Below are 115,343 nucleotides of genomic sequence, written 5' to 3' on the forward strand. Positions count from 1 at the left end.
CATCGACCGGCATGGTCGCCTCCAGCCTGGCCTCTTCCAGCAGCGTAAAGGTCATGCCCAGATGGGCGACCATCGATCCGTCGCCCATGCGGTTAAGCTCATCCAGACTCAGCTGGCGCTTCCAGATAGATTTTGTCATTACGCCCCCAGCGTGCTGCCACCGTCGATCACAATATCCTGCATCGTGATATGGCTGGCTTGATCGGACGCAAGGAACAGGATGGTGCTGGCGACCTCCTCTGGCCGGGCGATTTTGCCCAGCGGAATACCGACTTTAAACTGCTCCGCGAAGCCGCGAATGCGCTGCTGTTCGGCATCCGGGCTTTTCCACAGCGTGCGCTGCATATCGGTATCGGTCGAGCCTGGCGACACCAGGTTGCAGCGCACGCCGAAAGAGGCCAGCTCCAGGCCAACCGTCAGGCTGAGGCTGCGCAGCGCCGCTTTCGACGCGCCGTAGGCCGACATGCCGATGCGCGGACAGTGCGCAGCGTCCGACGCCACGGTGACGATAGCGCCGCCGCGCTGCTCGCGGAACCACGGCATGGTCTGCTGGAATAGGTTAAACGCGCCGCCAACGTTGACGGCCATCACCGCTTCCCAGTCCGCCACGTCCAGCTCATCCGTCGCGCCCATCCGCAGAATGCCTGCGCCGTTGACCAGCACGTCCAGTCGCGGCGTTTCCGGCCGCAGCCGCTGGCATACCGCTTTCACCTGCTGCGCGTCGGCTACGTTCAGCTCCACGGTCTGAAACGGGTAATCGGCCTGAGGGAAAGCGAGATCCAGCCCGACTACCGTCGCGCCCGCCTCGTGAAAGGCCAGCGCGGTGGCATAGCCAATGCCTTTACCGGCACCGGTTACCCAGATATGTTTATTGGTAAAATCGAGGCTCATGCGCGCTCCCGCGACAGCAGACGCCACCAGGCCGCCAGCGTCGGCTCTTTCGCCAGCATCACAAAATCGATATCGCCGTAAACTTTACGCCAGCGCGCCGCCAGCGCCATCATGCGCACCGAATCCAGGCCGTAATCGATCAGGTTCTCATCCTCTTCCGGCGTTTCGTCCTCATCCAGCATCGGCTGCACCAGCGCGCGCAGCTGCGCCATGCTCAGCGGCACCGGCAGCAGATCTTCCGTCAGCACCACTTTCCCGGCGCGACCGGCGGTGTATTTCAGCGCCATCAGGTGCTCGTCGCGGCTGAAGTCAGCCAGCGCATCCGCCACCATAAAGGGCTGGATATCCCGCATAAAGGCGTCGATAGCGGTGGTCAGGCAGCCGATATGCGCGTACACGCCGCAGATAATCAGCTGGTCGCGGCCGGTCTCTTTCAGGTGCTGCTCCAGCGGCGAGCGATGGAAGGCGCTGTAGCGCCATTTCACCAGCACTTCGTCACCCTCTTCCGGCGCCAGTTCGGCTACGACTTTCTGCTGCTCCGGATGTTTATTCAGCCCCGGCCCCCACATATCGTTCAGCAGCGCGCGGTCTTTATCGCTTTGATGATTAGGCTGCGCCGTGTAGTAAACCGGAATGCCGTTCTGGCGGCAGTATTCACGCAGCGCGGCGATATTGCTGATGACCTGTTTGATCATCGGGCAGTCTTCGCCCCAGAAATTAATAAAATAGTTCTGCATATCGTGGATCAGCAGCGCGCCCCTGGCGGGTTCAAACGTCCATTTGACCTTGTTTTCTGGCAGGTCGGCGGCGGCAGGCAGCGCATAGGCTTTTAGTGCAGGGATAGTCATTTTTTCTCCGGAATTCAGTTGGTCTGGCTGGCGGCCAGCTGTTGACGCAGGCGTTTTTTATCCACTTTACCGACGGGCGTCAGCGGCAGTTCGTCAACGGTTTCAATACGATCGGGCAGCTTGTAGTCCGCCACGCCAAGCTCGCGCAGATAGCGGCGGATCTCCACGGCGCGCACGGGACGTTTGCCCACGATAAAGGCGCAGCTTTTTTCGCCCAGCAGGCTGTCCTCCATCGAGACCAGCGCAACGTGCAGAATGGCCTCGTGGCGTAACAGCAGGTTTTCGATCTCTTCAGCGGCAATTTTCTCGCCGCCGCGATTGATCTGATCTTTTTCGCGGCCCTGCACGCAGATATAGCCGTCCGGCGTAATGGAGACCAGGTCGCCGGAACAATAGAAGCCGTTGGCGTCAAAGGCCTGCGCGTTGTGCTCCGGGCTGCGGTAATAGCCGCGGAAGGTGTACGGGCCGCGCGTCATCAGCCGTCCGGTTTCGCCCTGCGGCAGCGGATTGCCCTGCTCGTCCGCGACCCAGACCTCATCGTCCGGGCTCATCGGCGTGCCCTGCGTCGAGAAGATGTGCCACTCGTCGTCGGTCAGCTGCGTATAGTTGACCAGCCCTTCCGCCATGCCGAAGACCTGTTGCAGCCGGCAGCCAATTTCTGCCGGAATGCGTGCCGCCAGCGCTTCGCTTAAGCGCGCGCCGCCCACCTGCAACAGCTGGAGCGAGCCAAGCGCCCGATTGCTGCCCCACTCCTGAATCGCCTGTAGCCAGAGGCTGACCGCTGGCGGCACCAGCGCCGTCGCCGTAATCTGGTGTTTTTCAATCAGCGGGAAACAAAGGTTGGCGCTCGGATCGCCTGCCAGCACCACCAGGCCGCCGCCATAAAACACGCCGAAGGCGCCCGGCGAACTGAGCGGATAGTTGTGCGCGGCGGGCAAAGCGCAGAGATAGCGGGTTTTTTCGTTAAAGCAACAGACTTCCACGCTGCGGCGGATGCTGTAGTAGTAGTCGTTATGGGTACGCGGGATCAGCTTGGGCGTGCCGGTACTGCCGCCGGAAAGCTGGAAAAACGCGACTTCGTCAGCGGCGGAAGGCGCAGCGACAAACTCGCCTTGCGCCTCGTCAATTAAGGCCGCAAGCGAGGTATCGTCCTCACGAGCGTTGCGCAGCACCACCTCACGCAGCGACGGATAGCGCTGGCGCAGCGGTTGCAGATAGTCGTCGGTGGCGAACAGCGCGTGCTGACGATCGGCGATCAGCAAAGCAGGCTCAATCTGGCTGGCGTAGGCGTCCAGCTCCTGGCGCTGATGGCTGAACAGCGCGTTGACCGGCGCCACGCCGAGCTTCAGCAGTGCAAACAGCACGATATAGAATTCAGCCACGTTGCCCAGCTGCACCAGCGCGGTATCGCCGCACTTCAGGCCGCGACGCTGTAAGGCCGCCGCCAGACGGGTGCTGGCGCGCTCAAGTTGCTGATAGCTGTATTTACGGTCGCCTTCGATCAGCGCCGTTGCCGCGCTGTTGGCGTGGCGAGTCAAAATATCCGTTAGCGGCAGATCCAGCCAGTAGCCTTTTTCACGGTAGCGAGCCGCAAAATCGTCGGGCCAGCGGGAATAGGAAATCGTCATAAAATAGCCTTATTGCAGTCCAAATACGTGCAGCATGGTGCTGAGCTTGACGCCGGTTTCGCGCCATTCCGATTCCGGCGAAGAGGCCGGAACGATGCCCGCGCCGGCGAACAGGCGAATGTTTTTTCCGGCCAGCGTGCCGCAGCGAATGGTCACCACCCATTCGCCGTTGCCTTCGTCGTCGCACCAGCCGACGATGCCGCCGAACAGCTCGCGGTTAAACGGCTCCAGCTTTTCAATCCACTCGCAAGCGGCAACGTGCGGATAACCGCTCAGCGCGGGCGTAGGATGCAGCAGGCAGGCGAGCGACAGCGCCGTTTCCTCAGCCGCTGCGGCTTTGCCTTCAATCGCGGTAGCAAGGTGCCACAGCGTCGAAGTAGTGATCAGCTCCGGCTTGTCCGGCACCGCCAGAGAGCGGCTGCGCGGTTTCAGCACGTCGTACATGGCGTTGGTCACCAGGCGGTGCTCGTAGCGATCTTTTTGCGAGTACATCAGCTTTTCGCCTACCGCAAGATCGCGCGCTTTGTCGCTGCGATCGCGTCTGGCCGAGCCCGCCAGCGGCAGCGAAGTGTAGGTTTCGCCCGACTTACGCAGCAGCAGCTCCGGGCTGGCGCCCAGCAGCGTGCTGCCGTCGGCCAGCGGAACATGGAAGTGATAGCTGCCAGGGTTGAGCGCAATCAGGCGATCCATTAACGCCGTAGCCTGCACCGGCTCGGCGGTAGTGATATCGATCAGACGCGAGAGCACCACTTTATCCAGGCCAGGCTGGGCGGTCGCTTCCGCTGCTTTCGCCACCATCTCCATAAATTCAGCCTGTTCAGGAATGTTCTGGCGCGCGGTAATTACTGGCTCTACGGCAGATCTCGCCTGCTGCGCCGACTCTGGCTGCTGCTGGCGGGAGAATGCCTCATGACGCTCAGGAATAAATAGCGCGGAAGGCTGGCGCGTATCAAAGGGGATGGCGCCAACCATCACCGGGCGCATAATCCCTTTGGCCCTGGCTGCGGCAAAGGCGCTGCGTACCTGCTGCTGGAAAGCGCCCTGCAGGTTGTCGCCGTCGGCGGCGGGACAGGTAATTTCGGCAAAGCGACCAGTGGTGATAAAGCTTTTCCACGGCGATGCGAAGAAAAAGCTCTCAGATGAGAGAGAAACTGATGGTTTAACTGCATCAGCGCAAAGCGTCTCCATAACGGCCTCCAGCCACAACGATAAAAAGTATAATAATGATTATCATTTGCATTATTACCGCGTAACTTTAAGTAAATTCTTTGTGATGTCAAGCAACGTTTCGCAGTTTAAAACAGTGCAAAACACCACGCCGCGACCGGGCGCAACGTTTGCGCCGTTATTAGCATCATTTGGCAGCATTACCTGCCGCCAGGGCAGGTAAGGAAGGACTAAAACCCGATGTTATTCAGTTACGCTTTCTCCCGGCGAAGCGGGCGCGGGCTGGCGATAGCGTCGGAGCGAACCGAAGGCGGCGGCCAGCACCAGGCTGACGATGGCCAGCCCCAGGCCGCTGCTGCTGGCGGCGGTGGCGGGCAGCATCACCGTGGTCATCGCGCCCAGCAGCAGCGCGCCCAGCGAGTCACCCATCACGTTTTGCGCCGTCCACAGGCCGTTGATACGGCCCAGCATCGCGTCCGGCGTCAGCGTCTGGATCAGCGTGTATTGCAGCAGCGCGCTCAGGGCGCTCAGGTAGCCGAACAGCATCAGACAGAGCGCGCCCGCCTCCCAGTAAGGCATCAGGCCGCACAGCCCTACCGCGACGAAAGCGGCGACGGCGGTGAAAAGCATCACCTTGCCCGGACGCGGATGCTGTGCCAGATTGCCGCTGGTCAGCGCGCCTGCGGCCGCGCCGAGCGGTACGGCAGCATAGAGAAAGCCGATCTGCTGCGCGCTCAGCTCCCAGCGAATGGCCAGCGCCGGATAAAGCACGCGTACCGCCGTCGCCATGGTCAGCAGCGCGCCCACCAGCGCCACGCCGCCGATCAGACGATGGCCGAGCAGAAAGGTAAAGCCTTCCGCCAGCGACCGTAGCGGCCTGGCGTGCGACTGCGGCGGCGGCGGCAACGACGGCAGACGCAGCAGCGGGATCAGCGTAATAAAGGTGCCCGCCGCCGCCAGCGCGAAGTTCCAGAATACGCCGCCCGCCGCGAGCAGCACGCCGCCCACCATCGGCGAGATCACCGCGCCCAGCCTGACCGTGAGCATGGTGATCGCCCCGGCCTGCATCAGGTTTTCACGGCCCACCAGCGCGGGCGTGGCGGCAAGCAGCGCCGTCACGCCGATGGCGCCGAAAAAGCCGTCCCAGATGCCCAGCAGGTAGATGGCGGTCAGCGACGGGGACGGCATGGCGGCATTGACGCACAGGCCGATAAAGCCCAGCCCGCAGGTCGATCGCGCGAACAGGATCAGCCGCCGACGCTCGTGGCGATCCGCCAGCACGCCGCCCAGCATCAAACCGGTAAACAGGGCCGCGCCGGTCAGCGTGACCGCCAGGCTTACCTGCCAGGCAGAACCGGTCAGCTGCTGGATCTGCACCGGCACGCCGACGCCAAGCAGGCCCAGCGCCAGGATAGAGATAAAGCGGGCGATAAACACCGCCCGAAAATCAGGGTGCGTCTTCAGCAGGCTGAGGCTGAGCATAAAGGTCTGTTTTTTCATTGTGTTGCCCGATCCAGCAGTTGGTTAAGGCGTGGGCCGATATGGGTAAACGCCTCTGCCGAAATAATATCCACATGCGCGCATTCCACCGGGAAGGTTTGCAGCGCGTCGAGCCATGGCGCCCACGCGGTGTGCGCATCCTGCCCCGGCTTCAGCGTTTTCTGCGCGACGAACAGCGTGGCTTCCCCGACGAAGCGGCGGCTTTTCGCGGTCGCCAGCAGCCTGACCGCATCGCCGTAGTTGTCTTCGATAGCGCCAAACAGCGCCTGGCTGGCCGAGGCCGCCAGCGACTCGCGCAGCGACGCCTGGGCGGCCATAAAGGCTTCACGCTCGCGGTCGATTTCCGCCAGCACTTCGGCATCCAGCTGGTTATTCCGTGACCAGCTTTGCGTTTCCGGCGGCCAGGTATCCAGCAGCCCCAGGAAGGCGACTTTTTCGCCCTGCGCCTGCAGGCGCGCCGCGATAGCGTGCGCCAGCGTGCCGCCCAGCGAATAGCCCAGCAGATAGTAAGGGCCGTGCGGCTGCTGCTCGCGCAGCGTGGCCAGATGCCGCTCGCAAAGCTCATCAAGATTTTCCGCCTGCTGCATTGGCCCGTGCGGGCGCGGCGACTGAATGCCGATCAGCGACCAGCGCGCGTCCAGATAGCGTTGCAGAATGCTGAACTGCCAGGCGAAGCCGGAGGCCGGATGGAAGCAAAACAGCGTGGGGCCGTGCGAACGCCGCAGCGGCAGGATGGTTTCCATGCCCGCGCGGCTCGCCTCTTCTTCGCTCTGCCGCGTCAGCTTTTCCGCCAGCGCGCCGACGGTGGACGCCACCATAATCAGCCCCGGCGTCACCGGTCTGTCGAGACGGCGACGCAGATCGACCGCCAGCCGCATCGCCAGCAGCGAATGGCCGCCGAGGGCAAAGAAGTCATCATTAACCGAGCGGATCTCGCAGTCCAGCAGGCGGGCAAAGGCTTCGGCCACCACGGTTTCCACACCCTCTGCCGGCGCGCGACCTGCGGCGTGGGCCAGCTGTGGCAGCGGCAGCGCCTTGCGATCCAGCTTGCCGTTAGCGCTTAGCGGGAAAGCCGCCAGCTGCACCAGCACCACCGGCACCATGTGCGCGGGCAGGCGATCGCTAAGCTGCTCGCGTAGCGCGGCCGTATCCAGTTCGCCGGACGCGGCTACCACGTAGCCCACCAGCTGCCGTTGATCGCCGCCGCCCGCGCTGGCGTTGCCGAGCACGCAGGCATGGGTAACCGCCTGCGCCACATTATCCAGCGACAGCAGCGCCTGATCGATCTCGCCCAGCTCGATCCTCTGTCCACGGATCTTAAGCTGATCGTCGCTGCGGCCCAGATATTCCACCGCGCCGTTCTCCAGCCAGCGCGCCACGTCGCCGGTGCGGTACATTCTTGCGCCCTCGCCTTCCGGATCGGCAATAAAACGGCTGGCGGTCAAATCGGCTCGCGCCAGATAGCCCTGCGCCAGCTGCACGCCGGTCAGATAGAGATCGCCCGCAATGCCCGGCGGCACCGGCTGCATATTGCCATCCAGGATGCGCAGCCCGGTGTTCCAGACCGGATAGCCAATCGGCACGCTTGCGCCCGTTACGTTGGCCAACGCTTCGCCGTAGGCCGGATACCAGCTCACATCCACCGCCGCTTCGGTCGGGCCATAAAGATTGTGCAGCGGCACGGCCGTTTTGTCCTGCCACTGGCGACAGAGATCGGTCGGCAGCGCCTCGCCGCTACAGAATACCCGCCGTAAAGAAGCACAGTGGGCCACGGCCTCGTCATCGGTTAACGCGGTGACAAACGCCGCCAGCATGGAAGGAACGAAGTGCGTAGTTGTGACACCGTAACGGCTGAACAGCGCCTGGAGCGCCTGCGGATCGCGATGCGCTTCCGGCGGCGCCATCACCAGCTGCGCGCCGGTCAGAAACGGCCAGAAAAATTCCCAGACCGAGACGTCAAAACTGCACGGCGTCTTTTGCAGCACTACATCGTCGGTAGTCAATCGATAGTGGTCCTGCATCCACAGCAGGCGGTTTACGATCGCCTGCTGGCCGACCATGACGCCTTTTGGCCGTCCGGTTGAGCCGGAGGTATAAATCACATAGGCGGTATGGTGCGGGAGTGACAGATCCTGAGCAGGCGCAAGATCCACTGTCGGCAACGGCTGGTGGTAGCAGAAGCTTTGCAGATTTTCGAGCTGCGCAAAGCGGCCCAGCTGTTCTTCGGTGGTGATTAACAGACGCGGGTTAGCGTCTTCCAGCATCATGCTCAGCCGATCGGTCGGATAGCCGGTATCCAGCGGCAGCCAGGCGGCGCCCAGCTCCACAATGGCCTGTAGGGCAAGCGACAAAAATACCGAACGCGGCAGCGCCACGGCCACGATGTCGCCCGCCTGCACGCCTCGCTTTTGCAGCGCCTGAGCCAGCGCCGTTACCTGCTGACGCATCTCGCGGTAGGTAAAACTATGCTGGTCATCCGCCAGCGCGTCTGCGTCCGGGGTGCGCCGCGCCTGCGCCATAATCAGGCTGCTCAGCGTGGTTTGCGGTACCTCGATCGCCGTATCGTTAATCTGCCGCAGCCGCTTTTCCTCATGCGGGTGCAGCAGCGTCGCCTGCGCGTAGGTCAACGTCGGATGGCCCGCGAACTGGCTAAGCAGCAGCGGCAGGCGGGCAAGATGCTCACGCAGCGTTTCCGCCTGATAGCGCTCCGCGTTCGCCAGGATTTCCAGCGAGACGTTGCCCTCTTCGTCCGGGTAGAGCGCGATTTCCAGATCGCGTACCGGGCCGGAAGCCAGCTGGTGGGTCACGCCTTCGATACCGGCAAAATCCAGCCGGTAGTCAAACATTTTCAGGTTAATGACCGGGCCGAACAGCGGCTCGCTCAGCTGGCCGATATCCCTTTGGATTTGCTCCGCGTCGTAGCGCTGATGGCGGCGCGCTTTTTTCAACTGCTGCTGCAGCGCCTCCGCCAGCTGTGGCAACGTGGCCTGAGGATCGAGCCGTATCGCCATTGGCAGCACGTTGAGCACCGGCCCGGTGGCGCTCAGCGCGGCCGATCCCAGGCGGCGCATAAAGATAAAGCCCGCGCTGTATTCCGCCCGCGCGCTGAGGCGGCCCAGCCACACCGCAACCAGCGCCAGCGCCAGTTCCGACGCGCTGAGCTGGCTTTGCGCACGCAGCTCGCGGAAATCTTCGCGGCTCAGCTGCAAATGCTGACGAATAAGATGCGTGGTGGCGCTTTGTCCGTTCAGCGGCAGCGGCGACAGGCTGGCGGGCATCGGCAGCTGGCTCGCCTGCTCTTTCCAGAAGGCGGCATCGCGCTGGCGGGTCGCGGAGGCGCTATAGCGATCGTACTCCTCCACCACGTCGCTGAAAGGGACGAAAGGCGAAGGCTTCGGCTCGCTGCCGGTGCAAAGCGCAGTATAAATCTCCGCAATGCGACGAGTGATGGCGGTAAAGCTGAAGCCGTCCACCACCAGATGATGAAAACGCTGATACCAGTACCAGCGGCTTTCGCTCAGGCGAAAAAGAATATGACGGTAGATCGGACTGCCGCTGCTGATGCGCAAATCCTGATCCAGATCCTGCTGCATACGCGCCAGCGCCGCCGCTGCGGGATCGGCCTCGTGGCGCAGATCGACGCACTCCGGCAGGGTAAAGTCAGCGTCGGCATCGACCCACTGCATCGGCACGCCGTCCCTTTCGGTAAAGCGCATCCGCAGCGTGTCCGCCTCCTGCATCCCGCACACCACGGCCTTGCGCAGCAGCGGCTCATTCAACGCGCCGTTCAGCTCCACATAGTGCGCCACGCTCCAGGCGTTTACCTGTGACGAAAGCTGTTCCGCCATCCAGATACCGGACTGCGCCGCTACCAGCGGCATCATTTGCTGCTGCACTTTATGCATCAGCGCCTCGCTCATTTCACTTTTCACGCTGTGACTCCCGCCGCAAAATGGGCCGGGGTCAGCGTTTGCCAGCGCGCCAGCCAGTCGTTGCATTCGTGCTGCGTCGCCGGGCCATACGCCGGCTGCCAGCCAGCGGGCCGGGCGCAGTGGGCTGGCCACAGACTGTAGCCCAGATGATTTTGCAGCACGAAAAACGGCCCCTCAGGGCGATCGAAAGGATTACTCTGTTCCATCGGAAACTCCGGATTTAGCAGGGACAGACTGCCACAGCGTGGTCAGCCCGTTAATCAGGCCGCCTCGCCAGCACAGCGCGTCGTGGCCGCCGTCAACAAGGCGATAGTGCAGCGTCGGGCAGGCCCGTTGCAGCAGCGGATAAATGCGCTGGTTAGCCTGCAAAACGACAGGTTCGCGCAGGCCCGCTTCCAGATAAATGCGCAGCGGCGCAACGCTGAGCCGGCCCTGCATCAGCTGCTCTGTCAGCCAGCCGTCCTCGCCGGTGCGCTGGCGATGCGGCCACCAGAAAGAGCCGGACTGGCTGAGCGCGCAGCCGAAACGCTGCGGCCAGTGCAGCGCGGCATAGAGGGCGGAAAGACCGCCGAAGCTCTGTCCGGCCACCACGGTGGTCGCCGGATCGTCGCGCCAGCGCGCGTGCTGCGCAAGCAGCGGCAGCAGCTCTTCCTGGACCGCCAGCCAGAAGTCGGGATTGCAGGTCAGCTCCTCGCCGCGATGCTGCGTGTCGATGGCATCAATCAGCAGATAAACCGCCTGTGGCAGCTGACCGCGATCGGTTTGCGCCTGCAGTGCAGACCAGACCGGCATCTGCTCCGCCCAGAACTGGCCATCCAGCAGCACGGCCAGCGGGCGCTGTTCCGGCTGGCTTTCGCCAGTGGTGAAAAGCCATACCCGCCGCTGATTGCCCAGCCTTTTGCTTTCCCACGTCAGGCAGCACGGCGCAGCGAACTCAACGCGCTCTGTCCAACCCGGCTGCACAGGCGCCTGCGGCAGATGCAGCGCGGAGACGGGATGGCCGCGTCCGCCTCGCCAGCTGGTATGGGGATTAAGCGGATCGGCTATCGCCTGCGGCAGCAGCCTGCGCCAGCCTTCGCGCAGCGCCGCGCGGTCCGGCGGACTTTGCAGCGCCTCGGGGGGAAAATCATTTTCGTTTACGGAAGGGATAAAGCAGTAGCTGCCTCGCCAGCCCGCATTTAGCCGAACCTGCCACTGCCAGATAGCCGTGCCGCTGATGCGTTGCAGGCTTTGCGGCGCGCGCTGCTGGTGATGATCGGTGACGCCGGTGATATAAATCCATACCCGGCGCACCGGCGAAGTCTGTTCCGTTCCGGCGGGATCCCGCCAGTAAAAGGTGACGGTGCAGATGTCACCTTCCGTCACGACCGCTGGCGACCCCAGGCTCAGCTTGTGCTGCCAGCTCGCCTGCGCGTCGCTATCCCAACCGCCTGTCATATCATCATCTTCCATCATTAGTGCCATGAAAACAGGAACTGCAAGGCGTCGATTTTATTGATAATGGTTTTCATTTGCAATAAGAAATCATCACGTTTTTCAGACCGTCGAGACGTACCGCTTGGTCTTAACCCGCAGAAAAGATAAGGAAAAAAGGAAGCGACCACGGAAAAAACAGGCTGTCGATAACCTATCGGCGCGGCCAGCCTGGCGAAAAAAACGAGGGGGAGAAAAGCGGTAACGGCGCCGTTAATCATTAACGGCGCTTATTAAGGGTGGGATCAGGAAGAAGAAACGGGATCGTGCAGCCGCTGGCGCTTGCGAAGGCTCGGGAACCAGGCCATCCACAGGCCGACCACGATCAGCGTGCCAATACCGCCGACTGCCGCCGCCGGCGCCGCGCCCAGCCAGGCTGCCAGCATCCCCGACTCAAATTCACCAAGCTGATTAGAGGTATTAATAAAAATAGAGTTAACCGCGCTGACGCGTCCGCGCATCTCATCCGGCGTATCCAGCTGCACCAGCGAGCCGCGGATCACCATACTGACCATATCGAACCCGCCCAGCGCAAACAGCGCCAGCAGCGACAGCCACAGCTCTTCAGAGAGCGCAAACACCAGCGTCGCCACGCCGAAACCGGCTACGGAGGCAAACATGATTTTACCGACGTTGCGCTCCAGCGAACGACGGCTGAGCCAGAAGCCGACCAGCAGGCCGCCAACCGCTGGCGCGCCGCGCAGCAGGCCCAGCCCCCACGGCCCGGTATGCAGAATATCTTTGGCGAAAATGGGCAGCAGCGCCGTCGCCCCGCCCAGCAGTACCGCAAACAGATCCAGCGAAATGACGCCCAGCACGTCCGGCCGGTTACGGATAAATTTCACCCCGGCAAAGACGCTGGCGAAGGTGGCGGGCGTGCGCGGCGGCGGCGCATGGTCGTAGCGCAGGCGGCTGACCATCACGACGGAGATAAGATAGAGTACGCCAGTGGTGATATAGACCGCCTGCGGCCCGGCAACGTATAAAAAGCCGCCGAGCGCCGGGCCAAGCATGGAAGCCGTTTGCATCGATGCGGCGTTGGCGGCCGTCGCCCGCGCCAGTATTGAGGGCGGCACCAGCGCGGGCAGCATGGACTGCAGCGACGGCGCCTCTAACGTTTTGGCGATGGAAAGCACGAAAATCAGCGCCAGGATCACCAGCTCGTTGGTCAGGTGCATCAGCGTCAGCACCGCCAGCGCGGCAATCGCCAGCAGTTCGGTAAACTGCCCCAGTAATACGACGCGACGACGGTCAAACTGATCGGCAACGTGCCCTGCCGGCAAGGCCAGCACCACCGCCGGCAGAAACTGCGCCAGCCCGATTAAGCCTAAATCGAAGGCGCGGCCGGTAAGCGCATAAATCTGCCAGCCGACCGCGATAGAGAGCATCTGAAAACCGAAACTGGAGCTGGTGCGGGCCAGCCAGAAAGCGACAAAAGAGCGATGGTGAAACAGCGATTCCGACCCGGCGGAAGTAGGCGATTGCATGGTGATTTCCGGTTATTTTTTTGACAGCGCCAAATCCTGAGCGGCCGGCTCCTGCCGGGGCGCATATTTCCACAGCCAGCGTCCGCTGGTCATGCGGCGGTAGAAGAAGATACCACGGACAATCCAGTCCAGAAACATGCCCAGCCAGATCCCCACCACGCCAAAGCCGAGTACCACGCCCAGTCCGTAGCCCGCCACAATGCGGCATCCCCACATGCCCAACAGCGAAACCCACATGGTAAACCTGGCGTCGCGCGCGCCCTTCAGCCCCGCCGGTAAAACCCAGGATGCGGCCCAGAACGGCATAAACAGCGCGTTCAGCCAGATCAGGATTTTGACCACGTGGATAACCTCCTCGTCGCGGGTATAAAACGAAGCCAGAATGCCCGCAAAAGGCACCGTCAACGCCGCCAGCGCGCACAGCCCGATGGTTGAAAGCCAAAAAATATGCCGCAGCTGCCTTTCCGGCTGCTTCAGCTGTCCTTTGCCCAGGCGGGTGCCGACAATAATGGTTGAGGCGGAGCCAAGGGAGTTGCCCGGCAGGTTGATCATCGAGGCAATGGAAAAGGCGATAAAGTTACCGGCGATCACGTCGGTGCCCATTCCCGCGACAAAAACCTGCGTCAGCAGCTTGCCGCCGTTGAACAGCACCGATTCAATACTGGCGGGCACGCCGATGCTCAGCACCTCCATCAGGATATTGGTGTTGAGCCGGGTGAAATAGCTTTTCAGCGTGATTTTCAGGCGCGGATTGAAGCCGATAGCCAGCACATAAATTACCGCCGCCGCGCCGATATAGCGGGCGATGGTCAGCCCCAGTCCGGCACCAACAAAGCCCATCCCTTTCCAGGAGAAACAGCCGTAGATCAGCACCGTACTGAAAATAATATTCAGGATATTCATGCCGCCGTTAATCAGCATGGGGATCTTGGTATTGCCCGCGCCACGCAGCGCGCCGCAGCCAATCAGCGCAATCGCGGCGGCCGGATAGCTCCATGCGGTGATATTGAGATAGATCAGCGCCATCTCTTTTACCCGCGGTTCTGCGTTACCGGCAATAAGATTGATGATCCACTCGCCGTAAAACTCAATGCCTATTGCCAGCAGCACGGCGAAAATAGTCATCAGCACCAGCGACTGCCGGGCGGCCGCCTGGGCCCGTTCGCGGTTAAGCTTACCCAGGCTGAAGGCGACCACCACCGTGGTACCCAGATCGATAGCGGCGAAAAAAGCGATGATGACCATATTAAAACTGTCGGCCAGCCCGACGCCCGCCATCGCCTCCTTGCCCAGCCAGCTCACCAGGAAAGTGCTCAGCACGCCCATCAACAGCACGCAAAGGTTCTCAAAAAAGATCGGTACCGCCAGCGGCGTGATTTCTCGCCAGAACAGAACCCGATAAGAACGTCTTTTAGGATACCAGGGCGTACGCCTGATGGCCTCTAACGGAGAAATACGGAATATTTGCAAAGTGCTGCCTGCCAGAAATGGAGAAGACTCTACTGATGATGGTAAAAGGCGCTCTGATATGCAAAGTCTTTTCCGGAGAAAAGTGATTTTCCCCTGCGGATAGCGCCGTGCCCTGTACGATCGAAAAAGGCGATCGTCGATCGCCTTTTTTGGTTCTCCAGCCCTGGCTACTGCGCTTTAGGCTCGCCCAGCGCCTTGAGCCTTTTGGAAAGCTCACGACGCTCTTTGGAAAGATCGGCGTTTTTGATGATGTAATCGTCAACGCGATCTTCGTAATCGCTGCGCATGCTGCTGATAATTTCCTGAATGGCTTCGACGCTCATGCCGGGCTTGATATATTCACTCAGGTTATCCAGCAGCAGCACGCGTTTCTGGTTGTCGCGGATTTTCTTTTCAATATCGTGGATTTCACGCTGCAGCTTGTTCTTACGACGGAACATCCGCACAAACTCCAGTACGTCCTGAAAGGATTGCTTTGCATTTTCCATGGAAACACCTTCTGTTCAGGCCTGCAAGGCAGGCATTATTATCATTGCGCTCAGCGTAGCGGCGAACCGCTGTCGAGGCGATTAGTTGTAGAGTCGGACTGGCGTTATCTTAGCGCGAACCGGCGCTTTTCGCAGTAAGTTGTTATTAATCGTTTATTTACGCAGCACCAGACGCATCAGATCCGACAGCCTTTCCAGCTGCGCGGCCATCTCCAGACTCAGCCAGACGTAGCCGTGGATCGGCGTTTCCACCAGCTCGTCGCTGTTGGAGGCTTTGATCAGCTGCCGCAGCTCGCGGGTGATTTCCGCCAGCTCCGCGCTGTTGGCGGAGATTTGGTCCGTGCTGCCCGCCACTATTGCCTTTGACAGCGCGCGCAGCGTATTTTCCGTCATCTGCTGGGTGCGCCTCAGCGTAGGCGCGTTCAGCATTATCAGGTGGCTTTCGCGAGAGGACCACCAGGCGTTCAGCTGCAGCTCCAGCGTGCAGACCATATTGCGGTTCAGCGTCTGAATACCTTCAAAAACCGAACGCGGAATACGCGTTTCCTTGCTGGCGGGATCGATCAGCGACCGCATTTTCACCACGCCGGTCAGCAGCCGCTGCAGGGGGCGCGTCAGCCGGGGCTTGTCCACCAGGTTAGGTGAACAGCCGGCATGGTAAATTTTAGCGGTTTCCAGCAGGGAATCGGAAAGCTTGATGCGCCAGTGGGTATAGGCCTTTTGCGGATAAATGCTGGTAAAAAACAGCGCCAGCACCGAACCCAGGATCACGTCGCCGCCTCGCCACAGCGCCATGGTCATATCGCCCGGCGCGCCGCCGCAGATCACCGCCAGCGTAATGCCGATCAGCAGCGCCATATAAGGGTGCTTGCCCAGCGTCAGAAAACCGCATAAAAACATCACCAGCGTGCACCAGGCCAGCATTACCGGCAGCGACCACAGCTCCAGCCAGAGCGCAATCAGCCCCGAAACCGAGCCGAATATCGTACCGCCGATGCGCTGGATCGCACGCGGAAAGACGTTACCCCAGGAGGAAATCGGCCCCATCACCACCACCAGCGTAATCAGCGGCCAGCTGCCTTCCGGGATAGAGAACAGGCGGATCAGCAGAAACGTCAGCACGAACGCCAGCGCGATGCGAATGCCGTGCACCGTGCGATAGTTACGATAGAGGGTGAATTCAAAGGCCGATAGCGGCTTGTCGGGACGCAAAACTTTCTCCAGGGGCGGGCTATTTTCCGGCATCATACCCTGCCCTGCGGGGCTTCGCCCGCTTTTTTGCGTATTGCCGTCTCACGATAACAGTGGTGCAACAGCAGCTCAACAAACAGGCAAAATGGCGACCCGTTGCGGATCGCCATCAGGGGTTACAGCTTGCGTTTGATGTAGTCAGTAATGCGAGTGATCACGCCCGCTTTTTCCACCGGTTTCAGCGTCACCAACGGGTAAGAGGCCAGCTCTTTGTCGCCATCCACCAGCTGGATAGTCCCGACCTGCTCATGCAGCTTCAGCGGCGCCTCAAGATCCTTGCGGTCAATGACGTACCTGGCCTTGATTTTTTTGACGTCTTCACGAGGCAAGGAGAGATAAACATCCTTATCGCTGCCTACGGCTACCTGATGCGGATTGCCGTACCAGACATTCTCATGGCCGATCTCTTTACCAGCATGGAACAGCTGCACGGTATCAAAATTGTTCTGTCCCCAGATCAGCAGCTTGCGCGCCTGCTCTTCGCGCCCTTTAGGGCTTTTGCCGCCCATGATCACGGCGATCAGTCGGCGCTGGCCGTCCACGCTGGAAGCAATGATATTGAAACCCGCGCTTTCGGTGTGGCCGGTCTTCAGGCCGTCGACGTGCAGCGTTTTATCCCATAACAAACCGTTACGATTCTGCTGGGTAATGCCGTTCCACGTCAGCGATTTCTCGCTGTACATCTGATAAAAATCCGGCTCGCCGGAGATAATGGCGCGCGACAGCTTAGCCAGATCGCCAGCCGTGGTGTACTGTCCCGGCGCATCCAGGCCGTGAACCGTTTCAAAATGGGTGTTTTTAAGGCCAAGCTTAACCACATACTGATTCATCTGCTCGACAAAAGCGGCCTGGCTGCCCGCCACATAATCCGCCAGCGCCACGCAGGCGTCGTTGCCGGAATCGATAATGACGCCGCGGCTCAGATCGCGTACCGAGACTTTCTCGCCGGGCTTAAGAAACATCAGCGAAGACCCTTTAAACACGGGATTACCGGCGGCCCAGGCATCTTTACCCACGGTGACCATGTCGTCGCGGCTGATGTGCTTGCTGTCGATAGCACGATCCACCACGTAGCCCGTCATCAGCTTGGTCAGGCTGGCCGGGTTGCGGCGTTCGTCGGCATTGCCCTGCGTCAGCACCTGACCGGTCGTGGCGTCCATCAGCACCCAGGAAGCGGCGTCGATAGCGGGCGCGGTCAGGGGAAAAGCTAAGGGGTTATCTTCAGCATGGGCTACGGCGACCACGGCCAGAACCAGGCTGATACTTGCAAGCTGACGCTTCTTCAACGGTAAATCCTCAATAGACTGGAAAAAAACAGCCTGTTGTACGGGATCCGCCGTCGTAACGTGTTAAAAAATTGCAAGAAAATATTAAGATTTAAGATTAAGGAGTTTTTTTAATCTGACCTCCAGCCTGAGGGGGTTAAGCCAAAGATAAGGATGTTTTAACGTTGGCGTGCAGGCGCGCTTATTAAGACCCCAGCTGTGCTAAAAGGTCGGCCAAGGCAAAATTACCCCTTTTTAAATTGCAAAACAAACCCATCTGACATTGAAATTTTGTCGGTAAAATTTTATAGTATTATAATAAATATATACTGGATGACATCTCAATGCCGTTGAAAACTGTGGCCAACCTGTTGCAGCGTGGTAATAATAATCTCGACTTAATACGTATTGGTGCAGCATTAATGGTTATATGGAGCCATGCTTATGCTATCAATAATATTGCAAAGTTAACAGAACCTGTCTCCTCGTTTACCGGCAAGGAGACAGGTGGCAGCATAGCTGTTTATATTTTTTTCTTTATCAGTGGAATGCTAGTCACTAACAGCTTGTTAACTAAAAAAAACATTGTCGACTTTATACTTGCCCGAATATTTAGAGTTATTCCTGCCCTCGCTTTTTTATTGATTATAACCGCATTAATTATTGGCCCTTTTGTAACATCTTTAACAATCAGTGAGTATTTCTCTTCACCTCAATGGCATCGATATATTACAAAAAATCTATTAATGGATACGCAATTTTCCCTACCTGGGGTATTTGAGCATAATTCTTACCCTGGTAGCGTCAATGGTTCTTTATGGACGATTCGTTATGAAGTAATATGTTATCTTATTCTACCATTATTACTTCTCATGCGAGTAACTAACAATAAAATCATTAGCACCTCCTTATGTTTATTTGTTATCTTTGCTCCCACAATAGAAATTATTAAAAACCACATCCCACTATATAATTTTTTTTATATTGTGGTAGTTTTTTCCTGCTTTGCTTTGGGCGGAATTTACGCTATACATAAACATTTAATTCGCGTATCCCTCCTGATTCCGATGTTTTTTTTATTACTTCATTTGATTACAGAAAGACATTACCCTTCTATATCAAAACTTTTCCTTCCCTTTTTCTTTTGTACTATAGCATTGTGGTTCTCATCATTAAACCTCGTTAAAAATCTACATATTAAATACGATATTTCCTACGGTGTATATTTATGGGGATTCCTTATTCAACAACTTATTTCTAAATTCCTGAATATGAATATTTATTTATCGCAAATACTCGCTATTTTGTTAGCTATAGTGGCAGGTTACTTATCTTCAAAATTCCTCGAAATTCCGGCATTGAAATTATATAAAAAAATCATGAAGCATAGCTGGATTATGCGACTAACCCCTCAAAAATAAAAAATTATTTACTGACCGCTTGCTGGAAGCTAAAATTTGTCTTTTTTTGTTCAGAAAAATTTCGATGCTGCCTGTAATATTTCCCCTCTCGTTTTTTGCATCGTTTTATTATAAAATTAACATTCAGCTGTCGTCAACGCGCATAAGCCACTGTAAAATAAGGATTTATAATGTTAGCCCTCCTTACAAGGTATGTTTCAATTGGGGTTATAAATACGTTGATACACTGGATCACTTTTGCTACAGGCCATTATTTACTCAATCTTGACCAAATGTTGTCCAACCTGATTGCCTTTATTGTAGCAGTTAGCTTCAGCTTTTTTGCTAATGCAAAATGGACCTTCAAAGCCTCAGCAGGCCTGGCTCAATATATATTATTTACCATGTTTATGGGGTTTATGGCATTAACGGTTGGTTATACCGCTGACAAGATTCACTTAGCGCCTCTGTTAACGCTGATTTTTTTCTCAGCCCTGAGCATGGTATTTGGCTTTCTTTTTAGCAATTTCGTAATATTCAGGAGAAAAATATGAAGATCTCACTTGTTATACCCGTTTATAATGAGGAGGCTACCATACCAATTTTTTATAAAACGGTAAGAGAGCATAAAATCTTAAAAAATTACGATTTAGAGATAATCTTCGTCAATGATGGGAGTGAAGATAATACTGACGATATTATACAAGCATTAGCAATAGCCGACCTCAATGTCAAATTGATAAGCTTTACCCGGAATTTTGGTAAAGAAGCAGCTCTTTTTGCCGGACTCGAATTTTCGAGCGGCGATGCGATAATCCCTATGGATGTGGATCTACAGGATCCTATTGAAGTTATCCCACTAATGGTGGAAAAGTGGCGGGCCGGAGCCGACGTAGTGTTGGCAAAGCGTATTGACAGAAGCAGTGACACTGCTTTCAAGAAAAAAACCGCAGGCTGGTTTTATAAATTACATAACGCTATTAGCCACTCAAAAATTGTTGAAAATGTTGGCGACTTCAGATTGATGAATCGAACTACTGTCGACAACATTATCAAGCTTCCCGAGAGGAATCTTTTTATGAAAGGGATCCTTAGCTGGGTTGGAGGAGAGGTAGAGATAGTTGAATACAATAGAGCGGAACGCAGTGCTGGCGAAACCAAGTTTAATGGATGGAAGCTGTGGAACCTGGCACTTGAGGGGATAACCTCATTCTCAACATTACCACTAAGAGTTTGGACATATATTGGTCTGATTGTGGCTGGAATCTCCTTTTTTTATGGCAGCTGGATGATCTTTAATAAAATGATATGGGGGAATAATGTGCCTGGTTATCCTTCTATCATCGTTTCAATACTCTTTTTAGGTGGGATACAGCTTATCGGTATTGGTGTGCTTGGCGAATATATAGGAAGAATATACCTGGAAGTAAAACGACGCCCAAGATACCTTATAAAAAAAGCGAAATTGAGTTTAAAAGAAAATGACGAAGACTAAATTATCAGAGTGGGTATTTTTTAGCGCCATAATTTTGAGCATATTATTTCTTTATATGGCTCGTTATTCTATTAATGATTATAAAAAAGTAACCCCAGGCATAACAGAGGCGCTACCTGGCGATATTTCATACCATATCGACTATTGTACTGTTCAGTCCCGCTTTATTTTAATACAAGGATGGGCCGGATTACCTAATGGCGGCATTAATGTTGTAAAAAATATTTATATCCTCGATCAGAAAGGTCAAGCTCATAAATTACATAGTACGACTGTAAAGACACCCCAAATTGTCGAGAAAAAGAGAAACCCAGCTTTCAGCCATGCCGGTTTTATCGCCTCTGCAAAAAACGATTCTGGTATTAACGCAACGAAAAAATTTGTTATTGAACTAGCCCTTAATGGGAAAAAGAACGTGGTGACTTATGAATGCAAGTAGAAAAACAGCCTTGCCAATTTTATTTTACTTATTGACCATGATTTTTTTATACGCTCTTTCACGGACATTACATCCGGTGCCGGGAGGGGATGATGAAATGTTTTCTAATATCCTAAAAAATAAAAACCTGTTCACGCTTATATATGAGCGGTATCTCGGTTGGAGTGGAAGAATTACCATTGAAATGCTGTTGATAAAGACGATCAATATAAAAATTTTCTGGAAAGCAGCTATTCCTCTTTCAATTTTACTATTAGCTTATTCTGCCTGGAAGTTATTCTTTTTTGATATTGTTCGCCCATATATTGCAATTCCTACAGGCATAATGTTTTTTATGCTGATTACTCCAAGTGTTAATGCTGATGCAGCATGGTGGATTACGGGTTTTTATAATTACCTGTTACCTGTTTCATGCGGTGCCTGGTCATTGGTGGTGTTAAAAAATTCAGCTACTTCTCATCTTTCAAGCAAAATCATTGCATTAATGCTTTTAAGCATAAGTTGTTTTAGTGAGCAAGTTGCTATTCTAATGATAACTGCAGCAATATGCATTTATTTTACCAAGCAAAACAGAAAAAAATATGATATTGTTTTTATATCATTATGCTTAATTCTTACTGGTATATTGTTAACAGCACCAGGCAACGCACAACGATATGCTTTTGAAATAAAAAACTCTCTCCCCGAATTTTCGAGTTTCAATATTATTGATAAATTAATGCTTGGTTTAGACCGTTTAAACCACCATTTAAACGATCCTGAAAATATCATTGTAAATATACTACTCTTAATGACAATAGCGATTGCTATACGTCAAAAGAACTTATCATCAACAGATCTTGTAGGAATCGCATTTTTAATAATTAAGTTATGTGGTTTTTTGTTGTGTCATGCTAATTTAACCATGTCAGAGTTTATTTATAACCAACACTTTTTTAATGCCGCCTCATGGTTCGGTTATAAAATATACACTTCATTTTTCTTTACTTTAGCTTCAGTGTTTTCATTAATATTGCTTTCTTATAAATTTATTGATGACAATAAGACAGCTATAGTTTCAGTGGTAAGTTTACTGACAGGCTGTGCTACAGTGATGATGATGAGCTTTTCCCCAACGGTTTATGCGTCAGCGCAACGCATTTTATTCGCTTATGAAATCTGTTCGCTGGTAGCACTTTGTGCTTATGTGAGACACTTTCTTTTATCAAAAAGCAGAAAATAAATAAGGCACGCCGCACGAGATGACGTCGAGCGGCTCATTTTCATCCTGACCAGAATGGAGTATATATATATTAATTAAAAAAGAGTAACACTCACTTCATCTTGGCTTTGTACATTCAAATCCAAATGAATTCACGTTTCAAAATATGTATGCTTAAATAGTTTATTTATTTGATTACTATTTAACTCTCCTCAGCATGTCACTGTTACTCTTGGTATCTTATTCAGTGAAACTCAGATTTATACTTTTAAATTTAGCTCATTCAGTAGCAATTTTATTTGATGCGGAATTATGACTCACTCTATTCCACTAATATGTGATATACCAAAAAATCAGCGTGAACTTATGCAAATGTCTTATGTCTTATATCTTATGTTCTGACATTTACATAACTGCATTTTGTAGCAGATATAGTATTCATTCCCTACTCAATCTTCGTATCGCTGCTACCAAGGATGCCTGGGCAAGATCCCCATGTTATATGTCTTTTTACCTGCCGCTTCAGACATGGTGAAAGATAGGTTACCCTATGCGAACAAGGTTCAGCAGCGTCAAAAACATAGCACCTTTGGTCTGCGTAATCATTAAGCATGGATAAACTTCCTTACGGAATTAAGTGGTTACGCTACGGTCAATGCTGGCATTTTAACGTCGAATCTTATATTTATATAATTAAATTACCTCAATAAAGGGGACAAAACGTAAAAGTGAAAAACGAAAGCAATCAACCTACGTTCCTTTTCCACGACTACGAAACTTTCGGGAAAAGCCCATCGCTGGACCGCCCTGCGCAGTTTGCCGGCATCCGCACCGATATGGATTTTAACATTATTGGCGAACCGGAAGTGTTCTACTGCCAGCCTGCGGACGACTATCTGCCGCAGCCGGAAGCCGTGATGATCACCGGCATTACGCCGCAGCTGGCGAAAGCCAAAGGCATGAACGAGGCCGCTTTCACCCAGCGTATTCACCAGCTGTTTAGCGAGCCCAATACCTGCATCGTCGGCTATAACAATATCCGTTTCGACGACGAGGTCACGCGCAATCTGCTCTACCGCAACTTTTACGATCCTTACGGCTGGAGCTGGCAGAACGGCAACAGCCGCTGGGATTTGCTGGACGTGATGCGCGCCTGCTACGCGCTGAGGCCGGAAGGTATCGAGTGGCCGGAAAATGACGACGGCTTTCCCAGCTTTCGCCTGGAACATCTGACCAAAGCCAACGGTGTGGCGCACGAAAACGCGCACGATGCGATGTCCGATGTTTACGCGACCATCGCTATGGCAAAGCTGGTAAAAGAGAAGCAGCCGCGCCTGTATGATTTTCTGTTCAGCCATCGCAACAAGCAGAAAATTATGACGCTTATCGATATTCCGCAGATGAAGCCGCTGATGCACATCTCCGGCATGTTTGGCGCCCAGCGCGGCAATACCAGCTGGATCGCCCCGCTCGCCTGGCATCCCACCAATAAAAACGCGCTGATTACCTGCGATCTGGCCCAGGATATTTCTCCGCTCCTGGCGCTGGATGCCGATGCGCTGCGTGAGAGACTCTACACGCGCCGGGAAGATTTGGGCGATGCCGCACCCGTACCGATCAAGCTGGTGCATATCAATAAATGTCCGGTCGTCGCACCGGCCAATACGTTACGCCCGGAAGATGCGGAGCGTCTGGGGATCGATCGTCAGCGCTGCCTGGATAATCTGGCGCTGCTGCGTCAGCACCCGGAGGCGCGTGAAAAAGTGGTGGCGCTCTATGCGGAAGCGGAGCCGTTTGTGGCTTCTGACGATGTGGACGCCCAGCTCTACGACGGCTTTTTCAGCGACGCCGATCGCAGCGCCATGAATATCATCCGGCAAACGACGCCGGAAAACCTGCCCGCGCTGGATCTGACCTTTAACGATAAGCGTATTGAGAAGCTGCTGTTCCGCTTTCGGGCGCGCAACTTCCCCGGCACGCTGGATGAGGCCGAGCAAAAGCGCTGGTTGCAGCATCGCCGTGAAGCGCTCAGCCCGGAACGCGTGCAGAACTATGTGCAGGAGCTGGAGATGCTGTTTAATCAGTACGACGGCGATAAGGCGAAGATGACGCAGCTGAAAGCGCTGTTTGATTACGCTCGCGAACTGGTTTCCTGATTTTTCGGCTACGCGCAGCGGCAATTAAAAAGGGCGCGGTTCACAGAACCGCGCCCTTCTTTTTAGCCCATCGCCACGCTAAATGCTGGCTGGGTTACATCGGCTCTTCGGTGTACTGCGGCACTGGTTTGCGGAAGCGCTGCGTCACCACGGCCAGATAGACCAGGCCAATTGCGCCCCAGACCAGGCCGAGGATCATCGAGCTTTCTTCCAGATTGATCCACAGCGCCCCCACCGTCAGCGCGCCGCACAGCGGCAGCAGCAGGAAGTTAATGTTGTCCATCAGCGTCTTGTTGCGCCCTTCACGGATCCAGAACTGCGAGATCACCGAAAGGTTAACAAAGGTGAAGGCCACCAGCGCACCGAAGTTGATCAGCGCCGTCGCCGTCACCAGGTCGAAGGTAATGGCGGAAAGCGCGATAGCGCCTACCAACAATACGTTCAGCGCTGGCGTATGCAGCTTCGGATGAATATAGCCGAAGAAGCGCTCCGGGAACACGCCGTCACGCCCCATCACATACATCAGGCGGGAAACGCCCGCGTGCGCCGCCATGCCGGAAGCCAGCACGGTGATGCAGGAGAAAATCAGAATGCCGAACTGGAAGGTTTTACCCGCCACGTAGAGCATGATTTCCGGCTGCGACGCGTCCGGATCTTTAAAGCGCGAGATATCCGGGAAATAAAGCTGCAGGAAGTAAGAAACCACGATAAAGATCACGCCGCCAATAAGGGCGGTCAAAAAGATCGCTTTCGGGATCACTCGACCTGCATCCTTGGTTTCTTCCGACAGCGAACTGATGCCGTCAAAGCCCAGGAACGAGAAGCACAGAATGGTCGCGCCGGTGATCATAGGCACCACGTGCGCCTGCTCAGACCAGAACGGCTTGCTGCTGGTCAGGGTGCCGGCCCCTTCGCCATGGGACACGCCGTAAATTACCATACCGGTAATCGCCACCATGACCGCCATTTGCAGCACCACGATAATGCTGTTGAAATTGGCGACGGTTTTAATGCCCTTGAGGTTAGAAAGGGTCATAAAACCAACCAGCAGCACCACGAATATCCATGACGGGACACCCGGCACCAGCGCTTCAAAATAGATTTTCGCCAGCAGGATATTGATCATCGGCATGATCAGGTAATCCAGCAGCGAGGACCAGCCCACCATAAAGCCGACGTGCGGGCTGATGGCTTTTTGGGCATAGGTATAGGCCGAGCCGGCAGACGGGAAGCGGCGAACCAGCTTGCCGTAGCTCAGCGCAGTAAACAGGATCGCGATTAACGCGAAGGCGTAGGCGGTTGCTACGTGACCGTCTGTGAGGCCGGAAACGATGCCGAACGTATCGAACAGGGTCATTGGCTGCATATAAGCCAGGCCCATCATCACTACAGGCATCAGAGTCAGCGTTTTTTTCAGGTGCGCGCGCGGCGCAGCGGTCTGGGAATTATGCGACATGATTCAGCCTCCCCATAGCATCAACCTTTCTGGGTTGAACCACAGGGAAACTTCGCTTTATGCGAGCGTTGTTCTGATTTGGGAAGGTAAAGCAGGCAGGCGTGAAGGTGACGGCTGCCGCTGCGCCGTAGTCGTCGCGCAGATGTTTACCGGCTGCGGCCGGCGTAATGAAGTGTTGCCCCATCTTTATTTCCTCAAAAACACTGTCAGTGTGTATCAGTCCGGCTGAGCCGGCCTCTTTGGCTTCGTTTTTTTGTGCAAAAAAAATAACCGGCGCGTTAAGCGTCGGTTATTCATTTACAGTCCGTATATTTTGCCAGGCTGTAAGACAGAATACAAGTTTTTAAAGCCTTTCTGCGCCATTTCTTTACAGGAAACGTCAGGCATTTTTCAACATCCAGTCAATTTCTGTGGCGGTGATCAGCCGTTCAAAATGCATCAGTTCATGATGTTTGCAGCTGTGCCAGACAAACCCAAAGCGCTCACCCAGCAGCTTTTGCAGCGGAGAGCTTTGGGCAAATTCGTCCAGCGCATCGCTTTGCCTGATCGGCAACGGTCTGCCGTCGGCTTCATGGCCGTTGCCGGTAATGGCCGACGGCAGCGGCAGTTGATTATCGATGCCGTGCAGAATGCCCGCCAGCACCGCGGCGACCACCAGATAAGGATTAGCATCCGCACCTGCCACGCGGTACTCCACGCGATGGTTTTCCGCTTCGCCACAGGGAATACGCAACGCTACCGTACGGTTGTTGTGCCCCCAGGATGCCTGTAGAGGCACAAAGGCTTCCGGTAAAAAGCGACGATAGGCATTAACGTTAGGCGCCAGCAGCGCCATGGAGGCGGGCATCAGATCGATCATCCCGGCCAGCGCTCGCTTCAGCAGGGGCGAATCGCTGCCGTCATCGGTGATAAAGGCGTTATGATCGGCGGCGTCCAGCAGGCTGATATGAACGTGCATTCCGCTACCGGCCCAGGCCTCGTAGGGTTTTGCCATAAAGGTAGCGTTCATCCCGTGATTTTCTGCCACCTGACGGATTAGCCGCTTCAGCTGCACGGCATGATCGCAGGCGCTGAGCACGTTGCGGGTATGGCGCAGATTGATTTCAAACTGGCCTGGCGAGGCTTCCGCCAGCGCGCCGTCGGCCGGAATACCCTGCAGTCTGGCCAGCCTGTCGATATCATTGAGCACGGCGGCAAAACAGTCGAGATTATCAACCGAATAAACCTGGCTTTGCCGGTTACGATCGTCGCTGCCCGGCGAGCACGGCGGCTGAATGGCACCTTCCGCATCGCGTTTTTTATCGACGAGATAGAACTCCAGCTCTACCGCTACCACCGGAAATAATCCCCGATTGCGCAACTGCTGCCAAAGGTGATTCAGGACATTCCGGGGTTCAACGTCAAAGGGAGTACCATCTTGATTACGCATGGTCAGCAAAAGCTGCGCCAGGCGCTGCGGATCGGTTGCGGAGGGAGTCAGCGTGCCTTCGACGGGAAAGCAGATATTATCCGGTTCACCCAGCGCCTGGCCAAGTCCGGCCTCTTCCACCGTGTTGCCGAGAATATCCATGGCATAGACGGAAGCGGGAAAATAACAGCCTTTTTCCAGCCTGAGCAAACTGCCGATCGGGAGGCGTTTGCCGCGAAAAACACCGTTTAAATCATTAAGCAGAACATCAACATGCTGTGTTTCAGGATAGCGTTCCAGATAAGTTTCTACTTCAAGCTGGAACGCGCTGGTTCGCTCGCCATGCCGCGTAAAATCTTCCACTTCGACGATATTGGTCATGATGCCACCCGCCTTCGCTCAGTCTGATGTTTGCGCGCCGCTCAAAATAAGCGCCGCCTTCTTAACATAGCGTCAACTATTCAGCGCGGCAAATGTTATGACAGAGTTTATTTTCCAGGCAAAATCTTTTGCATATTGCCTTGCAGAGTGCCAGATTGGCTGGATAAGGCACGGATCCGTCCTGCCTTTCCGCGCTCACTAAAACCGGACGGAGAGTTGGGATGGGCATTATTTCGAACAACCCCTTGATTGACGTAATAATGTATCAGGCAAGCCTTAGCAAACAGGCCCTGACGACGGCGCTTCCCGATGCCTGCCCGGCATGGCAAAACCCAACCGGGTATGCTGGCTTTGACCTTAAGAAAGACTATTTATTAACGCCTTTACGTGCGTTTTTTCGGCAGCAAAAGGAAACCCGTCGATGAGCGATATTTCTCTGGCCCCCGGCCGCCGCCTGGCTGAAATCCGCCAGCAGCAGGGCCTGTCGCAGCGGCGCGTGGCCGAGCTTTCCGGCCTGACGCACAGCGCCATCAGCACTATCGAGCAGGACAAGGTCAGTCCCGCCGTCGGTACATTACAGAAGCTGTTAAAAGTTTATGGCCTCTCCCTTTCCGAATTCTTTTCCGAGCCGGTCCAGCCTGCCAGGCCGAAGGTGGTAATAGAGGCAAATGAGCTGATTGATATTGGCAGCCAGGGGGTCTCGCTGCGGTTGATCCATAACGGCAGCCCCGAGCGGACGCTGGCTATGATGTTAGAAACTTATGAACCCGGCGCGACAACCGAAAAAATTCGTCATCAGGGCGAAGAGATCGGTACGCTGCTGGAAGGCGAAATCACCTTAACCGTCGACGGCCAGCGCTATCAGCTTCGGGCTGGCCAAAGCTACGTTATCGATACCGGCCATCCCCACAGCTTTAATAACACCTCTGCGCAGCCCTGCCGGATCGTCAGCGCGCATACCCCAACCACCTTTTGATCGCCAGTTGACGCCGCTTCGCGCTTTTTGTTGGAGAAAGCTATGGAACATGTGCAGAGCTATTACGCCGCTACGGCCAATCCTCATGACCGCTGGCCGCGGCTGACGGATGATATTCTCTGCGACGTCTGCATCATCGGCGGCGGTTTTACCGGCCTTTCCTCGGCGCTCTACCTTACCGAAGCGGGTTATGACGTGGTGGTGTTGGAAGCGGCCAGGGTTGGCTTTGGTGCCAGCGGCCGTAACGGCGGGCAGGTGGTTAACTCCTACAGCCGTGATATTGACGTTATTGAGCGCCGCTACGGCAAAGAAAGCGCACGACTGCTGGGCAGCATGATGTTTGAAGGCGCAGCGGCGATCCGCGACCGTATCGATCGCTACGCCATTAGCTGCGACTACCGGCCCGGCGGCGTTTTTGCCGCGCTTAACAGCCGTCAGTTTAGCCATTTAAAGCAGCAGCACCAACGCTGGCAGCACTATGGCAATCATCAGCTGGAGCTGCTGGACGAGCTGGGCATCCGGCGTAAAATCGCCAGCGAACGCTATGTCGGCGGCCTGCTGGATCGTAGCGGCGGTCATCTGCATCCTCTGAATCTTGCGCTGGGCGAAGCGGAGGCGATTCGCCGTCACGGCGGCAGGATTTATGAAGAGTCAGAGGCGACCGCCGTGACCTACGGCACGCCGCATCGCGTCAGGACGGCTCAGGGTAGCGTATTGGCTAAATACGTTATTTTTGCCGGTAATGCCTATCTGGCGCCGCAGCTGGAACCCAGACTGGCGAGCAAGAGCCTGCCCTGTAGCTCGCAGATCGTCGTCACGGAACCGCTCTCACGCGATAAGGCGCTGGCGCTGCTGCCGGACAACTACTGTGTAGAAGATCGTAACTATCTGTTGGATTACTATCGCCTGACGGCCGACAACCGCCTGCTGTATGGCGGCGGCGTGAGCTATGGCGCGCGCGAGCCGGGCAACATCCACGAGCTGATCCGGCCCAGGCTGCTAAAGACCTTTCCACAGCTGGAAGGAATAAAATTTGATTATGCCTGGAGCGGGAACTTTTTGCTGACGCTGTCCCGTATGCCGCAGATCGGCAGGCTGGAAAACGGCGTTTACTATATGCAGGGCGACAGCGGGCACGGCGTGACCTGGACGCATCTGGCGGGCAAACTGGTTTGTGAAGCGTTGCAGGGCGAGCCAAAACGCTTCGATGCGTTCGCCCGCTTGCCGCATCTGCCTTTCCCCGGCGGTCGCTGCCTGCGCGCGCCTCTGACGGCGCTGGGCGCCGCCTGGTACGCGCTGAGGGACAGATTGGGGGTTTAAATGAAAGTTCGTATCAGGCAAAAGATCGAACAGGATAGAAAATTTACCCTTGAACTTTTAATTATTCCTGGATTGATTTGCTTATTTTCCAACGTACTTAATAGAAACCGCCCGCTGAAAATGATTCATAACATTTTCGGGGCGGTAAAATGACGCTACTCTCAAGATTAGAATCTTTTATCGATAGCGATAGCTCAGATTCTTACAAGTATAAAAGTTATGTCCTTGCAACACAGCCAGACCTAAAACGTTTTCCCCTGTCACTTCAGGAAGCTCATATTGAACCTCAAAGCCTGTAAGTCGTAACTTATTGTTTTTAAAGTGGTTAGCTATATCTTCACGCGCCACGATCCGTGTTCTGACAAAATATTCGTTACCCTTCTCGTCAACATTATGCACAAAAATCTCGTCGGGGGCAGTGTCTTCAGCTAAAGGAGCTTTACTCCACCCTACAATAGAAACCTGACGCTGATTATTTTGCACAGAAAATTTAACACTTTCGAGATACCCTTCACAGCTGGCTGATGTTCTCTCACCTTCGTAATCCGGTGAAGAAATAATCTCACCAGGATAAGAAGAATGAATATCCATATTCTCTAAAGAAAGATTTTCCCAACTATATTTAAACTCAGGATAGAAGTAATTTGATGACATGACAGTAAACTTAATTTTTTTTACTTTATCCCCTACATAGGGGAATGAGTTTAATAATGGTGAAGCCAAAACCCCGCTGCCAGCATTGAGAATATTCAACCTGAACTTTTTTTCCTCTCCAGAATAGAGCAAGTAATGCACATAAAGGACATCACCACGAAACATTAGGTTTTTCATTTTAGCATAATTTGTTAATTTGAAACTTGGAATTATTTTTACTATCCCGTGAACAGAATTAGGAACATCAATCCAGCGATCAAATTTTTCATTACCTGAGAAGGAAATGTTCGGTTGATAATGAACAAGGCCTTTATTCGCCTGTAGTAACATCACAGGTTTATTATTCTTGTCTATAAAGTGCTGCACAACATGATAATTTAACATAATAGCGTTCGTGGTTAAGGGATCTTCATTTAATGCATATTTCCCGTCAAAGCCTTCAAAAGTATTGCATGTTTCATTAAAACAGTTTTGCCCTGCATGCCATATAACAAACTCTGGCCGATTATTACTTTCAAAATAATGTTGATTCATTTTATCCAGTATTGGCGTCAACGTCATATAATTTTGAAAGAGCGGTCGATTTTTATAGTTAAGATGGTTTGCAAAAACAAATTCATTATTATAAGGATAAACATCAACACTGGCCTTACCGATAATAGCAAGAATACTTTCAGGAAGCAGATAGTTTTTATATTTTTCAGCAATTCTTTGTTCAGGGCTTTTACTGAAATCCTCATGTTTATAAAAAGGTTTAGCTATAGAAAACCCTGCAACCACAGGAACAAATGAGATAAAAACCAAGGAACCCAAGACTGTCACAAACACTCCAAACCATCTTTTTCTGCTATTAAAGCAAGTTATCATAGCGATAACTGAAATTGGTATAATAAAATAATTAAGATAATGATCAGCCCTTCCAAAGCCTAGTTTGATAAATATAATCATTAAACCATTAAATGTTAGAATCAACGCAGGATAATGTGAAATTAAAAACAAATTCATTGCAAAAAAAATAATAATAAATGCAATATAAATCCCAATTGGCAGGACATTATCATACGTCATATCAACCGCATTACCAAAATTCAATTGCGAATTGATAGTGATATAATCTTTCATGCTAACTAAATCATGAAATATAGCTAAACCTACCGCTACGTAAGCTAAAAACAAAGCGATAACAAAGTAAAAAATCACCCCTGGTTTTTTATATTGAATAGATTTATACAAAAAATAACTACCAAAAGTCGCTGCAGCCACCATTCCATAAAGAAATCGCACGTAAAAGAAAGCACCTGTTACCAGCCCTAAAAATATTATTATTTTCAGAGAGTATGGTAAAGCCATGCCCTGACGTTTTACACCCTTATGATTTTCAAAAAGCACGACCAATAAAAAAGGCCATAACAAAAAAACAGAAGGGAACATCAGATTATTAAGATATAGAAAAAAAACAATAATAAAAGCACACCATGCGTGAATGCTTTTAGTCAACTTGATAAGGAGAAACCAAAATGTTGCTGCTACGAGGCTCATAAATGTTAGCGAGAGCCAATAGGTTAGTTCACTATATTGCGTGACAGTGCCTCCGGTCAGCCAATAAAGTGGCCCATAGCTAAATAAGAAATCCTTATTCCCATAAAACATGGAATTTGTCATATTAATCCACTGTTCAACACCGCGAATAGAATTCCCATTCATAGGGTTAGAATGTAGATATGCGAAAAGGAGACAAAAAATAACCGCAAAAAGCTTTGCGTTAGTGGTTTTTATTGAGCTCATAGTACTTTTTATCAACATAGCTCAGTCCTTTGGATTAAATTTACCCAGGCATGCATCAAACAGCGTTTTCAAAACCGCATAATTGCCGCGAAAGCTGCTAATTTTAGTGGGCACCTCACCCTTCGGATATCTCCTGACAGTTGCCATTTCAGTACACTTATAACCTAACTTAGGAGCACGATAAGACAGATAGGCAAGAAGTTCATAACTCATAAAAACATCACGAAACGGTGCTATACGCGGATCGGCCAACATTTTGCTACTGTATGCACGGAATCCCTGAGTTGTGTCAGTCCATCTGAAGCCTGAAGACAGGCTTAGTAAAGGGGCATGGATTAAGCGAATAGCAAAATGTCGAGATTTAGGCGTATTCTCCGCCACGCCGCCGCTAATAAAACGAGAAGCTTGAACGAAATCTACCCCCTTTTCCAAAGCAGAAATAAAGCGTGGAATAGCTTCAGGATCGTCTTTATCATTACCATCTATAGTAACAATACCATTATAACCTTGTTCCAGACAAAAAGAATAAGCGCAGCGTAATTGAGCACTCAATTTACCATTCCCTGTCTTAACTAACAGACCACTAACCCGGTATTTTTTTAATTTATCCAAAGCTAAGGAGCCATCCTGGCTGCCACCGTCAATAATAATGATGTCAGCGTAAGAACTCACGTTTATTTCAGCCATTCGACTTAATAGACTAGTAATACGCTCACCTTCATTAATAACAGGTATAACCACACACCAGGGATGATTTTTACCTTCCCACAATGATATTTTATAAGCAGGAACTTGCCATTCTGTGCGAGCTTGAAGATTTGACATAGCCTTTAAAATTCCTATTTAACTTTAGCTGTAATCAGGACGACGCCAGCCATCACCAGGGCGATACCAAGAGCGGTTGTCCAGTAGAAAGGTTCACGAAATATAATGAAAGAAAGTAAAGCAACGCAAGCTACTGCTCCGGATGTCAAAATTGGGTGAGCAACATTCAGTGGTAAAAAAGCTAACGCTGCGGCATAAAGAACAAAAGCCAGCCCGTAAAGTATTAATCCCAGCCAAAATGGCCAGTTATATAAAGCCGATAACGGCTCGCTTAAAGATGGAAACTTTCTTGGCGGTATCATCGCCATTTTGATCAAAACACTCGCTGAACTGTTTGCTGCAATTCCTAAGAGCAGGACTAACCATTTCATTGCATTTCACCATATTGCGCGGAAATAAACTTCAAAGTTTGCTCAATAGTATTCAGGCGATTTTTTTTGTCAGTCAACATCTCAATGGTCACGTACATTTCTGGAAGGTTTTTTTTGAGCTGGCTGCTTAAAATTTCATGCATTCCATTCTTTGCGGTTGGCGGGACAAGATTAGGCTCACTGATATGAATATGACCAATCAAGGCTTGGTATTCCTTTAACAACGTAGATATTTTTTCTTTATTTAAAGATATTGCGCCTGTATCAAGCTGCATACGAATGTGAGCATGGTTAACTGCTTTCACAACGCATGCTGTTTCTAAAGCCGTAGTCATGAAATTGGCACCATAATGTGTAGGGTTAGGCTCAAGGCAAATTACCACGCCAAAATATTGAGCAATATTACCGAGTTCGCGAAAAAAACTTACCGCTATCTTCTCTACCTGAGCATCGGATAGCTGTTTCCTGTCCCTGTTCTTAGGGGAGCCAAAAACCAGCTTTGTTGCGCCTGTTCCTGCAGCTATACGGCAAATGGCTGTAAGATGGGCAAGCATTTTCTGACGAGTGTCTTCATCGTCGAAAATATTAAATCCTTGTGTGCCAAACAACAAAGATTGCATTCCTGTGATAGTAATACCGCGCTGTGACCACCAGCTTTTTACCAATTCAATCTGCTCATGACTGGTGGTAAGAATATCTGGGAAATATTTCCCTGGCGCAATATCAATAGCGTTGACGCCATACTTATTCAGCAGTGAAGCAACTGCGGCATCTTCTTCTTTATCCCAGGCGATATTTGATATGGATATTTTCATGAGTCAACGCCATTTCTTTTTAATTCGGACTGAGCATAAGCTCGTATTGCCATCAGAGTTTCACGCTTACTGTATTGATACGCGCTGCCGCCTGAAAACAGTGCCGAGTGAAGGCTTTTCATATCATAGTGGCCAGGGCTTTCAGTAATATGATTTTTAAAATCGAGATTGAATGCCTCTTTAGCCACCTCAGCAACAGAAACAGGCTCAGCGCTCAAATGCAACAATTTAAGATTGTTTTTAACAGCTATATCGATATCGTACCAGAGATTAATCATGGGATAGAATTGAAAAACGCCCCGACTTTCAATTTGTGTGATATTATTGTTGTTATGGAAATCATAAATAATATTTTTACGTAACCCCGGCCCAACCAAACCTGGTAAGCGAACAATTAAAGCCCCTTCGAAATGTGACTCAACAAATTTTTCCAGATAGCGTCGATGTAAGCCATAAGGGTGCAACCCCTCTTCCTGAACCTTACTGTTTTCATCAACACCTATCGGCTTTTTAAAGACATCCACTGTACTAATCAGGATGAATTTTCGGCATTTGATTTTACTTAGCTTATCGATTAAAGAGTTTATTTTGTCTAAATCATCCTGTGGATGTTGATTAGCCAGCCATTTTTGCGCTGGTGCCCCTGCACATACTACGACATCAAACTCCTTGCCACAAATTTCATCAATATTTATTGAGCGATAGAGGAAAGAAAAACTCCTTTGTTTTAAAAGCGTTGAGCCAACGAAACCCGAATATCCAATTAAAGCATCCATATATCACCTTGAACTATTTATTACGCCCGGTTTGCACCGAATTATTACCTGATGAAAGTGATTCGCTAAGTACATTCACCCTGTCAGTATTTAACATAACTTCGCTATTTCTTTCATAAACAACAGCATATTCAGACTGTACGCTACTTTCATCCAGTAACCTTCCCAAATATTCGCCAAAAAAGGCCATCATGATAAACTGCAATGTGAAAAGAAGGGACATAAAAAGTACAATTGTAGTCCATCCTTCAACTACATGACCGTTAATCAAATGGATCAGAACGCTATAGCCAGCAAAAACAAATGCTGCCAGGCTGCCGCAAAAACCTACTGCGGACATCCAACGTAAAGGCCTGGGTGAATTGAATACCATCAAGCGTAACAGACGTCTTACTGACTTTAGCATTCCCAGTCCTTCCGCTTCCATTATGGGTGTATATGGAAAAGCGCCCGCCGGATATCCCGTTTTTTGTATACGTAAATAAAATTGATGATGGAAACGTCCAATGCGCGTTACAGCATTAACAGCCCTACGACTCAGGCAGCGTAGCCCAGTAGAGTTAGTCGGAAGTTCATATTCAATAGCACGCAGAGCCCCATTAATTAGTTTGCGTAACAGGCGATAAGAAAAGGATTTTGTGCTATTGGTAACGCCAATGACCACATCATGCCCTTGTCGACATTGCGTAACAAGTTGAGGAATGACTTCAACCGGATCGGAACAGGGGTTCCAGAGAACAACAAAATCACCAATAGCATTTTCAAGGCCAGCCGCCAGCGCCACATCTACATCTACAGCAGCTGAAAGATGAATAATTCTCATACTCGGAATAACTCGCAAAAGATTGTCTTCATCCTGTGCGTTCGTTGAAGATACCCCTGACGCGATAATAACCATTTCGTAATCTGTATAGTTTTTATCGAGGAGCATATGCAACCTGAACAGTTGTTCATTTATTTCCTGGAGCCGCGACTGAACCACGACAACAACGGAAACGAAAGATTCGCTTTTCATAATATCAACTCAGTTCAATGACGCGCTCTACTTCCTGAAGAGCGTCGTATATGTTATCTATTTTGCCACCCATGATACAATGTAATCCCCGTAATCCATGATTCGGCTTAAACAATATGGGTCTTGAATCATCAGAATCACTGCGCGGTAAAATAGTTTTCACTTCCCATATGGACTTTTGATATTGGCATTCACTCAATGACGGAATGTAGCGTTGCGCATCAGCAATCATATAACGCCAGGCACTGTGACGTTCATCTTCGTCATATCGTTTCTGTGAGTCCTGGTAATCTTCCCCAAGCGCATCTGACCACTGATAATGCGGTGTGTAGCGCACGTGGCTAAACGAGTGCCAGGCTGTTGAAGGAAACGGCATTACCGAGAAAAAGGGGCCGCACATCACCGTTATGCCTATTTTTTTGAGATGATCAGGTACTTCCACAAGGCACATCTCCGTCATCTCATGTTTCAAAGGAATGAGCTCAATACCCGATGATTCTAATAAATAATTGATACGTGAGTAAGTGCAATTGAATACATGATCAGCGAAAACTTCATCGACGGACCCCGCTGAGTTTACCTGAACGGACAGACCATTACCTGCCGGCATCACCTGTGTAACATCAGTGTTAAGCACGATTTTGACATTAGCCATCTGTAAACGCTCTAGCATGATCGTACGTAGCTTATGTGAATCGAACGCAAACTCTGTAGTCGTGAATACAGCGTCAATCATTGCAGGGTTGACTAATTGCTTCACTTTCGCAGGTGCTTCTTCACAATCGGCACCTATCCGGCCGCAAAAACGTTTGAACTGATCGGCCGTGACTTTACCCAAGTGGCCTGAAATGAGGTAGTATTTTTGAAAATCACTTTCAATACAATCCTGAAATTCGCTGACAAAACGAGGAAAGGAAACACGCGAGCGCAATGCTGTAAGAATACTTCGCGGATAGTGGTAACCGTTGTGGACGCGCGCCTGATTAACATAGGAAGCCCGTGACATCAGCAGGGGAGACTTCTCAAAAATTGTGACATCATTACCTTTTAACGCAAGTTGCTCGGCCAGATACAAACCAAAAAAACCGCCGCCGACTACAACTATGTTGTTCATTCTGCTTTTAATCATTTCTGATTCAACCCGCAAAAAAAGTTTAAATATATTGCAACAAGAATGAGCTTTTTGTAACCATTATTTTTAATTAAATCAATCCAGGGGAGAAAACGGTGTGGGTGGATTAGGGCTTATCCATGATTTCGCCCTTTTAGATACAATTTTATCAGAGTTTCCATACCGAGACATTCCCTTTAATGAAAATGTCTCTGGTAACCTTAATCCAGGACGCAATATAACAGCCTGTCAACATTACTTCTGATATCCTTCATCAGAAACAGGTATTCCAAACTGGTTATCATTATGCGTGATTTACCGTAACGGCATTTTCAATGGATCGGGATAGCGGTAGCTGAAACCCAGCTCCTTGCAGATACGCTCGCCGTTGATGATTTTGCCCGTTGCCTCGCCCGCTTCTGCAAGAAATGTCGGCGGCGTCAGCCCCAGCTGACGGGCAACCGCCGGATAAAAATCTTTGCGGGCAGGATGATGCGGCGCGCTCAGGTTATAAGTTCTTCCACCTTCGCCGTTTTCCAGCAGCAGGATAATAGCGGCAACCACATCTTCAAGGTGCACCAGATTAACGCCGTGTGAGCCGTCGCCTAAATCGGTTTTACCCGCCAGGAAGCGGCCCGGATGCCGCTGCGGCCCCACCAGGCCGGACAGCCGCAGAATATCTACCGAGGTGCCCGGCAGATTATGTAGCCAGGTTTCCAGCTCTTTCAGCGTCTTACCCGCTACCGTAACCGGCTCAAGCGGGCTGTCTTCATTCATCTCGCCGTTTCCACTGCCGTAAACAGAGGTGGAACTGGTAAAAACAATGCGCGGCACGTTTGCCGCCAGCGTGCTGTCCACGATTTGCTGAACCGCCAGCAGATAATTTTCGCCGCCCTCCGCCGTGCGGCTGGCAGGTAAGGTGATGACCAACGCCTCCACGTCCAGCAGCGCGTCAAGATCGTCGGGATCGCACTCCAGTTCCGGCGTCAGCGTCAGCAGCACGCTTTCCAGCCCGCACATGCGCGCCGCCTCCACGCCGTCAGCCGTGGTTTTGCTGCCGGTGACCTGCCAGCCTCGCGCCGTCATCGCCAGCCCCAGCGGCATACCCAGCCAGCCCAGTCCTACAATCGCCACTTTTTTCATCTTTGTTCCCTGCTTTCTCAATCATGCCCTAAAACTACGCCAGCCTTTCGTCAACAACAATCGGTTAAGCCTTTTTATCTGTCATCAATGATAAAAAAGTGTTGCGCCCGACATTTGTCCTGAGTTAGGTTATTGGTCACGAAATGAATAATCATTCACCCCTATTTGAGAAGACTATGACACGCGTTCAGTTCAACCACCATCATCACCATCATCCTGACTAGTCTTTCAGGCGATGTGTGCTGGGAGACATTCAGATCTTCCAGCGGTGCAGAACGCAAAAAAAGCCCCCGGAAGATCGCCTTCCGGGGGCTTTTTTTATGGGCGCAGGCCCGGGCCTGAAAGGATGAACAACGCTGGCCGGTTAAATCGAGCAGACAGGAAAAGAGGATAAGCACCGATGTTAGATAACAAACGTTTACGCATAGCTATGCAGAAATCAGGCCGTTTAAGCGATGAATCACGCGAGCTGCTGGCCCGCTGCGGCATCAAAATCAACCTGCAGCAGCAGCGTCTGATCGCCTTTGCCGAGAACATGCCGATCGACATCCTGCGCGTGCGTGATGACGATATTCCGGGGCTGGTGATGGATGGCGTCGTGGACCTGGGCATTATCGGCGAAAACGTGCTGGAAGAAGAGCTGCTGACCCGCCGCGCGCAGGGCGAGGATCCTCGTTATGCCCTGCTGCGCCGTCTTGATTTCGGCGGCTGCCGCCTGTCGCTGGCGATGTCGGTTGATGATGAATATACCGGCCCGCAGTGTTTGCAAAATGCCCGTATCGCCACCTCCTATCCTCACCTGCTGAAAAAGTACCTCGACAAACAGGGCGTTGCTTTTAAATCCTGCCTGCTGAACGGCTCCGTCGAAGTGGCACCTCGCGCTGGCCTGGCCGACGCCATTTGCGACCTGGTTTCCACCGGCGCGACGCTGGAAGCCAACGGCCTGCGTGAAGTCGAAGTTATTTACCGCTCTAAAGCCTGTCTGATCCAGCGCGACGGCGAAATGCCTGCCGCCAAGCAGGAGCTAATCGACAAGCTGATGACCCGCATTCAGGGTGTCATCCAGGCACGTGAATCCAAGTACATCATGCTGCACGCGCCGAGCGAGCGTCTGGAAGATATCATCGCTCTGCTGCCGGGCGCGGAGCGTCCAACCGTTCTGCCGCTGGCGGGCGACAAGAGCCGCGTCGCCATGCACATGGTGAGCAGCGAAACGCTGTTCTGGGAAACGATGGAGAAACTGAAAGCGCTGGGCGCCAGCTCCATCCTTGTGCTGCCTATTGAGAAGATGATGGAGTAAGCGATGATGACCCCGATTGACTGGCAGGCGTGCAGCGCCGAAGAACAGCAGGTGCTGCTGACTCGTCCGGCTATCTCCGCTTCTGAAAACATTACCGCCAGCGTGCGCGCTATCCTGGAAAAGGTAAAAGCGGAAGGCGACGAGGCGTTGCGCTACTACAGCGCCGCTTTTGACAAAACTGAAGTTGAGGCGCTGCGCGTCACCAGCGAAGAGATAGAGGCGGCGTCAGCGCGGCTTGGCGATGAGGTCAAACAGGCGATGGCGGTGGCGGTCGCTAATATCGATAAATTTCACCAGGCACAAAAGCTGCCGGAAGTGGATATTGAAACCCAGCCCGGCGTGCGCTGTCAGCAGATCACCCGCCCCGTGGCGTCCGTCGGCCTCTATATTCCCGGCGGCTCCGCCCCGCTCTTCTCTACCGTGCTGATGCTGGCGACTCCCGCCCGCATTGCCGGCTGCAAGCGCGTGGTGCTCTGCTCGCCGCCGCCGATCGCCGATGAGATTTTATATGCCGCTAAGCTGTGTGGCGTGCAGGAGGTGTTTCAGGTCGGCGGCGCGCAGGCTATCGCCGCCATGGCGCTGGGCACCGCATCCGTGCCGAAGGTCGATAAAATTTTCGGGCCGGGGAACGCCTGGGTGACCGAAGCGAAACGTCAGGTCAGCCAGCGTCTTGACGGCGCGGCGATCGACATGCCTGCCGGCCCTTCCGAGGTGCTGGTGATTGCGGATGGTGCAGCCACGCCGGATTTTGTCGCCTCCGATCTGCTTTCTCAGGCGGAGCACGGCCCCGATTCGCAGGTGATCCTGCTGACGCCCGATCGCCAGATGGCCGAAGCGGTCGCCGACGCGGTAGAAAAGCAGCTGGCCAGCCTGCCGCGCGCCGAAACGGCTCGTCAGGCGCTGGCCGCCAGCCGCCTGATCGTGGCGAAAGATTTGGCGCAGTGCGTTGAAATCAGCAACCGCTACGGGCCGGAACACCTGATTATCCAGACGCGCCAGGCGCGCGATCTGGTTGCAGACATCACCAGCGCCGGTTCCGTGTTTCTGGGCGACTGGTCGCCGGAATCCGCCGGCGATTACGCCTCCGGCACCAATCACGTGCTGCCGACCTATGGCTTTACGGCGACCTGTTCGAGCCTGGGTCTGGCCGATTTCCAGAAGCGGATGACGGTGCAGGAGCTGACGCCGCAGGGCTTTTTAAATCTGGCGCCGACCATTGAAACCCTGGCCGCCGCCGAGCAGCTGACCGCCCACAAAAACGCCGTGACGCTGCGCGTTGCCGCGCTGAAGGAGAAGCAATGAGCAAGATTGAAGATCTCGCCCGCGCCAACGTGCGCCAGCTGACGCCCTATCAGTCCGCTCGTCGTCTTGGCGGCAGCGGCGATGTCTGGCTCAACGCCAATGAGTATCCGCTGGCGGTGCCGTTCGACCTCCGCCAGCAGACGCTGAACCGCTATCCCGAGTGCCAGCCGAAAGCCGTAATTGAGCGCTATGCGGCCTATGCGGGTTTGTCGCCGGAGCAGGTGCTGGTCAGCCGTGGCGCGGACGAAGGCATCGAGCTGCTGATGCGCGCATTTTGCGAGCCGGGCAAAGACGCCGTGCTGTTCTGCCCGCCGACCTACGGCATGTACAGCGTCAGCGCCGAAACGCTGGGCGTGGAATACCGCACCGTGCCCGCGCAGGAGGGCTGGCAGCTTAACCTGTCCGCCATTGCTGAAAAACTTGACGGCGTGAAGCTGGTCTACGTGTGCAGCCCGAACAATCCTACCGGCAACCTGGTGAAGCCAGAGGCCATCCGCCAGCTGCTGGAGATGACGCGCGGCAAGGCGCTGGTAATAGCAGACGAAGCCTATATAGAGTTCTGCCCGACGGCGACGCTGACCGGCTGGCTGAAGGAATATCCGCACCTGGTGATCCTGCGTACGCTCTCCAAAGCGTTTGCGCTGGCCGGATTGCGCTGCGGCTTTACGCTGGCCAACGCTGACGTTATTGCGCTGCTATTAAAAGTTATCGCGCCTTACCCGCTCTCCACGCCGGTAGCGGATATCGCTGCCCAGGCGCTGAGCGAACAGGGCGTCGCCCTGATGAAGGAGCACGTCGACGAGCTGCTGGCGACGCGTAACAAGCTGATTAGCGATCTGCGTGACTGCCGCTGCGTGGAAAAAGTTTTCCCCAGCGAGACCAACTACGTGCTGGCCCGCTTCACTGACTCCGCATTGGTCTTTAAAACCTTGTGGGATCAGGGCATTATTCTGCGTGACCAGAACAAACAGCCGGGACTGGCGGGCTGCCTGCGCATCTCCGTCGGCACGGCTGAAGAGTGTGACCGCGTTATCTCCGCGCTGCAAAAGTTATCCGGCGCGTCCGCATCCATGGAGCAAGCATGAGCCAGAAAGTTCTTTTTATCGATCGCGACGGAACGATTATCGCCGAACCGCCGGAAGATTATCAGGTTGACCGCATGGAGAAACTGGCTTTCGAGCCGGACGTGATCCCTGCCCTGCTGGCGCTGCAAAATGCCGGTTATCGACTGGTGATGATCACCAATCAGGACGGGCTGGGCACCGCCAGCTTCCCGCAGGCGGATTTCGACGGCCCGCACCAGCTGATGATGCAGGTTTTAAGCTCGCAGGGCATCCGCTTTGACGAGGTACTGATCTGTCCGCATCTGCCGGAAGACGGCTGCGCCTGCCGTAAACCGAAAACCAAACTGGTCACGGCGTGGCTGGCGGAAGGCGTGCTGGATACCGCTAACAGCTATGTTATCGGCGATCGCACCACCGACCTGCAGCTGGCAGGTAATATGGGTATTCAGGGGCTGCACTACTCTAAGGAAGGTCTTAACTGGCAGGGTATTCAGCAGCAGCTGACCAAACGCGATCGTCACGCGCTGGTGAACCGCAACACCAAAGAGACGCAGATTAAAGTAGAGGTCTGGCTGGATCGCGAAGGCAACAGCCAGTTCAATACCGGCGTGGGCTTCTTTGACCATATGCTGGATCAGATCGCCACCCACGGCGGCTTCCGCATGAATATTGAGGTGAAAGGCGATCTCTATATCGACGATCACCACACGGTGGAAGACACCGGCCTGGCGCTGGGCGAGGCGCTGCTGAAAGCTCTGGGCGACAAGCGCGGCATCGGCCGCTTCGGCTTTGTGCTGCCGATGGACGAGTGCCTGGCGCGCTGCGCGCTGGATATCTCCGGCCGTCCGCACCTGGAATACAAAGCCGAGTTCAGCTATCAGCGCGTGGGCGATCTCAGCACCGAGATGGTGGAACACTTCTTCCGCTCGCTTTCCTATACCATGGCCAGCACGCTGCACCTGAAAACCAAAGGCAAGAACGATCACCACCGCGTGGAGAGCCTGTTTAAAGCCTTTGGCCGCACGCTGCGCCAGGCGATCCGCGTGGAAGGCAATACCCTGCCCAGCTCGAAAGGAGTGCTGTAATGAACGTGGTGATCCTGGATACCGGCTGCGCCAACCTTTCCTCCGTTAAATGGGCGATCCAGCGCCTGGGCTATGAGCCAGTGGTCAGCCGCGAGGCCGACGTCGTGCTGCAGGCCGACAAGCTGCTGCTGCCGGGCGTCGGTACGGCGCAGGCGGCGATGGATCAGCTGCGCGAGCGCGAGCTGATCGAGCTGATTAAAGCCTGTACCCAGCCGGTGCTGGGGATCTGCCTGGGGATGCAGCTGCTTGGCTCGCACAGCGAGGAGAGCAACGGCGTCACCACGCTGGGGATTATCGATCAGGCGGTTGAGCAGATGAACGACTGCGGGCTGCCGCTGCCGCATATGGGCTGGAACCAGATTACTGCTCAGGCAGGCAACCATCTGTTTCGCGGCATTCCCGACGGCGCGTACTTCTATTTTGTGCACAGCTACGCTATGCCGGTGAATGCCTGCACCATCGCGCAGTGCAACTACGGCGAGCCTTTTACCGCCGCAGTACAGAAAGATAACTTCTTCGGCGTCCAGTTCCATCCGGAACGTTCCGGCGCGGCTGGCGCGCAGCTGCTGAAAAACTTCCTGGAGATGTAAGTGATTATTCCCGCATTGGATTTAATTGAAGGAAAAGTGGTGCGGCTGCATCAGGGCGATTACGGTCAGCAGCGCGACTACGGCAGCGATCCCCTGCCGCGCCTGCAGGAATACGAGGCCCAGGGCGCGCAGGTGCTGCATCTGGTCGACCTGACCGGCGCGAAAGATCCGGCGGCGCGGCAGATCCCGCTGCTGAAAACCCTGCTGGCGGGCGTCGGCGTGCCGGTGCAGGTTGGCGGCGGCATCCGCACGCGGGAAGATGTGGAGGCGCTGCTGGAGGCGGGCGCCACGCGCGTGGTGGTTGGCTCTACGGCGGTAAAAAACCCCGAAGAAGTGCAGCGCTGGTTTAAGCAGTACGGCGCGGAGGCGATCGTGCTGGCGCTGGATGTGCGTATCGACGCGGCTAACCGCAAGGAAGTGGCGATCAGCGGCTGGCAGGAAGCGGCTGGCGTGACGCTGGAAGAAGTTATCGAACAGTTCCGGCCTTATGGCCTGAAACATGTGCTTTGCACCGATATCTCCCGCGACGGCACGCTCGGCGGCTCTAACGTGGCGCTGTATCGTGAAGTCTCGGCCCGCTATCCGCAAATCGCCTTTCAATCTTCCGGCGGCATTGGCTCGCTGGAGGATATTCGTGCCCTGCGCGGCTGCGGCGCTGCGGGCGTGATTGTCGGCCGTGCTCTGCTGGAAGGTAAATTCAACGTATCGGAGGCGATAACATGCTGGCAAAACGGATAATCCCCTGCCTGGACGTGCGTGACGGCCAGGTGGTCAAAGGCGTGCAGTTCCGCAATCATGAGATCATCGGCGATATCGTGCCGCTGGCGCAGCGCTACGCGCAGGAAGGCGCGGACGAGCTGGTATTTTACGATATTACCGCCTCTTCGGCCGGTCGCGTGGTGGATAAAAGCTGGGTAGCTCGCGTAGCGGAAGTGATCGATATTCCTTTTTGCGTGGCGGGCGGTATTAAATCAGCGGAAGACGCGGCGCAGATCCTCTCTTTCGGTGCCGACAAAATCTCGATTAACTCACCGGCGCTGGCCGATCCTGAGCTGATCACGCGGCTGGCCGATCGCTTTGGCGTGCAGTGCATCGTGGTCGGTATCGATACCTGGTACGACAGCGAAAGCGGCAAATACCACGTGAATCAGTATACCGGCGACGAAGCGCGTACGCAGGTCACAACCTGGGAAACGCTGGACTGGGTACAGGAAGTACAGCAGCGCGGCGCGGGCGAAATCGTGCTGAATATGATGAATCAGGACGGCGTGCGTAACGGCTACGATCTGACCCAGCTGCAAAAAGTCCGCGAAGTCTGCAAGGTGCCATTAATTGCTTCCGGCGGCGCGGGCACCATGGAGCATTTCCTTGAGGCTTTCCGCGACGCCAACGTCGATGGCGCGCTGGCAGCCAGCGTATTCCATAAGCAAATTATTAATATTGGCGAGCTGAAGGCTTTTCTGCTCGACAAAGGTGTGGAGATCCGCGCGTGTTAACAGAACAACAGCTTGCCCAGCTTGACTGGGCAAAAACCGACGGCATGATGCCGGCTATCGTGCAGCACGCCGTCTCCGGTGAAGTATTGATGCACGGCTATATGAATCAGGAAGCGCTGGCGAAAACGCTGGAAACCGGCAAAGTGACCTTCTGGTCGCGTACCAAACAGCGCTTGTGGACCAAGGGCGAAACCTCGGCGCATTTTCTTAACGTCGTCAGCATCACGCCTGACTGCGATAACGATACGCTGCTGCTGCTGGTCAACCCGGTTGGCCCAACCTGCCATCGCGGCACCAGCAGCTGCTTCTCGCCTGCCGCCGCCGACTGGACTTTCCTGTATCAGCTGGAACAGCTGCTGGCCGAACGCAAGCACGCCGATCCAGCCAGTTCCTATACCGCCAGCCTGTACGCCAGCGGCACCAAGCGCATCGCACAGAAGGTCGGTGAAGAAGGCGTGGAAACCGCGCTGGCGGCCACCGTTAACGATCGCAATGAGCTGACTAACGAGGCTTCCGACCTGGTGTATCACCTGCTGGTGCTGCTTCAGGATCAGGATCTTAATCTGAGTGCGGTAATCGAAAACCTGCGCCAGCGGCATAAGTAACAGAGCCGGGGTATAGCAACAAATAGCAAGGTCGGGAAACCGGCCTTTTTTATTAAGGGAGCAAGATGAGCACGTTTGACAAGTTAATCACTCTGCTGGACGGCCAGCAGGCACGTTATAAGATCATGACGCATGAGCCGACCGGCAAATGTGAAGAGGTCGCGGCCATCCGCGGAACTGCGGTTGGTCAGGGTGCCAAGGCGCTGGTGTGCCATGTCAAAGGCAACGGCGTTAAGCAATATGTTCTGGCGGTATTACCTGCCGACCAGCAGGCCGATTTAAGCAAGGTGGCAAAAGCGGTCGGTGGCCTGCGCGCCTCGCTGGCCAGCCCGGCGGAAGTTGACCGGCTGACCGGCTGCGTGTTTGGTGCGATCCCGCCCTTCAGCTTTCATGATGAGCTGAAAGTCGTCGTCGATCCTACGCTGTGCGAGCGTAACAGCGAGATTGCGTTTAACGCCGGACTGCTGGAGAAATCAGTGGTGCTGAACGCGCAGGATTATCAGCGTATCGCGCCGTCGCTCCCGGCTGATATTTTAAAAGCATAGCGGCAACGGGCAAAAAAAAACCCCACCGCAGAGCGTGGGGTTTTACTTTATGCTGTTTCAGCCTGCGGAGAAACTTAATCCAGCCACTCGGTGTGGAACACACCTTCTTTATCGGTACGCTTGTAGGTATGCGCGCCGAAGTAGTCACGCTGCGCCTGGATCAGGTTCGCTGGCAGCACCGCTGAACGGTAGCTGTCGTAGTAAGCGATAGCGGCGGAGAAGGTTGGCGTTGGGATACCGTTCTGTACGGCATAGGCCACAACGTCACGCAGCGCCTGCTGGTATTCGTCCGCGATGTTCTTGAAGTACGGTGCCAGCAGCAGGTTAGCAATGTCGGCGTTATCCGCATAGGCATCGGTAATTTTCTGCAGGAACTGTGCGCGGATGATGCAGCCAGCGCGGAAGATTTTAGCAATCTCGCCGTAGTTCAGATCCCAGTTGTTTTCGGTGGAAGCCGCTTTCAGCTGAGAGAAGCCCTGTGCGTAGGAAACGATTTTGCCCAGGTAAAGCGCGCGGCGCACTTTCTCAACGAACTCTGCTTTATCGCCGGAAACGGTCTGCACGGTCGGGCCGCTCAGAACTTTGGAAGCGGCAACGCGCTGAGTTTTCAGTGAGGAGAGGTAGCGTGCGAATACGGATTCGGTGATCAGCGACAGCGGCTCGCCCAGATCCAGAGAGCTCTGGCTGGTCCATTTACCGGTGCCTTTGTTGGCCGCTTCATCCAGAATCACATCAACCAGGTAGTTACCCTCTTCGTCTTTCTTGGTGAAGATGTCTTTGGTGATGTCGATCAGGTAGCTGCTCAGCTCGCCTTCGTTCCATTCGCTGAAGGTCTTAGCCAGATCTTCGTTGCTCAGGTTCAGGGCATTTTTCAGCAGGGAGTAGGCTTCTGCAATCAGCTGCATATCGCCGTATTCGATACCGTTGTGCACCATTTTCACATAGTGACCAGCGCCGTCCGGACCGATGTAGGCAACACAGGCTTCGCCTTCGGCGCGCGCGGCAATTTTATCCAGAATAGGTGCAACCAGCTCGTAAGCTTCTTTCTGGCCGCCAGGCATGATGGATGGGCCTTTCAGTGCGCCCTCTTCACCGCCGGAAACGCCGGTACCGATAAAGTTGAAGCCCTGCTCAGACAGTTCGCGGTTACGGCGAATGGTGTCTTTATAGAAAGTGTTGCCGCCGTCGATCAGGATATCGCCTTTATCGAGGTGTGGCGTGAGAGAAGCGATAGTTTTGTCAGTCGCTTCGCCTGCCTGCACCATCAGCAGAATACGGCGAGGTTTCTCAAGGGATTCAACAAACTCTTCGATGGTATAGTAAGGCGCCAGCTTTTTGCCTTCGTTCTCGGCGATGACTTCGTCAGTCTTTTCGCGAGAGCGGTTAAAGATGGATACGGTATAGCCGCGGCTTTCGATGTTAAGAGCCAGGTTACGACCCATTACCGCCATACCTACAACGCCGATCTGTTGCTTGGACATTACATACTCCTGTCATGTAAAAACAATGGCTTGCATCGCCCTCGTTTTAGTGCTTGAACTGTCTCTCTACCTTAGAGATTATCCATTCTATTGTACATAGCAAAATTAACATTCAAAGCTATCACAGCTATTACTCTTTTCAGATTAATGCTTAAGTAATAACCATATATAAAGCATGTCAATGAATAAAAAACAGTCATTAATAGTAACCGCGACAGCATTATTTACACTCTGAAATAAAAAGCCCCCGCGATGCGGGGGCCCAGGCACTATTTAACAATCTCGTGAATAGCACGATTTGATAATCGCCGTTTCACATAACGCTGCAAACGATAAGGGATTAGCCGCGCAACAACTTTAACGCCAGGAAGCTGAATGAGCTTCCACAGTTTCGCCAGATAGACCTCTTTTTGCGAGAGCTGATCGCTAATTACCCTGGTAACCTCAACATGATTGATCAACGTTTTGTAATCGATAATGCCGAGTTTCCCTTTGCGCTGCCATTCAGGATTGAGGTATTCCGCCTGATAAAATCCTTTATTTAGCTTGATGCCTTTATCATCAAGTATATTGTGCTTATTTTCACCATTATTCAGCAGTGCCGGATCGGCCGCCAGCGAGAGGAAGAATTCCTTCAGCGCCGGGATCGCCATATCCCACTGGATGACTCTGCTATATTGACGCTCGTTAACCCGCTCCGGGAATGCGCCAATGTTAGGCACGATCACAGGCAAACTATTCTCCAGGGCGATGCTAAGCGTATAGCTATAGGTTTCTGGCCATTGAGCAGGATACCAGACCACGTCAGGCTTCACTTCCTCAATGATTTTTTCGATATCGGCATCTGAATAGCCGCCCAGCGTATTAATTGCACTGTGTAACGGACGGAAAGCATATCCCATCAGGGTAAATTTCACCGGATGTCCATTCAGGGCGACGGCGGTTTCTTCCAGAAGAACAGCGCCCTTCTCTTTGCTGATAGCACCAATAATGAGGACATTCAGATTGCGCGAAGGCTGCGGCGCTTTAACCGGCACATCAAGCTGTTTAACATGATGGTCGATATGCCACGCGCTGACCGCATTGTAATTTTTCGCATCGTATACGTTGGCATAGCGCGCCTGCGTATCAATTGATGGAAAAATCACGCGCTGTGCGCCCTGTAGCCAGACGGCGACATGCTTGCGGTAGTCTTCCAGCGGCATATACATTGGCACTGGATAGTGCTCAATGCAGAGCTGATCCATAGTGGTTAAATCATCGCCGCAGAAGCGTCCGTTTCGGTCGGTTAACGTGGGGTTGCCGTTAATTAAAAAGTAGTCATGTACCGTTATATCATAACTGCATTTCAGCTTTTCATGCAGCGCCAGGATCTCTTTGCTGAATCCCATAATATGGTGATAGTGAATATTACCTACACCTACGAAGGTCAGCAAATCTATTAATTTATCTGTGCCCTGATCCAGATCGAAAATAATCCGGTCTTTGTTGGCCGCACCTTCTGCCGTTAGCGCCAGTGCATAGGTATTCTCTTTTTCACCTGGCGACAGCAGTAAAAAATGCACTTTATTCTTGTAATGCGCAATAAGCTCATTTAGATGGGTAACTACGCCGCCGCCCATTTTATGGCTGACCAGCAGCACTTTAGGGACCGGCGTGGTAGCGATAATACGCGCCATCATCTGTTGACGAGCTTTTTTAGCCGGATCGGCAGCGATAAAGGACATAACGTCAGCAGTATAATTCGGGTGCAGTTCGGACAAAAGCTCCATAGCTTTGATCTTACGTGGGCTTTGCTCGCCAGCAAAACTGACGCCGCCTTTATGGTAGGCAAATACGTTCAGCTGATGATAATTCTTCCACCCCAGCTTATCCGCTCGCTGACACCAGTCATTTTCTTCACCATAGCCGCGACCAAAGGTTTCGACATCGAAATAGCCTACCTGATTTAAACAGTCACGACGAATATACATGCAGAAACCGATCCCTGTTGGGATCTCAACCAGGTTGTCCTGGGTGCCATAACTGGAGAAATGGTCGTCCAATGCCTTAACGTCCAGCCCGAGCAACAGTTCGTTATCTTCACAGAAGTTAGGGAAGCTGCAAATAGTGGCATTATTTGAAAACGGCGTAATGCTGCCTACGCGCTCTTTGCTATAAGCGGCATCTTTAATCCTTTCAAGCCAGTCGTTCGCTACTTCAACGTCGCTGTTGAGTAACAGCACGTCATTACGCAGGTGAAGCTGCATTCCGCGGTTGACTGTAGCCACAAAGCCCAGATTGGTTTCGTTTTCCAGCAGGATAAACTCATCATTGCTGCTACGCGCGCGTAACCACTCCGTCAGCTCCGGCTCCGGTGAGCAATCGTTAATAACGACCAGCTGCGCCCAGTCCGGAATTGAAGCCAACGTGGATTCAATACACTCTTGGGTTTCTTCCAGGCCAGCATAGACAGGGACAATGACGTCAACCGTTTTCGACAGATCAATGTCGTTGCGTGCCAGCGCTTTGCGGTGGCTAGCCTGCACCTCATCCAACTGGGTTATTAGAGCGGCTACCTGCTCTTTCAGCGTCTGATTTTCCGCTTCCAGCGTTGAATGGTCATTAGCTGAAGCAATATGGCCAGCCTGGGTTTCAACACGATTAGCTTCCAGCATGGCTATAGTATTCTGCAACGCAGCGATGCTGGAGGTTAATTCCTTTATCTTACGGTCCTTAACGCCGTTTTCGATATCGGATGCCAGTGATCCCTTATCGTTATCATTCATTTTGTATTTCCTACACTTTCATAAAATTGAAGATGTTTTTTTATAATCGCCTTTTCATCGGGCTTAGCGAGCCTGAAACGTATATAATCTAAATCAAAGATAAGGGAATAGGGTACCAGATAAGCAAACAGGTAAAACCCAAGGCGGTTAATACGTTCCTTTTCATCTTCTGCCTCTAAAATAAATCGAAAAGATGAATCGCCAAAAGCAGCAACCGGCACGCCCATTAACAACGCTTCAAGACCTACACTGGAATTGATAGTCACTATTTTTTTACAACGAGCAATAAAATCAATGCTGGTAGCTGATTTGTCTACATTAAAAAGTTCGTCATTTAATCTGAAAGCGCTGCCCGGATGGCTACGCACGATAAAATCGCTGTCGTAGTTTAAGCGTGCGTAATCGAGCAATACCTGATTATTGAAACCATTAGCATAAGCAATAAGATTAGAGTCATTTTCGACCTGTAGCACTATGCCTGATTTGTATTCTTTTGTCAGCGGGGGCAACGGCGAAGAGGCAAAAAAATCTCTTAAATCTTCAAGCGTCAGGTCTAACCGGCATTCTTTCGCCACGGCCGCATAGCGAGTCGCTGCTTCAGTGTTGCCATTGACGCCGCTAAAATCAAGGTAGCCCGTAGAGATGTATTCCGGGTGTCTTAACGGCCCTAACTCCATATTCATTACTGGTATATTCAACTTTTTACAAGCCAGGGATAAAGAAGGACAATTACACCAGTTTAGTACAACTTCGACCTTTCCGATTGACAAAATCGTATCATGGAAATCTTTTTCAAGCGTAGCATCTTCTGTAGTGAGGTAATCATAAAACGCACGCGTCGGATTACCGTTATGCTCGGCCAACTTTCGGACAAAAAAGTCGCTGTTAAAAGGGGTGAAGCTCATAGCGGCCAGTTCTGCCGGAGTAGGCAGCCGATAGCCCTGACGAGTTTGCGAATCGTCCAGCAATTCCCAGCGTTCATACTGACGCCAGATATCGATATCTCTACGATAAAGATCGTCAGTTAGAAAATGCAGTCGATCGCCATAGGTCGTCAATAGCTTATAAAATATCCATAAATAAGGGGCAGACTGCCCCCTGAATGGAAAAGAAGGGAAATAGGCGACAATCATTTGTCGGCACTCTCTTTAAAGGAAACCTTGACCGGGGCGTAAAGCACACCACCCTGCTCACGCGGCGCCCAATATTTTATTTTGTGCATCGGGCGACGCTGATCCAGCTCTTCACGCTGTCCATTATCCAAAGAAGCCAGCCCACAATGGATTAAATAATCACCCGCATTGAGAGGCAGAGTTACCTTGTAATCAATATAATATTTACCCGGTTTAAGATGAAAAGGTTGCCCGGCGGCAATATTATTATCGCCCCAAACGTCTCCCCCCTGCGCTCTGGACAAAGAAATACCCAGCACGGCTTCTTTAATTTCCTCCGCAACCAACAGGGTGAAGTTAAAAGTGAGCGCCTCACCGGCTTTCACCATTGGCTTCTCTTCCAGAGGCGTACCGTCAGACTTGATGACGGCCATTTTTTCTATAATAGCGCGAGCGCTACCGAAGCGTTTTTCATCGACTTCACGATGAATACCTGTCTGCTGAATCCGCTGTAGATCTGGGACACTGAAAGCCGTGGCAGCAAGAGTTTCGTTTTGAGGCTTAACATTTTCTACCGCTTCGGCTTGCGAAAGGATCATGCCTTTTTCATAGGCAAGCACGGCAGCCAGAACATCCGTGGTGTCAGCGACCAATTCGCCGTTTTTCATCACGATGCAGCGATCGGCATATTCCAGGATACTGCCAGTCGAATGCGTCACCATCAGGATAGTTGTGCCCTTTTTCTTTAAGGCTTCCATGCGTTTGAAGCATTTGTATTGGAATCCGATATCGCCTACCGCCAATGCTTCATCGACAATCAATATTTCTGGATCCACACAGGCCTGCACGGCAAAAGCAAGTCGCACGTACATGCCGCTGGAGTAAGTTTTTACAGGCTGATCGATAAAGTTGCCTATATCGGCAAAGCTTAAAATTTCGTCAAGCTTAGCGTCAGTTTCGCTTCTACTCATGCCTAATACGCTGGCGTTGAGGTAGACATTTTCGCGTCCGGTAAATTCCGGATTAAATCCTGCGCCCAGTTCCAGCAGAGCGGCGACGCGGCCGTTGATTTCTACGCTCCCCGCCGTAGGGGAAAGCGTCCCACAGATCATCTGTAACAGCGTCGATTTTCCTGCGCCGTTGCGGCCAATAATACCTACGGTTTCACCACGGTTAATGGTAAAAGAAACATTCCTCAAGGCCCAAAACTCTTTAAAATAATTTTGGGTACTTTTCCCTGCGAAGCGGCGCGCGTGCGGGAGGACGAATTGTTTCAGGCGATCCCTGGGACGATCGTAGATGTGATAGCACTTACTCAGTCCTTCAATGCGGACAGCAAATTCATTAGAGGACATCAGCGAATCCCTTTCTGGTTTTCTGGAAGAAAGCAAAGCCGAGCCAGGCAATAACAGAGGCACAGCCGGTATAGATTAATAATCCTTTCCAGTTTGGTATATGCCCCCAAATTAGAACTTCACGTGCTTGCTCAATGATAAAAGTGAGCGGATTAAGCATAATCCAGATACGGAACTTTTCAGGAATAGCCGTGATAGGAAAAAATACCGGAGAGAGAAACATCATGATGGTAGTAATGATCATGGTGGTTTGCCCTACATCACGAATATAAACACCTAGTGAAGAAAGGATCCAGGATAAGCCAAGACAAAAAATTATCAAAGGTATAAACACAGCGGGTAGAAAGACGCTTGTCCAGTGCAGATAGCCGTTAAAAGTAAAGAAAGCGAGCATCAGGACAAACAGGCTAATTACGCTATGAAAAATAGCGGAAAGCAGGCTGATAACGGATAACGTTTCAAGGGGGTAAACAACTTTTTTGACGTAATTGATATTTCCCAAAATAATTGTTGGGGCTTTGTTTACCACCTCAGCGAACAGACCATGCACAATCATGCCCACAAACAGTATCAGTGCAAATTGCGTTTTACTTTCATCACCGCCCACGGACCAGCGGGCTTTAAAGGCTACGGAAAAGACGAAGGTATAAACCGCGAGCATAAATAAAGGATTCAGAAAAGACCAGGCCAGCCCCATGCTGGAGCCTTTATAACGGCCGACAACTTCTCGCTTGGTCATTTGATAAATCAATTGCTTATGACGAAAAACTGAAGCCAGCATCGCCCTGACGGAAATACGCTGTTTTAAATGAGGGTTGCTCATTTCTCTCCCCTCTCTGAACCTGCCATAATAAATTTTTTGAACATATTATTAATACCTCAAACAGTATTTAGGTATCGGCCCTGGTGGGTACCGACTTCAAACACTCTTTATTTTTTGAACGTCTTAGCGGATCGAAAAACCAGCCCCATTTATTAAAATATTTTATCGATGATAAAATATGTTGCAATAAGAGGTATTTACTTTTATAAGATCCTTTCTTAAAAAGATGTGTAACAGTGACATCTGAATAGTAAATAATATCTGTATACTTTAGGGCTCGGCGACAAAGATCAATATCTTCCATATACATAAAGTATCTGTCATCAAAACCTTCCAGTCTGGCAAGCAGATCGGATTCTAAAAACATAAAACAGCCAGATACTGAAGGTACAGTGAAAACTTTCGAAAAATCTGCATTTCGCAGCTCATATTTATTATCGAGATCCTTTGCCAATGCCGGGATAAACCGACGAACAAATAAATTTACTGGCGTAGGTAAAAGACGGCAGCTAAACTGTTTTGATCCGTCCGAATAAACAATTGAGGGCGAAACAAATTTATATTTGTTTTGCCTGGCCACGTGATATAAAGCGGAAACAGATCCTTCATGAAAGCGTATATCAGGATTGCAGATTAAAAAATACTCAGATTGCTTAAGGTATTTTTTTATTGCAATATTGTGTCCCGCGCCAAACCCACGGTTGCTTTCAGCCCGAATATAGTCAACTCGCGGATGATGCAACTTTGCAGCCCAGTCAGCACCGCCATTGTCCACCAGCACGATCTTTTCTACCGTTTCCTCGCTTAACAAAGAAGCCAGCGTTGGCTCGATGTCTGCCTGAGTATGACGATACAGAACGATTGAGGCGACTATTTGCATATATGGGTTATTATCCATCGTTAAACCTGTCTGAAATTAGCACCTGTCCCGTGTGCCGGTCCGTTGCTCTGATTTGCATGTTGCGCGAACGCCAGGTTTTTCAGGATAGGCTTGTCTTCAGCTTTTGCAATACGAGATCAATACGTGGCAGCCAGCTAACGGGCATAATGCCTGCTGCTGCAATCTTTTGCGTAGACATAACCGAATACTTTGGTCGTTTCGCTGGCGTAGGAAACTGGGTAGTCGGGATGGGCGTCAGCTCAGGCATTTTTTCCAGCAGTCCGGCGACACAGGCCTTCTGTAAAATGGCTTCTGCGAAGCCAAACCAGCTAGTTTCACCTACACCGCTATAGTGATAAATACCTGTAGGGCGCGGGGCGGCAAATATTATCTCCATCGCAGCACTGGCTATATCGCCTGCATAGGTAGGGCATCCACGCTGATCGTCAATAATGCTTAGTGCGGGGCGCTCTTTACCCAACCGCAGCATGGTTTTCAGAAAATTATTGCCATATTCGCTAAATACCCATGACGTCCTCAGTACTATTGCCTGCTCACAGGTCAGCGCCGCTTTCTCACCAGCCAGTTTGGTAGAACCATATATGCTTTGCGGATCGCAGGGATGATCCTCAGCCCAAGGCTTATCTGCTTCTCCATTAAAAACGTAATCGGTAGAAATATGGATAAGAAACGCATGATGGCGCTGAGCGGCAAGTGCAAGGTTTTCTACAGCCTGTACATTTACGTTCCAGGCACCTTCAGGATCGGATTCCGCGCGATCTACCGCAGTATAGGCAGCCGCATTAAAAATAACGTCTGGCTGAAATTGTCCGACAAGCCGTTCAACAGCGGCAGCGTCAGAGATATCCAGCTGCGAGCGATCGGTAGCCAGCAGCGTAACCTGCGGAAACTTCTCTTTAGCAAGATCCTGGAAGCAAGAACCAACCTGACCAGATGCACCGGTTAACAGCACTTTCATTTGAACAGCTCTCTGAACAATTTACCTTGCGCGTCTTTACCGGAAAGTAGTGGCTCAGCGACAGGCCACTCGATATTCAATTGAGGATCGTTCCACAGCAGACAGCCTTCGTGTTGCGGGTCATAATAGTCTGTACACTTGTATTCAAAATCAGCAAATTCTGAAATCACTACGAACCCGTGCGCCAGGCCGGGTGGAACCCAGAACTGGTTTTTATTTTCTTCGGAAAGATAAACGCCAGCCCACTGGCCAAACGTAGGCGAATCAGGACGAATGTCTACCGCCACATCGAAAACTTCACCACGTACGACCCGGACCAGCTTGCCCTGCGGCCTTGAAGTTTGAAAATGCAGCCCTCTCAAAACCCCCTGAGACGAACGGGAGTGATTGTCCTGCACAAAATCTAAATCTATGTCCAGCAACGCCTGGTAACGCTCTTTCTGGAATGTTTCGAGAAAAAAACCTCGCTCATCGCCAAAAACCTTTGGCTCGATGAGTTTTACACCCTGTACACGCGTCTCAGTAACTTTCATTTGTACACCGTTCGTCATCCGTTAATACATGCTTTTGGCGCTGATTCGTATTTTATGGATCATTCAACAAAATCAAAAGAGCCAGTTTTAAGGGGTTGATCTTAGCATTAACTCGATCGACGCTGAACCCTGTGTCAGTAATTCTTTTTTTTCTTACGAGTTTGTCTGTAAAGGAATTTCATATAAAGGTCATATAAGCTCTTGACTTAAAGAAATTTTCGCCATTGCACCCTTAAAATATTCTTGCGCCTGCTGCTCATTTACATCTCATCAGCCTTTATATCCTTATGAGCGGTTACAGGCAGGAATGATACTGGGAAAAACTGTAACTAAACGCGTGTTTTTTGCCCTTCGATGGTTGAGGCGATTGTGGTTACAGGTATAATTTGCTCTCTTAACCTGTGGTCAGGTTATCTCTCTGATCCTGCGGCTTAATATGCTGGATAACTTCGCGATAGCAAATGAGTGAGCTTTAATTCATGAAAATTCTTGTAACAGGCGGTGCAGGTTTTATCGGTTCAGCCGTCGTCAGGCATCTTATTAACGATATTCAGGCGACGGTACTGGTGGTGGATAGCCTGACCTATGCCGGCAATCTGGAATCTTTAGCTGCCGTTTCACAAAGTCCTCGCTATCACTTCATTCAGGCTGACATTTGCGATGCGGCCGCCATGAAAAGAGCCTTCACAGAATTTCAACCGGATGCCGTTATGCATCTGGCGGCAGAAAGCCATGTTGACCGCTCTATCGATGGCCCGGCTGCCTTTATCGAAACCAATATTGTCGGCACCTATACGCTGTTAGAAGCGGCCCGAGCTTATTGGTCCTCGCTTTCCAGCGAGAAGAAATCTGCTTTCCGTTTCCATCATATCTCCACCGATGAGGTTTATGGCGACCTGCACGGTACGGACGATCTTTTCGTGGAAACCACGCCTTATGCGCCAAGCAGCCCTTACTCCGCTTCTAAAGCTTCCAGCGATCACCTGGTGCGCGCATGGCACCGTACCTATGGTCTGCCGGTAATTATTACCAACTGTTCAAACAATTATGGTCCTTATCACTTTCCAGAAAAACTGATCCCGCTGGTTATCCTGAACGCGCTGGCCGGCAAACCGCTGCCCGTTTACGGTGAAGGCCTGCAAATCCGCGACTGGCTCTATGTCGAAGACCATGCCCGAGCGCTGTATAAAGTCGTATCGGAAGGCGAAGTGGGCGAAACCTACAACATCGGCGGCCACAACGAACGGAAAAATATCGAGGTGGTGAAAACCATTTGCTCGATCCTGGATGAACTGATTGCTGACAAACCAAACGGTGTGAGCCATTTTGCCGAGCTGATCACCCACGTTACCGATCGTCCTGGCCATGATATGCGCTACGCCATTGACGCCGGCAAAATCGCTCGCGAGCTGGGCTGGCGGCCGCAGGAAACGTTTGAAACCGGTATTCGTAAAACCGTTGAGTGGTATCTGAATAATAGCGAATGGTGGCAGCGTGTGCAGAGCGGCGCCTATGCAGGCGAACGTCTGGGTTTAAATAAATAAAAGGTATTTTATGAAAGGCATCGTTTTAGCCGGAGGCTCCGGAACGCGTCTGTACCCTATTACCCGCGGCATATCAAAACAGCTGCTGCCCATCTACGATAAGCCGATGATCTATCATCCGCTTTCCGTACTGATGCTGTCAGGGATCAGAGAAATTTTGATTATCACCACGCCGGACGATCTATCTTCGTTTCAGCGTTTGTTGGGCGACGGCAGTCAGTTTGGCATTCAGCTGGAATATGCCGTCCAGCCTTCTCCTGATGGCCTGGCGCAGGCCTTTATTATCGGTGAGGAATTTATTGCCGGCGATCCCTGCGCGCTGGTGCTGGGCGACAACATTTTCTTTGGCCAGAGCTTTGGGAAAAAGCTGGAAACCGCTGCGCAGTTAAAAAGCGGCGCTACCGTGTTTGGTTACCAGGTAATGGACCCGGAACGTTTTGGCGTGGTCGAATTCGATGAAAACTTCCGTGCGCTTTCTATTGAAGAAAAACCGTTAAAGCCGAAATCGCACTGGGCCGTCACTGGCCTGTATTTCTACGATAACAGCGTAGTAGAAATGGCTAAGCAGGTTAAACCGTCCCATCGTGGCGAGCTTGAAATCACCACGCTGAACGAAATGTATATGGAAAAAGGTCAGCTGAACGTTGAACTGCTGGGGCGCGGTTTCGCCTGGCTGGATACGGGCACGCACGACAGCCTGATTGAAGCGTCGCAGTTTATCCATACTATTGAGAAACGTCAGGGCATGAAGGTTGCCTGTCTGGAAGAAATCGCCTGGCGTAAAGGTTGGCTAAATTATGAGGAAGTGGCAGTACAGGCAAAACTACTGTCAAAAACTTCTTATGGTCAGTATTTGCAAAATCTGATCGACGAAAAGATTTAAAAAAGCACAGCGGAAGCTGTGCTCGACGTTTTACCTGAAGCACAGCATTCGCTGTGCTTTTTTTATTTATAACCGTTAGGGTTATTGCTCTGCCAGTTCCAGGTGTCGCGCATCATCTCGTCGATGCCGCGTGAAACGCGCCAGTCCAGCTCTTTATCTGCCAGCGAGGCGTCGGCCCAGAACGCTGCCAGATCGCCATCGCGACGAGGCGAGACCTGGTAAGGCACCGGACGACCGGAAGCCTTCTCGAACGCCTTCACCATTTCCAGTACGGAATAGCCTTCGCCCGCGCCCAGGTTATAGGCTTTATAACCGCTGATAGCCGACAGATGATCCAGCGCTTTCAGGTGGCCTTCAGCCAGATCCATTACGTGAATATAGTCACGTACGCCGGTGCCGTCTTTAGTCGGATAGTCGTCGCCGAAGATACCCAGCTTTTCGAGGCGGCCAATCGCAACCTGCGCAATATAAGGCAGCAGGTTGTTAGGGATACCGTTTGGATCCTCGCCAATCTGGCCGGATTCATGCGCGCCTACCGGGTTAAAGTAGCGCAGCGCGATGGCTTTCAGCTCCGGATTGGCTTTGGCATAGTCACGCAGGATCAGCTCAACCATCAGCTTAGAGGTGCCGTAAGGGCTGGTCGTGCCGCCGATTGGCGTAGTCTCAACGTAAGGTACCGGCGCATCCGCGCCGTAAACGGTGGCGGAAGAGCTGAAAATAAACTGATTCACGCCGGCAGCGCGCATCTCTTCCAGCAGCACCAGCGTGCCGGTCACGTTATTTTGATAGTATTCCAGCGGCATACGGGTAGATTCCCCAACCGCCTTCAGACCAGCAAAGTGAATAACCGCAGTGATATTGTGCTGAGCGAAAAGGTCGCGCAGGCAGGCGCGATCCAGGATATCACCTTCGCAAAAAACGGCCTTTTTACCGGTCAGCTTTTCTACCCGAACGATAGATTCGCGGGAAGCGTTGCTCAGGTTATCCAGAACCACCACGTCGTCGCCGCGTTCCAGAAGCGTCAGCACCGTGTGCGAACCGATGTAGCCCGCTCCGCCCGTTACCAAAATAGCCATATTGACTCCTTTATGGCCGCGCTGGCGCGACCTTAAATAATGGGAAATTACTTAGCGAGGATCTTTTTGATTTCTTCGCGGAACTCGCGGCCCTGCGCGTTATTTCTCAGTCCCCAGGAGACAAAAGCTTTCATGTAGCCTAATTTACGACCGCAGTCGAAGCTGGTACCGGTCAGCTGCTGCGCGTCAACACGCTGCTTTTTCGCCAGGCTGGCGATAGCGTCGGTCAGCTGGTAGCGGCCCCAGGCGCCCGGCTCCAGATTTTCCAGCTCGGCCCAGATATCGGCGGACAGCACGTAGCGGCCTACCGCAGCCAGATCGGATTGCAGCGTCTGCGGCTGCTCCGGCTTCTCCACGAACTCCAGGATCTGGCTGGTCTGACCCGGGTTATCCATGACTTCTTTCGTTTTAATCACCGAGTATTCGGAAAGGTCGGCTTCAGGCATATGGTGCGCCAGCACCTGGCTGTGGCCGGTTTCTTCGAAACGCGCAACCATCGCGGCCAGGTTATAGCGCAGCGGATCGGCAGTAGAGTCGTCCAGCAGCACGTCCGGCAGAACGACCACGAAAGCTTCGTCGTGTAGCATAGGACGAGCGCACAGAATAGAGTTAGCCAGGCCCAGCGGCTGTGGCTGACGCACGTTCATGATGGTCACGCCTGGCGGACAGATTGACTGCACTTCGCTCAGCAGTGAACGCTTGACGCGCGCTTCCAGCAGGGCTTCCAGCTCATAAGAGGTATCGAAATGGTTTTCAACCGCATTCTTGGACGCGTGGGTGACCAGAACAATTTCCTTGATGCCTGCCGCTACGCACTCGTCGATGATGTACTGGATCATCGGCTTGTCGACAACGGGCAGCATCTCTTTAGGAATGGCTTTTGTAGCAGGGAGCATGTGCATACCCAGACCCGCAACGGGGATAACTGCTTTAAGCTTGGTCATATTTTTTCCATATAAATGAAGTAAAAAACGTTCAGCAATTATGCATTAAAGTGATATTCAGCAAGTATAATCTTAATCTGAAAATTTAGCTGCGGCTGGCCCATATAAGGACCGGCATTTTAATGCTTAGCCCATGAATTTTCATAAATGCACGCGGCAAACGGCCCTTGAGCTGCGAGCCTGCAAACGCAGGCGGCGCGGCTTTGCCAGACTTTGCCGTGAACCTCGTTCAGTTTCGATAACTTATCGGGCTTAAATAAAAAAAGGCCATTGCCACAGCAATCGCCTTTACCTGTCTTAGCTTAGCGCTGAATTAATTGTCGGGTATTCGATAAGTCCGCACAAAAATATAATTACGCTGCACTCAGCGGCAAATTTACTCTGCCGCTTTAATAAAGATTATCTGAAATTAATAGTACGATTTATTAACGCTTAGCCAGCTTTTCCAGCGTTTCCGCCAGTTCCTGATAGGCAATATGCTGGTTAAACTCCGTTTCCACTTTTTGGCGAGCGGCGGCGACCACGGGCGCGACGTCCACATCGCCTTTGGACAGCCGGAACAGGATATCGCTCAGCGCCTGCGCATCGCCTTCCGGGGCCAGCCAGCCGGAAACGTTGTTTTCAATCAGCTCCGGAATGCCGCTGTGATCGCTGGAAACCACCGGTAGTCCTACGGCCATCGCTTCCATCAGCGCAACGGGAATGCCTTCCATATCGCCATCGGCGGCGGTCAGCGAAGGCAGCAGGAAGATGTCGGCTTCGTCCAGGTAACGCTTAATCTCTTCCTGAGGCTTAAAGCCGACCATCTGCACGCAGTCTTCCAGATGGGCCTGACGAATAGTGTCGCGCATCTGCTCTTCCATATCGCCGTTGCCGATAATGGTGTACTGGAAATTAGCGCCTTTCTCTTTCAGATATTTGCAGGCTTCCACCGCCACACCCAGGCCTTTTTTCTCGGTCAGGCGCGCCACGGTAAGGATACGTAACGGCTGATGCAGCGCTTCACGCGCTTTCATATTGAATTTTTCAGGTTCAATACCCATCCGCGTGACCTGGATTTTCTCCGGCGGGCAGCCCATGGCAATCAGCTTTCTTTCCCACAGATGGCTGATAGGCAGCAGCAGCTCGGTATCGCGGAAAAGGATGGGATAATCTTTACGGTGCTCGTTGAGGATAAAGCGACGGGAAATATCCGCGCCGTGAAAAACCGTTGCCTGCTTGCCGCGCAGCACTTTCAGCTCACGCAGCTTGTTGGCCAGCGCGCCCGCGTAGCCGAAATGCACCAGAAACACATCTGAAGTAATAGGTTTCTTAGCCCAGGCGACGATAGCCGGCAGCAGCAGCTTCATGGACTGATCGCCATAGCGACCCACGTTCATGGCCTTAATAACCCCAGGCTTGAAGAGCTTCGGCAGGATCATTTTCAGGCGCTGCTTTAGCTTTTCCGCGTTGCTTTTTTGCTCTTCCGGCAACAGATAATGAATACGTTCCGCCAGATTGTAGCGATCGAAAGCCGCATGCCGGTTAACGTGATCGCCCGGAAATACCGAAATGATCTCTACGTCATATCCACTGTCAATGAAGTGGGTTACCTGGTTGAGCACAAAGGTTTCTGACGCTACCGGAAAACGCATGGTGAAAAAAGTTAGTTTCATCGATTTACCCTAAAATACTGACGACGTCTTCGGTAGTAAGTCCCGGGAACGCGCTCCTGCGCAGACTGGCGGATCGCCCGGGGCGAAAGACATAATATTCGCAGCGTCGTATCCACCAAGAGGCGGTTTTAGCAACAGGGCAGGAACGTCTCGCCCTGCCCCGAACAGCTTGATCAATTTTATCTAATACTAGCAGCTAACCTGTGCAGCCAGGCAAGCGTAATTATCCTAAAAATCAACCGGCTAGCCTGCTTTTTTACGATTAAAAGCAGGCTGACCGCCGAAAGCAGCCGTTAACCCTGATTTTTTAGCGCATACCAGGGCACCGCGACCTGCTGGCCGTTGATCACCATGGAAACAAAACCGCCGGGTTTGGTGGTATCGACCTCGGCCGCATCCAACTGCCGCGACTGCACCAGCAGATCGCCCTGCTCGTTGGCGCCTATCCCTGCTTTGCCATTGTGCAGCGAGAAGCGACGCACGGCCTGACGCGCGCCCTGCGGCGGATTTTTGAAGTCCATCTCCGCATCGAAGCGGGCGCACTGGCCGGTCAGGAAGCGATCGCGCGCCGTGGTTTTCATCATCACGCCGGACGAGCCGACCCAGCCTGCCAGCTTCACAAAGACCTGCGTATCGGCATCGTGCGTAGTGGTATACATCACGTCGACAATCGGGCTGCTGCCCTCGATGTGCCAGCTTCCTTCAAAACCGTGAACCTTACGTTGCAAGGTGATAACGGCTTTACCGCCGGTGTTGCGATCGTTCAACAGATTATGCAGCGGCTCCGACGTGGTGCCATTGCTGAACTGCGACTGCCCGAGGATCTCAATTTCCCAGCTGTCGCCCACATCCGGCGTATGGATGTTGCCCAACAGATACCATTTTTCCTGGTTGCTGTTGTTCTGAATACGAAAGCGTGAAGTCAGATAGTTGTACTTCATGCTGCCGTCGGCGGCGATGCCGTAAGACTCTACGCGAGTAGAACCGCGTTCGTAAGGGCCAAGCCACTCATCGCCCTGCAGCGAGTTATCAATCCAGCTTTTCGCCTGCAGGTTGATTTGCCGCATATTCAGCCGCGAGTGGTGGGCAATCAGCGGGTTCGGGCAGGTTTCAATGCTTAACGCATCCACGATCCACTGACCGTTAGAGAGATCGCCCGGAAACTCGGTGTGCTCAATCCAGCCGTTGTGAATAATCGACTGCGTACAGCGCGGCAGGTTCAGCGCCATGCCTTTAGAGCAGTGCTGCACGTTGAAGTTCGACAGTTCGATAGCGGTGCTGTGGTCCCAGTTGCCTTTTTTGGTATAGGACCAGGTCGCTTTGATCACATCGCCGGTACAGTTATTGGCATACCACTGGTCGATTTTACAATCCAGCGTATCAACCAGGCTCAGCGACGTGCCGCCAACGCCAATAAAGCGCAGACAGGAACCGCGGAAGTACTGCCCCGCCGGACACGAGTTGTGATAGAAGCCCTGCGTGTTCGGCAGTTCTTTATTGCGGCCTTCAAAGCTCAGGTTACTGATCTCTACCCAACGCGCGTTCACCTTAAAGGCAAAGTCCGATTTGCCATCGGAGACAATCGTGGTCGAGGGGAAATAGCCGAAGTTGATTGGCGCGCCCGATACGCGGAAGTAGCTGACGTAGTTAGCGGAAATATCAAACGAGGAGACGAAAAAGCGCCCGGCCGGGAACTGCACGGACAACATTCTGTTGTTATCCTGCGCCCAGTGGAACATTGCCTGAATGGCGGGCAGCGAGTCGGTGCGGCCGTCGGCCACTGCGCCAAAGTCAAAGATGGTCAGCGCGTTCAGATCGTCAGAGATGCGACGCCAGTGGTAATCCTGACCAGACGAGGCAATATAGCCACCGTCATCCTGTGCTTTGCTCAGCTCGCCGACAAAGGCGCCGCCGCCCGTTTCCGTTCCGGCGTGCCAGCCCTTAAGACGCACTTTTGCGCCGTTGAACAGCGGTCGGGTCTGGCGTAACTCATCGTAAGAGCCGATTTCGCCAATCAGCTGGTAGCCGGAAGGCTGCGCCAGACGGCGGCTGAATTCGGAAGCGCCGCTGTTTTTCACATCCGGCACGTAGAACAGCTGCTCGTCGCGATCGTTATAGAGCGCCATCGAATATTCGCTGTTTGACCACAGCGCGCCTTTGGCTGCCACAAAACGTTTTAAAGTATCGCTGTTCAACGACACGGGCTGCGACAGCAGCGAAACTTCGCCGTTGGCGCTTTTAACAAAAACGTCGATCGGATGCTGAGCGGGATCGGTGCCCGCCTTGCCGATATAGAGCTTGCCGTTAAAGTCATGCCAGAATTCGGCGGGCATGGTGAAGACGTCGTCAGGTGAAAAAATCGGCACGTCATTTTTGGGAATGGCATCGGCCGGCACTTTCTTCAGCTTCAGACCCGCTTCTTCACTGCGGGCGGCTGCGGGTAGCGAACTCAGTGCTGCGGTTGCCACGATAGAGGAAAATGCTGTTCGGATTAATTCTCTGCGCTTCATACAAAATTCCGTTAATCAGGTAAGTGTCGATGCTGTTTCATCCAGAGGTATAGTCCGGTGCAGGCTTTTTTATCCTTTGCGATCCCGCTCGTACAGGAACTTCATTACGCTTACCGGCATCACCCGCGTTGAGGTGCGGATCAGAAAATAGAGCGTGCCGTTCACGAAGTTAGTCTGGCGCAGGCGATTCTTTAACGACCACAGCTGCACCTCGCTTTTGATATAGGTCATGCCGCGGCGCTTGCTGACCATCTCGCTGCCCGAGCGCACACGCATCAGCACATCGTGCAGGTTGGCGACGTCATAGCCCTGCGAGAGCATACGCAGCCACAAATTGTAATCTTCCATAAACAGGTGGTGCTGGTAGCTGCCCGCCGCCAATACCTTATCCTTACGGAACACCACGCACATATGGTTGAACGGGTTTTTCATGCGGGCGAAATGGCGGATCTCTGCGTTGTTCAGCGGCAGACGCTTCAGACGCTCGTTGCCGAATTCATCAAATTCAATTACCGCCGCGCCCAGCAGCGCCATATCAGGATGCGCTTCCATATAGGGGATCTGTTTTTCAAAGCGTTCCGGCAGGCAGATGTCGTCGGTGTCCATGCGCGCGACGATATTATGCGAGCAGCGATCCAGACCCGCGTTAAGCGCCTTGCCCAGACCGACGTTTTTTTCCAGCGGCACGATGACAAGCGGCAGCTTGTCCATCCAGTTGTTGACCGCCGCTTTCAGATCGTCGCCCAGCGGGCCGTCGTAGACCAGCACGATCTCGTCAGCTGGCAGCGTCTGCTCGTACAGGCTCTGCATGCACTGCTCAACATTTTCCGGTTTCTCTCTGTGATAGAGAGACATAAGAACTGAAAACATAACATCACCCGTTAATTCAGAAGTTCATTCCACTTTTGTAAGATCAGCGTCGGCCCGTAGTTTTCGGCGTTGCGCCAGGCCGCGTGGGCAAAGGTTTTGCGCTTTTGCTCGTCGGCGATCAGCATGTTCAGCTGCGCCACAAAGGCGTCGTCGTTGTCGTAATCGATAACGAACCCGTCGTCTTTGATAATTTCCGCCGGGCCGGTTTTGCAGTCGAAGGCGACGGCGGGCAGCGCAAAGTTTTTCGCCTCGATCAGCACCATCGGCAGGCCTTCATAACGGGAGGTCATGATGATGATGCCGGCGGCGCGGTAGTAATCGTTGATCTTTTTGCTGGGCGTAATGATTTCCGTGCTCGCTTCCATGCCGTAGCTTTTAATTTTCGCCAGCAGCGCGGGTTTGTCTTCGCCGTCGCCGACGATTTGCAGCGTCCAGCCCTGCTTATCCACGCGTTGCCAGACGTCGAGCATCCGGTCGAAATTTTTCTGGTAAGTGAGACGGCCCACCGCCAACACCCGATCCTGCTTGCCGGCGAAAACGTCATCAAAGCTGCTGGCGCTGCTTTCAGCATGGAAAGGCGAGATGTTTCTCATCACGTGCACGTTTTTCACGCCGTAATTTTTTTCCAGATAGCTTTTATCGTGATCGGTAAGCACGGCGATTTTGTCCGCCAGGCCGTAGCAGAACACTTTCAGGCGACGGATCGGCGTTTTAAAGGTTTCAATCGAGACGTGATCGCAGCAGATGATTTTTGACTTCACGCCGAACAGCTTCATGGCCAGCAGCGCCTGCACGGAAAGCTTGCCCATGGAGATAATCATAATGCCGTCAAAGGGCTGCGATTTCGCAAAGCGGATAAACTCGCGGATCTTAAGCAGACGCGCGGTCGCTTCGGGATAGCGAATTTTCACCTTCGCATCGGTCGGATAGTAAGGATCGCCTTTGTTCAACGAATAGAGCGTGACGTCGTAATTATTATTGCTGAGCAGGCTGGATAAGGTGCTGGCAACGCGATCCGTACCGCCGCTGTTGGAAATGCCGTCAATAAGGATCAGCAATTTGTACATATTCAATCATCCTGTTGAAATTGAGCAAAAAGCGCGGCTCAGGGCCGCCTAGCCGCTGAACATACGGAACAGCGGCGCTACGCTATAGCCGGTAATCGACTGCGCGGAAAGTATCGTGTTATAGGCGAGGTAGTAAGAACAGATCCCCGCTAACAAGGCGACGTTTACCAGCAGATTGCGTATTCGCAGCAGCAAGAAAGAGAAAAGTATCGGTTCGGCGTGAAGGAACAGGTTGCCCACCCTGCCGCCAAAGATACTGAAGTCGGAGAACGTAATACGCACGCCCGCGCCCACCGCATACGAGACCAGCAGGATATAAACCAGACGATCGCCTTTCTGGATGCCGTTACGGAAGTAGTAAAGGGTAAAGGCGGCAATAAAGAAGATGTTTTTCAGGTTGGCCAGGCCAAACACCGGCGAGGCGGTATCGAAGTCGGTGCCGCTATAGCCCGCCGCTCGTTCGCCCAGGCCAGGCACGATGCCCAACGAGTCGAGAAAGAGCTTTTTCCCGCCGATAATTCCCAGCGGAATACAGGCGAAGACGATAATCAGCGGCAGATACTTGCGCTCGCGCAGGAAGAAGAACGGCACCGCCAGCAGGATGGTATAACCCGTGGCGTGCGACTGCGTACTGAGCACCAGGAATACCAGCGCCAGCACGTTTCTCTTCGTCGCCAGCGAGCAGATAAAGGCGATAGCAAAGGCGCTGGATAAGCCAAAGCGGATCTGGTTCATGTCTTTGTTGATAAACAGGTGAGTTGAATATAAACAAAGCGAACAGAGGATCAGCGGAGAATACTTTTTGTAGCAGTAAGCGTTAGTCGAAACCGCAATAAAGCAGATAAAAAAGAGAAAATAGTAGCTCTGGCTGGTGACCAGTGAAAACAGCCAGGCCAGCAGCATAAAGAGTTTTTCATAGCGATAGGTGTCGGTGATCGCGTCATAGGTGTTGACGTGAAGCTGTGCCGAAAAATCCGCGAAAAAGTCCAGGTACTGGCTGTCATCCATGCCGGAGTGCAGACCGCGCGAGCCGCCGAAACAGATCAGCGCCATCGTGCAGATAAACGCCAGCCACATGATGACGCGTTTGATCCTGGGGTCGTTAAGCTGGTTGATTGCTGCCAACTCAAAAATACAGCACGCCAGAATGCTGTAACTGATTATCCAATATATGGCCATTGTTGTTCCGCCGTCTTATTATTTTAATCAGGGCTATTTTTTTGCAATACGTTCTGAGAACTTCTGTTTTAAACGGCCGAGAAAATAATCGCGATTGCCTTTGTTGGTTAAAAAGAAATATTGCGCGAAGCTCAGGCTGGCGTGCAGCACCTTGCCATCCATTTTATAGCGGATCGGCAGCTTATACGCTTTATAGGTATAAACATCCCGCTTGCTCAGATACGGGCTCATGCTTTTCAGCCAGAAGGTGGAGTACTTTACGGACTCGCCTTTATGGCTGGAGTTGAATTTGCTCACCATATGGTAGTTAGCCAGTGGTTTTGCAATCATCACGAATTCAAAATCGTTTTTATCCGCGCGGATGCAGAAGTCGTAGTCCTGATGACGGATAAACCGCTCATCAAACTTAATTTCCGCCGCGTGCTCGCGCTTCAGCACAATAGTACTGGTCTGGATAAAGCCGTAGCAGCCAAACAGATATTCGGCGATGCTTTCATTGTGCGCAGGCAAATTGATCGGCATCACCTTTAAAAAGGCGCCGTCCTGCATAATGTTCACCTGGCTGTAGATCACAAAGCGGTCTTTGCCTCTGGCAGTCAGCTCCTGGATTTTTTTGACGTTTTCCAGCAGCTTGTCTTCATGCCATTCATCATCGGCGTCCAGGAAGCAGACATAGTCGCCCGTCGCCAGGTCAATGCCCCGGTTGCGCGCGCCCGCGCCGTTGAGTTTGACCTCTGACAGCACCAGATTAATTTTCAGGTCGCTGTAGCGATCGCTGTTAACGACCTCGGCCAGCTTTGCCGCATCGGCCGACTTGTCGTCGACGATAATCACTTCAAAATGCTTATAGCTTTGCGCTTTAACGCAGTCCAGCGTGGTGACGATCGATTCGGAGGCGTTATAGGCAGGGATAACGATCGAGAAGAAAATATCCTTCATCACAAGGCACCTTTTAAACGTTATACATAAAACAGCCGGAAACAGGCCTGATTCCAGAGGCGAAAGGATCCGCCTCGCGGCGGATCCTTTTAAGCATTAGCTTTTTGCATTGCCTTTGTAGCTGTAATCGTAATAGTCGTAGCCGTAGCCGTACGCATTGGCGGCTTTCCGCACGACGGCGTTAAGAATGACGCCTTTAATATCGATACCGTTTTGCGCAAAGCGCTTGTAGCTGAACTCTACTTCTTTCAGCGTGTTGGTTTCAAAGCGCGCCACCATCAGCGCGGTGCCTGCCAGCTTGCCGATAATAGTTGCATCGGTCACGGCCAGCACCGGCGGCGTATCGATCAGTACCAGATCGTAATTTTTGCTCGCCCACTCCAGCAGCTCGTTCATGCGGCTGTGCATCAACAGCTCGGAAGGGTTTGGCGGCACCTGTCCGCGCGGAATAAAGTCAAAGCCGTATTCACCGTGCTGGATCAGATCCTGCGTGAAGGCGGTTTTGCCCGACAGGATGGTGGACAGTCCGGACTTATTGGCCGCGCCCAGCAGCTCGTGCGTATAGCCACGGCGCATATCGCCATCGATAAACAGCACTTTCTGCCCCGCCTGTGCAACCAGCGCCGCCAGGTTGGCGCTGATAAAGGTTTTACCAATGCCAGGGCTGGCGCCGGTGATCATCAGCACGTTGTTACGGGCTTCCATCATCGCGAAGTGCAGGCTGGTACGCAGGCTACGGATCGCTTCGATAGAGAGGTCGGTCGGGTTGCCCAACGCCAGCAGGCTGTTGTGCGGATCGACCTTCACGCCGCGCTTGTTCAGCGCCTCGACGTCTTTCTTACGCTGCCATTCGGAAAGCGGCACGCTGGCATAAACGTTCATACCGGCTTCTTCCAGCTGATCCGGCGCGGTGATGCCGTGGTGGAACAGCGCTTTCAGCAGAATGATGCCCACGGAGATCACCAGGCCTGCAATCAGGCTGGCCAGCATAATCAACATTTTCTTCGGCGCAACCGGCTTGGATGCGGTTTCCGCATGGTCGATGATGCGCACGTCGCCAACCGTACTGGCTTTGCTGATGCTCAGCTCCTGCTGACGGTTAAGCAGCTGCATGTAGATTTCCTGACCGGCCTGCACGTCGCGGGTCAGACGTAAAATTTCCTGCTGGGTCTGCGGCATCTGACCGATTTTCTGGTTCAGTTTTTTCTGCTCGTCTTCCAGCGTTTTACGTTTTTCCAGCAATGCGCGATAGGTCGGGTGATCCTTGGTGAACAGCTGGGAAACTTCCGCTTCACGGAAGGTCAGCTCGTTCAGCTGGCTCTGTACGCTAACAGAGGAGTCCAGCGCCGATTTGGCTTCCAGCGACATATCCACCGAATCGTTATTGCGACGATAGGTGTTAAGCTTGTCTTCCGCTTCGTCCAGCTTGCTGCGCACCTGCGGCAGCTGATGCTGCAGGAACTCCAGGCTCTTCTGCGCTTCGGCGGATTTACGCTCCACGTTCTGCATCAGGTAGTTGCTCATCACCCGATCCAGCACCTGGCTAATCAGCTCCGGATCTTCACCGGTATAGGTCAGACCCATCACGCCGGTATCTTTGCCTTTGTCGGCCACGGCAAGGTTGTTAGTGACCATGCCGATCGCCGCCAGCGTGGACAGCTTAGAGACGGTAAAAGTGGTGCCCGGTTCAGCGTCAATGCCGCTAACCAGCATCGACACGCCATGCTGCTGCTGGAACTGGCCGATTTTACCTTTGAACAGATCGTCGCCGTCTTTCGAAACGGTGTAGCTGTCGGCGCCGGTGATCTCAACCTTTACGCTGGCATCTTTCCAGCTTTTCGGCATCTCAAGACGGGATACGGCGATTTTGGCCGGCTTTTCGCCCAGCAGGCGGGCAAAGCCTTTGCCCACTACGGGGAAGTGATTTTGCTCAACCTGTATGTTCAGGCCCAAATCGTCTACCGTTTTGCCAATCACCATACGAGACTGGATGATCTGGATTTCCGTGGCGGAAGCGGGTTCCACCGGCGCCTCGGTCAGATCGGTCAACACGGTGTTAGGGCTTTTCTGCTCTACCTGTACCAGCGCGTCCGCACTATAGATAGGCGTGGCGAACAGCGAATAGAGCGTGCCGAGCAGCAGGAAGAAGGCCGTAACGGCCACGATAATCCAGCGATGATCAACCAGCTGTCCGACAAGGTGCGCTAAATCCCACCCGCCAGCTTCCTCTTTCGACGCGGTCGGCGCCTTACTTTTTATATTCATCGAGTATCCCAACTATCGGCTTAATGCGGTGACCCATTTCTGGGCAGCTTTTTCGAGTAATCCGTACACGGCTTCAAAGGCATCGCGGCTTTTCTTATAGGGATCCGCTATTTCCTGCTGGTTGAGCCAGTGGCCAAATAACATGGTCTTGCCACGTACGGAGGGGTTAATGCGGTTGACCAGATCGACATGCCTTTTTTCCATCACCAGGATGAGATCGTAATCCCGGCACATGCCGGAGGTCAGCTGCCGTGCCTGATGGCCCGCCAGCGAAACCCCATGTTCGCTGGCGACGCTGCTGGCGGTTTCGTCGGCCGGATGGTCGACCAGCGCGCTCAGCCCCGCCGAGGCGATCTTTTTATCCGGTAGCGCCTGTTTCAGCAGCCGCTCCCCCGTAGGAGAGCGGCAGATATTGCCGACGCAGACCACTAAGATTGAATTAATCATCATGCCCCGCCGTTACCATCTGTGAATGATCTGTGCGTTTTCGCTCGCGTTATAGATACCGGTGATAGTTGGGGTCAGCTGCGAAATAACACGGTTCCAACGCGTCAGCGGCGTTGAGGTGACATAAACGATGTCATACGGTTCCAGCTGGAATTCGGAGCCCATCACCATCGCCGACGCATCCTTCAGGTTCAGCTGATAGATGTTGGCGATCTTGGTGCGGTTTTTCCCTTTGATTGGACGGATAACAAATACGCCCGTCGCGTCAGAGGCGGTCTGATCCATCCCCTGGGCGCTGCCCAACGCTTCAGAAAGCGTCATGCCGCTGCGATCCATTTTCAGCGTGGTCTGCTGTCTGACTTCGCCCATCACAAAGACTTTCAGATCGTCGTTGCGCGGCACAAACAGGATATCGCCCGGATAAAGCAGATGGTTCTGCGACAGATCGCCGTTTTGCATCAGCGCCTGCAGAGAAACCGGCACTTCGCTGCCGTTGTGGGTCAGCACCACGTTGCGCCAGTCGGCATTGGCGGTCAGGCCGCCTGCGGCGTTGATCGCATCCAGAATAGTCAGCGGCACGTTGGTAATCGGCTGCTGGCCAGACGTGGTCACTTCGCCCGTCACGTACGCTTTCTGCGACTTGAACGAGGCGACGCTGACGTCAACCTGCGGGCTTTCGATATACTGCGCCAGGCGGCCGGCGACTTCGGTACGCACTTCCTGCACGGTACGACCGGCTACGCGAACGCGGCCGATATAAGGGTAAAAGATGGTGCCGTCTGAGTGAACCCAGTTACCGGTGTCGCTGGCGCTGCGGTACTGGCCCGCTGGCGTGGTCAGCTCCGGGTGGTCCCAGACGATAACGGTCAGCACATCGCCGACGCCGATACGATACTCATAGTTTTGCAGTTCATTTTGCAGCTGAACGTTCTGTCGCGCCACAACGGGCGCCGGACGCATACGGTCAACCAGGCTTGGGGTCATCGGGAAGACATTAACGTATTTATCAATGTCAAAATCGTTGTCCTGCTGCTTAATTACGTCTTTTCCGCTGGTGGAAAGCTTTGAACCCGGAACTACCGTACATCCGGAAAGGAGGGTAGCCGATATCAACAAGGGCAGTAACTTCGTTTTGATTGTAATCATCTGTTTCATCGCTATCAGTAATTTGATTGATAGTGGCGGATCCGCCGCTGTGTAGCGTCTTGCAAAAGTAAAGATAAGCGTTTCAATCGCTATAACTGTCAGTCATTATCGTCCGATCCCTATCCTTTTTTAATGCCTTGCCGACTCGCTGTGAACCGACGCTTAACAAAGAAAGTGGTGAGCGCGTAAGTCCATGACGGTTACAGTCAAACTACGCTATAACAGCGACGCGCTCCGAAGAGCGCGTCGAAAGCTCAAATTAATAGGCGCCGTCGCGCTTAAGCACCACCCCGATGGTTTTGAACAGGATGGCGATATCGTTCCACAATGACCAGTTTTTTACGTACCAGGAGTCAAAATAAACGCGGGTTTCATAATCGACATCGTTACGTCCGCTTACCTGCCACAGGCCGGTCATACCAGGCTTAGCCATAAAGTAGTAGTCAACGTCGCCCGCATAGCGCTCCAGCTCGTCTTCAATTACCGGACGCGGGCCGACCAGGCTCATCTCGCCGCGCACCACGTTCCACAGCTGCGGCAGCTCATCAAGGCTGGTTTTACGGATAAAGTGACCGATGCGGGTGATGCGGGGATCGTTCTTCAGCTTAAAGTCTTTATCCCATTCCGCACGCGCTACAGGATCGGTGCGCAGCACTTCTTCCAGTACCTCTTTGGAATTCACCACCATTGAACGGAACTTAAGGCATTTAAATTTGCGTCCGTTTCGCCCTACTCGCTCATGCCCATAAATAGGATTGCCGCCGTCGCGAGCGACCATAAAGATCAGGAAGGCCAACGCAGGCATCAGCATGGTGATAATACTTAAGGCACCGACAATATCGAAGGTACGCTTAAGGAAACGCGAGGTGCGCTTCGCCAAATTATTGCTGACGCGCAGGATCATAACTTCATGGCTGAAGATATAAGCCATATCAGTACCGTATAGCGGTACGCCACGCAGTGAAGGAATAACGGAAACGGAACGGCAATTATGTTTCGCCAGATTTTTCAGCCAGAGATCACGATACTGACTCTGTTCATATTCTACGGCGACAATAAATTGCGTTTCGCTGTTGACCAGCTGCCAGAGCGAGGTTTCGTCACGAATGACCGGAATGCCGAACAGCGCAGGCGCGGGCGTAGTGCCATCCACATCGTAGAAAGCCACCACGTCAAAGCCCATTACCTCTTCGCTTTGCAGCGCCAGATAAGCTTCTTCCGCATTTTTACCGCTGCCGATAATAATGGACTGCTTTTTCCACAGGCCGTTACGGTTCAGCACACGCTTAACGATGGCGCGGCCGACAGGAATAAGGATCAGCGCCAGCAGCCAGGTAATAATCCACACCCAGCGGGACATTTCCCATTTTGACAATGCCGTAATCGACAGGTCAATAACGGAGAAGATCAGCACGCTGCGGAAGACTTCTTTTAATTCAAACCAGAACGGTTTGCGATAGGTATAGTGGCGCAGGCGAACCCAGAACCAGCCGATACAAATCACAGAGAGAATGATGTGTGTGCTTATTTTTAATTGCAGATCCTGCTCTGACATATTTTCCAACAAACTGTTTGGAAAAGTTTTCATCAGCAGAACAGCAATAAATAAGGAGGCGTTAAAGAAAATAAGATCTGAAAGTGCCAGTGATATTTTTATTAACAGTCCTTTAAATGTAAATTCTATATCGCGCATAGTTAACTCTTATTTTTTCTTCAAAAGCCTGTGATTTAATAATTCCCACCGCTAAGGATTGCGTATCTTATCGACACGCTCTTTATTACACAGGAGACGTATTCAGAAATTGTGTAAAAGCTCATGGTAACTGGCAGTACAATCAGAGAATGACATGTAAAATCAACAACTGCGGTGATTTTATCGCCAAAAGGCGTGGTCTTTTCACCGCTTCGGACACGCTACCGCCCCTGGCTTGTAGCTGCCAATGCGCTGTATTTTGTCCTGAAGTGTTGGTTTTATCCTGCCATCTAAAGGCACTAACTGGCGCGTCTACATAAAGCCGAACATAAAAAAGAACGTTAAGACGCGACCGTGCTAATTGCTACATTAACGCAGCCATTTACTAACACATTGCTATACTAGTTATTACTGGCCTGTTTACAAGAGCCTGCCGCTACCCATGCGCGCTTTTAGGATTAAGACTACCTTCAGCGCCATGCTAAACCATACCTTTCATCTTTATCCTCACGATAAATTCAGATTAGCTTTACTGTCACAGTCAGAATATTCCTGTCTGACTTTACTTCATTGCTTAAGTATCCCTTATTTCAACAGGCAGACCTATGCGAATATTCCTGAAAACCTTTTAATCAGATGCCAAATTTTGCGCGGGCAATTCCAGGAATGAGTGGCGATTTATTCGGCTGTTTATCGACCTTGCGGCGACTTTCAGGGGATTATTTGTTGAATCAGGCGGCGTTCACTATCATCATGGCATTTCCTTAATCTGTATGAGTGAACTTCTGATGTTTGAATGGATCGTCGATCCGTCAATCTGGGCTGGCCTTGTCACCCTGATCGTGCTGGAACTGGTGCTGGGCATTGATAATCTTGTCTTCATCGCTATCCTGGCGGAAAAGCTGCCGCCCGCGCAGCGTGACCGCGCCCGCGTCACGGGCCTGATGCTGGCGCTGATTATGCGTCTGCTGCTGCTGGCCTCTATCTCCTGGCTCTCTTCACTGACCTCTGCCCTCTTCTCGGTTGGCGGACACGCCTTCAGCGCGCGCGATTTGATCATGCTGCTGGGCGGCGTTTTTCTGCTGTTTAAAGCGACAGTGGAGCTGAACGAACGGCTGGAAGGCAAAGATGAGGATGAAAATCCACAAAAGCGTGGGGCTAAATTCTGGCCAGTGGTAGCGCAAATTGTGGTGCTGGACGCCGTTTTTTCCCTGGATTCCGTGATCACGGCCGTAGGGATGGTGGACCATCTGGCCGTGATGATGGCGGCCGTTATTATCGCAATTTGCTTAATGTTGCTGGCCAGCAAACCGCTGACGCGTTTCGTTAATCAACACCCGACGATCGTTATCCTCTGCCTGAGCTTCCTGCTGATGATTGGTTTCAGCCTGGTGGCGGACGGCTTTGGCTATCATATTCCTAAAGGCTACCTTTACGCCGCTATCGGTTTCTCAGTGATTATCGAAGCGCTGAATCAGCTGGCGCATTTCAACCGTCGCCGCTTCCTCTCTTCCAAAGCGCCCCTGCGTAAACGTACCGCCGAAGCCGTGCTGCGCCTGCTGCGCGGCAGCCACGAGCAGGCGGAGCTGGATGCGGAAACCTCTTCGCTGGTTGCCGACAGCAGCAGCCAGGCGATCTTTAACAAGCAGGAGCGCATGATGATTGCGCGCGTGCTTGGCATGGGGCAGCGCACGGTCAGCAGCATTATGACCTCCCGTCAGGATATCGCTTCTGTGGATCTCAGCGAGTCGCCGGCAGAAATTATGGCGATGCTTGACCAGAACCAGCATACGCGGCTGGTGGTCACGGAAAACAGCGAGGATCCGCTCGGCGTGGTGCACGTTATTGACCTGCTGAAGCAGGCGCTGCACGGCGACAGTCTGGATATCCGCGCGCTGATCCGTCAGCCGCTGGTGTTCCCCGAGCAGCTGTCGCTGTTGCCGGCGCTGGAGCAGTTTCGCAATGCGCGCACGCATTTTGCCTTTGTGGTGGATGAGTTTGGGTCGGTAGAGGGCGTGGTCACGCTCAGCGACGTGATGGAAACCATCGCGGGCAACCTGCCTAACGAAGGCGAAGCTATCGATCCCCGCTACGATATCCAGCAAAACGCAGACGGCAGCTGGACGGCCAACGGGCATATGCCGCTGGACGACCTGATTATGTACGTGCCGCTGCCGCTGGATGAAAAAAGGGAGTATCACACGCTGGCGGGACTGCTGATGGAGCATATGCAGCGGGTGCCGCAGGAAGGCGAAGAGATCCAGATTAACGACTGCCTGTTCCGCACGCTTAAAGTAGAAAGCCACCGCGTGCAGAAAGTCCAAATTATCCCTCTGGTGACGGAAGAAGAAGACTGGTAACACCGGCGCTGATAAAGCGATGCTGCTTTATCAGCGCTGCCCATCAAAGGTCGTTAATCAGTTTCTGTACCGAACTGCTTTTGCCGCTTTGCGGATTTTTCTCCGACCACGCTTTCAGACGCTTCTTCGCTTCATCCTGTAGCTGCTGGCGCAGTACCTGATCGATTTGCAGCGAATAGTTCAGGCCATCCCACGGGCCGTAGATCCTTAACGGCACCGGCGTCTGCTGGAGCCGTCCAATCAGCTCGCTATCGCCCTGCCAGCCCTCGGTGACCGTTACGCCAAAGTTCATATCCGCCTGTTTGTCTGCCATATTCACCGTGCCCTTGCCGCTATAGTTAAGCATGGAGGCGCGTCCGTGCAGGTCGACGAAAGCCAGCAGCCCTTTTTGCAGCGACATCTTACCCGTGATTTGCTGGAAGTCGTTCTCCGGCCCGGCGGCGGCGTGAACGCGGCTGCTGCTACGCTCTACGGCGCGCTGGATCATACGCTGGAAGTTCAGTCCGGAGAGCAGCGCGTTGTTCAGGCTGATTTCGGCACTGCCCTGCCAGGCATGTTTAAAGGCGGGCACGCTCAGGCCCGCGCCGCTGAAGCTGCCGTTCAGCGTCAGATCGCCGCTCAGCGAAGCCGGCAGCTCAAACGCTTTAAGCAGCGGCGCCACGGCGATATTCTGCAAGGAAGGCGTCAGCGCGATCTGCGTCTGTGCATGGCGGAAATCGAGGCTGCCCGGCAGGGAAAACTGCCCGTTGCCCGTTTTGCCGGTCAGCGTCGCCAGCGTCACCAGGCCATTACTGCTGTTGCCCTGTAGCGTCACCCCGTCAAACGTCATACCGCGCCAGTTAAGCTTATCTGCCGACAGCGCCAGCTGTCCGTCCATCTGGTTAAACGGCGAGCTGGCGTTATCCTGCACGGGTTGAGCAATAACGGGCGCAGGGCCGCCGCGCTGAGTCTGGATATTTTGGCCTTCGCTGTTGACCTCGGTTTCCAGCCCTAACAGCGGATCCAGATTCAGCACGGAGGCATGCAGATCCAGCGCGATTTGCGGGCGGTCGCCCAGCGTCCCGCTGGCGCTGCCGTTGAGCTGGCTGTCGTTAAGGCTTAGCGCCAGATTTTTCAGGCTGAAAGCATCGCTGTCGCGCCACTCCGCCTGCAGGGTCGCCTGCCCTTTGACGCCTTCACGCGGCAGATCGGCCCCGCTCAGCTGGTAGTCCAGCTGGTTTACCGTTGCTGCAAGATGCTGTGGATAGTGGCTGAGATCCACATCCGCATTCAGATTCACCAACAGCTCACGCTGGTCACGGCTGACGCGGCTGCCAAATTCAATATGGGCATGGCGCTGCGCGTTCTGCGACAGCTGCAGGTTCAGATCGCGAACGTTAAGCTGCTCGCCGCTGTTCTGTTGCCAGATCAGCAGGCTGTCGGCAACCTGCAAATTATCGATATCAAAGGTCCAGCGCTGAGTCAGCGGCGGCGGCGGTGCGGTATCCGCCGGGCCCTGCGGTGCATTGGCCGGACGGTGCGCCGCGCTGTCGGGCGTCAGGCGGATCACCGCCCCTTTCAGCAGAACCTGTTTGACCGCCAGCTGATGAGAAAGCAAAGGAAGGAGCTTGACGTCAAGCCGCATATTGCTGGCGCTGACGAAGGGCTGCTGCGCGCCGGGCGCGGTCAGGGTCATCGGGCCGGAGAGAATGCTGAGCTGCGGCCAGACGTGCCAGCGCAAATCGCCGTTCAGCGCCAGCTGATAGCCGCTGCGCTGTTCGACCTGTCTGGCCATATAGGCGCGAAAATCATTGGGATTGACCAGCAAAACCAGCGCCGTCATGCCGGCCACGATAACCACCAGCAAAATGGCCAACGTGGTGATAAACCTTTTCATGCCTTCCCCTTATAGCTTCCACTTCCTGACGCATGCCGCTGGCTCAGGCCCTGCCCCGCCGCCGCTATACGTCGTCCTGATCTTTATCGATACGGCTGGCGTCCGCGCCCTGTTGCCCTTTGTATTTGGCATCCTGACGGCGGTTATAAGGACGAGCCGCCGGCCCGGAAAGCGGTTCAAAGCTCAGCGCGCCAATCAGCATCCCCGGCCGTAACGCCAGCGGCAGCTTACCAGAATTATAGAACTCCAGCACGATACGTCCCTGCCAGCCTGGATCGATACGGTGGGCGGTAACGTGCACCATCAGTCCCAGCCGGGCCAGCGATGAACGCCCGTCCAGCCAGCCGACCAGGTTATCAGGAAGGGTCACGGATTCAAACGTCACCGCCAGCGCCAGTTCGCCAGGGTGTAAAAAGAACGCTTCGCCTTCCGGCAGCACGATTTCGTCGCTCATCACGCGGTCAAGCGCCGCGCTGACCTCGTCTTTCGGGCCGCTGAGATCGATAAAGGCAGCGGTGTGGCCGCGGAAAGTGCGGAACTGATTGCCGAGGCGGACGTCAACGGTAGCGCCGTTAATACGCTCTACCGGCGGACGCGGAGAGATATCAAGCTGGCCGCTGTCGAGCCAGGCTTCTATATCACGGTCGCATAAACGCATGGACAGATACTCCCAAATTAATAACAGGCTGAGCGGCGGGAGCATGAGCGCTCCCTGCGCGGGCTACCCGGCTGGCCCTTTCGGCCGCCGGGACAGGTTTACTCGAAGAACTGATTGATCTTCGCCTTCAGGATATCGATCGCGATGCGGTTTTTACCGCCGCGAGGCACGATAATGTCAGCGTACTGTTTGGAAGGTTCGATAAACTGCAGGAACATCGGACGCACGGTTTTCTGATACTGCGCCATCACGGAGTCCATTGAGCGGCCTCGTTCGTTGACGTCGCGCTTCATGCGGCGCATCAGGCAGATATCCAGCGGCGTATCCACGAAGATCGAAAAGTTCATTTCGGCGCGCAGCCGCGCGTCCGTCAGCAGCAGGATCCCTTCCAGAATAATGACTTTCTTCGGTTTCAGCTCAATAGTCTGCGCGGTACGGGTATGTTCTACATAGCTGTAAACCGGCAGATCGATCGCTTCCCCTGCTTTCAGCATCTGCAAATGTTGCAGCAGCAGGTTGTGATCCATGGCGCTGGGGTGGTCATAGTTTGTTTTAACCCGTTCATCCATGGTCAGATGGCTTTGGTCTTTGTAATAAGCATCCTCAGGGATAACACCAATATTTTCATCGCCGACCCGATCGCGAACTTCACGATAGAGCGTACTGGCGATAAGACTTTTTCCCGAGGCAGATGCGCCGGCGATACCTACGATGACGCACTGATGCGACTTGTCAGTCATAAATTAAAGACCTGATTTGTGTCTGAGACAGATGGAGAGGATGAATTCGCGCGTAATTATAGGGATTTCGGGGTGTTGATGCCAGAAAAAACCGGCGGAAGGCTTTTAAGACTTTCCCGTTATACCTCTGCTGCCCCTCTCGCTAAACTGTTGGCTGTCAGATTCACAATGTCGGCCCGGCCGTTGCAGGCACCCTGTTGCAACAGCGTAGCGGGTTATCACAGCATAATAAGGAAACACCGTGTACTGGCGTACATTGCATTTTTTGACCTATTTTGGCGACAGCATGTTGCTTATCCCTACCGCTATCGTGATGGCCGGGCTGATTAGCTGGAAAAACAGCGATCGGCGCGCGGCCTGGTATTGGGCGCTGGCGTTCTGCACCGCCGGTGCCGTGGTGAGCCTCTCTAAAGTGGCTTTTATGGGCTTTGGCCTTGGCAGCGCGCACCTGAACTTTACCGGCTTCAGCGGCCACACCGCCATGTCGGCAACGCTGTGGCCGGTGATGCTGTGGCTGCTCAGCGGACGCCTGTCGGACAAGGGCCGCCTGTTTGCCGTTGGTATCGGCTACCTGATCCCCATCCTGGTCGGCGTCTCGCGGCTGCTGCTTAGCTACCACTCCACCAGCGAAGTGATTACCGGTCTGATCCTGGGCTTTACCCTGAGTACGGCTTTCCTGGTCAGCCAGCGGCGCGCCAGAGTGCAGGGCTTTTCCACGCTGCAGCTTTGCATTGCGCTCCTGCTGCCTCTGCTGCTGCTGAGCCACGGTCGTCTTGCCACCACGCAACAGTTTTTACAGCGTCTTTCCGTGCAGATTGCCGGCATTGACCATCCCTGGACACGTGACGATTTGCTGAAGCTTCGGCAGTAATTCCCCGTCCACCAGCGGCGCGCGGCGGTCAATCGCCCGAATAAAGCGATCTTTTGAATTAGCGCAGGCATTCAAAAACGAATGTGTTAGCATGCCTTAAGTTACCTGGTTCGAGCTGACCGTTCCCCGTTGCCTCGCTGGATTTTTATGACGACTGATACGTTTTCCCCCGCTGACCGCTCCTCTCTCCCCTGGCTCAGGGGAGCGATGTTTGGCGTGCTTTCCTTTGTCCTGACGCTGTTTTGTCTGGAACTGATTAAAGTCAGCATTCAAATCTCTTCGCTTTGGCTGCCCACCGCCCTGATGACCCTGCTGGTGTTCCACTATCCGCCGCGCAGGCTGCCGGGACTGCTGGGCGGCTGTATGGTTGGCATTATCGCCGCCAACGCGCTGATGGTAGGCACAGCCGTCGTCGTATTGACGTTTCCGCTAATCAATTTACTTCAGGCGCTGCTGGGCGGCGCGCTGTTGCGCAGGCTGCTGGACAGAGAAGCGCCGCTGGATTCGCTGCTCGGCTGGAGCAAGATGGTGGTATCGGTCGGCATCTTTACGCCGCTGCTCGGCGCACTGCTCGCCTGCTGGTCACTGAACTTTACCGGGCGGGCCAACTTCCACTTTTTTACCACTTGGGCGGTGTCGGAAACTATCGGGATGCTGGCGATCGGCCCGGTTTGCCTGCTATGGCGACCCGAAGAGCTGCGCAAATCCCTTAGCCAGCACGCGCTGGTGGAAACGTTATTGACGCTGATCGTGACGCTGGCGCTGAGCTACTGCGCGTTACGCTATCTGCCGTGGTCTTTTACCTTTGTGATGGTGGTGCTGTTCTACAGCGCCGTACGCCTGCCGCGCCTGTCTGCCTTTATTGTTTTCTTCGCCACGCTGCTGATGATGAGCCTGCTGCTGGCGCTAAACCAGCTGGTGCAATATACCAACGCGGTGACTATCGTGAACAGCGCGCCCTGGCTGCCGTTTTTGCTGGCGATCATTCCCAGCCATATTATGGCGCAGGTGATGCACTCGTTCCGGGAGGAAAAAAAGCATATCTCCCAGAGCGAGGCCAGATTCCGTCATGCCATGGAGTATTCGGTGATCGGTATGGCGCTGGTGTCGCCGGAAGGCCGCTTTCTACAGGTGAATCAATCGCTTTGTCGGCTGCTGGGCTACGCTCAAACCGAGCTGGTCACGATGACCTTTCAGATGCTGACGCACCCTGATGACCTGGCGGTTGATGAAAGCAAGTTTCACGAGCTGCTGGCAGGCGAGATCGAAACCTACAGTCATGAAAAACGCTATCTGCGTAAAGACGGGGGGATTGTTTGGGCGCTGCTGGCAACCTCGCTGGTGCGCGACAGCGAGCAGCGGCCGCTCTACTTTATTTCTCAAATTGAAGATATTTCCGACCTGAAGCAGACCGAAGCCGCCAACCGTCGCCTGATGCAACGTATTACGCTGGCTAATGAGGCGGGCGGCATCGGCGTCTGGGATCTGAGCCTGAAGACCGGCAAAATGAACTGGGACAAGCGCATGTTTCAGCTCTATGGATTGAAGGAAGAAGGCCAGGCGACCTATCTGACGTGGGTTAACAGCCTGCTGCCTGCCGATCGTCAAATGGCCATCGACGCTTTTGATAAGGGCATCAAAGAATCCCTGCCGGTAGATATCGTGTTCCGTATCGCTACGGATGACGGCATCCGCTTTATTCACAGCCAGTCGACGCTGGTTTTTGGCGACGACGGCAACGTTGAAAGAATGCTTGGCATCAATCAGGACGTGACCGCGATGCGTCAGCTGACCGACGCGCTCTACCAGGAAAAAGAGCGAATGCACATTACGCTGGACGCCATCGGCGAGGCGGTGATCAGCACGGATGAAGAGATGCGGGTGACGTTTATGAACCCGGTAGCGGAAGTGATGAGCGGCTGGACGCAGGAAGAGGCGGCAGGAAAACGGCTCAGCGATCTGCTGCGCATCACTCACGGCAGCGACGGCCCGGAAATGGAAAACCTGCTGTTATGCGGGCTGCCGCACAGCAAATCGGTGCCGGAACTGGCCGAAGAGCTGGTGCTGCATACTCGTTCCGGCGACTGTTTTGATATTCACTACAGCATTACGCCGCTGAAAACGCTGGAAGGCGGCTATATCGGCAGCGTGATGGTGATCCAGGACGTCAGCGAATCGCGGGAGATGATGCGGCGGCTGAGCTACGGCGCCTCGCACGATATGCTGACCCGCCTGCCTAACCGCGTCAGCTTCGAGCAGCGTCTGAAACAGCTGCTGCACAGCGCCAGTCAGCAGCAGCGTCAGCACGCGCTGATCTTTATCGATCTCGATCGCTTTAAGGCGGTCAACGACAGCGCCGGGCATGCCGCCGGCGATGCGCTGCTGCGGGAGATATCGGGCCAGATGAAACAGCATTTGCGCAGCGGCGATTTTCTGGCGCGCCTGGGCGGCGATGAGTTTGGCGTGCTGCTGCCGGACTGCGCGCTTGGTGAGGCTCGCGATATCGCAGAGTGCCTGGTGGTGGCAGTAAATCATTATCCTTTTCTGTGGGAAGGCCAGCTGCACCGCATTGGCGCCAGCGCGGGCATCACCCAGCTCAGCAAGGACAACGCTCACGCCAGCGACGTGATGGCTCAGGCCGATCTGGCCTGCTACAACGCCAAGCACAACGGTCGCGGCCAGTTTTCCATTTATGAAGCAAAGCTGATAGATACGCTTAAACCCGTGCTGTCACAGCGCGAAAACGAACAAATTTTACCGCAGCAGCTCTCTTCTCAAGGCAATAACAGCAGCCCGCTGCGGTAGCCTTTGCTCGCCCTGGCACACAACCAGCGCCGCGCGCGTCAATTAAAGCTTACCCGACGCTTGCTCTCCTGCCGCCCCTGGGCTAAAGTCGCCCCCTTTTTTTATTAGCGGAGGGAAGGAATGTTTATCGGCTTTGATTACGGGACGGCAAACTGCTCGGTCGCCATCATGAAAGAGGGCGTGCCCGCGCTGCTGCCGCTGGAAAACGGTTCCAGCCTGCTACCCTCAATGCTCTGCGCGCCGACGCGCGATACGGTCAGCGAATGGCTGTTTCGCCATCACCAGGTGCCAACGCCCGAAGCCGAAAATCAGGCGATTTTACGGCGCGCCATCGCGTTCAACCGTGAAGAAGATATCGAAGTCACGCCCGCCAGCGTGCAGTTCGGTCTGGCTTCGCTGGCGCAATATATGGCCGAGCCGGAAGATACCTGGTTCGTTAAATCGCCAAAATCCTTCCTGGGCGCGAGCGGCCTGAAGCCGCAGCAGGTCGCCTTCTTTGAAGATCTGGTGTGCGCGATGATGCTGCATATCCGCCAGCAGGCCGAAGCGCAGACGCAGGAAAGCATTACCCAGGCGGTGATTGGCCGTCCGGTCAACTTCCAGGGGCTGGGCGGCGAAGAGGCCAACCGTCAGGCGCAGGGCATCCTGGCGCGCGCCGCCAGCCGCGCCGGGTTTAAAGAAGTTGAGTTTCAGTTCGAGCCGGTCGCGGCCGGTCTGGAATTTGAAGCGACGCTGAAAAAAGAGACGCGCGTGCTGATTGTGGATATCGGCGGCGGTACCACCGACTGCTCCGTGCTGCTGATGGGCCCGCAATGGCACGACAGGGCCGAGCGACAGGAGAGCCTGCTGGGCCACAGCGGCTGCCGCGTCGGCGGTAACGACCTGGACATAATGCTGGCCTTTAAAGAGCTGATGCCGCTGCTGGGCAGCGGCGGCCAGACGCACAAAGGCATCGCGCTGCCTGCGCTGCCGTGGTGGAACGCTATCGCTATCAACGACGTGCCTGCGCAAAGCGACTTTTACGCCACGGCCAGCCGCAAACAGCTTCAGGATTTGATCCGCGACGCCCGCGAGCCGGAAAAAGTGCAGCGCCTGCTGAAAGTCTGGCAGCAGCGGCTGGGCTATCGCCTGGTGCGCGCGGCGGAAGAGAGCAAAATCGCCCTTTCCGATCGGCCTTCGGCCACCTCGACGCTGGATTTTATAGAGCAGTCGCTGGCGACCGATATCAGCGTGGACGCGCTGAAAAGCGCTATCGCCCAGCCGCTGGAGCGCATTCAGGAACAGGTAAAGCTGGCGCTGGACGGCAGCGGCACCCGACCGGACGTGATCTATCTGACGGGCGGCAGCGCCCGCTCGCCGGTGCTGCGCGAGGCGCTGCAAAAGCAGCTGCCGGACATCCCGCTCGCCAGCGGCGATGACTTCGGTTCCGTCACCGCCGGTCTGGCGCGCTGGGCGCAGGTGCTGTTTCGCTAATTAATAGCGGCTCGCTTCGGTAAGCTTGCGGATCGCTTCCTCGCTAAGCTGAAGACTGGCAGCCTTGCTCAGCTCTTCCAGCTGAGGAAGCGAGGTCACGCTGACAATCGGCGCGGTGATGCCCGGACGGGCAATCTGCCACGCCAGCGCAACCTGCGTTGGCGTGGCCTGGCTCTCTTCTGCCACCTCGTCTAACGCTTTCAGGATGCGCAGGCCACGATCGTTCAGGTACTTCTCGACCACGCCTTCGCCGCGCTTGCTTTTGTTCGCGTCGGCCTTGCTGCGATATTTGCCGCTTAAAAATCCGCTGGCCAGCGAATAGTAGTTGATCACGCCCAGACCATGTTCACGTGCTACCTGCTCCAGGCCGCTTTCGTAACCCTGGCGGTCATAAAGATTGTATTCCGGCTGTAGCGTTTCATAGCGGGCCAGGCCCTGCTGTTTGCTGATGTTCAGCGCTTCCTGCAGCCTTTCCGCGCTGTAGTTAGAGGCGCCAATGGCCCGCACCTTGCCTTCTTTAATCAGCGCGTCGAAGGTCGCCAGCGTCTCCTGCAAAGGGGTGTCGCTGTCGTCGCGGTGCGCCTGATAGAGATCGATATAGTCGGTTTGCAAACGTTTTAGCGAGGCCTCTACCGCCTGGCGAATATAGGCGGGCGACAGGCCGGTTTTGCCTTCGCCCATCTCCATGCCGACCTTGGTGGCCAGCACGATTTGATTGCGCTTGCCGGTTTTCTTCAGCCAGTCGCCGATGATGGTTTCTGATTCGCCGCCCTCGTTGCCCGGCGCCCAGCGCGAATAGCAGTCGGCGGTATCAATAAAGAAGAGGCCTTTTTCCACCAGCGCGTCCAGCAGAGAAAAAGAAGTTTGCCGATCGACCGTCCAGCCGAAAACGTTGCCGCCAAAAGTCAGCGTGGGAACCTGAATACCGGTACGGCCCAGCTCGCGATGCGTTTGGATCATCTTTATACTCCTGTATTGGAAGGGTTTCTGAAGTGACTATTAGCGTAGCAAATATCCACACGAGCCGTTTGTTGATTGACGGTACAGGCACGCCGGGGCAGGAATACTTACACTTGCTGAACGGTTATTCTTAATTCCTTCATTTTTATAATCGATAAATCCGTTAAAATTGAAATATTAAGCGTCTTCAGTCTCGGCCGGCCCCGAAAAACAGCCAGGCTTTTCGACCGGCGAGATTGCTTTACCGACGCTAACTTTTGCCTTTGGAGAGCTGATAACAGGATGAACACCCGGCGCCGTTTTAAAATCATACTTGTGGTGCTCGCGGCTATCGCAGCGGGCGGACTTTACTGGTGGCACAGCCACGGCGAGCCGCAAAAAACCACCGAACGCCCGCACGCTTCCGGCGGCGGTCGTAAAGCCGCAGGCGGCCCGTTGGCGCCGGTGCAGGCCGCCGCCGCCGCGCGTCAGAGCGTGCCGCAATACCTGACCGGGCTGGGCACCGTGGCCGCCGCCAATACCGTTACGCTGCGCAGCCGCGTCGATGGCGATCTGATGGCGCTTCACTTTACCGAAGGCCAGGAAGTTAAAGCGGGCCAGCTGCTGGCGGAAATCGATCCTCGCCCCTTCCAGGTCGCGCTGACGCAGGCGCAGGGCCAGCTGGCAAGAGATCAGGCGACGCTTGCCAACGCGCGTCGCGATCTGGCGCGGCTGGAGAAGCTGGTGAAAACCAACCTGGTTTCGCAGCAGGAGCTGGATACGCAGCGCGCGCTGGTCAGTGAAACCCTGGGCACGATCAAAGCGGACGAGGGCAGCGTTGCCAGCGCGCAGCTGAACCTGACCTACAGCCGCATCACCTCGCCCATTTCCGGCCGCGTCGGGCTGCGTCAGGTGGATATTGGCAACTATATCAGCAGCGGCGATACCAACGGCATCGTGGTGATCACCCAAACGCATCCTGTCGAGCTGGTGTTCAGCCTGCCTGAAAACCAGATCGAAACCCTGCTGAACGCGCAAAAAGCCGGGCAGCCGGTGCCGGTAGAAGCCTGGGACCGCAGCAACAAAACGCTGCTGGCGACCGGTTCGCTGCTGAGCATGGATAATCAGATCGACGTCACGACCGGTACGATTAAAGTCAAAGCGCAGTTCACTAATCAGGACGACCGCCTGTTTCCTAATCAGTTTGTCAACGCGCGTTTGCAGGTCAACACGCTGCACGACGCCATTGTTATCCCGGTAGCGGCGCTGCAAATGGGCAATGAGGGGCATTTTGTCTGGGTGGTTAACAGCGACGGCAAGGTCAGTAAAAAGACTATCACCGTCAGCGTGCAGGACAGCGAAAAAGCCATTGTAGACGCCGGACTGGATGAAGGCGAAAAAGTGGTGACCGACGGTATCGATCGCCTGACGGAAGGCGCCACGGTAGAAGTGGTCGCGCCGCAGGCTACGCCGCTGCCGGGCACCGGCACGCCGCCCGCTAAGGGAGCGCGCCAGTAATGCAGGTGATGCCTTCCAACCCCGGCGGCGGCCCTTCCCGCCAGTTTATTATGCGTCCGGTGGCAACCACGCTGCTGATGGTCGCTATCCTGCTGGCCGGTATTCTGGGCTACCGCTCGCTGCCCGTTTCGGCGCTGCCGGAGGTCGACTATCCCACCATTCAGGTGGTGACGCTCTACCCCGGCGCCAGCCCGGACGTGATGACCTCGGCCGTTACCGCGCCGCTGGAGCGCCAGTTCGGCCAGATGTCGGGCTTAAAGCAGATGGCTTCGCAGAGTTCCGGCGGCGCGTCGGTCGTGACGCTACAGTTTCAGCTAACGCTGCCGCTGGACGTGGCCGAGCAGGAGGTGCAGGCCGCCATCAACGCCGCGACCAATCTGCTGCCGTCCGATCTGCCAAACCCGCCGGTTTACAGCAAGGTGAACCCCGCCGATCCGCCGATCATGACGCTGGCCGTAACCACCACCAGTATGCCGATGACCCAGGTGCAGGATATGGTGGAGACGCGCGTGGCGCAGAAGATTTCGCAGGTTTCCGGCGTGGGGCTGGTGACGCTCGCGGGCGGCCAGCGGCCAGCGGTGCGGGTGAAGCTTAACGCGCAGGCGCTGGCCTCGCTGGGCTTAACCAGCGAAACGGTGCGCACCGCCATCAGCAGCGCCAACGTCAATTCGGCTAAAGGCAGTCTGGACGGCCCGGAGCGCTCGATTACGCTTTCCGCCAACGATCAGATGAAGTCGGCGGAAGATTATCGGCAGCTGATTATCAGCTGGCAGAACGGTGCGCCGGTGCGCCTGCGCGACGTCGCTACCGTGGAACAGGGAGCGGAAAACAGCTGGCTGGGCGCCTGGGCTAACCGCCAGCAGGCTATCGTGCTTAATATTCAGCGGCAGCCGGGCGCAAACATTATCACCACCGCCGACAGCATTCGCCAGATGCTGCCCGCGCTGACCGCCTCCCTGCCGAAGTCGGTCGAGGTCAAAGTGCTGACCGACCGCACCACCAATATTCGCGCCTCGGTCAACGACGTGCAGTTCGAGCTGATGCTGGCAATCGCGCTGGTGGTGATGATCATCTATCTGTTTCTGCGCAACGTGCCGGCAACGATTATTCCGGCGGTCGCGGTGCCGCTGTCGCTGGTCGGCACCTTTGCCGTGATCTACTTCCTCGGCTTCTCCGTCAATAACCTGACGCTGATGGCGTTGACCATCGCCACCGGCTTTGTGGTCGATGACGCTATCGTGGTAATTGAAAATATCTCCCGCTATATCGAAAAAGGCGAAAAGCCGCTGGACGCGGCGCTGAAGGGCGCGGGCGAGATCGGCTTTACCATTATCTCACTGACCTTCTCGCTGATTGCGGTGCTGATCCCGCTGCTGTTTATGGGCGATATCGTCGGCAGGCTGTTCCGCGAGTTTGCCGTTACGCTGGCGGTATCAATCCTGATTTCCGCCGTGGTGTCGCTGACGCTGACGCCGATGATGTGCGCGCGGATGCTCAGCGTGGAATCCTTGCGCAAGCAGAACCGCTTTTCGCGCGCCAGCGAGGCGATGTTCGATCGCGTCATTGCCGCCTATGGCCGCTTTCTCAAGCGCGTGCTGGATCACCAGTGGCTGACGCTTGGCGTGGCGCTCGGCACGCTGGCCATCACCGTGCTGCTGTGGATAGCTATCCCGAAAGGCTTTTTCCCCTTGCAGGATAACGGCATTATTCAGGGCACGGTGCAGGCGCCGCAGTCGGTTTCCTGGGCCAGCATGGCGCAGCGCCAGCAGCAGGTCGCGTCGATTATTATGAAAGATCCGGCGGTACAGAGCCTGACCTCGTTTGTCGGCGTGGACGGCACCAATCCGGCGCTGAACAGCGGACGGCTGCAAATCAACCTTAAGCCGCTGGACGAGCGTGAGGATCGCATTCCGGCGGTGATTGCCCGTTTACAGCAGGCGGTCGCCGCCCTGCCCGGCATTAATCTTTATCTTCAGCCGGTGCAGGATCTCACCATCGATACCCAGCTCAGCCGCACGCAGTATCAGTTTACGCTGCAAACCGGCTCGCTGGATTCGCTGAGCCTGTGGGTGCCGAAGCTCACCGAGGCGCTGAACCAGCTGCCACAGCTAAAGGATGTCAGCAGCGACTGGCAGGATCGCGGGCTGGAAGCCTATATCAAGGTGGATCGCGATAACGCCAGCCGTCTTGGCATCAGCATGGCGGACGTCGACAACGCGCTCTATAACGCCTTTGGTCAGCGGCTGATCTCCACTATCTATACCCAGGCCAGCCAGTATCGCGTGGTGTTGGAAAACGATATTTCCGCCACGCCGGGCCTGGCCGCGCTGGAATCGATTCGCCTGACCAGCACCGACGGCGGCAGCGTGCCGCTCAGCGCTATTGCCAGCGTGGAGCAGCGTCACGGCGCGTTAAGCATCAATCATCTGGATCAGTTCCCTTCCACCACCTTCTCGTTTAACGTCCGCGACGGCTATTCGCTGGAGGAGGCGGTGAACGCCATTACTCAGGCTGAACAGACGATGGCAATGCCCGCCGAGATCGTCACGAAGTTCCAGGGCAGCACGCTGGCGTTTCAGGCGGCGCTCTCCAGCACCGTCTGGCTGATCGTGGCCGCCGTGGTGGCGATGTATATCGTGCTGGGCGTGCTGTATGAAAGTTTTATCCATCCGATCACCATTCTTTCCACGCTGCCGACGGCGGGCGTCGGCGCGCTGCTGGCGCTGATGCTCAGCGGCAACGAGCTGGATGTGATCGCCATTATCGGCATCATTCTGCTGATCGGCATCGTGAAGAAAAACGCCATTATGATGATTGACTTCGCGCTGGCGGCGGAGCGCGAACAGGGCATGACGCCTTATGACGCGATCTATCAGGCCTGCCTGCTGCGCTTCCGGCCGATCCTGATGACCACGCTGGCGGCGCTGCTGGGCGCGCTGCCGCTGATGCTGAGCACCGGCGTCGGCGCCGAGCTGCGGCATCCGCTGGGCGTGGCGATGGTGGGCGGCCTGATCGTCAGCCAGGTGCTGACGCTGTTCACCACGCCGGTCATCTATCTGCTGTTCGATCGCCTGGCGCAGGCCGCCCGTCGTCGTCTGCCGTCGAAGGAGGCGCAGTGAAATTTTTTGCGCTGTTTATTCACCGTCCGGTCGCCACTATTCTGCTGACCATCGCCATCGCGCTGGCGGGCGCGCTGAGCTTTCGCCTGCTGCCGGTCGCGCCGCTGCCGCAGGTCGATTTCCCGGTGATTTTAATCTCCGCTTCGCTGCCCGGCGCATCGCCGGAGACGATGGCTTCGTCAGTGGCCACGCCGCTGGAGCGGTCGCTGGGCCGCATCGCGGGCGTCAGCGAGATGACCTCCACCAGCTCGCTGGGCAGCACGCGCATCATTCTGGTTTTTGATTACGATCGCGATATCAACGGCGCGGCGCGCGACGTGCAGGGCGCGATCAACGCGGCGCAAAGCCTGCTGCCGACGGGGATGCCGAGCCGGCCGACCTGGCGCAAAATCAACCCTTCCGACGCGCCGATTATGATTATGACGCTGACGTCGGATGCCTGGTCGCAGGGCGATCTGTACGACTACGCCTCTACCCAGCTGGCGCAGAAGCTGGCGCAGATCGAGGGCGTGGGCGACGTCTCCGTAGGCGGCAGCTCGCTGCCAGCGGTGCGCGTGGATCTGAATCCGCAGGCGCTGTTTAACCAGGGCGTGTCGCTGGACGCGGTGCGCACGGCTATCAGCAACGCCAACCAGCGCAGGCCGCAGGGCGCGATTGAAGACAGCCATCAACGCTGGCAGATCAAAACCAACGACGAGCTGAAAACGGCGGCGGAGTATCAGCCGCTGATCGTGCACTACAGCAACGGCGCGGCGGTGCGGCTCCAGGATGTCGCCAACGTCACCGACTCGGTGCAGGACGTGCGCAACGCCGGGATGGCCAACGCTAAACCGGCGATTTTGCTGCTGATCCGCAAGCTGCCCGAAGCCAATATTATCGATACCGTCGATCGTATTCGCGCGGCGGTGCCGGAGCTGCGCAACAGCATTCCCGCCTCCATTCAGCTGGATGTCGCGCAGGATCGCTCACCAACTATCCGCGCGTCGCTGGCCGAAGTGGAACAGTCGCTGGTTATTTCCGTCGGGCTGGTAATCCTGGTGGTGTTCGCCTTCTTGCGTTCGGGCCGCGCCACGCTGATCCCTGCCGTTGCCGTGCCGGTATCGCTGATCGGCACCTTTGCCGCCATGTATCTCTGCGGCTTCAGCCTCAACAACCTGTCGCTGATGGCGCTGACGGTGGCGACGGGGTTTGTGGTGGATGACGCCATCGTGGTGCTGGAAAATATTTCCCGCCACGTGGAGGCGGGCATGAAGCCGATTCAGGCCGCGCTGCAGGGAACGCGCGAGGTCGGCTTTACCGTGCTGTCGATGAGCCTGTCGCTGGTGGCGGTGTTCCTGCCGTTGCTGATGCTCGGCGGGCTGATTGGCCGCTTTTTCCGCGAGTTCGCCGTGACGCTCTCCGTCTCCATTATCATTTCGCTGCTGATCTCGGTGACGCTGACGCCGATGATGTGCGGCCGCCTGCTGAAAGCGCATCCCCGCCGCGAGCAGCCGCGCCTGCGCGGTTTCGGCCGCGTGCTGACGGGCATTCAGCAGGGCTACGGCCGCTCGCTGAACTGGGTGCTGAACCATTCGCGCTGGACGCTGCTGGTGTTTATCGCCACCATCGGCCTGACCATGTACCTGTACGTCGTGGTGCCGAAAACCTTTATGCCAGAGCAGGATACCGGGCGGCTGATGGGCTTTATCCAGGCGGATCAGAGCATCTCTTTCCAGTCGATGCGCGGCAAGCTGGAAGATTTTATGAAAATCGTCCGTGACGATCCGGCGGTGGAAAGCGTGGTCGGCTTTACCGGCGGCTCGCGCACCAACAGCGGCTCAATGTTTATTTCGCTTAAACCGCTCAGCGAACGCAGCGACAGCGCCCAGGCGGTGATCGCCCGGCTGCGCGGCAAGCTGGCGAAAGAACCGGGCGCGAGCCTGTTTTTAATGGCGGTACAGGATTTAAGAGTGGGCGGGCGCGAGTCGAACGCGGGCTATCAGTACACGCTGCTGTCGGACGATCTGGACGATTTGCGCAGCTGGGAGCCGAAAATTCGTCAGGCGTTTTCTAAGCTGCCCGAGCTGGCGGACGTTAACTCCGATCAGCAGGACAAAGGCGCCGAGATGGCGCTGGTTTACGATCGCACCCGCATGGCGCAGCTGGGCATCAACGTCGCCGACGCCAACAGCCTGCTGAATAACGCCTTCGGCCAGCGGCAGATCTCCACCATTTACCAGCCGCTGAATCAGTATAAGGTGGTGATGGAGGTCGACCCGCGCTATACCCAGGACGTCAGCTCGCTGGATCTGATGTACGTGATCAACAACGACGGCAAGGCGATTCCGCTTTCCGGCTTTGCGAAGTGGCAGCCCGCCAACGCGCCGCTGTCGGTGAACCATGAGGGGCTTTCCGCCGCTTCGACGGTGTCGTTTAACCTGCCGGAAGGCGTCTCGCTTTCTCAGGCGTCCGAGGCTATCGAGCGCAGCATGACCGCGCTGGGCGTACCGTCCAGCGTGCGCGGCAGCTTTGCCGGCACGGCGCAGATCTTTCAGGAGACGCAAAGCAGCCAGCTGTGGCTGATCCTGGCCGCCATCGCCACCGTTTATATCGTGCTGGGCATTCTTTACGAGAGCTATGTGCATCCGCTGACTATCCTCTCCACCCTGCCCTCTGCGGGCGTGGGCGCGCTGCTGGCGCTGGAGCTGTTTGGCGCGCCCTTCAGCCTGATTGCGCTGATCGGCATTCTGCTGCTGATCGGCATCGTGAAAAAGAACGCTATCATGATGGTCGACTTCGCGCTGGATGCGCAGCGCAACGGTAATCTGAGCGCGCGCGAGGCAATCTTCCAGGCCAGCCTGCTGCGCTTCCGCCCTATTATGATGACCACGCTGGCGGCGCTGTTGGGCGCGCTGCCGCTGGTGCTGACCACGGGCGACGGCGCGGAGCTGCGCCAGCCGCTGGGGATCACCATCGTCGGCGGCCTGGTGATGAGCCAGCTGCTGACGCTCTACACCACGCCGGTGGTTTATCTCTATATGGATAAGCTGCGCAGAAAACCGGCCGCGCGCAGGCGCGCAGGCGCGACCGGCTGATGGAGACGCTTCCGGCCGGCGTGCGCTGGCAGCTGTGGATTGTGGCGTTCGGCTTCTTTATGCAGTCGCTGGACACCACTATCGTCAACACCGCGCTGCCCGCGATGGCGCACAGCCTGCACCAGGATCCGCTGCAGATGCATTCGGTGGTGGTTTCCTACGTGCTGACCGTCGCGGTGATGCTGCCGGTCAGCGGCTGGCTGGCCGATCGCTTCGGCGTGCGCAATATCTTCTTCAGCGCCATCGTGCTGTTCAGCGTTGGTTCGCTGTTCTGCGCGCTCTCCTCCACGCTTGACCAGCTAATCGCCTCGCGCGTGCTGCAAGGATTAGGCGGCGCGATGATGGTGCCGGTCGGCAGGCTGACGGTGATGAAGCTGGTGCCGCGCGCGCAGTATATGGCCGCGATGACCTTTGTGACGCTGCCGGGCCAGATCGGGCCGCTGCTGGGGCCGGTTCTGGGTGGCGCGCTGGTGCAGTACGCCAGCTGGCACTGGATTTTCCTGCTGAACCTGCCGGTCGGCCTGGCGGGCGCGGCGGCAACGCTGCTGCTGCTGCCCGATCTGCGCCTGCCGCGCCGCCGCTTTGACTTTCGCGGTTTTCTGCTGCTGGCCGCAGGCATGGGGACGCTGACGCTGGCGCTGGACGGCTCGCGCGGCGCCGTTTTTTCTCCGCTGCTGCTCTGTTTGTTTATCCTGACGGGCGTCCTGGCCCTGCTGTCCTATCTGCTCTATGCCCGCGCCAACGACCAGGCGCTGTTCAGCCTGAAGCTGTTCGACAACCGTATTTATTCTGTCGGCCTGTTGGGCAGCCTTACCGGGCGGATCGGCAGCGGCATGCTGCCTTTTATGACGCCGATCTTCCTGCAGGTCGGCATGGGCTATACGCCTTTTCACGCGGGGCTGATGATGATCCCGATGGTGCTGGGCAATATGGGCATGAAGCGCATTGTGGTGCAGATCGTTAACCGTTTCGGCTACCGTAACGTGCTGGTCGGCGCTACCGTCGCCCTGGCGCTGGTGGTGCTGCTGTTCCCGGTGACGGCGCTGCTTGGCTGGGAGACGCTGCTGCCGCTGGTGCTGTTCCTGCAGGGCATGGTTAACGCCATTCGTTTTTCGGCCATGAACACGCTGACGCTGAAGGATTTGCCGGACGAGCTGGCCAGCAGCGGCAACAGCCTGCTGTCGATGGTGATGCAGCTGTCGATGAGCGTGGGCGTCACGCTGGCCGGGCTGCTGCTCGGCACCTTTGCTGCTCAACAGTCGCAGCCTGAGCTGATGCAGCAGGCCTTTATTTCAACCTGGATCTGTATGGCGGCGGTGATTGTTCTGCCCGCGCTGGTGTTTCGCCACGTGCCGCCAGACGTCACCAAAAACGTGGTGCTGAGCCGTCGGAGAAAGCCCTGAATGTTTGCAAAATTACGTATCGGCATCACCGCCAAGCTGTTTATCGCTATTTTTTCCACCTGTATGCTGGTGCTGATCACCATGCACTGGGGCGTGCGCCTCAGCTTTGAGCACGGCTTTATCGACTATATCAAAAAAGGCAACGAGCAGCGGCTGGGGCTGCTGAGCGACGCGCTGGCCGATCAGTATGAGCAGCACGGCAACTGGGACTTTCTGCGCCATAACAACAAGCTGGTGTTTCAGATCCTGCATTCGCTGGAGCAGAACCCGGAGGCGAATAATCAGCTGCCGCCGCACGGCTGGCGTACGCAGTTCTGGATCATCGATCAGCAATATCGCGTGATGATGGGGCCGCGCGGGCCGGTGCCGCCGGAAGGCACCCGCCGCAGCATTACCACCAGCAGCGGCCATATCGTGGGCTGGGTGATCGGCTCGCCGCCGGAAAGGCTGACCCGCAGCGCGGATATTAACTTCGATCAGCAGCAGAAGCGCACCAGCTGGATGATTGTCGGCCTGACCATGCTGCTGGCGGCGCTGGTGACCTGGCTGATGTCGCGCGGCCTGCTCGCGCCGGTGAAAAGGCTGGTCGAGGGCACGCATCACCTGGCCGCCGGGGATTTCGCCACGCGCGTCAAGGCCGACAGCCGCGATGAGCTGGGCCGCCTGGGCCAGGATTTTAACCGACTGGCCAGCACGCTGGAGAAAAACGAAAGTATGCGGCGCGCTTTTATGGCGGATATTTCGCACGAGCTGCGCACGCCGCTGGCGATCCTGCGCGGCGAGCTGGAGGCCATTCAGGACGGCGTGCGCAAGCTGACGCCGGAGTCGATTGTCTCCCTACAGGGTGAAGTCGCGACGCTGACCAAGCTGGTGGAGGACGTGCATCAGCTTTCACTCTCTGACGAAGGCGCGCTGGCCTATCGCCGCAGCGATATCGATCTGGTGCCGCTGCTGGAAATGGTCGCCGCAAATTTTGCGGGACGCTACCAAAGCCGACATCTGACTTTGCAGCTTCGCCTGCCCGATTCCGCACCGCTGTTTGGCGATCCGGATCGCCTGATGCAGCTGTTCACCAACCTGATGGAAAACAGCCTGCGCTATACCGATGCGGGCGGCGGCCTGGTGGTGACGCTGCGCGCGGAACAGGGCCAGCAAATTATCGATTTTGAGGACAGCGCGCCGGGCATTACCGACGAGCAGCGCGAGCAGATTTTTGAGCGTTTCTACCGGGCGGAAAGCTCGCGCAACCGCGCCAGCGGCGGTTCCGGCCTGGGGCTGGCCATCTGTCAGAATATCGTGGAGGCGCACGAGGGCGCGATCAAAGCGGATCACTCTGCTGCCGGTGGCCTTAAAATTACGGTACACTTACCCGCAAGACTAACCCGGGCGTAATGCGCCTGCTTGCAAAGAAGAGTGTCATGAATCAGGAACCGCTTAGCCCACTGATCCTGGTGGTTGAGGATGAACCCAAGCTCGGCCAGCTGCTGGTCGATTATTTGCAGGCCGCCAATTACCGCACGCATCATCTGCTGCGCGGCGACGAGGTGCTGGAATGGGTTAAGCAGACGCCGCCGGATCTGATGCTGCTGGATTTAATGCTGCCGGGCGTGGATGGCCTGACGCTGTGCCGCGAGCTGCGCCGTTTCTCTGAGCTGCCGGTGATTATGGTTACCGCCAGAACGGAAGAGATCGACCGGCTGCTGGGGCTGGAGATTGGCGCCGACGACTATATCTGCAAGCCTTTCAGCCCGCGTGAAGTGGTCGCGCGGGTGAAAACTATCCTCAAGCGCTGCAAGCGTACGCCGGAAGAGGCGCAAAAAGCGTCGCTGCTGGTGGTGGATGAAGCGCGTTTTCAGGCCAGCTGGAACAGCACGCCGCTGGAGCTGACGCCCGCCGAGTTTCGCCTGCTGAAAACGCTGGCGCATGAGCCAGGCAAAGTCTTTTCGCGCGAGATGCTGCTGAACCATCTGTATGACGACTATCGCGTGGTGACCGACCGCACCATCGACAGCCATATCAAGAATCTGCGCCGCAAGCTGGAGGCGCTGGATGCCGATCAGCCCTTTATCCGCGCGGTCTACGGCATGGGCTACCGCTGGGAAGCGGACGTGTGCCGCTTGATCTAGCGCAATTTACATTCCTGCCGCCAGCTTTTACAATCCCCGCACATTTTGTAAGGCCGTCATACGGCCTTATGCCAGGATTGAGACCTCTATGTTTAAACCAGAACTGCTTTCTCCCGCCGGCTCGCTGAAAAACATGCGCTACGCCTTTGCCTATGGCGCGGACGCCGTCTATGCCGGTCAGCCTCGCTACAGCCTGCGCGTGCGCAACAATGAGTTCAACCACGAAAATCTGGCTATCGGCATCAGTGAAGCGCACGCGCAGGGAAAGCGATTCTACGTCGTGGTGAATATCGCGCCGCATAACGCCAAGCTGAAAACCTTTATCCGCGATCTGACGCCCGTCGTGGCGATGGGGCCGGACGCGCTGATTATGTCCGATCCCGGTTTAATTATGATGGTGCGCGATGCCTTCCCGGAGATGGACGTTCACCTTTCCGTGCAGGCCAACGCGGTCAACTGGGCCACGGTCAGGTTCTGGCAGCAGATGGGGCTGACGCGCGTTATCCTCTCGCGCGAGCTTTCGCTGGAGGAGATCGCCGAAATCCGCGAGCGCGTGCCGGAAATGGAACTGGAAATTTTCGTGCACGGCGCGCTCTGCATGGCCTATTCCGGCCGCTGCCTGCTTTCCGGCTATATCAACAAGCGCGACCCGAATCAGGGCACCTGCACCAACGCCTGCCGCTGGGAATATAAGGTGCAGGAAGGCAAAGAGGATGAAATCGGCAATATCGTGCACCAGTATCAGCCCATTCCGGTAAAAAACGTCGAGCCGACGCTGGGCGTGGGCCAGCCAACCGACAAAGTCTTTATGATTGAGGAAGCCATGCGTCCCGGCGAGTATATGACCGCCTTTGAGGATGAGCACGGCACCTATATTATGAACTCCAAAGATCTGCGCGCGGTGGCGCACGTGGAGCAGCTGACGAAGATGGGCGTGCACTCGCTGAAAATTGAAGGCCGTACCAAATCGCATTATTACTGCGCCCGCACCGCGCAGGTTTATCGTCGCGCCATCGATGACGCCGCCGCAGGCAAACCCTTTGATGCCTCCCTGCTGGAAACGCTGGAAGGCCTGGCCCATCGCGGCTATACGGAAGGCTTTTTACGCCGCCACACGCATGACAGCTACCAGACTTACGACCGCAGCTTCTCCGCTTCCGAGCGCCAGCAGTTTGTCGGCGAGTTTACCGGCGAACGCCGTGGCGACATGGCGCTGGTCGAAGTAAAAAACAAGTTCAGCCTGGGCGACAGCCTGGAGCTGATGACGCCGGCAGGCAACGTCAATTTCCGCCTGGAGCAGATGGAAAATCAAAAAGGCCAACCGACCAGCGTCGCGCCGGGCAACGGCCACTTTGTCTGGATCCCGGTGCCGGAAGCGATCGACCTCGCTTTCGCGCTGCTGATGCGCAATTTTCCTGAATCGGCATAACGTTCAGGGTGCTAAAAGTTTCCTGACGTGACTTTTAGAATGCCATCACATTCCGGCGCGCCGTTTCCGGTTATGATGCACGGGCCTCGAATGAAAAATTCTAAATAGCGGTTTTTAAAACCACCTCCTGGCCCGCCCGGCTCGCCGAGCGGGCCTTTCTTTTAGCCCACGGTTTTTTCCACCGATGGTCGGATGTGCTATAACAGAAGCTCGTCTGGCTAAGGCCATTTTGACAGGAAAAGAAGATGGACCAACAATCGCTTACGCTGGTAATCCTTAATGGTAAAGGTGCAGGTAATGAGGAACTGCGCGAAGCTATTCTGTCGCTGCGCGAGGAAGGACTGCAGATTGAAGTCCGCGTTACCTGGGAACACGGCGATGGCGAACGCTTCGTCAAAGAGGCGGTAGATCTGCACGCGGCGACCGTGGTTGCGGGCGGCGGCGACGGCACGATTAACGAAATCGCTACCGCGCTGGCGGGCGTGGATGCGCCGCTACGTCCGGTATTGGGGATTATTCCCCTCGGCACCGCCAACGATTTTGCCACCAGTGCGGGCATACCTGAAGAGATGGAGCACGCGCTGCGGCTGGCTATCGTCGGCAAGGCCACCTCCGTCGATCTGGCGCGGGTCAATCAGGATCGCTACTTTATCAATATGGCGACCGGCGGCTTCGGCACGCGTATTACCACCGAAACGCCGGAGAAGCTCAAATCAGCGCTGGGCGGCGTCTCTTATCTGATCCACGGCCTGTTGCGCATGGATACGCTTAAGGCGGACAGCTGCGAACTGCGCGGCCCGGACTTTAGCTGGCAGGGCGACGCGCTGGTGATCGGTATCGGCAACGGACGCCAGGCGGGCGGCGGCCAGCGGCTCTGTCCGACCGCGCTGATCAACGACGGCCGGCTGGAGCTGACCATTGTCACCTCAAAAGAAATTTTGCCGACGCTGTTTAACTCGCTGACCGGCGGCGATGATGAAAATCCAAACATCATTCGCGCTTCGCTGCCGTGGCTGGAAATTACCTCGCCAAACGAGATGGCCTTTAATCTTGATGGCGAACCGCTGCGCGGCACCACTTTCCGTATTGAGATTTTGCCCGCCGCGCTGGCCTGCCGCCTGCCGCCTTCCTGCGAGCTTCTGGCCTGACCGACCGGGGCCATTGCGCCCCGGTTTTGGACAGCGATGCATAAAGGCGAAGGCAGGCTTTTAGCCTTGTCCCACGCAGGCCGCCAGCCTGAACGTTCAGGGCGACCGGCGCTGACCGGCAGCCTTAACGTTCAGGGCGACCGGCGCTGACCGCCAGCCTTAGCGTTCAGGGCAAACCGACGCTGACCGCCAGCCTTAGCGTTCAGGGCGAACCGGCACGCGCCCTCTTCCGCCGTTACCGATCTTATCTCCTGCCGCATAGCGGCGCCGTTTCCGTCTGGATGCTGAAAAGCGCGCTTCCGGTGGATCCGGCATCGGCTTCCGCCAGCAAAAATGCCTCTCTGCTCATAACAATGCTTTCACAAGTGTGATCGCTATCGGAGTTTCGTCGCCTGCAACTTGTATGGTAGTACGCCAGAACGTATTTTCTCCTCATTCTCTTCACCAGGACGACAAGAATGAAAATTGTAAAAGCGGAAGTCTTTGTTACCTGCCCCGGCAGGAACTTCGTTACGGTTAAGATCACCACGGATCAGGGGCTGACCGGCATCGGCGACGCCACGCTGAACGGCCGCGAGCTGCCGGTGGCCTCCTATCTGAAAGATCACGTTTGCCCGCAGCTGATCGGTCGCAACGCGCATCAGATCGAGGACATCTGGCAATATTTCTATAAAGGCGCCTACTGGCGTCGCGGCCCGGTGACCATGTCCGCCATTTCGGCTGTCGATCAGGCACTGTGGGACATCAAAGGCAAAGCGGCCAATATGCCGGTCTACCAGCTGCTGGGCGGCGCCTCGCGCGAAGGCGTGATGGTTTACTGTCACACCACCGGCCACAGCATTGATGAAGTCATGGACGACTACGCAAAGCATAAAGAGATGGGCTTTAAGGCTATCCGCGCGCAGTGCGGCGTGCCGGGCATGAAAACCACCTACGGGATGGCCAAAGGCAAGGGCCTGGCCTACGAGCCGGCCACCAAAGGCGACTGGCCGGAAGAGCAGCTCTGGTCTACGGAAAAATACCTCGATTTTACCCCTAAACTGTTTGCCGCCATTCGCGACAGGTTCGGTTTTAATGAGCATCTGCTGCATGATATGCACCACCGCCTGACGCCGATTGAGGCCGCCCGCTTTGGTAAAAGCGTGGAAGATTACCGTCTGTTCTGGATGGAGGATCCGACGCCTGCCGAAAATCAGGAATGTTTCCGCCTGATCCGCCAGCACACCGTTACGCCGATTGCGGTAGGCGAAGTCTTCAACAGCATCTGGGACTGCAAGCAGCTGATAGAAGAGCAGCTGATCGACTATATCCGTACCACCATCACCCATGCGGGCGGCATTACCGGTATGCGCCGCATCGCCGATTTCGCTTCGCTTTATCAGGTACGTACCGGTTCGCACGGCCCGTCCGATCTGTCGCCAATCTGCATGGCGGCCGCGCTGCATTTTGACCTTTGGGTACCGAACTTCGGCGTGCAGGAATATATGGGCTATTCCGAACAGATGATGGAAGTGTTCCAGCACAGCTGGACTTTTGAAGACGGCTATATGCATCCGGGCGATAAACCGGGCCTGGGCATTGAGTTTGACGAGAAGCTGGCGGCGAAATACCCCTATGAGCCTGCCTACCTGCCGGTAGCCCGCCTTGAAGACGGCACTTTATGGAACTGGTGAGGAAAATAAAATGAAAAGCGTCGTTATTGCTAAACCCGGCGAGCTGGTAATTGAGGAGCGCGCCTTACCGGAGCCAGCCGCTGGCGAAGTACGGATAAAAATAGCCTATGCCAGCATCTGCGGTTCCGACGTGCATATCTGGCACGGCCACAATCCTTTCGCCCGCTATCCGCGCGTGATCGGCCACGAGTTTTTTGGCGTGATCGAGGCAGCAGGCCCGGGCGTAGAGGCATCGCGCGTTGGCGAGCGCGTAGCGGTCGATCCGGTGGTCAGCTGCGGCCACTGCTATCCCTGCTCCGTTGGCCGTCCCAACGTCTGTAGCGAGCTACAGGTGATCGGCGTCCACCGCGACGGCGGTTTTAGCGACTATGCCGTCGTACCGGCGCGCAACGCTTACGTGGTGCCGCCATCGATCCCCGATAAGCTCGCCAGCCTGATCGAGCCTTTTACCATCGCCGCCAATATCTGTGCTTTCCTGAAGCCCGTGCCGGACGATGTTGCGCTGATCTTCGGGGCCGGCCCGATGGGCTTAACCGCTATCCAGGCGCTGAAAGGCGTATTCAACGTGCGTAACGTCATTGTGGCGGACAGGCTGCCGGAAAGGCTGACGATGGCGCAAGAAAACGGCGCGGATACCGTGCTGGATAACAGCGAGATCCCGCTGGCTGCCCAGCTGGAAGGGGTTAAGCCAACGCTGATTATCGATGCCGCCTGCCATCCCGCCATTCTGGCCGAAGCCGTCGCGCTGGCTTCGCCAGCGGCGCGTATTGGGCTGCTGGGTTTTTCCGGCGAGCCGTGCACCGTGACGCAGCAAAGCCTGACCAGCAAAGAGCTTTCCCTGTTTACCTCAAGGCTGAATAGCCACCGTTTCCCTCAGGTGATCGAGTGGATGGAAAAACGCCTGATCCAGCCAGAAAAGCTGGTCACGCATTATCTGCCGCTGAGCGAGGTGGAGGCAGCGATGACGCTGTTTGAAAAAGATCCGCGCAGCTGCTGCAAAGTTGTCCTTAAAGTCAGTTAACGAACGCCGGGCTTAACGGTCAGGGCGGTAGTCGGTAAGGGAGGGCCAGCCTCCCGTTACCAGGCTCCCTGAGTCGTCAAGAGAATCACTTAAAACCATAAGAAATAAGGATTTTATATGTTCAAGCATCTCCGCTGGACTATCGTACTCCTGCTGTTTCTGGTCTACATGATCAACTATCTCGATCGTGTGGCGCTCTCTCTGACCGTGCCGATGATTGAAAAAGATCTGTTGCTGAACGCCGAACAGTTCGGTTTGATTTTCGGCAGCTTTTTCTTTGGCTATGCGATTTTCAACTTTGTTGGCGGCCTGGCCACCGATAAATATGGCCCGACGCTGGTGCTGGGGATTGCCGTCGGCCTGTGGTCGCTGTTCTGCGGCTTTACCGCGCTGGCTACCGGCTTCTGGTCGATGCTGATCCTGCGGGTGCTGTTTGGCATGGCCGAAGGGCCGATCTGCGCCTCGGCGAATAAGGCGATCAACGGCTGGTTTCCTAAAAAACAGGCCGCGACCGCGATGGGCTTTCTCAGCGCCGGTTCGCCGCTGGGCGGCGCGGTAGCCGGCCCGATTATCGGCTATCTGGCGCTGGCCTTCGGCTGGCGGCCGGCGTTTATGATTATTTGCTCTATTGGTATCGTCTGGATGGTGGCGTGGTTCTTTATCGCCGCGGATAACCCGTTAAAAAGCCGCCTTGTCAGCGCGCGCGAGCGTGAGCTGATTGCCAGTCTGAAAGCGGAGCAAACCACGCCGGACGAAGAGCTGGCGCAGGCGTCCCACGGCCTGGGCTACTATCTGCGCCAGCCGATTATCCTGGTGACCGCCTTTGCCTTCTTCTGCTACAACTATATTCTGTTTTTCTTCCTGAGCTGGTTCCCGGCCTATCTGGTGCAGGCGCATAACCTTGATATCAAATCGATGAGTATGACTACGGTGATCCCCTGGGTGGTGGGGTTCGTCGGGCTGGCGCTGGGCGGCTTAATCTCCGACAAAATCTTTAAGGTCACCGGTAAGCTCCTGCTCTCCAGAAAAATTGTGCTGGTGGTGTCGCTGCTGGCCGCCGCTATCTGCGTCGCTTTCGCCGGCTCGGTAAAAGGGGTTTATCCGGCCGTTATCCTGATGTCGGTCTCTATCTTTTTCCTCTATATCACCGGGGCTATCTACTGGGCGATTATTCAGGATGTGGTGCATAAAAGCCGCGTCGGCAGCATCAGCGGCTTTATCCACCTGATCGGCAGCCTTTCCGGCATTATCGGCCCTGTCGTTACCGGCTATATCGTGCACCACACCGGCAAGTTCGACAGCGCTTTCGTGCTGGCCGGCGTGATTGCCGCCGTGGGCGCGGTGCTGGTACTGCTGGTGATCAAAAGCCCGAAAAACGCGGCGGCGCGAGTTTCCGTCTGACTGGCGCATTGCGGCGCCTTTTATTTGATAAGGATTTATCATGTTACTTGTCGATGTGTTACCTGAAGGCACCCTCCTCCCGCGTTACGATCGTAGCGCGCTGCGTACGCGTATCGTGCATTTTGGCTTCGGCGCTTTCCATCGCGCTCATCAGGCCGTGTGTACCGACAGGCTGGCCGCCGAGCAGCAAAGCGACTGGGGCTATTGCGAATGCCAGCTTAACAGCGGCGATCTGATTAAAGCGCTGCGCGGGCAGGATTGTCTCTACAGCGTAACGGAAAAAACCGCCGACGAGCTGCGCACCCGCGTGGTTGGCGTGGTCAAAGAAGCGCTCTTTGCGCGCGAAGACGGCGTCGAGCGCGTTATTACCGCGCTCTGCCAGCCGGACGTGGCGATTGTCTCCGCCACCATCACGGAAAAAGGCTACTGCTACCAGCCTGCCAGCGGCGAGCTAAACCTGACGCATCCGTCCATTGTGCATGACCTGGCTCATCCTGAGCAGCCTGTTTCTTTTCCGGGGATCGTGCTGGCGGCCATCAGACGTCGGCGCGCGCTCGGCCTGCCGCCCTTCAGCGTGATGTCCTGCGACAATATGCCGGAAAACGGTCGGGTAACGCGCAACGTCATCACGCAGCTGGCGCAGCAGCAGGAGCCGGCGCTGGCCGACTATATCCGTAAACACCTTACCTTCCCTTCCACTATGGTGGACCGCATCGTGCCCGCCATGACGCCGGAAGCCTTTGATGAACTGAGCCGCAAGCTGGGCTGCGCCGATCCGGTGGGCGTGGAGTGCGAGCCTTTTTTCCAGTGGGTCATCGAAGATAATTTTGTGAATGGTCGCCCGGCATGGGAAAAAGCGGGCGCGGAACTGGTGGCCGACGTGCTGCCGTTTGAAGAGATGAAGCTGCGGATGCTTAACGGCAGCCACTCGCTGCTGGCCTACCTCGGCTATCTGGCTGGCTATGAGCATATCAGCGACTGTATGGACGATCCTTACTACCTCAAGGCCGCCCGCAGCCTGATGCTGGATGAGCAGGCGCCCACGCTGAGCACTAAAAATGTGGATCTGACAGCCTATGCGGATTCGCTGATCGCGCGTTATCGCAACCGGGCGATTAAGCACCGCACTTATCAGATCGCTACCGACGGCACGCAAAAGCTGCCGCAGCGCTGGCTGGACAGCATTCGCTGGCATCTGGCTAACGGCAGCGATTTTACGCTGCTGGCGCTGGGCGTGGCAGGCTGGATACGCTTTGTTGGCGGCGTGGATGAGCAGGGCAAGCCAATCGTCATTAACGATCCGCTGCGTGCGGAGCTGGCGCAGCGGGTAAACGACAGTCAGGAAGGCGATGAGCGCGTCGCCGCTCTGCTCTCGCTGCGGGCTGTTTTTGGCGAGGATCTGCCCGATAATTCGCTGTTCCGCGAAAAAGTCGGCCATTACTACGCGCTGTTACTGAAGTTGGGCGCGAAAGAAACGGTCAGGCAGGTTATCGGCTGACCGCCGCTTAATGGCAAAAGAACTGGCGCTGGCGCAGCAGGCTGATTAGACTGGCTGTTTCCAGCGTCAGGCTTCGCGACGCACTAATGAAATGAAAATTGCCGCATGTCTACTGCCTATATCATTACCGCCAGCGAACCAGTCAATCAGCAAATCTATCGCTTTTTACGCCAGGATATTGTGACCTGCGTGATTTCACCGGGCGCCTTACTGTCTGAAAAAGAGGTTTCTGCCCGTTTCAGCGTCTCGCGCCAGCCGGTGCGGGAAGCCTTTATTAAGCTGGCCGAGGCCGATCTGGTGCAAATTCTGCCACAGCGCGGCACCTTTGTGCGCAAGATTTCCGCACGGCGGGTAGCCGACGGCCGTTTTATTCGTGAAGCGGTGGAAACGGCGGTAATACGGCGAGCGGCGACGGAAGCGACCCCGGAAGCGCTGGCCCGGCTGGAGCATAATTTGCGCCTGCAAAAGCTGTCTGCGGAGCGCAACGACAGCCAGGCGTTTTTGCTGCTGGATGATGAGTTCCACCGCCTTATCGCGCAGAGCATCAACTGTGAGCTGGCATGGGAAACGGTAGAAAATATCAAGGCGACGATGGATCGCGTGCGCTTCCTGACCCTCAGTAAGGTTTCGCCGCCGGAAAGCCTGATCAATCAGCATGAAGAGATCCTGCAGGCGCTGCTGGCGAAAGACGCCGACGCCGCCGAACGGGCGCTGCGGCATCATTTGCAGGAGATGATTTTTTCCATCACGCCGATTGCAGAGCAAAACGGCGCGTGGTTTGAACAGGAGTAATCCTGCCGGGCTGGCGAGCGGTTCCGGCCGTCAGCGTCCTTCCACCCGCGCGTCTCATCACTACCGCTACACGCGCCGGTTCAGCCGTAACGTTTTCGCTCGTCGATGCACTACTAATCATCCTCTCCCGGCCCGTCAGCAGTTTGCCCGCTGATAGCGTTCCAGCGCGCTACCACCAGCGGTAGAAATGATGCACCGGGCCAATGCCTTTACCCACTTCCAGCGTATCTGCGTGCTGCAATGCGCCCTGCAGCCACTGTTTCGCTGCGCTTACCGTACCCGGCCAGCTGGTATGACGCGGGCGCAGCGCGGCCAGCGCGGAAGAAAGCGTGCAGCCGGTGCCGTGCGTATTTTTAGTCGGCACGCGCGGCGCGGTAAAGCGCTCTTCTCCTTCCGGGGTCAGCAGCCAGTCCGGGCTTTCGTTGTCGCTCAGGTGGCCGCCTTTCATCAGCACCGCCTGACAGCCCAGCGCCAGCAGCGCCCTGCCCTGTTGCAGCATCTCCTGTTCGTTGCGGGCCGGTGAGCACTCCAGCAGCGCAGCGGCTTCCGGCAGATTCGGCGTGATAATGGAAACCTGCGGCAGCAGTTTTTCCCGCAGCGTCGCCACGGCCCGCCCGGAAAGCAGCGGATCGCCGCTTTTCGCCAGCATCACCGTATCCAACACCCGCCAGGGGATCGCCGCCTTTGCCAGCCCTTCTGCTACCGCCTCCACAATATCGCTGTCCTGCAACATACCGATTTTGACGCTGTCGATGCGCACGTCGCTTAATACCGAGGCTAGCTGGGCCGAAACAAAATCGGCCTCCACGGGATAGACGGCCTGCACGCCGCAGGTGTTCTGCGCCACCAGCGCGGTGATCACGCTGGTACCGTAGGCTTCAAGCGCGGAGAACGTTTTCAGATCGGCCTGGATCCCGGCTCCGCCGCTGGGATCCGTACCGGCGATGGTCAATGCGTTGACTCTCATACCGCCTCCTTGTACAGACGGTAGAGCGCATCGAGAAACAGCGGTTCAAAGGTGCCCGGCCCGTTGGCCGCCGCCGCCGCCTGCTCGCCCGCCTGGCTCATTACCCGACAGGCGGCAGCGATATGCAGCAGCCTGTCGCCCGGCAGTGCGCAAAATGCGGCCACCACGGCGGAGAGCGCGCAGCCCGTGCCGACCACGCGCGTCATCAGCGGAGAGCCGCCCGATACCGCCAGCAGCCGCCGTCCATCGGTGACGTAATCCGTTTCGCCCGTCACGGCAACCACCGCGCCGCTGGACTGCGCCAGCTGAATAGCGGCCTCCAGCGCGGCGGAAGGATGATGCTGGCTGTCGACGCCGCGACCGGAAACCGCCTGTCGGGCCAGCGCCATAATTTCAGAGGCGTTGCCGCGAATGGCGGCAGGACGGAATGCCAGCAGCCGCTGGCAAAAATCGCTGCGAAAAGTCAGCGCGCCGACGGCAACCGGATCCAGCGTCCACGGTCGGCCTGCCGCCGTCGCTCCCTGCACCGCGGCCAGCATCGCTTCGCTACGTGCAGCGGTCAGCGTGCCGACGTTGATCAGCACGGCATCGGCAATGGCGCTGAACTGTGCCGCTTCCACAGGTTCAGTCACCATCGCGGGCGACGCGTCCAGCGCCAGCAGCACGTTAGCCGTCAGGCTTTGTACCACATCATTGGTCAGGCAGTGAACCAGCGGCGACCGCTGGCGGAACAGAGCAAGAGACGCGGCCGGGCTGGCCGTATAGTGAGTAGGTTGGATCATAGCGCTCCCAACCGGCGATCAAGAAGGCGATGCGATAAAGCATCTGACTTCCCTCCGCTGGCATTATCCAGTTCAGGTTCAACGGGTATTTCTCAGCCTTCACAAGGAAGGGCACCCCGAGTCGTAGTGCTTGCCAGCATAGGGAAACGCGCTGTTTTACGCAAGCGCGGAACGGCTTGCTAACGCAGATAGCGCCAGGGTTTACACTGCTGCCAGCGCCAGCAGCAGCAGCGGCGGACGGCATGGATTGGCGGCCTGGCCTGGGATTACACGCTGCCGATAGTCCCTGGCACCCTGCATCTGGGCATGGACATGCACTGGCTTCATCTTCCGGCAGGCCAGGGCAAAGTAACCATTAGCGATGGCCACAACCGTGACGCCTTCCGTACCGGCAACGGCGGCGATGCGCTGGCTGTGCAAGCGGAGGCCAGGCTGGCCGTTACCGACAATGTGACCTTCTCCACCCGCCTCAACCATCAGCGCAGGCTGCAACAGGAAGGCGCCAACGACTGGCTGCTGGCTGGCGGCGTGACGGTGAATTTCTGATTATTTTCCGGCGGCCTCTTTTGCCGCCGGGAATTTTTGCGTCATACTCTCCGATCCCGTAGCGGCTTTTGATAAAGTCCGCCCATTCGCTAATCTGAACGCCATTCCTGTCCTGACGAGAAGTAAGATGACAAGACCGCTTAATGAACAATACGGCATCAGCGTCGCGGCGCTGCAAATGCTGCACTATCTGCAACAGATAGCGCGCGGCGATCGTGCCTTTACCATTCAGGATACCGTGCTGAATAGCCGCTGTAACGTTACGCCCCCGGACAATTTCCGCCTGCTGGATCAGCTTTTTGAAGCGGGCAAAATCGACTATGACTATCGCGGCACGGGCATTGAGGGCGAAAGACACGTAAAGCCCGTCTGGGGAGAAAACGGATGACGGTACGCGCCTTTACCGAAGCCGACCGCCCTTTTCTGCGCACGCTGTTTCTGGCCGCCCGCAAGGCGAACTGGCACTGGCTTGACGGCAGCGACTGGCAGCTGGAGGATTTCGACCGCGTAACGCTGGGCGAACGCATCCTGGTCGCCGAGCACGACGGCCACCGCTCGGGCTTTGCCGCGCTGCTGCCCGCCGATAATTTTTTGCACAGTTTATTTGTCGACCCGGCGTGTCAGGGTCAGGGTATTGGCAGCGAGCTGCTGGAGGCGGTGCAGGCCGGCTTCACGTCGACCGGCGCGCTAAAGTGCCTTAAGGCAAACGACCGGGCGCTGGCTTTTTATCAGGGTCACGGCTGGCAGGTTATCAGCAGCGGTGAAGGCGAACAGGGAGAATATCTGCTGCTGCACTACGTGCTGTAAAAGAAAACGGGCGCATGATGCGCCCGCCGGGTTACTGACAAACTTAAAAGCCTGGCGGCGCCCTGTCGTTTTGCAGCAGCAAAGCCGAGTTGCCGTCAGACTACGCGGAAAGCGATATCGTCCGGGATCACTTCGCCATCCCAGTAGAGCTGTGCGGCGACCTGGCCTGCCAGCTGGCGATACAGCCAGGTAAATTCGCTGTCGGGACGGCGCACCACCGTCGGCATTCCGTCGTCCAGATCCTCGCGCAGCGTGATGTGCAGCGGCAGCTGGCTCAGCAGGCGCGTGTGATACTGTTCCGCCAGCGCCAGCGCGCCGCCGCTGCCGAAAATCGGCTCGTGATGACCGCAGTTGCTGCACACGTGCACGCTCATGTTCTCGACGATGCCCAGCACCGGCACGCTGACCTTTTCAAACATCACAATCCCCTTACGGGCGTCGATCAGCGCGATATCCTGCGGCGTGGTCACCACCAGCGCGCCGGTCACCGGCACGTTTTGCGCCAGCGTCAGCTGGATATCGCCCGTGCCCGGCGGCATATCCAGGATCAGGTAGTCCAGATCCGGCCACAGCGTTTCGTTCAGCAGCTGCATCAGCGCCTTGCTGGCCATCGGCCCGCGCCACACCATCGCGTTGTCATCGGTCACCAGATAGCCGATAGAGTTGGTCGCCAGCCCGTGCGCCATAATCGGCGCCATATGCGTGCCGTCCGGCGAGGTTGGCCGTTCGTTTTGCGTGCCGAGCATATCGGGGATCGACGGGCCATAGATATCCGCATCCAGCAGGCCGACTTTTGCGCCTTCGGCCATCAGCGCCAGCGCCAGGTTGACCGCCGTGCTGGATTTGCCGACGCCGCCCTTGCCGGAGCTGACGGCAATAATATTTTTCACGCCCTTTACGCCTGGCTGGTTCTTCACCCTTTTCAGCGTGGCGATATCCAGGCTCAGCTTCCAGCTGATGGCGGTGGCATTAGTCAGGCGCAGCAGCTCCGCGCTGGCGCTCTCCTTTAAGGCTTCAAAGCCGCTGTGCCAGGCGAAAGGCATCAGCAGTTCAATATGCAGGGTGTTGTCCAGCATTGCGCAATGGTGCAGCGCCTTCAGCGCGGTGAGGTTGCGCTGTAGCGTTGGATGTTCAAACGTGGTTAAAACGCCCATCACTATCGCGCGCAGCGCTTCAGGTGAATGTTGGGATTGAGGCATCATCCCGGCTCCTTTTTTTCTGTGACGTTATTCAGAGCATATCAGATAAGGCTGTCGGCGGCAGGCAGTAAAAAACGGCACGGTCGGCGCGGCGTTGTTTACGCAGGCCGGGCCTTTCGGGTAACATCGTAACCCCCTATTTTAAACAGGTATAGCAAGTCTCACTATGACTCAAGTCGCGAAAAAAATATTGGTAACGTGCGCACTCCCTTACGCCAACGGTTCTATTCATCTCGGCCACATGCTCGAGCATATCCAGGCGGATATTTGGGTCCGTTACCAGCGAATGCGCGGCAACGAGGTTTACTTCATCTGCGCCGACGATGCGCACGGTACGCCGATCATGCTGAAAGCTCAGCAGATGGGCATTGCGCCTGAGCAGATGATTGCCGAGATGAGTCAGGAACATCAGAATGACTTCGCCGGTTTCAATATCAGCTACGATAACTACCACTCCACGCACAGTGAGGAGAACCGCGAGCTGTCGGAGCTGATCTATACCCGTCTGAAAGAGAACGGTTTTATCAAAAACCGGACTATTTCGCAGCTTTACGACCCGGAAAAAGGCATGTTCCTGCCGGATCGCTTTGTGAAAGGCACCTGCCCGAAATGTAAATCGCCGGATCAGTACGGCGACAACTGCGAAGTGTGCAGCGCCACCTACAGCCCGACCGAGCTGATCGATCCTAAATCCGTGGTGTCCGGCGCGACGCCGGTACTGCGCGACTCCGAGCACTTCTTCTTCGATCTGCCGGAGTTCAGCGCCATGCTACAGGCCTGGACCCGTTCCGGTGCCCTGCAGGAGCAGGTCGCCAACAAGATGCAGGAGTGGTTCGAGTCGGGTCTGCAACAGTGGGATATCTCACGCGATGCGCCCTACTTCGGCTTTGAAATTCCGGGCGCGCCGGGCAAATATTTCTACGTCTGGCTGGATGCGCCTATCGGCTATATGGGCTCGTTTAAAAATCTCTGCGACAAGCGCGGCGATATTGATTTCGACGCCTTCTGGCAAAAAGACTCCGGGGCGGAGCTGTATCACTTTATCGGCAAGGACATCGTCTATTTCCACAGCCTGTTCTGGCCAGCCATGCTGGAAGGCAGCAACTTCCGCAAGCCGAACAACCTGTTTGTCCACGGGTACGTGACGGTTAACGGCGCGAAAATGTCCAAGTCGCGCGGCACCTTCATTAAGGCCAGCACCTGGCTACAGCATCTGGATGCCGACAGCCTGCGCTATTACTATGCCGCCAAGCTCTCTTCGCGCATTGATGATATCGACCTGAATCTGGAAGATTTCGTCCAGCGCGTGAATGCGGATATCGTTAATAAAGTGGTTAACCTGGCGTCCCGTAACGCCGGATTTATCAACAAGCGCTTTGGCGGCAAGCTGTCCGCCGAGCTGGCCGATCCGGCGCTGTATCAATCCTTTGTGGACGCCTCCGCCAGCATTGCGGAAGCCTGGCAGAGCCGTGAGTTTGGCCGTGCGGTGCGTGAAATCATGGCGATGGCGGACGTAGCGAACCGCTACGTTGACGAGCAGGCGCCGTGGGTGGTGGCGAAGCAGGAAGGCCGCGATGCCGACCTGCAGGCGATCTGCTCAATGGGCATCAATATGTTCCGCGTGCTGATGACCTGGCTGAAGCCGGTGCTGCCTTCGCTGAGCGAGCGCGCCGAAGCCTTCCTGAACCAGGAGCTGAGCTGGGACGGTATTGCGCAGCCGCTGCGCGATCACACGCTTTCCGCCTTTAAAGCGCTGTACAACCGCGTCGAGATGGACAAGGTCAACGCGCTGATCGAGGCCTCGAAAGAGGACGCGGCGGCGGCGAACAAACCGGCGCTGACCGGCCCGCTGGCGGACGATCCGATTCAGGAAACCATCACCTTTGACGACTTTGCCAAAGTGGATATGCGTATCGCGCTGATCCAGAACGCCGAGTTTGTCGAAGGCTCCGATAAGCTGCTGCGCCTGACGCTGGATCTGGGCGGCGAAACCCGCAACATTTTCTCCGGCATTCGTACCGCCTATCCGGATCCGTCGGTGCTGGTAGGCCGCCTGACCATGATGGTGGCTAACCTGGCGCCGCGTAAGATGCGCTTCGGCATCTCGGAAGGTATGGTGATGGCCGCCGGCCCTGGCGGCAAAGAGATCTTCCTGCTGTCGCCGGACAGCGGCGCTCAGCCGGGAATGCAGGTGAAATAAGCAACGGAGACGGGCGAAGCGATTCGCCCGTTTTTTTGCGGCCCACTGTGATCTCTGGCACAAATCTCCTGCCGATCGTATGATTAATGCGTTGCAAAACCGGAGCTTATCATGCGTACCGTACTGTTGATCCTCTGGCGCTATCTGCGCGCCTTTCTGATTATCTATCTCTGCCTCTATGCCGGAAACGCGCTGGCGCTGCTGCTGCCGGTCACGATCCCGGGCAGCATTATCGGTATGCTGATCCTGTTTTTTCTGCTGGCTTTTCAACTGGTTCCACCCGACTGGATCAGGCCCGGCAGCCTGCTCCTGATCCGCTATATGGCGCTGCTGTTTGTGCCGATCAGCGTCGGCGTGATGAGCTATACCGACCTGCTCAGCGCGCAGTTCGGCCCGATAGTGGTTTCCTGCGTGGTCAGCACCTTTATTGTTTTGCTGACCGTGGGGCTGGCTTCGCACCAGCTGCATGGCAAAGTGAAAGGAACAGGCGATGAGTGATATCTGGTGGTCTCTGCCGCTGACCATGCTGGTCTTTTTCGGCGCTCGCCGGGTGGCGGCGAAGGTGAAAATTTCCCTGCTCAATCCGTTGCTGATCTCCATGGCGGTCATCATTCCGCTACTGCTGCTGATGCAGATGCCCTACGCCCGCTATTTTCAGGGCAGCGCGATCCTGAACCAGCTGTTGCAGCCCGCCGTGGTGGCGCTGGCGCTGCCGCTGTATGAACAGATGCATCAGATCCGCGCGCGCTGGAAGTCAATTATCGGCGTCTGCTTTATCGGCAGCATGACGGCGATGATTTCCGGTACGGCTATCGCGCTGTGGATGGGCGCCACGCCGCAGATAGCGGCGACTATTATGCCTAAATCCGTGACCACGCCGATTGCCATGGCGGTTTCCGCCACGCTGGGCGGCATTCCGGCCATCAGCGCCATTTGCGTGCTGATTGCGGGCGTACTCGGCGCGGTTTTCGGTCATATGCTGCTTAACCTGCTGAAGATCCGCAGCAAGGCCTCGCGCGGTCTGGCGATCGGCAACGCTTCTCACGCGCTGGGTACGGCGCGCTGTTCGGAGCTGGATTACCAGGAAGGCGCCTACAGCTCGCTGGCGCTGGTGATCTGCGGCATTATCACTTCGCTGCTGGCACCGTTTCTTTTTCCGCTACTGATGCATTTCTGGCGATAAAACTTGCGATGCGTCGCGCATTTTGTGGTTCTCTTTCATAAATTGCATAATCTGTGTGATTATAATCACATACATTAGCCTGGCTGCCCGCCAGAATAAGCGGCCACTTATGCAAGAGAAGCCACTATGCAACCACGTTTTCAAGCGGCTTTCGCCGCGCTGCCTTCCCCGCTGCAGGCGGCGTTGCAGCCTTTGCTGACCGACACCTTTCCCGCTTTTTTCACCCCAGAACAAATGGCCGCCATCAGAACCGAAACCGGTCTGGACAACCGCGAACTTACCTTTGCGCTGCTGCCGCTGGCGGCCGCCTGTGCCGTCGCGCCGCTGTCGCGCTTTAACGTCGGCGCGCTGGCGCTGGGCCGCAGCGGCCATCTCTATTTTGGCGCGAACATGGAATTTTCCGGCGCGACCATGCAGCAAACCGTCCACGCCGAACAGAGCGCGGTAACCCATGCCTGGCTGCGCGGCGAAAAAGGCCTTGAGGCGATTACCGTCAACTACACGCCCTGCGGCCACTGCCGCCAGTTTATGAACGAGCTGAACAGCGGCACCGCGCTGCGCATTCATCTGCCGGGACGCGAACCGGCGACGCTGGGCGATTACCTGCCAGATGCTTTCGGCCCGCGCGATTTAGCGATTGAGACGCTGCTGCTGGACGAGGTCGATCACGGCCTGACCATTACCGGCGACGCGCTGGTCAGGGCCGCGCTTGAGGCGGCTAACCGCAGCCATGCGCCTTACTCGCAGGCGTTAAGCGGCGTGGCGCTGCAAATGGCCGACGGCGCGATTTTTGCCGGCAGCTATGCGGAAAACGCCGCCTTTAACCCAAGCCTGCCGCCGCTGCAGGCCGCGCTGATCCTGCTGAACCTTGCAGGCTACGACGTGCTGCAAATTCAGCGCGCCGTGCTGGCGGAAGCGCCCGATGCCCGCCTTATCCAGCGGCAGGCAACCGCCGCGACGCTTCAGGCGCTGGGCTGCGCGACGTTGCAAACCGTGCCGCTGCGCTGATCCGCTTCGCCAGCCCGCAAGCCCCGCTGCCGGCTGGCTTTTTATTGCCAAAAAAGTGCCCGCATTTGTTATAAGCTGTTAACAAATGCTGTACTTTCGGATGAATTATTTTAGGATTGGGCCACTACCGATCCCAGTGAGCATTGATTACATGGAACTCGACTACGAAAGTAAACGCCCTCTCTACATTCCCTACGCTGGCCCTATCCTGCTGGAATTTCCGCTGTTGAATAAGGGCAGCGCCTTCTCTATAGAAGAACGCAATGACTTTAACCTGAACGGTCTGCTGCCCGAGACGGTGGAAACCATTGAAGAGCAGGCCCAGCGCGCCTGGCGTCAGTTTCAGGATTTCAAAAACGCCAACGACAAGCACGTTTATCTGCGCAACATTCAGGACACCAACGAAACGCTGTTCTACCGCCTGCTGGATAATCATCTTGAAGAGATGATGCCGATTATCTATA

The 115,343-nt window shown here is 55.0% G+C and carries 98 protein-coding genes, 1 riboswitch and 1 other annotated feature (2 of these 100 only partly in view); of the genes, 47 read left to right on the top strand and 51 right to left on the bottom strand.

The window, feature by feature from the left end; all coding sequences use genetic code 11:
• The 14 genes from AB3U87_RS03965 to dacD all read right to left on the bottom strand — a co-directional run.
• On the bottom strand, positions 1–139 hold the 5' portion of the coding sequence (locus tag AB3U87_RS03965; RefSeq protein WP_253460240.1) for a hotdog fold thioesterase. The gene continues 284 nt to the left of window position 1, outside the view; 139 of the gene's 423 nt are visible here — the first part of the coding sequence; it begins with the start codon at positions 137–139; the stop codon falls past the left edge of the window.
• Positions 139–891 carry a 2,3-dihydro-2,3-dihydroxybenzoate dehydrogenase gene (gene dhbA / locus AB3U87_RS03970; RefSeq protein WP_253460237.1) on the bottom strand — a complete coding sequence of 251 codons (753 nt, stop codon included), beginning with the start codon at positions 889–891 and terminating at the stop codon, positions 139–141. Before dhbA ends, AB3U87_RS03965 begins: the two co-directional genes overlap by 1 nt.
• On the bottom strand, positions 888–1,739 hold the full coding sequence (locus AB3U87_RS03975; protein ID WP_253460234.1) for an isochorismatase: 852 nt from the start codon (positions 1,737–1,739) through the stop codon (positions 888–890). Before AB3U87_RS03975 ends, dhbA begins: the two co-directional genes overlap by 4 nt.
• Positions 1,740–1,753: 14 nt before the next feature.
• Positions 1,754–3,367, bottom strand: a complete 1,614-nt coding sequence (locus AB3U87_RS03980) for a (2,3-dihydroxybenzoyl)adenylate synthase (RefSeq protein ID WP_394148461.1) — start codon at positions 3,365–3,367, stop codon at positions 1,754–1,756.
• Between the two features lie 9 nt (positions 3,368–3,376).
• A complete protein-coding gene (locus tag AB3U87_RS03985) occupies positions 3,377–4,555 on the bottom strand; it encodes an isochorismate synthase (RefSeq protein ID WP_253460228.1) in 1,179 nt (392 codons plus the stop codon).
• Positions 4,556–4,777: 222 nt separating this feature from the next.
• Positions 4,778–6,034, bottom strand: a complete 1,257-nt coding sequence (gene entS, locus AB3U87_RS03990) for an enterobactin transporter EntS (protein ID WP_253460226.1) — start codon at positions 6,032–6,034, stop codon at positions 4,778–4,780.
• The gene (locus AB3U87_RS03995; RefSeq protein ID WP_394148569.1) at positions 6,031–9,954 is read right to left on the bottom strand and encodes an enterobactin synthase subunit F; all 3,924 of its coding nucleotides are present in this window, start codon (positions 9,952–9,954) and stop codon (positions 6,031–6,033) included. The genes entS and AB3U87_RS03995 overlap by 4 nt, the downstream gene beginning before the upstream one ends.
• 8 nt (positions 9,955–9,962) lie before the next feature.
• Positions 9,963–10,172, bottom strand: a complete 210-nt coding sequence (locus AB3U87_RS04000) for an MbtH family protein (protein WP_125288080.1) — start codon at positions 10,170–10,172, stop codon at positions 9,963–9,965.
• Positions 10,159–11,421, bottom strand: a complete 1,263-nt coding sequence (gene fes, locus AB3U87_RS04005) for an enterochelin esterase (protein ID WP_394148463.1) — start codon at positions 11,419–11,421, stop codon at positions 10,159–10,161. The genes AB3U87_RS04000 and fes overlap by 14 nt, the downstream gene beginning before the upstream one ends.
• A 263-nt stretch (positions 11,422–11,684) precedes the next feature.
• Complete coding sequence (locus AB3U87_RS04010; protein ID WP_253460220.1) at positions 11,685–12,926, bottom strand: MFS transporter; 1,242 nt, start codon at positions 12,924–12,926, stop codon at positions 11,685–11,687.
• Positions 12,927–12,938: 12 nt separating this feature from the next.
• Positions 12,939–14,396, bottom strand: coding sequence for an EmmdR/YeeO family multidrug/toxin efflux MATE transporter (locus AB3U87_RS04015; protein WP_253460217.1), 1,458 nt, complete (start codon positions 14,394–14,396; stop codon positions 12,939–12,941).
• 167 nt (positions 14,397–14,563) lie between these two features.
• On the bottom strand, positions 14,564–14,884 hold the full coding sequence (locus AB3U87_RS04020; protein WP_253460215.1) for a DUF496 family protein: 321 nt from the start codon (positions 14,882–14,884) through the stop codon (positions 14,564–14,566).
• A gap of 153 nt (positions 14,885–15,037) precedes the next feature.
• Positions 15,038–16,096 (bottom strand): FUSC family protein, encoded by a 1,059-nt coding sequence (locus AB3U87_RS04025; RefSeq protein ID WP_301251164.1) that lies wholly within the window; start codon positions 16,094–16,096, stop codon positions 15,038–15,040.
• Between the two features lie 155 nt (positions 16,097–16,251).
• Positions 16,252–17,421, bottom strand: a complete 1,170-nt coding sequence (gene dacD / locus AB3U87_RS04030) for a serine-type D-Ala-D-Ala carboxypeptidase DacD (RefSeq protein WP_301251073.1) — start codon at positions 17,419–17,421, stop codon at positions 16,252–16,254.
• 323 nt (positions 17,422–17,744) lie between these two features.
• Here dacD and AB3U87_RS04035 point away from each other — a divergent pair, with 323 nt between their 5' ends.
• The 6 genes from AB3U87_RS04035 (at position 17,745) to sbcB (ending at position 24,091) form a co-directional block, all read left to right on the top strand.
• Entirely contained in the window at positions 17,745–18,821 is a 1,077-nt protein-coding gene (locus AB3U87_RS04035) for an acyltransferase family protein (RefSeq protein ID WP_301251075.1), read from the top strand.
• Between the two features lie 170 nt (positions 18,822–18,991).
• The gene (locus AB3U87_RS04040) at positions 18,992–19,354 is read left to right on the top strand and encodes a GtrA family protein (RefSeq protein WP_301251077.1); all 363 of its coding nucleotides are present in this window, start codon (positions 18,992–18,994) and stop codon (positions 19,352–19,354) included.
• Entirely contained in the window at positions 19,351–20,295 is a 945-nt protein-coding gene (locus AB3U87_RS04045) for a glycosyltransferase family 2 protein (RefSeq protein WP_301251078.1), read from the top strand. The genes AB3U87_RS04040 and AB3U87_RS04045 overlap by 4 nt, the downstream gene beginning before the upstream one ends.
• Positions 20,282–20,734, top strand: coding sequence for a hypothetical protein (locus AB3U87_RS04050; protein WP_301251079.1), 453 nt, complete (start codon positions 20,282–20,284; stop codon positions 20,732–20,734). The genes AB3U87_RS04045 and AB3U87_RS04050 overlap by 14 nt, the downstream gene beginning before the upstream one ends.
• Positions 20,721–21,956: a DUF6056 family protein gene (locus AB3U87_RS04055; RefSeq protein ID WP_301251080.1), complete on the top strand. Its 1,236-nt coding sequence runs from the start codon at positions 20,721–20,723 to the stop codon at positions 21,954–21,956. Before AB3U87_RS04050 ends, AB3U87_RS04055 begins: the two co-directional genes overlap by 14 nt.
• Before the next feature lie 707 nt (positions 21,957–22,663).
• Positions 22,664–24,091 (top strand): exodeoxyribonuclease I, encoded by a 1,428-nt coding sequence (gene sbcB, locus AB3U87_RS04060; RefSeq protein ID WP_253460158.1) that lies wholly within the window; start codon positions 22,664–22,666, stop codon positions 24,089–24,091.
• A 94-nt stretch (positions 24,092–24,185) separates the two neighbouring features.
• On the opposite strand, the gene AB3U87_RS04065 is transcribed toward sbcB, so the two are convergent.
• A complete protein-coding gene (locus AB3U87_RS04065) occupies positions 24,186–25,547 on the bottom strand; it encodes an APC family permease (RefSeq protein WP_301730440.1) in 1,362 nt (453 codons plus the stop codon).
• A 379-nt stretch (positions 25,548–25,926) separates the two neighbouring features.
• Positions 25,927–27,336 carry a glutamine synthetase family protein gene (locus AB3U87_RS04070; RefSeq protein WP_301289680.1) on the bottom strand — a complete coding sequence of 470 codons (1,410 nt, stop codon included), beginning with the start codon at positions 27,334–27,336 and terminating at the stop codon, positions 25,927–25,929.
• 221 nt (positions 27,337–27,557) lie between these two features.
• On the opposite strand from AB3U87_RS04070, the gene AB3U87_RS04075 reads away from it, so the two are divergent.
• The 3 genes from AB3U87_RS04075 to AB3U87_RS04085 are packed head-to-tail and all read left to right on the top strand — an operon-like array spanning position 27,558 to position 29,632.
• Entirely contained in the window at positions 27,558–27,761 is a 204-nt protein-coding gene (locus tag AB3U87_RS04075) for a hypothetical protein (protein WP_394148465.1), read from the top strand.
• The gene (puuR, locus tag AB3U87_RS04080) at positions 27,758–28,312 is read left to right on the top strand and encodes an HTH-type transcriptional regulator PuuR (protein ID WP_301251083.1); all 555 of its coding nucleotides are present in this window, start codon (positions 27,758–27,760) and stop codon (positions 28,310–28,312) included. Before AB3U87_RS04075 ends, puuR begins: the two co-directional genes overlap by 4 nt.
• 42 nt (positions 28,313–28,354) lie before the next feature.
• Complete coding sequence (locus AB3U87_RS04085; RefSeq protein WP_394148466.1) at positions 28,355–29,632, top strand: NAD(P)/FAD-dependent oxidoreductase; 1,278 nt, start codon at positions 28,355–28,357, stop codon at positions 29,630–29,632.
• Positions 29,633–29,809: 177 nt separating this feature from the next.
• On the opposite strand, the gene AB3U87_RS04090 is transcribed toward AB3U87_RS04085, so the two are convergent.
• The 8 genes from AB3U87_RS04090 to AB3U87_RS04125 all read right to left on the bottom strand — a co-directional run bounded on the left by AB3U87_RS04090 (position 29,810) and on the right by AB3U87_RS04125 (position 38,127).
• Positions 29,810–32,089 carry a hypothetical protein gene (locus AB3U87_RS04090; RefSeq protein WP_394148467.1) on the bottom strand — a complete coding sequence of 760 codons (2,280 nt, stop codon included), beginning with the start codon at positions 32,087–32,089 and terminating at the stop codon, positions 29,810–29,812.
• 3 nt (positions 32,090–32,092) lie between these two features.
• On the bottom strand, positions 32,093–32,896 hold the full coding sequence (locus AB3U87_RS04095; RefSeq protein WP_394148469.1) for a glycosyltransferase family 2 protein: 804 nt from the start codon (positions 32,894–32,896) through the stop codon (positions 32,093–32,095).
• A gap of 14 nt (positions 32,897–32,910) precedes the next feature.
• Positions 32,911–33,267: a DMT family transporter gene (locus AB3U87_RS04100; RefSeq protein WP_394148471.1), complete on the bottom strand. Its 357-nt coding sequence runs from the start codon at positions 33,265–33,267 to the stop codon at positions 32,911–32,913.
• A complete protein-coding gene (locus tag AB3U87_RS04105) occupies positions 33,264–34,082 on the bottom strand; it encodes a sugar phosphate isomerase/epimerase family protein (protein ID WP_301251088.1) in 819 nt (272 codons plus the stop codon). The genes AB3U87_RS04100 and AB3U87_RS04105 overlap by 4 nt, the downstream gene beginning before the upstream one ends.
• The gene (locus tag AB3U87_RS04110) at positions 34,079–34,858 is read right to left on the bottom strand and encodes a Rossmann-fold NAD(P)-binding domain-containing protein (protein ID WP_369895640.1); all 780 of its coding nucleotides are present in this window, start codon (positions 34,856–34,858) and stop codon (positions 34,079–34,081) included. Before AB3U87_RS04110 ends, AB3U87_RS04105 begins: the two co-directional genes overlap by 4 nt.
• A 13-nt stretch (positions 34,859–34,871) precedes the next feature.
• A complete protein-coding gene (locus tag AB3U87_RS04115; RefSeq protein WP_301251090.1) occupies positions 34,872–35,873 on the bottom strand; it encodes a glycosyl transferase family 2 in 1,002 nt (333 codons plus the stop codon).
• A gap of 4 nt (positions 35,874–35,877) precedes the next feature.
• Complete coding sequence (locus AB3U87_RS04120) at positions 35,878–36,987, bottom strand: NAD(P)/FAD-dependent oxidoreductase (protein ID WP_394148474.1); 1,110 nt, start codon at positions 36,985–36,987, stop codon at positions 35,878–35,880.
• A 312-nt stretch (positions 36,988–37,299) separates the two neighbouring features.
• Complete coding sequence (locus AB3U87_RS04125) at positions 37,300–38,127, bottom strand: SDR family oxidoreductase (RefSeq protein ID WP_394148476.1); 828 nt, start codon at positions 38,125–38,127, stop codon at positions 37,300–37,302.
• A 176-nt stretch (positions 38,128–38,303) separates the two neighbouring features.
• Here AB3U87_RS04125 and hisL point away from each other — a divergent pair, with 176 nt between their 5' ends.
• The 10 genes from hisL (at position 38,304) to AB3U87_RS04175 (ending at position 46,114) form a co-directional block, all read left to right on the top strand.
• The gene (gene hisL, locus AB3U87_RS04130) at positions 38,304–38,351 is read left to right on the top strand and encodes a his operon leader peptide (RefSeq protein ID WP_100396937.1); all 48 of its coding nucleotides are present in this window, start codon (positions 38,304–38,306) and stop codon (positions 38,349–38,351) included.
• Positions 38,327–38,448 (top strand) — a sequence feature (His leader region). (Overlaps the previous gene by 25 nt.)
• Positions 38,449–38,527: 79 nt before the next feature.
• Complete coding sequence (gene hisG / locus AB3U87_RS04135; protein ID WP_125288103.1) at positions 38,528–39,427, top strand: ATP phosphoribosyltransferase; 900 nt, start codon at positions 38,528–38,530, stop codon at positions 39,425–39,427.
• A gap of 6 nt (positions 39,428–39,433) precedes the next feature.
• Positions 39,434–40,729: a histidinol dehydrogenase gene (hisD, locus tag AB3U87_RS04140; protein WP_394148572.1), complete on the top strand. Its 1,296-nt coding sequence runs from the start codon at positions 39,434–39,436 to the stop codon at positions 40,727–40,729.
• On the top strand, positions 40,726–41,814 hold the full coding sequence (hisC, locus tag AB3U87_RS04145) for a histidinol-phosphate transaminase (protein WP_394148477.1): 1,089 nt from the start codon (positions 40,726–40,728) through the stop codon (positions 41,812–41,814). The genes hisD and hisC overlap by 4 nt, the downstream gene beginning before the upstream one ends.
• Positions 41,811–42,878, top strand: coding sequence for a bifunctional histidinol-phosphatase/imidazoleglycerol-phosphate dehydratase HisB (gene hisB / locus AB3U87_RS04150; RefSeq protein WP_370734274.1), 1,068 nt, complete (start codon positions 41,811–41,813; stop codon positions 42,876–42,878). Before hisC ends, hisB begins: the two co-directional genes overlap by 4 nt.
• Positions 42,878–43,468, top strand: a complete 591-nt coding sequence (gene hisH, locus AB3U87_RS04155; RefSeq protein ID WP_253460124.1) for an imidazole glycerol phosphate synthase subunit HisH — start codon at positions 42,878–42,880, stop codon at positions 43,466–43,468. Before hisB ends, hisH begins: the two co-directional genes overlap by 1 nt.
• The gene (gene hisA / locus AB3U87_RS04160) at positions 43,469–44,206 is read left to right on the top strand and encodes a 1-(5-phosphoribosyl)-5-[(5-phosphoribosylamino)methylideneamino]imidazole-4-carboxamide isomerase (protein WP_253460121.1); all 738 of its coding nucleotides are present in this window, start codon (positions 43,469–43,471) and stop codon (positions 44,204–44,206) included.
• Positions 44,188–44,964, top strand: a complete 777-nt coding sequence (gene hisF, locus AB3U87_RS04165) for an imidazole glycerol phosphate synthase subunit HisF (protein WP_394148478.1) — start codon at positions 44,188–44,190, stop codon at positions 44,962–44,964. Before hisA ends, hisF begins: the two co-directional genes overlap by 19 nt.
• Complete coding sequence (gene hisIE, locus AB3U87_RS04170; RefSeq protein WP_394148480.1) at positions 44,958–45,569, top strand: bifunctional phosphoribosyl-AMP cyclohydrolase/phosphoribosyl-ATP diphosphatase HisIE; 612 nt, start codon at positions 44,958–44,960, stop codon at positions 45,567–45,569. The genes hisF and hisIE overlap by 7 nt, the downstream gene beginning before the upstream one ends.
• A gap of 65 nt (positions 45,570–45,634) precedes the next feature.
• A complete protein-coding gene (locus AB3U87_RS04175; RefSeq protein ID WP_253460112.1) occupies positions 45,635–46,114 on the top strand; it encodes a YbaK/prolyl-tRNA synthetase associated domain-containing protein in 480 nt (159 codons plus the stop codon).
• 74 nt (positions 46,115–46,188) lie between these two features.
• Here AB3U87_RS04175 and gndA read toward each other — a convergent pair whose 3' ends face one another.
• The 8 genes from gndA to rfbC all read right to left on the bottom strand — a co-directional run bounded on the left by gndA (position 46,189) and on the right by rfbC (position 56,045).
• Complete coding sequence (gndA, locus tag AB3U87_RS04180; RefSeq protein WP_253460110.1) at positions 46,189–47,595, bottom strand: NADP-dependent phosphogluconate dehydrogenase; 1,407 nt, start codon at positions 47,593–47,595, stop codon at positions 46,189–46,191.
• A gap of 269 nt (positions 47,596–47,864) precedes the next feature.
• Positions 47,865–50,363, bottom strand: coding sequence for a glycosyltransferase (locus AB3U87_RS04185; RefSeq protein WP_394148482.1), 2,499 nt, complete (start codon positions 50,361–50,363; stop codon positions 47,865–47,867).
• Entirely contained in the window at positions 50,360–51,496 is a 1,137-nt protein-coding gene (locus tag AB3U87_RS04190; RefSeq protein WP_394148483.1) for a GT99 family glycosyltransferase N-terminal domain-containing protein, read from the bottom strand. Before AB3U87_RS04190 ends, AB3U87_RS04185 begins: the two co-directional genes overlap by 4 nt.
• Entirely contained in the window at positions 51,493–52,830 is a 1,338-nt protein-coding gene (locus tag AB3U87_RS04195) for an ABC transporter ATP-binding protein (RefSeq protein ID WP_253460101.1), read from the bottom strand. Before AB3U87_RS04195 ends, AB3U87_RS04190 begins: the two co-directional genes overlap by 4 nt.
• Complete coding sequence (locus AB3U87_RS04200) at positions 52,820–53,653, bottom strand: ABC transporter permease (protein ID WP_394148484.1); 834 nt, start codon at positions 53,651–53,653, stop codon at positions 52,820–52,822. The genes AB3U87_RS04195 and AB3U87_RS04200 overlap by 11 nt, the downstream gene beginning before the upstream one ends.
• Positions 53,654–53,720: 67 nt before the next feature.
• The gene (locus AB3U87_RS04205) at positions 53,721–54,551 is read right to left on the bottom strand and encodes a glycosyltransferase (RefSeq protein WP_253460095.1); all 831 of its coding nucleotides are present in this window, start codon (positions 54,549–54,551) and stop codon (positions 53,721–53,723) included.
• Positions 54,552–54,633: 82 nt separating this feature from the next.
• Positions 54,634–55,512, bottom strand: coding sequence for a dTDP-4-dehydrorhamnose reductase (gene rfbD / locus AB3U87_RS04210; RefSeq protein ID WP_253460092.1), 879 nt, complete (start codon positions 55,510–55,512; stop codon positions 54,634–54,636).
• Complete coding sequence (gene rfbC, locus AB3U87_RS04215; protein ID WP_253460089.1) at positions 55,509–56,045, bottom strand: dTDP-4-dehydrorhamnose 3,5-epimerase; 537 nt, start codon at positions 56,043–56,045, stop codon at positions 55,509–55,511. The genes rfbD and rfbC overlap by 4 nt, the downstream gene beginning before the upstream one ends.
• Before the next feature lie 479 nt (positions 56,046–56,524).
• Here rfbC and rfbB point away from each other — a divergent pair, with 479 nt between their 5' ends.
• Both rfbB and rfbA read left to right on the top strand, forming a co-directional pair.
• A complete protein-coding gene (gene rfbB, locus AB3U87_RS04220; protein WP_394148487.1) occupies positions 56,525–57,589 on the top strand; it encodes a dTDP-glucose 4,6-dehydratase in 1,065 nt (354 codons plus the stop codon).
• Positions 57,590–57,599: 10 nt separating this feature from the next.
• On the top strand, positions 57,600–58,472 hold the full coding sequence (gene rfbA, locus AB3U87_RS04225) for a glucose-1-phosphate thymidylyltransferase RfbA (protein WP_301251107.1): 873 nt from the start codon (positions 57,600–57,602) through the stop codon (positions 58,470–58,472).
• A gap of 62 nt (positions 58,473–58,534) precedes the next feature.
• Here the strand turns inward: rfbA and galE are convergent, their stop codons facing one another.
• The 12 genes from galE to wbaP form a co-directional block, all read right to left on the bottom strand.
• A complete protein-coding gene (gene galE, locus AB3U87_RS04230) occupies positions 58,535–59,548 on the bottom strand; it encodes a UDP-glucose 4-epimerase GalE (protein ID WP_253460080.1) in 1,014 nt (337 codons plus the stop codon).
• A gap of 47 nt (positions 59,549–59,595) precedes the next feature.
• A complete protein-coding gene (gene galF / locus AB3U87_RS04235; protein ID WP_301251110.1) occupies positions 59,596–60,492 on the bottom strand; it encodes a UTP--glucose-1-phosphate uridylyltransferase GalF in 897 nt (298 codons plus the stop codon).
• Positions 60,493–60,917: 425 nt separating this feature from the next.
• Positions 60,918–62,147 (bottom strand): glycosyltransferase, encoded by a 1,230-nt coding sequence (locus tag AB3U87_RS04240; RefSeq protein ID WP_301251111.1) that lies wholly within the window; start codon positions 62,145–62,147, stop codon positions 60,918–60,920.
• A gap of 293 nt (positions 62,148–62,440) precedes the next feature.
• Positions 62,441–64,657 (bottom strand): phage tailspike protein, encoded by a 2,217-nt coding sequence (locus AB3U87_RS04245; RefSeq protein ID WP_253460074.1) that lies wholly within the window; start codon positions 64,655–64,657, stop codon positions 62,441–62,443.
• Positions 64,658–64,726: 69 nt separating this feature from the next.
• Entirely contained in the window at positions 64,727–65,527 is an 801-nt protein-coding gene (locus AB3U87_RS04250) for a glycosyltransferase family 2 protein (RefSeq protein WP_301251112.1), read from the bottom strand.
• An 11-nt stretch (positions 65,528–65,538) separates the two neighbouring features.
• The gene (locus AB3U87_RS04255; RefSeq protein WP_394148490.1) at positions 65,539–66,594 is read right to left on the bottom strand and encodes a glycosyltransferase family 4 protein; all 1,056 of its coding nucleotides are present in this window, start codon (positions 66,592–66,594) and stop codon (positions 65,539–65,541) included.
• Between the two features lie 48 nt (positions 66,595–66,642).
• Complete coding sequence (locus AB3U87_RS04260; protein WP_125288128.1) at positions 66,643–67,773, bottom strand: EpsG family protein; 1,131 nt, start codon at positions 67,771–67,773, stop codon at positions 66,643–66,645.
• A 33-nt stretch (positions 67,774–67,806) separates the two neighbouring features.
• Positions 67,807–68,712 carry a glycosyltransferase family 2 protein gene (locus tag AB3U87_RS04265; protein ID WP_253460065.1) on the bottom strand — a complete coding sequence of 302 codons (906 nt, stop codon included), beginning with the start codon at positions 68,710–68,712 and terminating at the stop codon, positions 67,807–67,809.
• A 96-nt stretch (positions 68,713–68,808) separates the two neighbouring features.
• Entirely contained in the window at positions 68,809–70,977 is a 2,169-nt protein-coding gene (gene wzc / locus AB3U87_RS04270) for a tyrosine-protein kinase Wzc (protein ID WP_253460062.1), read from the bottom strand.
• Between the two features lie 12 nt (positions 70,978–70,989).
• Positions 70,990–71,424, bottom strand: a complete 435-nt coding sequence (locus AB3U87_RS04275) for an arsenate reductase/protein-tyrosine-phosphatase family protein (RefSeq protein ID WP_253460058.1) — start codon at positions 71,422–71,424, stop codon at positions 70,990–70,992.
• Positions 71,425–71,436: 12 nt separating this feature from the next.
• A complete protein-coding gene (locus tag AB3U87_RS04280; RefSeq protein WP_199746380.1) occupies positions 71,437–72,570 on the bottom strand; it encodes a polysaccharide export protein in 1,134 nt (377 codons plus the stop codon).
• A gap of 259 nt (positions 72,571–72,829) precedes the next feature.
• A complete protein-coding gene (gene wbaP / locus AB3U87_RS04285; RefSeq protein ID WP_253460055.1) occupies positions 72,830–74,263 on the bottom strand; it encodes an undecaprenyl-phosphate galactose phosphotransferase WbaP in 1,434 nt (477 codons plus the stop codon).
• A gap of 788 nt (positions 74,264–75,051) precedes the next feature.
• On the opposite strand from wbaP, the gene AB3U87_RS04290 reads away from it, so the two are divergent.
• Positions 75,052–76,623 carry a TerC family protein gene (locus tag AB3U87_RS04290; RefSeq protein WP_253460052.1) on the top strand — a complete coding sequence of 524 codons (1,572 nt, stop codon included), beginning with the start codon at positions 75,052–75,054 and terminating at the stop codon, positions 76,621–76,623.
• A gap of 43 nt (positions 76,624–76,666) precedes the next feature.
• On the opposite strand, the gene asmA is transcribed toward AB3U87_RS04290, so the two are convergent.
• The 3 genes from asmA to udk all read right to left on the bottom strand — a co-directional run bounded on the left by asmA (position 76,667) and on the right by udk (position 79,897).
• Positions 76,667–78,499 carry an outer membrane assembly protein AsmA gene (gene asmA / locus AB3U87_RS04295; protein WP_394148494.1) on the bottom strand — a complete coding sequence of 611 codons (1,833 nt, stop codon included), beginning with the start codon at positions 78,497–78,499 and terminating at the stop codon, positions 76,667–76,669.
• Between the two features lie 64 nt (positions 78,500–78,563).
• Positions 78,564–79,157 (bottom strand): dCTP deaminase, encoded by a 594-nt coding sequence (gene dcd / locus AB3U87_RS04300; protein WP_253461273.1) that lies wholly within the window; start codon positions 79,155–79,157, stop codon positions 78,564–78,566.
• A 98-nt stretch (positions 79,158–79,255) separates the two neighbouring features.
• On the bottom strand, positions 79,256–79,897 hold the full coding sequence (gene udk / locus AB3U87_RS04305; RefSeq protein ID WP_125288134.1) for a uridine kinase: 642 nt from the start codon (positions 79,895–79,897) through the stop codon (positions 79,256–79,258).
• Positions 79,898–80,138: 241 nt separating this feature from the next.
• Here udk and AB3U87_RS04310 point away from each other — a divergent pair, with 241 nt between their 5' ends.
• The 3 genes from AB3U87_RS04310 (at position 80,139) to yegD (ending at position 85,046) form a co-directional block, all read left to right on the top strand.
• The gene (locus tag AB3U87_RS04310) at positions 80,139–80,768 is read left to right on the top strand and encodes a phosphatase PAP2 family protein (RefSeq protein WP_253460046.1); all 630 of its coding nucleotides are present in this window, start codon (positions 80,139–80,141) and stop codon (positions 80,766–80,768) included.
• Between the two features lie 147 nt (positions 80,769–80,915).
• The gene (locus tag AB3U87_RS04315; protein ID WP_301251115.1) at positions 80,916–83,573 is read left to right on the top strand and encodes a diguanylate cyclase; all 2,658 of its coding nucleotides are present in this window, start codon (positions 80,916–80,918) and stop codon (positions 83,571–83,573) included.
• Between the two features lie 120 nt (positions 83,574–83,693).
• Positions 83,694–85,046 carry a molecular chaperone gene (gene yegD / locus AB3U87_RS04320; protein ID WP_253460040.1) on the top strand — a complete coding sequence of 451 codons (1,353 nt, stop codon included), beginning with the start codon at positions 83,694–83,696 and terminating at the stop codon, positions 85,044–85,046.
• Here the strand turns inward: yegD and AB3U87_RS04325 are convergent, their stop codons facing one another.
• The gene (locus AB3U87_RS04325; RefSeq protein WP_369895623.1) at positions 85,047–86,006 is read right to left on the bottom strand and encodes an aldo/keto reductase; all 960 of its coding nucleotides are present in this window, start codon (positions 86,004–86,006) and stop codon (positions 85,047–85,049) included. It lies immediately after the preceding gene.
• A gap of 282 nt (positions 86,007–86,288) precedes the next feature.
• Here AB3U87_RS04325 and AB3U87_RS04330 point away from each other — a divergent pair, with 282 nt between their 5' ends.
• The 14 genes from AB3U87_RS04330 to AB3U87_RS04395 all read left to right on the top strand — a co-directional run bounded on the left by AB3U87_RS04330 (position 86,289) and on the right by AB3U87_RS04395 (position 106,341).
• Positions 86,289–87,503: an MdtA/MuxA family multidrug efflux RND transporter periplasmic adaptor subunit gene (locus tag AB3U87_RS04330; RefSeq protein WP_394148497.1), complete on the top strand. Its 1,215-nt coding sequence runs from the start codon at positions 86,289–86,291 to the stop codon at positions 87,501–87,503.
• Positions 87,503–90,622, top strand: coding sequence for an MdtB/MuxB family multidrug efflux RND transporter permease subunit (locus AB3U87_RS04335; protein ID WP_253460031.1), 3,120 nt, complete (start codon positions 87,503–87,505; stop codon positions 90,620–90,622). Before AB3U87_RS04330 ends, AB3U87_RS04335 begins: the two co-directional genes overlap by 1 nt.
• Positions 90,619–93,696, top strand: a complete 3,078-nt coding sequence (gene mdtC / locus AB3U87_RS04340; RefSeq protein ID WP_253460028.1) for a multidrug efflux RND transporter permease subunit MdtC — start codon at positions 90,619–90,621, stop codon at positions 93,694–93,696. Before AB3U87_RS04335 ends, mdtC begins: the two co-directional genes overlap by 4 nt.
• Complete coding sequence (mdtD, locus tag AB3U87_RS04345) at positions 93,696–95,099, top strand: multidrug transporter subunit MdtD (RefSeq protein ID WP_394148500.1); 1,404 nt, start codon at positions 93,696–93,698, stop codon at positions 95,097–95,099. The genes mdtC and mdtD overlap by 1 nt, the downstream gene beginning before the upstream one ends.
• Positions 95,100–96,491: an envelope stress sensor histidine kinase BaeS gene (baeS, locus tag AB3U87_RS04350; RefSeq protein ID WP_253460024.1), complete on the top strand. Its 1,392-nt coding sequence runs from the start codon at positions 95,100–95,102 to the stop codon at positions 96,489–96,491. It abuts the gene before it with no gap.
• A 26-nt stretch (positions 96,492–96,517) separates the two neighbouring features.
• Positions 96,518–97,225 (top strand): envelope stress response regulator BaeR, encoded by a 708-nt coding sequence (gene baeR, locus AB3U87_RS04355; RefSeq protein ID WP_301251121.1) that lies wholly within the window; start codon positions 96,518–96,520, stop codon positions 97,223–97,225.
• An 88-nt stretch (positions 97,226–97,313) separates the two neighbouring features.
• Complete coding sequence (trhP, locus tag AB3U87_RS04360) at positions 97,314–98,654, top strand: prephenate-dependent tRNA uridine(34) hydroxylase TrhP (protein WP_253460020.1); 1,341 nt, start codon at positions 97,314–97,316, stop codon at positions 98,652–98,654.
• Between the two features lie 245 nt (positions 98,655–98,899).
• Positions 98,900–99,802 carry a lipid kinase YegS gene (gene yegS, locus AB3U87_RS04365; RefSeq protein ID WP_301251123.1) on the top strand — a complete coding sequence of 301 codons (903 nt, stop codon included), beginning with the start codon at positions 98,900–98,902 and terminating at the stop codon, positions 99,800–99,802.
• A gap of 458 nt (positions 99,803–100,260) precedes the next feature.
• Positions 100,261–101,475 (top strand): D-mannonate dehydratase ManD, encoded by a 1,215-nt coding sequence (gene manD, locus AB3U87_RS04370; RefSeq protein WP_301251126.1) that lies wholly within the window; start codon positions 100,261–100,263, stop codon positions 101,473–101,475.
• Positions 101,476–101,485: 10 nt separating this feature from the next.
• Positions 101,486–102,496, top strand: a complete 1,011-nt coding sequence (locus AB3U87_RS04375; protein ID WP_369895616.1) for a Zn-dependent oxidoreductase — start codon at positions 101,486–101,488, stop codon at positions 102,494–102,496.
• A gap of 117 nt (positions 102,497–102,613) precedes the next feature.
• Positions 102,614–103,897 carry an MFS transporter gene (locus tag AB3U87_RS04380; RefSeq protein ID WP_253460011.1) on the top strand — a complete coding sequence of 428 codons (1,284 nt, stop codon included), beginning with the start codon at positions 102,614–102,616 and terminating at the stop codon, positions 103,895–103,897.
• Between the two features lie 40 nt (positions 103,898–103,937).
• Complete coding sequence (locus AB3U87_RS04385) at positions 103,938–105,395, top strand: mannitol dehydrogenase family protein (protein ID WP_253460009.1); 1,458 nt, start codon at positions 103,938–103,940, stop codon at positions 105,393–105,395.
• Between the two features lie 105 nt (positions 105,396–105,500).
• Positions 105,501–106,187: a GntR family transcriptional regulator gene (locus AB3U87_RS04390; RefSeq protein ID WP_253460007.1), complete on the top strand. Its 687-nt coding sequence runs from the start codon at positions 105,501–105,503 to the stop codon at positions 106,185–106,187.
• A complete protein-coding gene (locus AB3U87_RS04395; RefSeq protein ID WP_369895615.1) occupies positions 106,174–106,341 on the top strand; it encodes a hypothetical protein in 168 nt (55 codons plus the stop codon). The genes AB3U87_RS04390 and AB3U87_RS04395 overlap by 14 nt, the downstream gene beginning before the upstream one ends.
• A gap of 15 nt (positions 106,342–106,356) precedes the next feature.
• On the opposite strand, the gene thiD is transcribed toward AB3U87_RS04395, so the two are convergent.
• Positions 106,357–107,154, bottom strand: coding sequence for a bifunctional hydroxymethylpyrimidine kinase/phosphomethylpyrimidine kinase (gene thiD / locus AB3U87_RS04400; protein WP_394148505.1), 798 nt, complete (start codon positions 107,152–107,154; stop codon positions 106,357–106,359).
• On the bottom strand, positions 107,151–107,936 hold the full coding sequence (gene thiM, locus AB3U87_RS04405; protein WP_301251127.1) for a hydroxyethylthiazole kinase: 786 nt from the start codon (positions 107,934–107,936) through the stop codon (positions 107,151–107,153). Before thiM ends, thiD begins: the two co-directional genes overlap by 4 nt.
• A 32-nt stretch (positions 107,937–107,968) precedes the next feature.
• A riboswitch (TPP riboswitch) is annotated at positions 107,969–108,065 on the bottom strand.
• A gap of 183 nt (positions 108,066–108,248) precedes the next feature.
• Here thiM and AB3U87_RS04410 point away from each other — a divergent pair.
• The 3 genes from AB3U87_RS04410 (at position 108,249) to AB3U87_RS04420 (ending at position 109,289) form a co-directional block, all read left to right on the top strand.
• A complete protein-coding gene (locus AB3U87_RS04410) occupies positions 108,249–108,482 on the top strand; it encodes a hypothetical protein (protein ID WP_394148508.1) in 234 nt (77 codons plus the stop codon).
• A 127-nt stretch (positions 108,483–108,609) separates the two neighbouring features.
• Positions 108,610–108,870, top strand: coding sequence for a hypothetical protein (locus AB3U87_RS04415; RefSeq protein ID WP_253459998.1), 261 nt, complete (start codon positions 108,610–108,612; stop codon positions 108,868–108,870).
• Positions 108,867–109,289 carry a GNAT family N-acetyltransferase gene (locus AB3U87_RS04420; RefSeq protein ID WP_394148510.1) on the top strand — a complete coding sequence of 141 codons (423 nt, stop codon included), beginning with the start codon at positions 108,867–108,869 and terminating at the stop codon, positions 109,287–109,289. The genes AB3U87_RS04415 and AB3U87_RS04420 overlap by 4 nt, the downstream gene beginning before the upstream one ends.
• A gap of 95 nt (positions 109,290–109,384) precedes the next feature.
• On the opposite strand, the gene apbC is transcribed toward AB3U87_RS04420, so the two are convergent.
• Positions 109,385–110,491 carry an iron-sulfur cluster carrier protein ApbC gene (apbC, locus tag AB3U87_RS04425; protein WP_253459992.1) on the bottom strand — a complete coding sequence of 369 codons (1,107 nt, stop codon included), beginning with the start codon at positions 110,489–110,491 and terminating at the stop codon, positions 109,385–109,387.
• A gap of 163 nt (positions 110,492–110,654) precedes the next feature.
• Here apbC and metG point away from each other — a divergent pair, with 163 nt between their 5' ends.
• The 5 genes from metG to AB3U87_RS04450 form a co-directional block, all read left to right on the top strand.
• Positions 110,655–112,688, top strand: coding sequence for a methionine--tRNA ligase (gene metG, locus AB3U87_RS04430; RefSeq protein ID WP_370734300.1), 2,034 nt, complete (start codon positions 110,655–110,657; stop codon positions 112,686–112,688).
• Between the two features lie 111 nt (positions 112,689–112,799).
• On the top strand, positions 112,800–113,186 hold the full coding sequence (locus AB3U87_RS04435) for a CidA/LrgA family protein (protein ID WP_301251132.1): 387 nt from the start codon (positions 112,800–112,802) through the stop codon (positions 113,184–113,186).
• Positions 113,179–113,871: a CidB/LrgB family autolysis modulator gene (locus AB3U87_RS04440; RefSeq protein ID WP_253459983.1), complete on the top strand. Its 693-nt coding sequence runs from the start codon at positions 113,179–113,181 to the stop codon at positions 113,869–113,871. Before AB3U87_RS04435 ends, AB3U87_RS04440 begins: the two co-directional genes overlap by 8 nt.
• Before the next feature lie 126 nt (positions 113,872–113,997).
• A complete protein-coding gene (cdd, locus tag AB3U87_RS04445) occupies positions 113,998–114,879 on the top strand; it encodes a cytidine deaminase (protein ID WP_253459980.1) in 882 nt (293 codons plus the stop codon).
• Between the two features lie 151 nt (positions 114,880–115,030).
• Positions 115,031–115,343: the 5' portion of an NAD-dependent malic enzyme gene (locus AB3U87_RS04450; RefSeq protein WP_253459977.1), read on the top strand. 1,385 nt of this gene lie beyond the right edge of the window; only the first 313 of its 1,698 coding nucleotides appear in the window; it begins with the start codon at positions 115,031–115,033; its stop codon lies beyond the right edge, outside the window.

Source organism: Erwinia plantamica, assembly GCF_043420595.1.
Classification (GTDB): Bacteria; Pseudomonadota; Gammaproteobacteria; order Enterobacterales; family Enterobacteriaceae; genus Erwinia; species Erwinia aeris.

What these genes read in the sequence shown, in the direction of transcription:
- udk (WP_125288134.1), bottom strand. Translation starts at nt 79,897, where the DNA reads ATGACTGACAAGTCGCATCAGTGCGTCATCGTAGGTATCGCCGGCGCA.
- rfbB (WP_394148487.1), top strand. Translation starts at nt 56,525, where the DNA reads ATGAAAATTCTTGTAACAGGCGGTGCAGGTTTTATCGGTTCAGCCGTC.
- AB3U87_RS04115 (WP_301251090.1), bottom strand. Translation starts at nt 35,873, where the DNA reads ATGAAAAGCGAATCTTTCGTTTCCGTTGTTGTCGTGGTTCAGTCGCGG.
- AB3U87_RS03975 (WP_253460234.1), bottom strand. Translation starts at nt 1,739, where the DNA reads ATGACTATCCCTGCACTAAAAGCCTATGCGCTGCCTGCCGCCGCCGAC.
- hisG (WP_125288103.1), top strand. Translation starts at nt 38,528, where the DNA reads ATGTTAGATAACAAACGTTTACGCATAGCTATGCAGAAATCAGGCCGT.
- AB3U87_RS04065 (WP_301730440.1), bottom strand. Translation starts at nt 25,547, where the DNA reads ATGTCGCATAATTCCCAGACCGCTGCGCCGCGCGCGCACCTGAAAAAA.
- AB3U87_RS04435 (WP_301251132.1), top strand. Translation starts at nt 112,800, where the DNA reads ATGCGTACCGTACTGTTGATCCTCTGGCGCTATCTGCGCGCCTTTCTG.
- AB3U87_RS04045 (WP_301251078.1), top strand. Translation starts at nt 19,351, where the DNA reads ATGAAGATCTCACTTGTTATACCCGTTTATAATGAGGAGGCTACCATA.
- AB3U87_RS03985 (WP_253460228.1), bottom strand. Translation starts at nt 4,555, where the DNA reads ATGGAGACGCTTTGCGCTGATGCAGTTAAACCATCAGTTTCTCTCTCA.
- AB3U87_RS04095 (WP_394148469.1), bottom strand. Translation starts at nt 32,896, where the DNA reads ATGTCAAATCTTCAAGCTCGCACAGAATGGCAAGTTCCTGCTTATAAA.
- AB3U87_RS04010 (WP_253460220.1), bottom strand. Translation starts at nt 12,926, where the DNA reads ATGCAATCGCCTACTTCCGCCGGGTCGGAATCGCTGTTTCACCATCGC.
- AB3U87_RS04185 (WP_394148482.1), bottom strand. Translation starts at nt 50,363, where the DNA reads ATGAATGATAACGATAAGGGATCACTGGCATCCGATATCGAAAACGGC.
- AB3U87_RS04055 (WP_301251080.1), top strand. Translation starts at nt 20,721, where the DNA reads ATGAATGCAAGTAGAAAAACAGCCTTGCCAATTTTATTTTACTTATTG.
- AB3U87_RS04390 (WP_253460007.1), top strand. Translation starts at nt 105,501, where the DNA reads ATGTCTACTGCCTATATCATTACCGCCAGCGAACCAGTCAATCAGCAA.
- AB3U87_RS04205 (WP_253460095.1), bottom strand. Translation starts at nt 54,551, where the DNA reads ATGGATAATAACCCATATATGCAAATAGTCGCCTCAATCGTTCTGTAT.
- AB3U87_RS04240 (WP_301251111.1), bottom strand. Translation starts at nt 62,147, where the DNA reads ATGAAACTAACTTTTTTCACCATGCGTTTTCCGGTAGCGTCAGAAACC.
- AB3U87_RS04125 (WP_394148476.1), bottom strand. Translation starts at nt 38,127, where the DNA reads ATGAAAAAAGTGGCGATTGTAGGACTGGGCTGGCTGGGTATGCCGCTG.
- yegS (WP_301251123.1), top strand. Translation starts at nt 98,900, where the DNA reads ATGGACCAACAATCGCTTACGCTGGTAATCCTTAATGGTAAAGGTGCA.
- AB3U87_RS04260 (WP_125288128.1), bottom strand. Translation starts at nt 67,773, where the DNA reads ATGGCCATATATTGGATAATCAGTTACAGCATTCTGGCGTGCTGTATT.
- AB3U87_RS04330 (WP_394148497.1), top strand. Translation starts at nt 86,289, where the DNA reads ATGAACACCCGGCGCCGTTTTAAAATCATACTTGTGGTGCTCGCGGCT.
- rfbC (WP_253460089.1), bottom strand. Translation starts at nt 56,045, where the DNA reads ATGAAAGTTACTGAGACGCGTGTACAGGGTGTAAAACTCATCGAGCCA.
- AB3U87_RS04100 (WP_394148471.1), bottom strand. Translation starts at nt 33,267, where the DNA reads ATGAAATGGTTAGTCCTGCTCTTAGGAATTGCAGCAAACAGTTCAGCG.
- AB3U87_RS04020 (WP_253460215.1), bottom strand. Translation starts at nt 14,884, where the DNA reads ATGGAAAATGCAAAGCAATCCTTTCAGGACGTACTGGAGTTTGTGCGG.
- AB3U87_RS04190 (WP_394148483.1), bottom strand. Translation starts at nt 51,496, where the DNA reads ATGATTGTCGCCTATTTCCCTTCTTTTCCATTCAGGGGGCAGTCTGCC.
- AB3U87_RS04375 (WP_369895616.1), top strand. Translation starts at nt 101,486, where the DNA reads ATGAAAAGCGTCGTTATTGCTAAACCCGGCGAGCTGGTAATTGAGGAG.
- AB3U87_RS04000 (WP_125288080.1), bottom strand. Translation starts at nt 10,172, where the DNA reads ATGGAACAGAGTAATCCTTTCGATCGCCCTGAGGGGCCGTTTTTCGTG.
- AB3U87_RS04175 (WP_253460112.1), top strand. Translation starts at nt 45,635, where the DNA reads ATGAGCACGTTTGACAAGTTAATCACTCTGCTGGACGGCCAGCAGGCA.
- manD (WP_301251126.1), top strand. Translation starts at nt 100,261, where the DNA reads ATGAAAATTGTAAAAGCGGAAGTCTTTGTTACCTGCCCCGGCAGGAAC.
- AB3U87_RS04275 (WP_253460058.1), bottom strand. Translation starts at nt 71,424, where the DNA reads ATGATTAATTCAATCTTAGTGGTCTGCGTCGGCAATATCTGCCGCTCT.
- AB3U87_RS04110 (WP_369895640.1), bottom strand. Translation starts at nt 34,858, where the DNA reads ATGGATGCTTTAATTGGATATTCGGGTTTCGTTGGCTCAACGCTTTTA.
- hisF (WP_394148478.1), top strand. Translation starts at nt 44,188, where the DNA reads ATGCTGGCAAAACGGATAATCCCCTGCCTGGACGTGCGTGACGGCCAG.
- thiD (WP_394148505.1), bottom strand. Translation starts at nt 107,154, where the DNA reads ATGAGAGTCAACGCATTGACCATCGCCGGTACGGATCCCAGCGGCGGA.
- AB3U87_RS04035 (WP_301251075.1), top strand. Translation starts at nt 17,745, where the DNA reads ATGCCGTTGAAAACTGTGGCCAACCTGTTGCAGCGTGGTAATAATAAT.
- galE (WP_253460080.1), bottom strand. Translation starts at nt 59,548, where the DNA reads ATGGCTATTTTGGTAACGGGCGGAGCGGGCTACATCGGTTCGCACACG.
- mdtD (WP_394148500.1), top strand. Translation starts at nt 93,696, where the DNA reads ATGGAGACGCTTCCGGCCGGCGTGCGCTGGCAGCTGTGGATTGTGGCG.
- AB3U87_RS04070 (WP_301289680.1), bottom strand. Translation starts at nt 27,336, where the DNA reads ATGACCAATATCGTCGAAGTGGAAGATTTTACGCGGCATGGCGAGCGA.
- rfbA (WP_301251107.1), top strand. Translation starts at nt 57,600, where the DNA reads ATGAAAGGCATCGTTTTAGCCGGAGGCTCCGGAACGCGTCTGTACCCT.
- AB3U87_RS04050 (WP_301251079.1), top strand. Translation starts at nt 20,282, where the DNA reads ATGACGAAGACTAAATTATCAGAGTGGGTATTTTTTAGCGCCATAATT.
- AB3U87_RS04085 (WP_394148466.1), top strand. Translation starts at nt 28,355, where the DNA reads ATGGAACATGTGCAGAGCTATTACGCCGCTACGGCCAATCCTCATGAC.
- hisC (WP_394148477.1), top strand. Translation starts at nt 40,726, where the DNA reads ATGAGCAAGATTGAAGATCTCGCCCGCGCCAACGTGCGCCAGCTGACG.
- AB3U87_RS04250 (WP_301251112.1), bottom strand. Translation starts at nt 65,527, where the DNA reads ATGTTTTCAGTTCTTATGTCTCTCTATCACAGAGAGAAACCGGAAAAT.
- AB3U87_RS04075 (WP_394148465.1), top strand. Translation starts at nt 27,558, where the DNA reads ATGGGCATTATTTCGAACAACCCCTTGATTGACGTAATAATGTATCAG.
- AB3U87_RS04420 (WP_394148510.1), top strand. Translation starts at nt 108,867, where the DNA reads ATGACGGTACGCGCCTTTACCGAAGCCGACCGCCCTTTTCTGCGCACG.
- dcd (WP_253461273.1), bottom strand. Translation starts at nt 79,157, where the DNA reads ATGCGTTTATGCGACCGTGATATAGAAGCCTGGCTCGACAGCGGCCAG.
- puuR (WP_301251083.1), top strand. Translation starts at nt 27,758, where the DNA reads ATGAGCGATATTTCTCTGGCCCCCGGCCGCCGCCTGGCTGAAATCCGC.
- galF (WP_301251110.1), bottom strand. Translation starts at nt 60,492, where the DNA reads ATGACCAAGCTTAAAGCAGTTATCCCCGTTGCGGGTCTGGGTATGCAC.
- AB3U87_RS04245 (WP_253460074.1), bottom strand. Translation starts at nt 64,657, where the DNA reads ATGAAGCGCAGAGAATTAATCCGAACAGCATTTTCCTCTATCGTGGCA.
- AB3U87_RS04040 (WP_301251077.1), top strand. Translation starts at nt 18,992, where the DNA reads ATGTTAGCCCTCCTTACAAGGTATGTTTCAATTGGGGTTATAAATACG.
- trhP (WP_253460020.1), top strand. Translation starts at nt 97,314, where the DNA reads ATGTTTAAACCAGAACTGCTTTCTCCCGCCGGCTCGCTGAAAAACATG.
- apbC (WP_253459992.1), bottom strand. Translation starts at nt 110,491, where the DNA reads ATGATGCCTCAATCCCAACATTCACCTGAAGCGCTGCGCGCGATAGTG.
- AB3U87_RS04415 (WP_253459998.1), top strand. Translation starts at nt 108,610, where the DNA reads ATGACAAGACCGCTTAATGAACAATACGGCATCAGCGTCGCGGCGCTG.
- asmA (WP_394148494.1), bottom strand. Translation starts at nt 78,499, where the DNA reads ATGAAAAGGTTTATCACCACGTTGGCCATTTTGCTGGTGGTTATCGTG.
- hisB (WP_370734274.1), top strand. Translation starts at nt 41,811, where the DNA reads ATGAGCCAGAAAGTTCTTTTTATCGATCGCGACGGAACGATTATCGCC.
- wzc (WP_253460062.1), bottom strand. Translation starts at nt 70,977, where the DNA reads ATGAATATAAAAAGTAAGGCGCCGACCGCGTCGAAAGAGGAAGCTGGC.
- AB3U87_RS04385 (WP_253460009.1), top strand. Translation starts at nt 103,938, where the DNA reads ATGTTACTTGTCGATGTGTTACCTGAAGGCACCCTCCTCCCGCGTTAC.
- AB3U87_RS04315 (WP_301251115.1), top strand. Translation starts at nt 80,916, where the DNA reads ATGACGACTGATACGTTTTCCCCCGCTGACCGCTCCTCTCTCCCCTGG.
- AB3U87_RS04120 (WP_394148474.1), bottom strand. Translation starts at nt 36,987, where the DNA reads ATGAACAACATAGTTGTAGTCGGCGGCGGTTTTTTTGGTTTGTATCTG.
- AB3U87_RS04090 (WP_394148467.1), bottom strand. Translation starts at nt 32,089, where the DNA reads ATGTTGATAAAAAGTACTATGAGCTCAATAAAAACCACTAACGCAAAG.
- dhbA (WP_253460237.1), bottom strand. Translation starts at nt 891, where the DNA reads ATGAGCCTCGATTTTACCAATAAACATATCTGGGTAACCGGTGCCGGT.
- rfbD (WP_253460092.1), bottom strand. Translation starts at nt 55,512, where the DNA reads ATGAAAGTGCTGTTAACCGGTGCATCTGGTCAGGTTGGTTCTTGCTTC.
- hisH (WP_253460124.1), top strand. Translation starts at nt 42,878, where the DNA reads ATGAACGTGGTGATCCTGGATACCGGCTGCGCCAACCTTTCCTCCGTT.
- AB3U87_RS04335 (WP_253460031.1), top strand. Translation starts at nt 87,503, where the DNA reads ATGCAGGTGATGCCTTCCAACCCCGGCGGCGGCCCTTCCCGCCAGTTT.
- AB3U87_RS03980 (WP_394148461.1), bottom strand. Translation starts at nt 3,367, where the DNA reads ATGACGATTTCCTATTCCCGCTGGCCCGACGATTTTGCGGCTCGCTAC.
- AB3U87_RS04280 (WP_199746380.1), bottom strand. Translation starts at nt 72,570, where the DNA reads ATGATTACAATCAAAACGAAGTTACTGCCCTTGTTGATATCGGCTACC.
- AB3U87_RS04265 (WP_253460065.1), bottom strand. Translation starts at nt 68,712, where the DNA reads ATGAAGGATATTTTCTTCTCGATCGTTATCCCTGCCTATAACGCCTCC.
- yegD (WP_253460040.1), top strand. Translation starts at nt 83,694, where the DNA reads ATGTTTATCGGCTTTGATTACGGGACGGCAAACTGCTCGGTCGCCATC.
- AB3U87_RS04410 (WP_394148508.1), top strand. Translation starts at nt 108,249, where the DNA reads ATGCACTGGCTTCATCTTCCGGCAGGCCAGGGCAAAGTAACCATTAGC.
- AB3U87_RS03995 (WP_394148569.1), bottom strand. Translation starts at nt 9,954, where the DNA reads ATGAGCGAGGCGCTGATGCATAAAGTGCAGCAGCAAATGATGCCGCTG.
- AB3U87_RS04290 (WP_253460052.1), top strand. Translation starts at nt 75,052, where the DNA reads ATGTTTGAATGGATCGTCGATCCGTCAATCTGGGCTGGCCTTGTCACC.
- gndA (WP_253460110.1), bottom strand. Translation starts at nt 47,595, where the DNA reads ATGTCCAAGCAACAGATCGGCGTTGTAGGTATGGCGGTAATGGGTCGT.
- AB3U87_RS04200 (WP_394148484.1), bottom strand. Translation starts at nt 53,653, where the DNA reads ATGAGCAACCCTCATTTAAAACAGCGTATTTCCGTCAGGGCGATGCTG.
- metG (WP_370734300.1), top strand. Translation starts at nt 110,655, where the DNA reads ATGACTCAAGTCGCGAAAAAAATATTGGTAACGTGCGCACTCCCTTAC.
- AB3U87_RS04325 (WP_369895623.1), bottom strand. Translation starts at nt 86,006, where the DNA reads ATGATCCAAACGCATCGCGAGCTGGGCCGTACCGGTATTCAGGTTCCC.
- baeS (WP_253460024.1), top strand. Translation starts at nt 95,100, where the DNA reads ATGTTTGCAAAATTACGTATCGGCATCACCGCCAAGCTGTTTATCGCT.
- fes (WP_394148463.1), bottom strand. Translation starts at nt 11,421, where the DNA reads ATGATGGAAGATGATGATATGACAGGCGGTTGGGATAGCGACGCGCAG.
- hisD (WP_394148572.1), top strand. Translation starts at nt 39,434, where the DNA reads ATGACCCCGATTGACTGGCAGGCGTGCAGCGCCGAAGAACAGCAGGTG.
- AB3U87_RS04380 (WP_253460011.1), top strand. Translation starts at nt 102,614, where the DNA reads ATGTTCAAGCATCTCCGCTGGACTATCGTACTCCTGCTGTTTCTGGTC.
- AB3U87_RS04195 (WP_253460101.1), bottom strand. Translation starts at nt 52,830, where the DNA reads ATGTCCTCTAATGAATTTGCTGTCCGCATTGAAGGACTGAGTAAGTGC.
- AB3U87_RS04440 (WP_253459983.1), top strand. Translation starts at nt 113,179, where the DNA reads ATGAGTGATATCTGGTGGTCTCTGCCGCTGACCATGCTGGTCTTTTTC.
- AB3U87_RS04105 (WP_301251088.1), bottom strand. Translation starts at nt 34,082, where the DNA reads ATGAAAATATCCATATCAAATATCGCCTGGGATAAAGAAGAAGATGCC.
- thiM (WP_301251127.1), bottom strand. Translation starts at nt 107,936, where the DNA reads ATGATCCAACCTACTCACTATACGGCCAGCCCGGCCGCGTCTCTTGCT.
- wbaP (WP_253460055.1), bottom strand. Translation starts at nt 74,263, where the DNA reads ATGCGCGATATAGAATTTACATTTAAAGGACTGTTAATAAAAATATCA.
- AB3U87_RS04255 (WP_394148490.1), bottom strand. Translation starts at nt 66,594, where the DNA reads ATGTACAAATTGCTGATCCTTATTGACGGCATTTCCAACAGCGGCGGT.
- entS (WP_253460226.1), bottom strand. Translation starts at nt 6,034, where the DNA reads ATGAAAAAACAGACCTTTATGCTCAGCCTCAGCCTGCTGAAGACGCAC.
- cdd (WP_253459980.1), top strand. Translation starts at nt 113,998, where the DNA reads ATGCAACCACGTTTTCAAGCGGCTTTCGCCGCGCTGCCTTCCCCGCTG.
- baeR (WP_301251121.1), top strand. Translation starts at nt 96,518, where the DNA reads ATGAATCAGGAACCGCTTAGCCCACTGATCCTGGTGGTTGAGGATGAA.